We start from the raw sequence: 115,343 nt of genomic DNA, 5'->3' as shown, positions 1-115,343 counted from the left end.
TGATTAGTTTATATTTCATCTTTGTATATTTTTAGAATAAGTCTTTGTTGATTGTACTATTTAATTCTTCGCCTGAAATAGCGAGCTTTTTCTTCAATTCATTAACTAGAATTGTTGCTTGATTGTAGCTTTCCATAAAATCTGTAAATTCTAATAAGCTTACGTTTCGTTTTTGAAAATTGGTCAGCATTCCGTTGTAAACTGCTTCAAAATCGGCATTTACAGTTGGTTTAATAACCGAATAATTTTTACGAGATTCATCCCATTTATTCCAAGCCGATGTGATTTCGTTTTGTAACTGCAAATCAAAATTTTGCTTTTCAATTTTAGATTGTTCCAAAATAGTTTGAGCATATTTGATGTTCCCTTTATTTTTGTTCCAAAGTGGCAACGGAATTCCAAGCGACACATTTGCTTCCTTATTAAAAGCACCACCACGCTGATCATAATTTGCGCCTAATGTAAGATCAGGAATTGAAAGTGATTTTTGCCATTTTACGTTTAAGGCATTGGCATCAATTTCTTTTTGTTTAGCCAAGTAATCTGGTCTGTTTGCAATTGCTTGATCTTGCAATGATTTTAAGTCAAAATCGATAGTTTTCAAATATTTGCTGAATTCTTCTTTAGAAACATCTGGAATTACATTTTCAGTAGAATTAAGTAGTAATCTTAAATTGCTTTGCTCTTCGATATTGTCGTTTACGACTTCCATTCTTTCGTTCTTAAAATTGAGATACAGTGATTGCAAGCGAACAACATCTTTTAAAGGAATATTTCCTTTTTGAGCTTGAACAGAATAGGAGTTGATCAAATTCTCAATATGAGCAAGTTGCTGATCTGTTGTTTCGAGACTTTTTGTATTGTAATAAACAGTGTAGAAGCTTTTTCGAAGCTGGAGTTTTAGTGTCCTTAAAAGATCATTAAACTGTAATTCTGCCAATTGCTCATTGGTTTGAGCCAATTTGACTTCGTTGCGCTTTTTTCCGCCTAAATAAATTAATTGCTCAATACCAAATGATTTTTGGCCTTCTTTTCCAACGTCAAAATATTTGTTAGCGTCTGGATTATAAGCATTTAATTCTGCCGATATAGTCGGATTATCCCAAATTTTTGCCTGAATAGTCAATGCTTTTGATGCATCAATATTGTATTGTGATGCCAGCAGAAAAAGATTGTTTTTAAGAAATTGGCTTTCACAGTCTTGAAGGGTGACTGTTTTTTGAGCCATTACTGCCTGATTGAATAATGCAAGCAGGAATAGTGCATACAGTTTTTTCATTGTATCAATTTTAAGTTGTACAAATATGCTATCGACAGACTTTAAGAGACCTTAAATTCTACCTTAAAAATACCTTAAAAAAGAATATTAATGAAAGAAAAGTTGAAATAAATTTATGTTTTCTGCTGGTACACTGTAAGTTATGGTTGAATGATGCAGAGTTAAAATACGTTGTACGATGCGAAGTCCTAGTCCGAAACCTGAAGTTCCTTTGGCATTTTTTCCTCGCATAAAAGGTTGAAAAAGATTTTGCTGTTCTTTTTCAGTGAGTGTTTTTCCTGTGTTGGATATCGAAAGAACTAGATGATCGTTTTGAGTTCCAATTACAACTTTGGCTTGTTTATTGTCGGAGTAAACACACGCATTTTTTAAAACATTGCTCACGGCAATTTCCAAAAGATTTTTATTTCCTTTGACTTCTAATGCAAAATCTAGATTGTCGCTTTCCTCCATTTCAAAAAGAATAACGAAATCAGGAAAGCTTTTGTTCAAATTTTCAATAGCCGAAAATAAAATCTCGTCCATTCGATGAACTTCGGTATTTTCATGATTGTTAGAATCGATTTTTGAAAGAATTAATAAGGAGTTGATTAATTCGGTTAATTGATTGACATCTGATAAAATTACTTTTAAGAAAGATCTTCCTTTTTCCGATGTTGCTGGATCTGCGGCAACATTTTCAATTTGTGATGTAATTCTGGATAAAGGCGTTCTTAACTCGTGAGATGCATTTGCGGTAAATTCTTTTTGTTTTTGATAGGAAACCTCAATTCGATCCATCATGAAATTGAATTCATTTGCAATCAAATCAATTTCATTTGTATTGCTCTTAGATTCGACACGCGTATCAAGATTGTTTTCATTTATATTTTTTATTTTTTGATGAAATATATTCAAAGGATTCATTGCTTTTTTGACCATAAACGAAGTCAAAACCCAACAAATACATGTAAAAAAGATGTATGATACGATTAAAGTATAACGAAGAAAAAGAAGTTTTCGATTTCCATAATCGTCTTTTGCTGAAATTAGGGCATAAAAGTCTCGGTCTTTTGTATCGTAAAAAACGCCATATACTTCATAATTGCCTTGTTGCTTAAAGAAAGTTTTGTGTTTTTTAAGGTATTTTAAATCTTCAACAGACCAATTTATTTTTGCATCATCGATACTGCTGTAAATGAGTTTAAAATGAGAATCAAAAACTAAAGTCTTTTCGTCATATAATTTATTGATAGAATTTTGGTCGATTATTTTCAAAAGCTGTTCATCAACTTCCTTTACATTTACCAAAAGCTTGATGTTTGAAAGTGCTTTTATTTCTAAGCGATCGCGAAATTCTTCTTTCCTAAAATTAGAATACAAAACAAATATCACGGTAGAAGCCAATCCAAAAAGAATTGTAAAAAGTAAACTTACTAAAAGTGATATTCTGTTCTTTAATGTCATTCTTGGTTGCTTAAATAATATCCGTAGCCAACTTTTGTTCGAATAAGTTTTATTTCGTGATCTTTATCTATTTTCTTGCGAAGAAAGTTTATATAGACCTCAATTGTATTTTGATTGGTCTCGATATGATAATCCCATAGTTTTTCGGCAATAAATTGTTTAGACAAGACTTTTCCTTTGGCATGAGCCAAAATCATAATCAATTTAAATTCTTTTGGAGTTAGTTTGATTTCTTCGCCAGATCGAAAAACTTTCATTTCTTCTTCAAGAATTTCTAAATCTTCAATTAAAATCTTTTCTTCAGTTTGTTGCGGAATCTCTTTTCGCCTTAAAAGAGATAAAATACGCGCATATAATTCCTCAAAGTGAAAAGGCTTTACAAGGTAATCATCAGCACCATTTTCAAAAGCAGTCAATTTATCGTCAATTTCGCTAAAGGCAGTAAGCATGATAATTGGCGTTTTTTTATCGGTTTCTCGAATGGCTTTGCAAACATCAAAACCATTTTTGCCAGGAACATTAATATCAAGTATAATTAAATCATATTCGTTTGGAATATATTTTTTTAATAATAATCCTCCATCATAATAGGGAATGCACTCGAAGTTCTTCGAAGTAAAGAATGTAGATATTTCTTTAGATAAAGTAAAATCGTCTTCGAGGAGTAAAAGTTTCATATATAGTTTGTTTGTAAATTAGGCTGTTCCTTCAAACAGCCTAATTTATCAGATATATTATTTAAAATAAGAAAAAGTTTCGTTGTTTTCAATTTTCAACAATGATTCATAAATAAGCTGAATCACATTTTCAACATCTTCTCTGTGTACCATTTCAACAGTCGTATGCATATAGCGCAAAGGCAATGAAATCAATGCCGAAGCCACTCCACCGTTACTGTATGCAAAAGCATCAGTATCTGTTCCTGTCGCATTTGATGTTGCGTTTCGCTGAAAAGGAATTTTCTTTTCTTCGGCAGTATCAACAATCAAATCGCGTAATTTATTTTGAACAGCTGGTGCATAAGCAATTACAGGACCTTTTCCCATTTTTAGATCGCCTTCAACCTTTTTGTCGATCATTGGCGTATTAGTATCATGGCATACATCTGTTATAATGGCAACATTTGGCTTAATAGTTTGTGCAATCATTTCGGCACCGCGCAAACCAATTTCTTCTTGAACTGAATTTACGATGTATAATCCAAACGGAAGCTTTTTCTTGTTTTCGTGCAAAAGTCTTGCAACTTCAGCAATCATAAAACCGCCCATTCTGTTGTCAATTGCACGGCAAACAAATTTATTCTCGTTTAGAATCATGAATTCATCCGGATAAGTAATAACACAGCCAACATGAACTCCTTTTTCTTCAACTTGCTCTTTTGTTTCGCATCCCAAATCAATAAAGATATTGCTCAGTTTTGGTGCCTCTTCTTTATCACGCAAACGTGTATGTATAGCTGGCCAGCCAAAAACACCTTTTACAATTCCTTTTTTAGTATGTATATTGACTCTTTTTGAAGGAGCAATTTGGTGATCAGAGCCACCATTTCTTATTACATATATAAGTCCGTCATCTGTAATATAATTTACAAACCATGAAATTTCATCGGCGTGGCCTTCAATCACCACTTTAAAAGGCGCATCAGGATTAATAACTCCAACTGCAGTTCCATAAGTGTCGGTAATAAAGGTGTCAACATAAGGTTTTAAATATTGCATCCAAAGTTTTTGCCCTTCGCTTTCATATCCAGTAGGTGAGGCGTTATTTAGGTAGCTTTCCAAGAAAGCAATTGAAGTATCTTTTAAGATAGAATTTGAACTCATAAAAATATTTTTTTGCTAATTTATAAATTTGGTATTAGAGTTGTATATAAATATATAATTTTACATTTAAATTAAGACTCAATGAGATTTACCAGTATTCTTTTATTCTTTCTATTGTTTTCATTTTCAAGTTATGCTCAGGTTACCCCAAAAGAAAACCAGCAAATGGGTTATGTGCTGACAGAAAAAGATTCTATTTTAGGCGATACAATTGAATTGCCTGAAATCATCATTACAAAAGAAAAACTCGATCCTGAAGCTCAAAAGCAATTTTTGATTCTTCAAAACAGGGTTTATAAAGTGTATCCTTATGCAAAATTAGTCGCTGATAGATTAACGGCACTAAATAAAGGTATGGCGCGTTTGAATTCAAATCGTGAGAAAAAGAAATATTTTAAAATCGTTGAAGATTATCTAAACAATGAATTTGAAGACAGACTTAAGAAGCTTTCCCGAAAACAAGGCCAAATTCTTGTAAAGCTTGTTCATCGTCAAACGGGAATAACAACTTATGATTTAATAAAAACTTTAAAAAGCGGTTTCAAAGCATTTGTTTCTAATACCACTGCCAACTTATTTGATATTAGTTTAAAGAAAGAATACAATCCTTATGAAGTAAATGAAGACTATTTAATAGAAACCATTCTTCAAAGAGCCTTCGAGTCTGGCCGATTAGTTAATCAAAAAGCGACGAATCCAATTGATTACGATGATTTAATGAAAAAATGGGAGGAAAAAGCGAAAGCTCCAGCTAATCAATAGTAGAAAACAGTTATTTATAATATAAATTTAATTATTCAACCCGCCAGTTTTCCAAAAGGCTGTCGGGTTTGTTTTTGTATACATATTGTATACATATATAGTATAATAGAATAAGAAGCCTTTTAGGGTAGAGGCGCACAGCAGTGCGTCTTATGCACACGATGAAGACTCCTATGTAGATTTCGGATTTGTTCAGGAGCTGTTTCCCGCTATCCGCTTCAATCTTTTTGTGGCTCCCGAAGCCTCGGGACCGCCACAAAAGGATTTCCTCCCGATGCCTCGGGACTATCGGGGTTATGGCGCCGGTTTTCAGGAGAAATTCATTGAAGGAAAAGACAATCCTGTGATGAAAAACAGAATAAAAAAGTGAAAACTCTGCGTCTTTGTGGCTCTGGGGGATTAAAAAGAGGATCCAAAAGAGATCTTAAGCCTTGTTTTTTCTTCAAAAAAGAGTGTCGAAGACTGGGAATTCCATAAAACGGAGAGCAGAAAAGATCCGAAAACAATCAAAAGCATATCATAACTCAGAAAAACGCTACAATGACTCAAAAAACTTTGCTTTGTAAAGAAACGGTTATCAGCAAGTTAGGGAAAAAATAAAAAAAAGACCGAAAAAACATTGAAAAAAGCCTTGCACAACTGGAAAAAGGTGCTACTTTTGCACCCGCAACAGCGAAAACGTTCACAGAAATACTGGCAGGCAATAGGAACCAAACGGGAAGAGATTCCTGAGAAAAAAAGTTCAAAAAAAGCTTGCAGGTTTTGAAAAAGCGTTCTACATTTGCACCCCGCAAAACACGGAAAGTTCCTTGAGAGATTGAGAGAGAAATGAGAAAATGGAAGCGAAAAAAAGTTTCAAAATTTTTCAAGTTTTTCTTGCGAGAAACAAAAAGAAGTTTTAGTTTTGCACCCGCTTTGAGAGACAAGCGGAATACAAGAAATTACGTTCGTAGACATATTGAATTGACAGCCGTTCCGATGAGAATCGGAACAAACAGAATAAGAGTAACGGAATCGGAAGATCCGAATATAACCACTAGATAAGCGTCGAATATACATTATTAAAATATACGATGAAGAGTTTGATCCTGGCTCAGGATGAACGCTAGCGGCAGGCTTAACACATGCAAGTCGAGGGGTAGAAGTCTTCGGATTTTGAGACCGGCGCACGGGTGCGTAACGCGTATGCAATCTGCCTTCCACAGAGGGATAGCCCAGAGAAATTTGGATTAATACCTCATAGCATCGTTTTCCGGCATCGGGAAGCGATTAAAGTCACAACGGTGGAAGATGAGCATGCGTCCCATTAGCTAGTTGGCAAGGTAACGGCTTACCAAGGCGACGATGGGTAGGGGTCCTGAGAGGGAGATCCCCCACACTGGTACTGAGACACGGACCAGACTCCTACGGGAGGCGACAGTGAGGAATATTGGTCAATGGGCGCAAGCCTGAACCAGCCATGCCGCGTGCAGGATGACGGTCCTATGGATTGTAAACTGCTTTTGTACGGGAAGAAACACTCCTACGTGTAGGAGCTTGACGGTACCGTAAGAATAAGGATCGGCTAACTCCGTGCCAGCAGTACGCGGTAATACGGAGGATCCAAGCGTTATCCGGAATCATTGGGTTTAAAGGGTCTGTAGGCGGTCTTGTAAGTCAGTGGTGAAAGCCCATCGCTCAACGGTGGAACGGCCATTGATACTGCAGGACTTGAATTACTGGGAAGCAACTAGAATATGTAGTGTAGCGGTGAAATGCTTAGAGATTACATGGAATACCAATTGCGAAGGCAGGTTGCTACCAGTGGATTGACGCTGATGGACGAAAGCGTGGGTAGCGAACAGGATTAGATACCCTGGTAGTCCACGCCGTAAACGATGGATACTAGCTGTTGGGGGCGACCTCAGTGGCTAAGCGAAAGTGATAAGTATCCCACCTGGGGAGTACGAACGCAAGTTTGAAACTCAAAGGAATTGACGGGGGCCCGCACAAGCGGTGGAGCATGTGGTTTAATTCGATGATACGCGAGGAACCTTACCAAGGCTTAAATGCAGACTGACCGTTTTGGAAACAGAACTTTCGCAAGACAGTCTACAAGGTGCTCGCATGGTTGTCGTCAGCTCGTGCCGTGAGGTGTCAGGTTAAGTCCTATAACGAGCGCAACCCCTGTTGTTAGTTGCCAGCGAGTCATGTCGGGAACTCTAGCAAGACTGCCAGTGCAAACTGTGAGGAAGGTGGGGATGACGTCAAATCATCACGGCCCTTACGCCTTGGGCTACACACGTGCTACAATGGCCGGTACAGAGAGCGACCACCCCGCGAGGGGGAGCGAATCTACAAAGCCGGTCACAGTTCGGATCGGAGTCTGCAACTCGACTCCGTGAAGCTGGAATCGCTAGTAATCGGATATCAGCCATGATCCGGTGAATACGTTCCCGGGCCTTGTACACACCGCCCGTCAAGCCATGGAAGCTGGGGGTGCCTGAAGTCGGTGACCGCAAGGAGTCGCCTAGGGTAAAACTGGTAACTAGGGCTAAGTCGTAACAAGGTAGCCGTACCGGAAGGTGCGGCTGGAACACCTCCTTTCTAGAGCCTTAGTGTTGGTAGCAATACACGCTGAGGAAAAAAGATGCGGACCGGATGGTTTGGGATCCAAGACTGCGCTACTCTTGCTGTCGATTTAAAAAAAATGATAAAACTTAAGAAAAACAGAGTCTCGTAGCTCAGCTGGTTAGAGTACTACACTGATAATGTAGGGGTCGGCAGTTCGAGTCTGCCCGGGACTACTATTTGACTTGAGCAAAGGAAATTCTGGAAGCTGGGATTCGCCAAAAGAGATTAGAGAAGAATCAAGGGATCTAAAATCTGAATTCTAAAATCTGAGATTCAAAATGGGGGATTAGCTCAGCTGGCTAGAGCGCCTGCCTTGCACGCAGGAGGTCAACGGTTCGACTCCGTTATTCTCCACAATCCCGATGGATCGGGAAAAAGTTCATTGACATATTGAGATAAGAAAAATACAAAAAGTAGAAAGCGTTTCTGCCAGCGATGGCGGAAACAAAAAAACGGTCTCGTTTTGAAAACGAGATTGGTACAATAAGCAAAACAAGGGCGCATGGGGAATGCCTAGGCTCTCAGAGGCGAAGAAGGACGTGATAAGTCGCGAAAAGTCGCGGGGACTGGCACACACAGATCGATCCGCAGATATCCGAATGGGGCAACCCGCTATGCTGAAGGCATAGCACACCGATAGGTGGGCAAACCCGCTGAACTGAAACATCTAAGTAGGCGGAGGAGAAGAAAACAAAAGTGATTCCGTAAGTAGTGGCGAGCGAACGCGGATTAGCCCAAACCAGGCATGTTGCGGCATATCTGGGGTTGTAGGACCGCGACATTTCATGCACAAGGAACCGGAAGCTTCTGGAAAGGAGCGCCATAGAGGGTGACAGCCCCGTATGGGCAACGAGTGTAATGGATAGCGGTATCCTGAGTAGGGCGGGGCACGTGAAACCCTGTCTGAATTCGGCGGGACCATCCGCTAAGGCTAAATACTCCTGAGAGACCGATAGTGAACCAGTACCGTGAGGGAAAGGTGAAAAGAACCGTGAATAACGGAGTGAAATAGATCCTGAAACCATGCGCCTACAAGCGGTCGGAGCCCTTAAGTGGGGTGACGGCGTGCCTTTTGCATAATGAGCCTACGAGTTAACGTTGCCGGCAAGGATAAGTGGTTAAGCCATGGATCCGCGGCGAAAGCGAGTCTGAATAGGGCGCTTTAGTCGGCAGTGTTAGACGCGAAACCGTGTGATCTACCCATGGGCAGGTTGAAGCTGTGGTAACACACAGTGGAGGACCGAACCGGTTGACGTTGAAAAGTCTTCGGATGACCTGTGGGTAGGGGTGAAAGGCCAATCAAACTCGGAAATAGCTCGTACTCCCCGAAATGCATTTAGGTGCGGCGCTGATGATAGTTATATAGAGGTAGAGCTACTGATTGGATGCGGGGGCTTCACCGCCTACCAATTCCTGACAAACTCCGAATGCTATATAATGTTTCACAGCAGTGAGGGCTTGGGTGCTAAGGTCCAAGTCCGAGAGGGAAAGAACCCAGACCATCAGCTAAGGTCCCCAAATATATGCTAAGTTGAAAGAACGAGGTTTGTCTGCCCAGACAGCTAGGATGTTGGCTTGGAAGCGACCATTCATTTAAAGAGTGCGTAACAGCTCACTAGTCGAGCGGACGAGCATGGATAATAATCGGGCATAAGCATATTACCGAAGCTATGGATTTTGCGGCAATGCAAAGTGGTAGGGGAGCATTCCGACAGGGCTGAAGGTGTGTCGCAAGGCATGCTGGACCGGTCGGAAAAGAAAATGTAGGCATAAGTAACGATAATGCGGGCGAGAAACCCGCACACCGAAAAACTAAGGTTTCCACAGCTATGCTAATCAGCTGTGGGTTAGTCTGGTCCTAAGGCGAACCCGAAAGGGACAGTCGATGGCCGACGGGTTAATATTCCCGTACTACTAATTACTGTGATGGGGTGACGGAGTGATGAAAGCGCCGCGAACTGACGGAATAGTTCGTTGAAGTACCTAGCTATATTCTCTATAGGCAAATCCGTAGAGAATGGTGAAATACGATAGTACTCGGAGTCTTCGGACAAAGAGATAGTGCGCCTAAGGGCTTCCAAGAAAAACCTCTAAACTTCAGGTAATTAGTACCAGTACCGCAAACCGACACAGGTAGTTGAGGAGAGAATCCTAAGGTGCTCGAGAGATTCATGGCTAAGGAATTAGGCAAAATAGACCTGTAACTTCGGGAGAAAGGTCGCCCCGCCCACGGCGGGGCCGCAGTGAAGAGGTCCAGGCGACTGTTTATCAAAAACACAGGGCTCTGCAAAATCGCAAGATGAAGTATAGGGCCTGACACCTGCCCGGTGCTGGAAGGTTAAGAGGAGATGTTATCTTCGGAGAAGCATTGAATTGAAGCCCCAGTAAACGGCGGCCGTAACTATAACGGTCCTAAGGTAGCGAAATTCCTTGTCGGGTAAGTTCCGACCTGCACGAATGGTGTAACGATCTGGACACTGTCTCAGCCATGAGCTCGGTGAAATTGTAGTAACGGTGAAGATGCCGTTTACCCGCAGTGGGACGAAAAGACCCTGTGCACCTTTACTATAGCTTAGTATTGACCTTGGATAAATGATGTGTAGGATAGGTTGGAGACTATGGGCGGCGTCGCCAGGCGTTGTGGAGTCATTGTTGAAATACAACCCTTTGTTTATCTGAGGCCTAACCCCGCGTCGCGGGGGACATTGCTTGGTGGGTAGTTTGACTGGGGTGGTCGCCTCCAAAAGAGTAACGGAGGCTTCTAAAGGTTCCCTCAGCACGCTTGGTAACCGTGCGCAGAGTGCAATGGCATAAGGGAGCTTGACTGAGAGACATACAGGTCGATCAGGTACGAAAGTAGAGCATAGTGATCCGGTGGTTCCGCATGGAAGGGCCATCGCTCAAAGGATAAAAGGTACGCCGGGGATAACAGGCTGATCTCCCCCAAGAGCTCATATCGACGGGGGGTTTGGCACCTCGATGTCGGCTCGTCACATCCTGGGGCTGGAGAAGGTCCCAAGGGTTGGGCTGTTCGCCCATTAAAGTGGCACGCGAGCTGGGTTCAGAACGTCGTGAGACAGTTCGGTCTCTATCTACTGCGGGCGTTAGAAATTTGAGTGGATCTGATTCTAGTACGAGAGGACCGAATTGGACCAACCTCTAGTGTATCTGTTGTCCCGCCAGGGGCACCGCAGAGTAGCTACGTTGGGAAGGGATAAGCGCTGAAAGCATATAAGCGCGAAACCCACCACAAGATGAGATTTCTTTTAAGGATCGTGGAAGATGACCACGTTGATAGGCTACAGATGTAAAGGCGACAATGTCACAGTCGAGTAGTACTAATAATCCGTAAGCTTATGTACATCCCTTTTCCCTCCGAGCAATCGGAGGGAGAGAACTTTCTATAATGGATATTGTTTCTTTGTCTCAGTATGTTAAGATATTAGCTCGCGCAAGAGCAGTGATTAGTAAAAAGTAACTAGTGATTAGTCCAAAGCTAATTGCTAATCACTAAAAGCTAATCACTTAAAACCTTAAGGTGGTTATTGCGGCGGGGCTCACCTCTTCCCATCCCGAACAGAGAAGTTAAGCCCGCCTGCGCAGATGGTACTGCATCATTGTGGGAGAGTATGTCGTCGCCTTTCTTTTGAGAATCCTCATCATTCACTTGATGGGGATTTTTTTTGTTTTTTCTATCTTTAAAAACTGAGGATTAAAATATATTGAATATCAAGAAATAAAATTCCCGTTAAATTTAATATCAAAGTAAATTTTCTATTTTTGTGTCAGTACTACTTTAATTTTAAATTATGCAAAATGTCTTTCAAAAACCCCATTGTGATCTATTTATTGATAGGATTAATCAGTTAAAATCTGATTCGCAAGGGCTATGGGGAAAAATGTCTGTTGATCAAATGCTTGCGCATTGTAACGTTACTTATGAAATGGTTTATGATAATATCCATCCGAAACCAAATGCGGTTATGAAATTTATTTTAAAGTTGCTTGCAAAAAAAACAGTAGTTGGTGACAAACCTTACTCAAGAAACATCAATACGGCGCCACAATTTATTATTAAAAATGTTCGAGACTTTGAAATTGAAAAAAGCAGGTTAATTGCTTATGTTAATAAAACACGAGAATTGGGTGAAAAGGAGTTTGAAGGTAAAGAGTCTCATTCTTTTGGAGTGTTAACTGCTTCAGAGTGGAATAACATGTTTGCTAAACATTTAGATCATCATCTTGCCCAATTTGGTGTTTAATAATTTTTATTGCTATGAAATTTTATATAATTATTGTTTTTCTACTTCTTGCATTATCGGTAAATGCTCAAAAACAAGATGTTCAAAAAACTATCGAAGTCTTTTTCGAAGGTTTTCATCAGAAGGATTCTATGAAAATAAAATCAGTTTGTTCCGATAGAATTATCCTGCAATCTATTAGTGAAAGTGTTACAAAGGGAAATAAATTGTCAGATGAAAAGGCAAGTGTTTTTTACAGATCAATTGCTACAATTCCTGCTAATTTAAAATTTCAAGAAAAAATCATTAGTTATAATATCCAAATTGATGGAACGATGGCTCATGTTTGGGCGCCATATGAATTTTATCTGAATGATAAATTGAGCCATTTAGGCGTAAATACTTTTACTTTGTTTAAAGAAAAAGATTCTTGGAAAATTATTTATCTAATAGATACACGAAGAAAATAGGAACTATATTACTTCTGTAGCATAATAAAAACAAATATCTGCTAAGAGACATTCTTCGCATTTTGGTTTTGGCCTGCATGTTTCTCTTCCTAAAAAGAAATTGCCATTCCTATTTCTGACCAGATATTTTTTGGCAAAACTTGCATCAAATCTTTTTCTACTTTATTTCCGTCTTTTGCTTCTTTAATGATTCCAATTCTTGGGGCAACACGAATTACATGTAAATCGGCAATAATTCCTTCAGCGGGTTTTCCGGTTTCTCTTAAAATGACATTTGCAGATTTTCTTCCAAGACCTTTTAATGCAGTTAATCCTTGCATTGTTAACGGAATATCGTCATCATTTTGAATTGTTTTTGCGATTTCTAATATCCAATTGGCTTTTGTCCCGAAATTACGAACTTTACTTATATAAGGAATTAATGTTTCAATATCTGTTTGTGATAAACTTTTTAAAGTTGGAAATTTTTCAAATAAAACAGGTGCTATTTTATTGATATTGGCATCAGAATCTTGGGCAGATAAAATGACCATGATCAATAATTGATAAGTATTTTGGTATTCGAGAGGATGTCTTTTTCCCTTATATTTCTCTAAAATTGGCTCTAATTTTGTTTCCCAATCTGATGTTTCTCCAAATAAATTCATTTTAAATTTGTTTTTAAGTTAATCGGGGTGAAAATATAACTATCACAAAATTAGTTAGTTTTGATGAAATCTAGAGTTTTTTTGATAACATTTTGATTTCCAAGTATTTTTCGATGACCTAGTCCATCTGTCAAATATAAAGTTCCATTTTCAAGATTTTGCTGAATATGAATTCCAGCTTTAACAGGAACTTCAGGGTCGTCATTGTCGTGAATAACTAAAACAGGATTTTTTACTTTTTGCGCCGCTCGATACGCTGAAAAATCATCCATTTTTACTTGATATTTCTCCTCAAAACGATCACGAAGACGTTCGCTGATTTCTTGTTTTAAGCCTAATTTTGAAATAAACTCATCTAGAATATCTTGTACAATATCATGCTTCCAATAATAACTGCTTTGTTTACATGAAGTCCATCCTTAATTGCATTTAACACAGACATTCCGCCAAGCGAATGACCAATTGCAATTTCAAAAGGACCAAATTGTTTTTCAATTTCTAATATAGAAGCGATAAACTCAGACATTATCGTCGATTTTCCTCGAGATTTTCCATGTGCAGGAGCGTCAAAACTTATTGTTGAAAAACCATTTTTCAAAAGTTCATCTGCTATTTTAAACAGTTGTGTGCCTCTTCCAGACCATCCGTGAACTAATAAAACTTTACGATTGCTTTCTCCATACTGGTATGTTACAACGTTTTTGTTTATTGCTGGTACATGAATTATTTTGTGAACGCTTTTAGAATCCATTTCAAGTTCTCGTTTTGGAATCTTATGTTTTACAGGCGTTGTAAATAATTTTGCGGCGTATTTAGTAACCAATTTGGTAGAAATAAAAGCGCAAATTTTACAGGATACAATAATAAATTGTGGAATTTTTAATGAATTAGTAGGATTAGTTTCCTTTTTTGACATATTGATAAATTTTTTTAGAGAGCAGGATTCTCCTAATTTTTTCCTAAATTTAAAGAACATAAAAGTAGCATATTATTGATTAGCTGAAAAAAATAAATCAACAATTACTATTTAATACTGTTATAAAATTTTAGGATGGAAATATTTCATTTAAGCGCAGAATGTTACCCAATGGCAAAAGTAGGCGGATTGGCCGATGTTGTTGGAGCGTTGCCAAAATATCAGACTAATGCAGGGCACGAGGTAAGAGTCGTTGTTCCTTGCTATGATACAAAATTCAGAAAAGAAAATGATTTTGAATGTGTTCATTGGGGAAATGTAAAACTTGGGAATTTTAATTTCCCTTTTAGTGTTTTAAAAGAGACTTCTGATAAGCTCGGCTATGAATTATATCTCATAGAAATTAAGGAATTATTTGATCGACCTAATGTTTATGGCTATGAAGATGATATTGAACGATTTCTATCTTTCCAAATTGCAAGTTTAGATTGGATTGTAGCTCGCAATAAAGTTCCAGAAATAATAAATTGTCACGATCATCATACAGGAGTTGTTCCATTTTTGATAAAATATGCCTATAAATATGAAAGTTTAAGAAATGTAAAAACAGCCATAACAATCCATAATGGTTTATATCAGGGATGGTTTGGATTTGACAAACTGCATTATTTGCCAGAATTTGATTTGATTCATGTAGGATTTTTAGAGTGGAATCATTCGATTAATTCATTGGCTGTTGGGGTAAAGTGTGCACATGCAGTTACCACTGTTTCACCAAGTTATCTTAATGAAATAAATCGATATGCAAACGGATTGGAAGCGTTGTTCAATTCGGTTCGAAATAAATCGAAAGGGATTTTAAATGGAATTGATATTGAAGTTTGGGATCCGTCAAAAGATAAAATGATTGAGCATCATTATACTATTGAAAGTTTTGAAATTGGAAAACAAAAAAATAAAGAAAAGCTTTGCGAGCAATTTGAATTAGATCCTTCAAAACCTCTTTTCAGTTTTATTGGGCGTTTATTTGAAGAAAAAGGCGGTGATTTATTGCCACAAGCTTCGGCATTAGCGTTATCTGAAAATTTTGAGAACATTAATATTCTGATTTTAGGGTCAGGAAATCAAGAAATAGAAGCACAATTGACGCAATTACGCAACGATTATAAAGGCAATTACAATGTTTTTATAGGTTATAATGAAGATTTGGCGCATTTGATTTATGCTGGTTCCGATTTTATTTTAATGCCTTCAAGGGTGGAGCCTTGCGGTTTGAACCAAATGTATGCCATGCGATATGGAACTGTTCCAATTGTGAGAAGAACTGGTGGACTGCGAGATACGGTTGTTGATTTTGGTGATGATGGAAATGGAGTTTGCCACGACCAGGCTTCAATTGGCGATATTTGTTATTCTATCAATCGAGCAGTAAAGCTGTACGATGATAAAATAAATTTCAATAAAGTTTTAAAAAGAGGAATGTCTGCAGATCATTCCTGGGAAAGTGTGTGCCAAGAATACATCGAAATATACAACTTAATAATTCAGCAAAATGAAGTTTAAAAAGAAAAATGTAGTTGCCATTATTTTAGGAGGCGGACAAGGATCTCGCTTATTTCCATTGACAGAAACTAGATCAAAACCTGCAGTTCCTATTGGGGGAAAATATCGTTTGGTAGATATTCCAATTTCGAATTGCATCAATTCGGATATTTTCAAAATATTTGTTTTGACACAGTTTAATTCTGCATCTTTAAACGCCCACATTAAAAACACTTTTAATTTTAGCATTTTCAGCCAGTCTTTTGTTGATATCTTGGCGGCAGAACAAACTCCAGACAATCCAACTTGGTTTCAAGGAACTGCTGATGCTGTTAGACAATGTATGTCTCATTTTTTGAAACATGATTTTGACCATGCTTTGATTCTTTCTGGTGATCAGCTTTACCAAATGGATTTTAACGAAATGCTTGAAGCTCACATTGCGGCAGATGCTGAAATTTCTATTGCTACTTTACCTGTTAATGCTAAAGATGCTCCCGAATTTGGGATTTTAAAAACGAATCACGAAAGTGTTATTGAAGCTTTTATTGAAAAGCCAGATGCTTCATTATTACCACAATGGGAATCTGAAGTGAGCGAGCAAATGCAGGAAAAGGGGAAAAAATATTTGGCTTCAATGGGGATTTATATTTTCAATAAATCATTATTGGAAGAATTAATGTCGAATCCAGATACGAAAGATTTTGGAAAGGAAATTATTCCGCAAGCCGTTGGAAAACATAAAATATTGAGTTATCAATACGAAGGATATTGGACAGATATCGGAAATATTGAATCGTTTTTTGAAGCTAATATCGGCTTGACCGCTGATATTCCAGAGTTTAATCTGTTCGATAATGATAATAAGATTTTTACAAGACCAAGATTACTTCCGCCGTCAAAATTCAGAAATTCGATTATCAACCAATCATTGATTTCTGAAGGTTGTATCATCAATGCTAAAGAAATTAAGAGCTCAGTAATTGGAATTCGTTCCAGAATTGGTATTGGAACTGTTCTTGAAAACTGTTACGTTATGGGTAATGACTTCTATCAAGATCTGGACGAATTAAATCATGAAGCAAGCATAAGTAAAATTCATGTCGGAATTGGTGAAAATTGTTTTATTAAAAATGCTTTGGTAGATAAAAATGTCCGCATTGGAAATAATGTTCACATTAGCGGAGGAAAACATTTAGATAATTTCACAAACGAATTATATAGTATAAAAGATGGTATTGTTGTGATTAAAAAAGGAGCAATTCTATCTGATAATTTTAGAATTGAATAAAATTTAAGAACTTCCAATTCAAAAAATCCAAAACCCAAAAACTCAATTATTGCCTTAAAAACCAAATATGACAAAAGTAATTACGCATTCTCTATTTACCGATTTTGATATTGATTTATTCAAAGCAGGAAAACATTTCAAATTATATGAAAAGTTAGGAGCGCATTTAATTGAAGTAAATGGGACAAAAGGCGTTTATTTTGCCGTTTGGGCCCCGACAGCCAAATCGGTTTCTGTTGTTGGAGATTTTAATTATTGGGTTCAAGGCGAACATGAATTGCAAGTTCGTTGGGATTCTTCTGGAATTTGGGAAGGATTTATTCCTGATTTGTCCAAAGGTTCGCTTTATAAATACAAAATTCAGTCGCATATTGATGGTGTTGTAACCGAAAAAGCAGATCCGTTTGCTTTATATTGTGAAAAACCACCACATACCGCATCAGTTGTCTGGGATTTAGATTACAATTGGAAAGATGAAAATTGGATGGAATCGCGCCATGAAAATAATGCTCTTGATAAACCTTATTCAGTTTATGAAGTGCATTTAGGATCTTGGAAACGTGCAGAACATAATCGATTTTTGACTTATTTAGAATTAGCAGATGATTTGGTAAATTATGTAAAAGAAACTGGTTTTACCCATGTTGAATTCATGCCGATTATGGAATATCCTTATGATCCTTCTTGGGGATATCAACTTACAGGCTATTTTGCGCCAACTTCTCGTTTTGGAAAACCTCAGGATTTTATGGTTTTGGTTGACAAACTTCATCAGGCTGGAATTGGTGTAATTTTAGATTGGGTTCCATCGCACTTTCCCGATGATGCACACGGTTTAGGCTTTTTCGATGGTTCGCATTTATATGAGCATCCAGATAGAAGAAAAGGCTATCATCCGGATTGGAAAAGCTTGGTTTTTAATTATGGTCGAAATGAAGTTCGTGCTTTTTTAATCAGTAATGCTGTTTTTTGGCTTCAAAATTATCATGCTGACGGATTAAGAGTTGATGCAGTAGCTTCGATGTTATATCTTGATTATTCTAGAAATGACGGTGAATGGGAACCTAATATTTATGGCGGAAGAGAAAATTTAGACAGTATTAGTTTTCTTAAAGAATTCAATGAAGTTATCTATTCTAACTTTAATGGAGTTCAGACAATTGCTGAAGAAAGTACATCTTTCCCGATGGTTTCGAGGCCAACATCTTATGGAGGTTTAGGCTTTGGAATGAAGTGGATGATGGGCTGGATGCATGATACGCTGAAATATTTTCAAAAAGAAACGGTTTATCGAAAATACCATCAAAACGATTTGACTTTTTCAATGACGTATGCTTTCACAGAAAATTTTATGCTTCCGTTTTCTCATGACGAAGTGGTGTATGGCAAAAAATCGCTGATTTATAAAATGCCTGGGGATGAATGGCAACGATTTGCAAATTTGAGATTGCTTTACGGTTATATGTTTACACATCCGGGAACAAAATTATTGTTTATGGGAGCAGAATTCGGGCAAAGCGATGAATGGAATTTTGAAAAGAGCTTAGATTGGCATTTGCTTCAATATGATTATCACTCGGGAATCAAAAAAGTGATTACAGATTTGAATCAATTATACAAATCTCAGCCGGCATTGTACGAAAAGCAATTTACAGGTGAAGGTTTTGAATGGATAAACTATTCAGATCATCAAAATGCTGTTATTTCTTATATCAGAAAAGGAAATAATCCTGATGAGAATTTGGTTGTAATTTGCAATTTTACGCAAGTTGTCAGGGAAAACTATAGAATTGGTATTTCCAAAAAAGGAAAATTAAATGAGATTTTCAATAGTGATGCTGTAATTTATGGTGGAAGCGGAGTAGGGAATTCAAAATCTTTAAAAATTGATAATTCGCCTTATGACGGCAGAGATTATTCGGTCGAATTAATTTTGCCTCCGTTGAGCGTTACTGTTTATTCTTTTGAATAGAAAATTAGAGATAATTTCTGGGAATGCTTTTTTGTCATTTTAGCGTTTTTAAATTATCGAATTATTGATTTTTTGTAAAGTAATTTGTTACTCATTCAGAAAAAACGTTTTCGTGAATAAACCTTTTATTCATAGTGCTTTACCAAGTTTTTTTGTATGTTTGAAGTAGGGATTGAGTTATATAATTAAGACAATAGCGATATGATTACAAATACATCACTAGAACATAAAGGCAATTTATTTCCGTCAAAAATAGTTTCGTACGAGCATGAGGGAGATTCCATTTCTTTTTACACTGACAATAATGTAATTTTAAAAGTCACGGTTCTTAGAGACAGTTTAATTCGTTTTCGTTTTACCACAAAAGGCTATTTCAGCAACGATTTTTCGTATGCGATTGATAAAACGCAATTGCATGGCTATAATTTTTTGCAAGTCAGCGAAGACGAAAATTATTTTGAAATCAGAACCAGCAAGGTAATTTGTAAAATTAAAAAAGCAGATGTCCGTTTGTCTATTTATGACTTAGAAAATTGTTTGATTCTTCAGGATGAACTTGGATTTCACTGGGAAGAAAGCTACGAATACGGTGGAAACATTGTGAAAATGAGTAAGTCTTCAAAAGATGGAGAATGTTTTTACGGTCTTGGAGACAAAGCCACTCAAATGAACTTAAAAGGTAAAAGAGTAGAGAATTTTGCCACCGATCAATATGCTTATCACAAAGACCAAGAGCCTCTTTATAAAGTAGTTCCGTTTTATATCGGATTACACAATCAAAAATCTTACGGCGTTTTCTTTGATAACACTTTTAGAACCTTTTTTGATTTTTGTCAGGAAAGAAGAAATGTAACCAGTTTTTGGGCAGAAGGTGGAGAAATGAATTATTACTTCATTTATGGTCCGCAAATGCAGGATGTGGTTACAACTTATACTGATTTAACTGGAAAACCTGAATTACCGCCACTTTGGGTTTTAGGTTACCATCAATGTAAATGGAGTTACTATCCAGAAAGTAAAGTCAAAGAAATCACTTCAAAATTTAGAGAACTTAAAATTCCATGTGATGCCATTTATTTGGACATTGATTATATGGATGGTTTTCGATGTTTTACATGGAATAAAGAATATTTTCCTGATCCAAAAAAGATGGTTGCCGAACTAGCCGAAGACGGTTTCAAAACAATCGTAATCATCGATCCCGGAATTAAAATTGATAAAAATTATTGGGTTTATAAAGAAGCTCTAGAAAAAGATTATTTCTGCAAACGTGCCGATGGTCCTTATATGAAAGGAAAAGTTTGGCCTGGAGAATGTAATTTTCCAGATTATACAAATCCCGTAGTAAGAGAATGGTGGGCAGGATTATTTAAAGAATTAATTTCAGATATTGGTGTAAAAGGAGTCTGGAATGATATGAATGAACCAGCTGTTATGGAGGTTCCAAACAAAACTTTCCCGATGGATGTTCGACATGTTTATGACGGAAACCCTTGTAGTCATAGAAAAGCACATAATATTTACGGAACACAAATGGCTAGAGCCACTTATCACGGTGTAAAACGCTTTGCTTATCCAAAACGTCCATTCGTGATTACAAGGTCAGCTTATTCTGGCGCTCAACGTTATACATCATCATGGACGGGAGATAACGTCGCAACTTGGGAACATTTGTGGATTGCGAATATTCAGGTTCAGAGAATGTCAATTTCAGGAATGGGCTTTACTGGTTCTGATATTGGAGGTTTTGCTGAACAACCTACAGGAGAATTATATGCACGCTGGATTCAGTTAGGTGTTTTTCATCCTTTTTGCAGAACGCATTCTTCTGGTGATCACGGGAATCAGGAACCTTGGGCTTTTGATGAAGAAGTAATTAATATTACCAGAAAATTTGTGAGTCTTCGTTATCAGCTTCTTCCATACTTATATACTATGTTTTGGCAATATATTGAAGAAGGAATTCCGATGTTGAAACCTTTAGTTTATTATGATCAAGATGACACACAAACGCATTATCGAAATGACGAATTTATCTTCGGAAACCAAATTTTAGTATGTCCAATTCTTGAACCTAATGCTGTAGGTAGACGCATGTATATACCTAGAGGTGAATGGTATAATTTCTGGACAAACGAGCTTTTTGTTGGAGGGCGAGAAATTTGGATTGATACAAAATTTGACGAAATTCCGGTTTTTATAAAAGCGGGTGCTATTATTCCAAAATATCCTGTTCAGCAATATGTTGGTGAATTAGAATTTGATGAATTGACTTTGGATGTTTATTATAAACATGGAAAAGAAAAATCAGCAGTTTATGAAGATGCGCAGGATGGTTACGATTATAAAAAAGGACGTTACAGCCATTTATCATTGCGTTCTATTGGAAAAGATAAAGAATTGATTATTCAGCTTCATAAAGAAGGGAAATATGATACGCCATACAGTAAGTATAAAATCAATTTAATTGGACTTCCGTTTAAAGTTACTGAAATCGAAATCGACAATGAAAAAATCGAATTTGATAAAATTGCATTTGCGCAAAATAACTTCTTAATTGTTGATAAAGAATTCAATGAACTCCATATTGTTGGTGAATAAGTAAATTCTGGTAAATTTTTAAAAAATTCTATAATAATTTTGACTTTTATTAGTTGTATTTTTGTGTGTGTTTAAATTTTTAAGATCATGAAAAAACATCTAATTGCGGGGGTTTTTACAGCTGTTTTGGTTTACAGTTGCGCAACAAACCCAATAACAGGAAAACAAAATTTAAATTTTGTTTCCAATAGTGAATTATTTCCATCTTCATTTCAACAGTACAATCAGTTTTTGACTGAAAACAAAGTAATTACTGGAACTTCAGATGCAAAACTTGTAGAAACAGTTGGGTATAAAATTAAATTGGTCGCAGAAAAATATTTGAACTATTTAGGACAAACCCAATATTTGAAAGATTATCGTTGGGAATATAAATTAGTTGATAATAAAGAAGTTAATGCATGGTGTTTGCCTGGCGGTAAAATTGTTGTTTATTCAGGTATTTTGCCAGTTACGCAAAATGAATCTGGTTTGGCAACTGTAATGGGACATGAGGTTTCGCACGCATTAGCTAATCACGGTGCACAAAGAATGTCGGCGGCACAATTGCGAGCAAATTGGTGGAGTCGCTTTAGGAGCCGCAACAAGCGGAAAATCTGAAGCAACGCAACAAATTTTTGCACAAGCATACGGAATTGGATCTGAAGTAGGAGTAATGCTTCCTTTCAGCAGAAGCAATGAAAGCGAAGCTGATAAAATTGGTCTTACATTAATGGCGATTGCCGGCTATAATCCAGATGACGCAGTTTCATTTTGGAGCAGAATGGTCGCAAAATCGGGAGCATCAGGAACTCCAGAATTTATGAGCACACACCCTTCAGATGCGACAAGAATTGCTAATATAAAAGCATTGGTTCCTGAAGCTAAAGCAATTGCGCTTAAAGTAGGAACTATAAAATAAATTTTACATTGCAAAGACATGATATTAAAAGCTATTCGTTTTCGAGTAGCTTTTTTTGCTTTATGATTTAATAATATACGAATTGAAATATTTGTATTCGATTATCATAAAAATTAGATAAATTCGTAGCGCATTAACAAAACCATTTCTATGAAAAACCTACCAAAAGGAGATAAGAAACTATTAAATGCCTGGGCATTTTATGATTGGGCAAATTCAGTTTATACACTTACGATAGCTTCGGCAGTATTTCCTATATTTTACGAAGCATTGTTTACAAATCGCGGTCATTATATTGATGTTTTCGGGATGCATCTCAAAAATTCTGCATTAATTAGTTTTACCACTGCGGCAGTTGTTTTTAGTTGTTTCATTTATTTCGCCATTATTATCAGGAATTGCAGATTATGTGGGAAATAAAAAGGCGTTCATGAAATTCTTTTGCTATTTAGGCGCTTCGTCATGTATGGGATTGTATTGGTTTGATCTTGGGCATATTTATATCGGATTAGCATTTTATTTCTTAGGATTGATAGGATATTGGGGAAGTTTGGTTTTTTACAATTCCTATTTGCCAGATATTGCTTTTGAGGATCAACAGGATAGAATAAGTGCCAAAGGATATTCATTAGGATATATTGGTAGCGTAATTTTATTAGTGATTAATCTTGGAATGATCATGTTTCCAGATACTTTCCATATTACAGCAATGGAAGCAATGCGTTATTCTTTTATTATGGTAGGTGTTTGGTGGATTCTTTTTAGCCAATATACCTATTATTATTTGCCAAAAGGAAGCAAAGAAAATGGCCAAAAATTGACTAGAAGTGTTGTTTTCAATGGTTTTAAAGAGTTAAAAAAAGTTTGGGGTTTATTGAATGATAATATCCCTTTAAGAAGATATCTAGGCGGATTTTTTGTTTCAAGCATGGCAGTGCAAACCGTAATGCTGGTAGCAACTTATTTTGGTGCGCAAGAAATTAAGTGGTCGTCACCAGAAGAAAGTCAACAAGGATTAATTATTTGCATTTTGTTAATTCAGCTAGTAGCTGTTGTTGGGGCTGTTTTAACTTCAAGAGCTTCGGCAAAATATGGAAATGTACCAACTTTGATTTTTATCAACGCTATTTGGGCAGTATTTTGCGCTTTGGCATATTTTATAACATTGCCAATGCATTTTTATGTTATGGCAACCGTTGCGGGATTTGTAATGGGAGGAATCCAGGCATTGTCACGTTCTACGTATTCAAAATTGTTGCCTGAAACAGAAGATACAGCTTCGTTTTTTAGTTTTTATGATGTTGCCGAAAAAATAGGAATTGTAATAGGAATGTGTATTTATGGAATAATTGACCAACATTGGGGGCCACGCGCCGCCATTGTAATTTTGGCGATTTTCTTTGTTACGGCAATTTTCCTTCTAAGAAGAGTTCATAAAAAAGAGGCACTTTAAGTGCCTCTTTTTATTTAATAAAGTATGAAGAAAATAAAACTCAATAATAAAAGACGAATGATTGTTCGATTTTTGATTTGATGATTTTTAAAAATCTTTTATTATTGAGTTCTTTTTAATTTATGCTTTTGAAATACTTCCTGAACCTGAAACTTTCACATCACGTTTTTCAGGATTTCCAGTATATTTAATGTCTCCTGAGCCAGAAACTCTTGCTGTTAAGCTTTCATTGCAGTTGATTTTAACATCACCTGAACCTGAAACCATAACATTAGCATTTTTAGACTTCAAATTAGTCGCTTCGATATCACCTGAACCAGAAAGCTTGATAACTAAGTCATCTGAATTCCCTTTTAATTTAATGTCTCCTGAACCGCTCAAACTAAAATCAAAAGAGTTTGCCGCAACATCTAAATCAATATCTCCTGAACCGGATAATTTTGCTGAAAATTTATCATTTTTAATCGGCGATTTTGTAACAACATCTCCTGAGCCAGAAAGATTAAGTTCAGATATTTTTTCGAATGGAACTGTAATCTCAACTTTTTTCCTGTACTCGGACGAATATTGGTTCCCTTTTTTGTATAAATTTTTAAAGCATTATTTTCGACTTCAACAATAATTGCGGCTAGAATATTTTCTTCTCCTTTAATTGTAATTTTCCCTTCTTTTCCCGCTACTAAATCAACATCATAAAAACCTGATATTTTGATTGCATCATATTCTGAAGTTGTTCTTGTCTGAGTTACAACATTGCCGTTTCCGTTAATTTTTTCTTGTGCATTAGCTGTAAGGCCAATTAAAAGTGCACTGCAAACTACTGATTGAATAATTTTTTTCATGGTTTTTGATTATTTAAAATTATTGTTTTTTGATTAATGATACGTTTCCGTAAGTTGAATTAATTATTACTTTATTCTGACCTTTCTTTTTATGATAACCGCTTATAGTTTTTGAGTTGTTTTTAGTTTCACTCACATTAATTTCAAGATCATCTCCATTTTTAATGCTGGCATATTTGGTATTAATATCAAAATCGAAAGCGTAATTATAATTGTAGCCTAATGAAATATCAGTATATCCAGAATTGATATTGACATTATTTGCCTTTTCAGTCAGCGAGCCAATATTGACTTTGCTGTAATTTGTATTAATGCTTAAATTGCTTGATACTTCAGCAACAGATACTGTAAGGTAGTTTCCAGAACCTGAAAAAGAGTTTACTTTTTGAAATTTCAAATTTCCGTAATTACAGTCGTATTTAATGTTTTGAGCGTCAGAAACTACTAAATCTGTATAATTTGCATCAAAATTGATATTGCCTGAATCATTGATTTTCAAACCTGAATAACGAGCTTCTACAGTTCCATTTTTGATATAATCGATAGATGAATTTTGGCAATATTCGATATTTAGCCTGTTTGTTGCATTGTTCAATTTCCCAAGAGTAACTTTTCCGTATTTACAGCTAATGTCAGTTGCGCCTTCAATAGTCATTGTTGTAATATTTCCGTATTTGTTCATCAATTTTACGGTTCCGTTTTTCGGGATTTTGATTACATAATTGATCTCAAAACTATTGTCGCTTCCTCTTCCTTTGTTGGTAGAACTTCCGATTTTAGTAACCACTGTAACCATTGATTTTAAAGCTGTAATATCAACATCAATAGTGTTCAGTTTTTCGTTTACCCAATTTTCATTTCCGCCAGTCACTTTGATTGTGATGTCAAGATCTACTTTATCTTCGTCCCAAGTGGATACCGAAATGTTTCCATATTTATTGTCAATATCAATTCCTGCATTAGAATTTACTATATAGGTTTTTTTGATATTTTTTTGTTTCGAAATATTCGTGTCATCATTTGAAAACCCCAAAAAAGGCATCAAGATGAACAGAATTAGTATTTTATAATGTTTTTTCATGGCTTGTGTTTTTTAAATTTTCGTTTTCTTCAATTCTTTTCAAAACCGTCTGCAGAAATGAAATTCTTGTTTGCAGATTGCTTATCATGGCATAAATGATTTGTTTGTTTTCACCGTTTTTTTGCAATTCATTAATGATTTTTTGATAATCGGCATCAAAAACTTTCATTTGTTTTAATGCATCATTTATGATCTGCTCATTTTCGGGCGAACTTTTTTCTTTAAGTTTAACCAGCTCGTTATCAATCAGAATATTGAAAATAGAATCGGTACGCTGTGTTTCTTTAGATGCAAATTTGAATTCCTTTGGTTTCTCATTTTTATAAAAAACAGTTATTCCAAGCATTAAAACTATAGTCGCCGCAATTGCTGTGGCAAACCAATAATTTCTCTTTTTAGGTTGTTTTTGGTTTAATTTATTCAAGAAAATATCCTGATGATCTGGATTTAATTCTTGAACATCCCATTGGTCTTCAAACTTGTTGAATAATTGATCTAAATTGTCGTTGTTCTTTTCCATTTTCATATCTCCTCTAATTTTTTTCGCAAACTTTCCTTTGCTCTGCTTAATGTTGTTCGGCAGTTTTGATAACTAATATTCAAAATTTCGCTTATTTCTTCTTGATCGTAACCTTCAATGTAAAAAAGTGTCAGAACCATTCGGTAATTGTCTTTCAGACTTAAAATAGTGTCTAAAACTTGTTTTACTTTTAAAGTGTTAAAATCAATGGTTTCAGAATAAAAGTCATCCTTATCTTCAATTTTATAAAGCGTCTTGCTTAGATCGTCGATCTGAAAAGCATTATTCTTTTTATAAAAATCAATACTATAATTGATCACAATTTTCTTCAGCCACGCGCCAAAAGCAACTTCTTGTTTGTAGTCGTTTATTTTTGTAAATGCTTTCAAAAAACCTTCTTGCATGACGTCTTGTGCAAAATGTTCGTCTTTTACAATACGGTAAGCCACGTTGTACATAGCTTTGCTGTATCGGTTGTAAATTTCAAATTGGGCTTTTTGATTATTCTCTTTACAAAGCGCGATTAATTCTTCGATATTTTGGTTGGTTATACTCAAGTAATGATTGCTAGTTTTTTATAAGGACTTGACTTTTTTTAGTTTGTTACAGTTTCTATAAAATTAATTTTATTTTTTTAAAATAATTTAGAATGTGTAAGATTTTTATTTCTTTGGATAAAATCTATATTTGTACGTAAAATAAATACCACATGAAAAAAATACTTTATTTCTTTTGCTTTTCGCAATATGCACTCTTTTAGGTTCTTGTAGTCCTTTTGATGATGGATGTGATATCCAAGGTTCTGAGAATAGTGGAAACGGAAACGGAAATGGAAGCGGAACTGTTGAAGAAAAGGCTGTTTTTAAGGCTAAAATCGGAACAGAAGAATTTGTTGCAAATACTACAACCGCTGTTGTAACAGATAACTATGTATTAATAGCTGGAACTAGATCTTCAAAAGGAGATTTAATTCAAATCATTTTGCCAAGCAATAAAGTAGGAACATATACATGGGCAAACAGCAAAGAAAATGCGGATCATTTTGTTTTGGCTTACGCCGAAAAAGTTGATGTAGATGCATTTGCTAGTATTTCAAACGAAGATGCGGCATCTTTAGAAGTAAAAAATTATACCGATACAGCAATTATTAAAATTACTGCGGTGGATAAAACAAAAAAAACAATTTCAGGTACTTTTCAATTTACAGGATTTAGAGAGACTGATAATGGTTCAACTGAAACTAAAGTAATTACAAATGGTACTTTTGTTAATGTGCCTTATACAACAGATATTCCTGCAGATGATTCAGATCAAATTTTGAAAGCAAAAGTAAATGGGGTTGATTTCATTAATGATAAAGTTGATGTAACTGCTGTAAGTGCATCTGGTAGTAATCCATATTATAGTATAGTTGGAAAAAGAATGATGGGAGTGTAAGTGTTGGTTTGAGTATTAATAAATCATATGGAGCCGGAACTTATCAGGTTTCAACTAATTCATCAAATACGGGTGGCGCTCTTGAAAACGTTGTTGCAGGTACTTTCAGAATAAATGATTACATATATACATCTAAATCTGGGTCAATAACAATTGTTTCAAAAACAGCAACAAAGCTCGTGGGGACTTTTGATTTGGTCGTTCAAAATTTTAGTATAAATGATGAAAAAACAATTTCAGGATCTTTTGATATAGATATAGAAGGTTTATAATAATTTATTCTTGACTCGCTTAAAATCCGCCTTGTGCGGATTTTTTTGGTAATACAATTTGATTTTATTAGTTTGGTCGATTAAATAGATACTGTATGTTCCATTCTTGGCATAGTGATTGTCTATTTTATAGGTGTATCTTGTAAATTAAGTTTTAGCTTGTTTTTATTAGAAAATAATGAATTTCGAGCTTTATTTGCAAGTTGTATTAATCATTTAATGACAAAACGACTTATATATTATTATGTCAAATCATAAAATACTTACTATTGACAATCTGTCACTTCAGGAATTTGATTCTGAAGCAGAATTAATTCCATTGTTAACTCCCGAAGACGAAGAAGAAATGAATAATGAGGAACTTCCTGTTTCTCTGCCAATTTTGCCTTTGCGTAATACTGTTTTATTTCCAGGTGTTGTTATTCCTATTTCAGCGGGAAGAGATAAATCTATCAAATTGATTAATGATGCCAATGCAGGCGGAAAAATAATTGGTGTAGTATCTCAGATTAATGAAGAAGACGAAGATCCATCTAAAGATGATATTCATAAAATTGGAACTGTAGCCAGAATTCTTCGCGTTTTAAAAATGCCTGACGGAAATGTTACCGTTATTTTACAAGGAAAAAAACGTTTTGAAATTGACGAAGTAGTTTCAGAAGAACCTTATATGAATGCAACAATAAAAGAGGTTGCAGAAGAAAGGCCAGCAGACAATGACACTGAATTTACAGCAATTTTAGATTCAGTTAAAGAATTGGCAATTCAGATTATCAAAGAGAGCCCAAATATTCCATCAGAAGCTACATTTGCGATTAAAAACATTGAGAGTCAATCGTTCTTGATCAATTTTGTTTCTTCAAACATGAATTTATCGGTAAAAGAAAAACAAGGGCTTTTATCAATAAATGGATTAAAAGAGCGCGCTTTGGAAACTTTGCGTTATATGAATGTTGAACTTCAAAAATTAGAATTGAAGAATGACATTCAGTCAAAAGTTCGTTTTGATTTAGATCAGCAACAAAGAGAATATTTCCTTCATCAACAAATGAAAACCATTCAGGAAGAATTGGGAGGCGTTTCGCAAGAAGAGGAAATGGACGAAATGGGGCAGAAGGCGAAAACCAAAAAATGGGACGAAAAAACACAGAAACATTTCGAGAAAGAATTATCTAAAATGCGTCGTATGAATCCACAATCGCCAGATTTTGGAATTCAACGCAATTATTTAGAGTTGTTTTTAGAATTGCCTTGGGGCGAATATTCTAAAGATAAATTCGATTTAAAACATGCTCAGAGAGTATTAGATAAAGATCATTTTGGACTTGATGAAGTTAAGAAAAGAATGATTGAGCATTTGGCAGTTTTGAAATTGCGAAATGATATGAAATCGCCAATTATTTGTTTAACTGGGCCTCCGGGAGTTGGTAAAACTTCAATAGGGCGTTCGGTTGCAGAAGCTTTAGGTCGTGAATATGTACGTATTTCATTAGGTGGTCTACGTGATGAAGCAGAGATTCGCGGACACAGAAAAACATATATAGGAGCAATGCCAGGAAGAATTATTCAAAGTTTGAAAAAGGCAGGAACTTCAAATCCAGTATTTATTTTAGATGAGATTGATAAATTGTCTAACGGAAATTCTGGAGATCCATCTTCTGCATTATTAGAGGTTTTAGATCCGGAGCAAAACAATGCTTTTTATGATAATTTCCTTGAAATGGGGTATGATTTGTCTAAAGTGATGTTTATTGCAACGTCAAACAATATGGCGGCAATTCAGCCAGCATTGCGCGACAGAATGGAAGTAATCAAAATGTCTGGTTATACAATTGAAGAAAAGGTTGAAATTGCAAAAAGACACCTTTTTCCAAAACAATTAGAGGCACACGGATTAACTTCTAAAGATTTGACAATTGGAAAAAAACAATTGGAAAAAATTGTTGAAGGTTATACACGCGAATCAGGTGTTCGTAACTTAGAAACTAAGATTGCTCAGGTAATTCGTAATGCGGCAAAAGCGGTTGCAATGGAGGAGGAATACAATAAAAAAGTTACAGATGAAGATATCGTAGCTGTTTTGGGAGTTCCGAGATTAGAGCGCGACAAATACGAAAACAATGATGTTGCCGGAGTGGTTACGGGCTTGGCTTGGACAAGTGTTGGAGGAGATATTTTATTTATAGAATCATTGATTTCAGAAGGAAAAGGTGCATTGACAATTACAGGGAATCTTGGAAATGTCATGAAAGAATCGGCTACAATTGCTTTAGAATATATTAAAGCTAATGCTAAGAAATTAGGATTGAGCACGGAAATTTTCCAGAAATATAATATTCACTTGCACGTTCCAGAAGGTGCGACTCCAAAAGATGGTCCAAGTGCTGGTATTGCAATGCTGACTTCATTAGTTTCATTGCTGACTCAAAAGAAAGTAAAGAAAAGCCTTGCAATGACTGGGGAAATTACTTTGCGCGGAAAAGTTTTGCCGGTTGGAGGTATTAAAGAGAAAATCTTAGCCGCAAAAAGAGCAGGCATTAAAGAAATCATTTTGTGCCACGAAAACAAAAGTGATATCGATGAAATCAAAGCTGAATATTTAGAAGGACTTACTTTTCATTATGTAAAAGAAATGAGCGAAGTTCTTGCAATTGCACTTACAGATCAAAGTGTGAAAAATGCAAAACAACTGAAGTAAGCTTTAGTTAAAAAAAGCAATATTATAAAATCCAAATTCCAATTGTTTTAGATTGGAATTTGGATTTTTTTGTTCTTTTTTTGATGTTTTTGGAATTTAATTATGGCATAGTTGTTGATTTTAAGGTAATTATAAAAATTATTTTTTCTATTATATAATTTTATCTTTGCATTTACGTTATTCCCACATAGGAACGTTCCAAAAACATGTTAAAACAGATTGTTTTATTTTTTATGTTGCTACTTTGTTCGAGTTCCATCGGGCAAGTAGGAGGGCGCTACACCTATCAATTTCTAAACCTGACATCATCGCCCAGGCAGGCCGCGTTAGGAGGAAAAGTTATTACGATTTATGATGAAGATGTTAACCAAGTGATGTTTAATCCCGCGGTTTTAAATGAAGATATGGATAATCATTTAGCAATGAATTACGGGAGTTATTACGGCGAAGCATCTTACGGAACAGCTTCGTATGCTTATACTTACGACAGACATATTCAAACTTTTTATGCTGGAGTAAGTTATGTAAACTACGGAAGTTTTGAAGGTTATGATGAAAATGGCCAAGCCACATCAGATTTTACAGGGAGTGAAGGCGCGCTAACACTCGGATATGCTTACAATGTTCCTTATACAGACTTACATATTGGGGTAAACGGGAAGTTAATAACTTCGACTTTAGAGAGTTATAATTCGATTGGAGGAGCAATTGATGTGGGAATTATGTATCAAATTGAAAAAAATGATGTAAATTTGGCCTTAGTATTTCGTAATATAGGAACACAGTTTACAACATATTCAGGAATAAAAGAGAATTTGCCCTTTGAAATCATAGCAGGAGTTTCACAAGAATTAGAGCATGTGCCTGCTTCGTTGGCATCTTACATTAGAAAATTTGCAACAATGGAACATTTCTTTTTCGAATCCCGTTCGTGGTGAAACAAATATTGATGGGTCAACAAGTGACGAGAAAGTCTCGTTTGTAAATAATGCTTTGCGACATGTTGCTTTTGGTTTGGAACTATTCCCCGAAAGAGCATTTAATTTGCGTTTAGGATATAATTTTAGAAGAGGAGAAGAATTGCGAATTGATGAACAACGCAATTTTTCAGGGGTTTCATTAGGATTTGGTTTAAGAATGAATAAATTAAAATTCAATTATTCTTATTCAAGATATACATTGGCGACTAATACAAGTCTTTTTGGTCTAACTTTAAATTTTCAATAATTGATGAAAATATTTACTTTATTTTTGTTTATGACAGTAGGTGTTTTTTCGGGAGCAAAACACTACTTCAAGGAAGATGAATCTACGATAACCAATGTCGAGATCGAAAGAATTAACAGTAGGATAACTGATATAAGAAACATGATTAATGCTGATCGTAGATACAATTCTAAAATCGCATTTTTGATTGATATGAAAGTTCCTTCTGGAAAAAACCGTTTTTTTGTTTACGATTTAGAAAAGAATGAAGTTATAGATCAAGGTCTTGTAGCTCATGGTTCTGGTTCGGAAACTGGTATTAAAGGAATGCTAAAATTTAGCAACATGCCAAATTCTAATTGTACAGCTTTAGGTCGATATTCAATTGGAAAAACATACAAAGGTATTTTTGGCAAAGCTTATAGATTGGCAGGTTTGGATGAAACTAATAATAAGGCTTTAGAGAGAGCCATAGTTTTGCATGCTTATTCTGCAGTTCCGTTGCTAGAACAAGATTATTATATCAGCAACAGCCATGGATGTCCAATGGTAAATGAGGAATTTTTCAAAAGAATTCAAAAAATTATTGATAGTTCCAAAACGAATATTTTAATGGATATTTACTATTAAAATATATAACTGAGAGATAACTTTTTAGTTTAAATTAATATAGCTTTTTATTGTCATTAGTAATTTTGCTTTTGATAATCGAAAGCTTTTTTTGTTTAAAAGTAGTCTTTTATAACTGTTGTAAATCTTCCGAATAAAGAGAAAGATGGTTACATTTGCAACACTTTGATTAATTAGATTAATAAAAAAATAAAAAATTGAAAAAGATTACCATTGCAATCGACGGATTTTCATCAACTGGAAAAAGTACTTTAGCAAAACAACTGGCAAAAGAGCTTGAATATGTCTATGTAGATACTGGAGCAATGTATCGAGCGGTAGCCTATTTTGCGATGCGGCATAATTTTATTGGAGCTGACTTTTTTGAAAAAGAAGCTTTAATTGCATCATTGCCAAAAATTCAGCTAGAGTTCAAATTTAACTCTGATTTAGGTTTTGCAGAAATGTATTTGAATGGTGAAAATGTTGAAAAACAAATTAGGACTATTGAGGTGTCTAATTTTGTTAGTACAGTTGCGGCAGTTTCTGAAGTTCGTTCTAAATTAGTGGAACAACAGCAAGAAATGGGAAAAAACAAAGGAATTGTAATGGATGGGAGAGATATTGGTACTGTCGTTTTTCCTGACGCTGAACTTAAAATATTCATGACTGCTAGTGCCGAAACCCGTGCGCAGAGACGTTTTGATGAATTGCGAGCAAAAAGGCGACAATGTGTCGTATGAAGAAGTTTTGAAAAATGTTGTTGATCGCGATCATATGGATACTCATCGTGAAGATTCTCCATTAATAATTGCCGATGATGCGATTGAGATTGATAATTCCTACTTAAATAAAGAAGAGCAGTTTGCGGCTGTTTTAGAATTAGTAAATGATGTTGTAAAAACCGCTTAATTTTTTGCAGATATTATTTTAAAAAATTAGTTTTACCGCTTTATTTTATTCAAAAGACAATTTTATCATATGGGGATTAAAAATAGATTGATCATAATGAGCTTTCTTCAATTTTTTGTTTGGGGAGCCTGGCTTATAACAATTGGAAATTATTGGTTTGGCACAAAAAACTGGGAAGGAACTCAATTCGGACTCGTTTTTGGAACCATGGGAATTGCTTCTCTTTTTATGCCGACACTTACAGGTATTATTGCAGATAGATGGATTAATGCGGAAAAATTATACGGCGCTCTTCATATACTTTATGCTCGCAGTTTTAGTTGGAATTGCGCAAGTTACTACACCAGATACTTTTATTGTAGTAATGCTTTTAGCAATGTGTTGCTATATGCCAACAATCGCCTTAAGCAACTCGATATCATATACTTCGCTTAAATTAAACAATAAAAATATTGTAAAAGATTTTCCGCCAATTCGTGTTTGGGGAACAATTGGGTTTATTGTGGCTATGTGGATTACAAATTTGAGCGGAAGTAAAGCAACTGAATATCAGTTTTATATTGCCGGAGCTGGTGCTTTAATTTTAGGTTTATACGCTTTTACATTGCCTAAATGTGAACCACAGCGTTTAATTAAAGAAAATGCAACTTGGATTGAAACTTTTGGTTTAGAATCGTTTAAGCTTTTTGCTAATTACAAAATGGCTTTGTTTTTTGTTTTTTCTATGTTTTTAGGAGGAGCATTACAGTTAACAAATGCTTACGGAGATGTGTTTTTGGATGAATTTAAACATTTTCCAAAATATGCAGATTCTTTTGTGATTCAATATTCGACTATCATTATGTCAATTTCTCAGGTTTCTGAAACCTTATTTATTTTAGCGATTCCATTTTTCTTAAGACGTTTCGGAATCAAACAAGTTATGCTGATCAGTATGTTGGCTTGGGTTTTACGTTTCGGATTATTTGCTTTTGGAGATCCTGTTGGAGGTTTATGGATGATTATTCTGTCTTGTATTGTATACGGAATGGCGTTTGATTTCTTTAATATTTCAGGTTCATTATTCGTAGAAAGCAATACCGATTCTAAAATTCGTTCTTCAGCACAAGGATTATTTATGATGATGACCAATGGAGTAGGAGCGGTTTTAGGAAGTTTGACTTCTGGCTGGGCAATCGATCGTTTTTTTACAAAATCATTTGCTAATACAACTGAGTTAGCAGGATTTTTACAAACAGATACAACAAACTCTAAAATGTTGGAATTTGTAAAAGGTCAAGGAAATTCAATTTCTGGAGACGGAGTTTTTTCAAATCCGGTTTTAATGAAAGACTGGCATACTATATGGTTATCTTTTGCTACTTATGCTTTGGTTATTGCAATTGCATTTGCTATTTTGTTTAAACATAAACATGATCCTAAAGAGATTGAGAATTTGAGTCATTAAAAATATATAAAACCCGATAGCTTTGTATCTATCGGGTTTATTTTTGATGTTTGTTTTTAAGATGAAATAATATTATGGAAAAGTTTAAGTTTATTTTGTTTACTGTGATGTTTTTTGCTTTTGGTGCAATTTATGCTCACAAGGACAGAGTTTCATTTCCAGAAAAATTTGTCTTTGTCTTGAAAAACAAAGAAATTGTTCAGTTTAAATCTAATGATTTGAAAATTAATGAATTTTGTAAAAGCGTTGTTGATAAAAAGATTGAAATTTTAAAAGCTGAAATATATTTTAAAACAGGAGAAACTGTAACTACAGAATTTGATGGGATCAACTGGACAATTTTTAAAATAAGCTTTAAAGGTAAAAGTTTATATGTACCTCAAAATAAACTACAGAAGATTCCAGAAATTCATTTTTCAACTTTAAATTTAGTCTGGTCAGGTGAAAGTAATGCTTTCAATTCGCATTATTTATATTTAACACTTGATATAGGTACAAAATCTTCATTTAATGTTTTTCCTAGTTTGGAGCTTCATTTTGAAAATAAGAAGTTTGCCAGAGCAGAAGTTTGGGAGCAAACAAGTAAAAATTCAAGGCACGGCAAACCCTTTTAATTATAAGGGCAAACTGATTAATCAAACGTAATAGGGTTTATTAATCTTATAAAAAACAAAAACTTCTAATCTAGCCCCGATAGAAGTGGAAATCCTTTTGTACCGGGGTTCGGTACAAAAGATTGCAACGGATAGCGGGACTAAACGTCTTAAAAACCATAAATCTTCTGCTTCTTAACAAAATGACTGATAATCAATGTGGAAATATTTTGTAAGTCCAAATATTTGTAGTAATTTTGCAAACCTTTTGGCAGAGAAGAGTTTCCTTTAGGTATCAACCATTTATGTAAAACAACTTCTGTATTTTCTATCGCATGGAGAAACTCGAGAAAAACAGAATACAAATTTTTTTATCAGCATGTCTGAACAAACAAAATCACAAGAAGAGTTTTTAGCAAATTTTAACTGGCACAACTTCCAAGAAGGAATCGATGCAGTAGATGAAAAAAACTTACAAGAGTTTGAAGAACTAGTATCAAAAACTTTCATCGCTACAGATCAAGAAGAAGTAGTTGAAGGAGTTGTAGTTAGAATTACAGATAGAGACGTTATCGTTGATATCAATGCTAAATCTGAAGGTGTTATTTCTTTAAACGAATTTCGTTACAACCCAAACTTAAAAGTAGGTGACAAAGTAGAAGTATTAATCGACATCCGTGAGGATAAAACAGGTCAATTAGTATTATCTCACAGAAAAGCACGTACTATCAAATCTTGGGATAGAGTTATTGCGGCTAATGAAACTGGAGAAATCGTTAACGGTTTTGTTAAATGTAGAACTAAAGGAGGTATGATTGTTGACGTATTCGGAATCGAAGCGTTCTTACCTGGATCTCAAATTGACGTTAAGCCAATTAGAGACTACGATGTATATGTAAACAAAATGATGGAATTCAAAGTGGTAAAAATCAACCACGAATTCAAAAACGTAGTTGTATCTCATAAAGCTCTTATCGAGGCTGATATTGAAGTACAGAAAAAAGAAATCATCGGTCAATTACAAAAAGGACAAGTATTAGAAGGTGTTGTTAAAAACATTACTTCTTATGGTGTGTTCATTGACTTAGGTGGTGTTGACGGATTAATTCACATTACTGACCTTTCTTGGAGTAGAATCAACCACCCAAGTGAAGTTCTTGAATTAGACCAAAAATTAAACGTTGTAATCCTTGATTTCGATGATGAGAAAACAAGAATTCAATTAGGATTGAAACAATTAAACGCTCACCCATGGGATGCTTTAGATGCTAACTTAACTGTTGGTGATAAAGTAAAAGGTAAAGTAGTTGTAATCGCTGATTACGGTGCATTTATCGAAGTTGCTGAAGGTGTTGAAGGTTTAATCCACGTTTCTGAAATGTCATGGTCAACTCACTTACGTTCTGCTCAGGACTTCGTGAAAGTTGGAGATGTTGTTGAAGCAGTTATCTTAACTCTTGACAGAGACGATCGTAAGATGTCATTAGGTATCAAACAATTAACTCAAGATCCATGGACTGACATTACTTCTAAATACCCAGTAGGTTCTAAACATACAGGTATCGTTAGAAACTTCACAAACTTTGGTATTTTCGTAGAATTAGAAGAAGGAATTGATGGATTAATCTACATTTCTGATCTTTCTTGGACTAAGAAAATCAAACACCCATCTGAGTTTGTAAACGTTGGTGAAAAACTTGATGTTGTAGTATTAGAATTAGATGTTGAAGGACGTAAATTATCTTTAGGTCACAAACAAACTACTGCTAATCCTTGGGATCAATACGAAGATTCTTTCGCTGTAGGAACTATCCACAACGGTGAGATTTCTGAAATCGTTGACAAAGGAGCTACTGTAGAATTCGGAGATGATATCGTTGCTTTCATTCCTACTCGTCACCTTGAAAAAGAAGACGGAAAGAAATTGAAAAAAGGTGATACAGCTGATTTCAAAGTAATCGAGTTCAACAAAGAATTCAAAAGAGTAGTTGCTTCTCACACTGCTATCTTCAGAGAAGAAGAAGAGAAAAACGTGAAAGTTGCTTGCTGAAACTACTGCATCTGCATCTACTAACGCACCAGTCGCGACTTTAGGTGACAACAATGATGTATTAGTCGCTTTAAAAGCTAAAATGGAAAAAACTGAGAAAAAATAATTCTTAGCTTTTTTATAAATAGAAAGTCCCACAGTAATGTGGGACTTTTTTTTGTTTCAAGTTTCGGGTTTCAAGTTTCAAGTTCTTGTTAACCTCTTTTAGAAATATAGCTCGCGGTTTTAACCGCGGGAAACGTGTTGTGATATGCGTGATGTTCCCATGGTTAAAACCACGGGCTATATTTGTTTGTCTTGTGTTGTCTTTGAGATACACAGAAGTGTGTCTGTCTAAAATGAAATTTTGAATTTTTAGGAGCTATTCCTGCTCTCCGCTATATCTTTTCCTGGCTAAAGGAGCCAGAAAAAGGATGTCGCTTCGATCAGGGCTAGGGCAGTCGTTTTCAAAAGAAATTTTATTTTGAGGCTAATAATTTTGTCTCTTCTGGAGTAAGTTAATCAAAATTTAATTCAGAAAATCAATCAAGGTTTAAATAAAAGATGTTTTTTAAACTCATTTTATTGGTAAGAAATAATCACAGATTGTGCATTGGATTCTAATTTTACCTTTTTTCCAAAAGTCATTGCGTGATTATTTCTGATATGTCCTGCCGGAAAATCAAAAATCACAGGATAATCATACTCCTTTACTACATTTAAAATGATTTCACGTTGTGTGTCTCCAAATTCAGCATTTTCTTCTGTTTTATAATCAAAATCGCCAACAATAATTCCTTTTAAATCTTTCAAAAAACCATTTCTTTTGAGCGTGTACATCATTCTGTCCACTCGGTATAAATCTTCGCCAACATCTTCGATAAATAAAATTTTTCCTTTTGGGTCAATATCAGAATTACTGCCAAGCATCGACATAACAATTGATAAATTTCCTCCTATAAGAACTCCTTTGCTTGTGCCTAATTTATTTAACGGATTAGTAGGTATTTCATAACTTAAATCCTGGCCAAACAAAGATTTATAAAGAGTTTCTTTTGCTTGTGGCGTTGCTCTCTTCATTCCTCCAGGCATTGTAGCGTGAATTGAGGCAAATCCTAATCGATGAACTTGTTCGTGAAGAGTCGTAATATCGGAATAACCAATAATCCATTTTGGATTTTTCTTAAAAGCTGAAAAATTTAATTGATCAATGATTCTGACAGTTCCGTATCCTCCTCTGGAACACCAGATTGCTTTAATGTTTTTATCATCTAAAGCTTCCTGCATATCATTTTGTCTTTCAAGATCAGTTCCTGCAAAATGATTGTGTCTTTTGAAAAGATTCTTGCCCAATTTGATATTAAGCCCCCAACTTTTTGCGAGTTCAACTCCTGCATCGATTTCCGTTGAATCTCTAAGATAACCTGCTGGAGCAACAATCATTATTGTATCGCCTTGTTTGAGGTAGGGCGGAATTGTATATTGTTTAATTGCTTTATCTGCTTCTGAAAGATAATTTTCTTGATAATTCATTTTATAAGCTGGGGATTTACATTGAATAAAAGTTAGTACGATTAAAATAGAAAGAATCGTTTTTGTATGGTTATTAATTGTCATTTTGAGGTTAAATTATTGAGTGTCTTTAGCTTTTTGGTTCTTGTTTTTTAAGTAGATTTTGTGTTATAAATATGTTTTGAATTTAGTAATTAAAAAGATTTAAAATCTTCTATGAGCATAAAAATAATCAAAAATATTTTTATAATTAATGAGCTGTTTTGCAATGTGTTTTGAGGATATTTCAAGATTTTTTTAAATTATTTTTATTTTTTGTAAAACCAAAACAAATATTACGTCGTAAATGAGCTTATAACTTAAAATATTAATTATGAAAACTAGACAATTTTTAGCTACAGCAATTTTAGCTTTGACATTCGGATTTACATCTTTTGCTCAAAAATCAGTTATGGTTGGGGGAGCCGCAATGTATCCAAACAAAAATATTATTGAAAATGCAGTAAATTCAAAAGATCACACAACATTAGTCGCGGCAGTAAAAGCGGCAGATTTGGTGGAGACTTTACAAGGAAAAGGACCGTTTACTGTTTTTGCTCCAACAAACGCGACTTTTGATAAACTGCCAAAAGGAACGGTTGAAACTTTATTGAAACCAGAAAATAAAAAGAAGTTGCAAACAATTTTGACTTATCATGTAGCGGCAGGAAAATGGAGTGCGGCTGATATTGCAAAAGCAATTAAAGATGGAAAAGGAAAAGCTTCTATTAAAACGGTAAGTGGAGGTACTCTTACTGCTTGGATGAAAGGCAAAGATTTATATATTAGTGACGAAAATGGTGGAAAAGCAAAAGTTACAATCGCAGATGTTAATCAGTCAAATGGTGTGATTCATGTAGTAGATGCTGTTTTGCTTCCAAAAAATTAATACTTAATAAAGTAAATATTTAAAATTCCAAATTCCAAGTTTATGGAATTTGGAATTTTAATTTTGAAGTTTTCAAATTATTTTTTTGCTGTCAAAGTACTTCCTGCAGAAGCAATTATGACACAAACCACAGCTAAAATCTCATAAAAACTTAAATTTTCATTCAGGAAAATAAAAGCACAAATTGAAGTCGTCGCTGGTTCTAAACTCATTAAAATACTAAAAGTACGAGGAGGCAGTTTTCCTAAAGCTTTCATTTCTAAAGTAAACGGAATCGCACTTGATAATAATGCAAGAGCAACGCCCATTCCGAAAAGCCTTGGAGTGAGATTGGCTAGTCCGTTTTCGAAAATTCCAAATGGCAAAACTAGAATTGCCGCCAGCAACATTCCTGTTGAAACTGCTGTACCTTCATTCATTATTTTTGAAATTTTTCCTCCAAAAACAATGTAACATGCCCATAATGCTCCAGCAAGCAAAGCAAAAATAACACCTAAACTATCTAAACGGTCATTTGTCCATGGCGCAATCAATAAAATTCCGATTGCGCCTAATAGAACCCATAAATAATCAATAAGACGTTTTGATCCGATAATAGCAAGCAATAACGGACCAATAAATTCTAATGTTACCGCAAGTCCAATTGGAATTCTTTCAATTGCAAAGTAAAAAATTAAATTCATGGCGCCCAAAGACAATCCATACGGAATGACGACTTTCCATTGCGTTTTTGTAATTTCTTTTAAGTTTGGCCTATAAGCTAGAAGCAAAATTATTGCCGAAACGCCAATTCTGATAGATGCAGTACCTGCGGCTCCAAGTGCAGGAAATAATGTTTTAGCGATTGCGGCACCACATTGTACACTAATAATTGCAAGCAAAACTGCCTGAACAGGAGGAAGGTTGATTTTTTTAGTTTTCATAGTTGAATTGCAGAAAAATGAAAATATATTTCTGCGGAATAAATTCGGATTTTAATTCCCTAATGCGCGTTTTGTGACATAAGCGCGATAGCCAATAATTGCCATTTGCCATTTTTTGGCTTTTGAAATGTCCAAACCTTGTTTGGTAAAACTTGGCAATAATACTTTATTTAATTTAGCTAAGATTTTGTACATGGCAGATTTGTTTTTTCAAAGATATAAAAAAAGACCTTGCATTTTTTGCAAAGTCTTTTGGACTATAAAACTTGAAAGATTAAATTTTTAGAATGAGATTTTGGTCTCCTTCAGTTTCTTTATTTATGGCATTTTTTGGAGCTTCCATCCAGCCACTTTTGTTGATTACAAATTTGAACATATGCGTTTTGTTTTTCTCGAACTGAGATATCGGAACAACTAATTCAAATGTGTTTTTATTTTTTCGAATCATTTGAAAGGTTTGATCATTTGGATTCCAGTTGTCAAATGAACCTGCAATTGACACGCTTTTTACTAAATCGGCATTTAAAGCTTTGTCGTGTACGTAGTTAAAAACTACATTATCATTGATTATTTTATATCCGTAAATTCCAGACTGTTTTTTGTATTCGCTTAACAAATCATTTGAAAGGCTCACAATGGCTTCACCTAAAGCATTTGCTGTATTTTCATCGCTTATATTTACAATGATGGAAAGTCCCAATTGTCTTTCGGGATAAACAACAAGCATATTTTGTGTTCCGAAAGCACCGCCATGTTTCCAGCAGTTTTTTCCGTTATCGTCAACTTCGATATGGTCCCAAAAATATCCATTCCAGATTGTCGGACTATTTAAAAGATTTCGTTGCGATTCCTGTACAATTTTATCTTTTGTATTTAATTCATAAACAATGAATTTGATTAAGTCGCCTAAAGTAGATTTTAGGCGTCCGGCGACTCCCCAAAGATTATCTGAAATTGTCGGCATCAAAACGCCTTTTAGATTGTAGCCATTTGCAATGACAATATTTGAACTTAAATTTATTCCAGTTGAAGTCATTTTAAGTCTTGAAAGAATATGTTCCTTTAAAAGTGTTTCATAACTTTTATGATATACATTTTCTAAAATATGAGCTGTAAGGTTTAAGCTTCCATTGCTGTATTTGAATTTAGTTCCAGGCAAAGTATCTAATTGAATTGTTTTCAAATCTTCAAAAAATTTCTCTCGATTGTATGATTCATCCATTTTTTTGAAGGCTAAATAACTGCTGTCATTCCGGTTTTTTCGCAATTCAGAATTGTCTGGAAGATCTTTGTTGAAACCGGTTTTAAAAGAAACTAAATCTTTAATGGTAATTGGAGTTCCATGATATTCCAAATTAGGATAAGATCCAATAATGTATCTTCGGATATCATCGTCAGGATTAAGTTTTCCTTCTAAAACTGCTTGAGCAGTAAGCAATCCCGTAAAAAGTTTTGTTATTGATGCAACTTCAAAAACAGTATTGTTATTAGCAATATTCTCTTTTCCTTTGTCAATTTCTCCATAATGACGTGTATATGATACACCATTTTTAACAACTCCAATAGAAATAGAATTTGCCTTTGATTTTTGCATTAAAACCGAAGTCGCTTTGTCCATCGCTATGAAAATGTTTTTTTCAGCTGTTTTCTGTTGAGCCCAACTTGAAAAAACAAAACAAAGAAATAATAGAATTAATATTTTTTTCATTTTTTAGCTTAATGGTTTTGTTAGTTAAATAGTTAGCTATGATTTTTTATCCAATAAAGAATCGATTTTTTGCGAGCATTTGTTTTGCATTTGTATTATCAGGCGACAATTCTAAGGATTTGATGTAATATTTTTTAGAAATTTCAAATTCCTTACTATAAAAATAACCTTCGGCCAAACTATCAAAACTATTTCCTGATTTTGGATTTTCTTGCGTATTTAATTCAAAAACTTTGATGGCATCTTTAGTCTTTTTAGAACTAAGTAGTGTATAACCAATAGCATTTAATCTTTCTTCAAAATTCCAGTCTGGATGTTTCTTTTTGATGGTTCTATAATTGTTCAGCGCTTTATTAATATCCAATTTTAAAAAATCAAAAGTTAATTTTTCATCAGTAATCGCATATTCGTCAAATAAGCTTTTATCTACAATTCCGGCTACATGATTTATAACTTGATCTTGTACACCAGAATATTTATGCCCATTTGACAAAAAGATAACGGTTAGATTGTTTTTAGGAAATTTTCTAAATGCAGTTTCATTTCCACCACTAAATCCGTAACTGTGAATATTGTTTATGGAATATATTCCCCATCCATAACCAAAATCATATTTGTTTTTAAACTGAAACGGTTCCCACATCTTAATTTTCGTTTCGTTTTTTAAATAAAGATTATTATCGAGGTTTTGGTTCCATTGAATAAATTCATCCAGTGTGATATTCATTCCGTTTGCAGAATGAGAATCTATACCGTTGTCTAAAACACTTTTTTGATACGAATCTGTTTCTCTGTTAAAGTTATATCTTTCAGCGGCATTAGAATGGGGTTCTCCAAAGTTAGAAGAAAGGTAAACTCCCCATTTTACGTCTGAAAATTGACTTTGTATTAGATATTCATCAAATGTAAAACCTGATATTTTTTCTATAATTTTTGCCAAAAACAAATAGTTTGTCTGATTATAGCGGTATTCATTTCCGGTAGCAAAATCCATAGGTTTTTTAGCTAATATTGCTATTCTCTCTTTATAAGGTGCCTGAATTGGTATATCGCTAAACATTACAATATTCGGCAAACCAGAGGAATGAGTTAGTAGATTTTTGACTTTTATTTCTTGCCATTCTATTGGCAAGTTGTCTAAATATTTAGAAATAGGATCTTCTAAAGATAATTTCCCTCTTTCGATAAGCTGAAAAACACCAACAGTTGTCATTAGTTTTGACGTTGAGAAAATTTTAAAGATGGTGTTTTTATCTACTTTTTTATTTTCTTCCAACGAAGCTTTTCCGTAATATTTTTCATAAATAACTTTACCATCTTTAATAACGGCTAAAGCCGCACCAGGTATTTCATTTATTGCTATTACGTTTTGAATATAAATATCAATTTTTTGTTCTATTTCCTTGCTTTCTTTTGTTTGACTGAAGCCTATATTAATAACCAGAAACAAGAATGCGATAATAAATTTTTCTCTCATTTTTAAAGTTTTTAAATGATTAAATCAATTATAAGAACTAAAAAACCAGTGTTTTTGGGCACTGGTTTTTAAATTATAAACTGAAAAAATTAAGCTTTCTTATCTGCTTTTTCTTTTATTTTCATGTCTTTTTCATGTTGTTTCATATCTTTTGCATGCTGTTTCATTTGTTTAGCATGCTCTTTCATGTCTTTTTCATGTTGCTTCATGTCAAGCTCATATTCTTTCATGTCTTGCTCGTATTGTTTCATATGATTTTCATATTCTTGAGAATCACTGCCAAATTTCATTTTCATGTCAATATTGAATTTGTCCATATTCATATTGAATTTTTGCATGGCAATCTCATATTTTTCCATTTGTTTTTCAAAAATGGCTTCACGTTTAGACATGATTTCTTCAACTGCATTTCCGTATGCTTCCATAGCATCGATGTTAGGCTGAAATTTTTCCATTTTTTTCTCAAATTCCTCCATATCTTTTTCAAACTGAGCCATTGCCACTTTGTCTTTTGGATCTTTTGGTGCTCTAGGAGGCTTTGGCATTTTAGACATATCAATTGCTGGAGCAGGAGGTAGTGGTCCGCTTGGAAATACCGGTGCTACAGGAGCAACAGGAGCAACCATGCCAGGTGCGCTTGGTGGAGTTGGAGCATCTGGTGCATCATCTGAATTTTTGAAATCGGTGATTACTACATTTTGAGTTTTAACCATTTTTGATGTTTCAGGTTTTTCGTCAGTTGTCAAAGCAATGTTTTTGGAACCATTATCATTAGTAGTTAATACAATACAACAATCTTTTATTGCTTCTGTACTGTTTACTTGCATGATTTGCTTTTTGCCGTTTTCTTTAACAATTTGAACTTTGATGCTAGTAATTTCGTTCTTGCTGTTTCTTTTTAAATCTGAAATTTCAACATCAACATTATGTTCTGATTTAAGTTTTGTCGCTAAGTCTTTTAATTCTTGGTCTGTAGTCGATTTAGTGATTTTAAAAATTAGAGTATCATCGCTTTTTGTTACCGCAGTTTTTTCTGCTAAAGCTTTTTTCTCTTGAGCAATCGTTTTAATTTGGAATAAAAATACAAAAGCTGTAAGCGCCGGAATTACAGCATAATATTTCCAGTAATTCCATTTTTTTGATTGATTTTTGTTTAACATGACAATTCGTTTTTTGATTAATGATTGATAAAAATGATTGGTGATTGCAACACAAGTTTCATGTGTTGTTATTTTTAAAAGCGTGTATTGATACGCTTTTTTGTCTGATAATTTTTTTGAAGCTTCATTGTCGGCGATAAATTCTAAATTCTGCAGAATCGCTTTTTTGTAAAGCCAGATTATTGGATTGAACCAAAATAAAATGCAGAAAATCCTAGAAATTATTACATCGACTGTATGATATTGATCGCTGTGTACTTTCTCGTGTTCGAGAATGCTTTGCAGTTCTGCTTCGCTGTACAGTGATGAGTTGTACACGATATAATCGAAATAAGAAAAAGGAGCAATGTTTTCTGTAACATCAACAAATTTGAAATCTTCTTGTTGCTTGATTTTTTTCCTTTTAAAACCGAATTTAGGCTGTAAAAATCAATAGCAAATTTTAGCATAAAGGCAGTAAATCCAATGGCATAAATAGCTAGCGAAACCAAATTCCAGTTTATTTCAAAAGACTCTTCTTCAACAGCTGGCAACTGATTGTACGATGAAAAATAATGATGACCAACAGAAGTAGTTGCAGTTTGGGCAACTGGTGAATATAGTATCGGAGCTGGATCTACCCAAACTACTTTTGTGTAAATCACAAAAGGTAATACCACTGACGTAATTAATCCTGCCAATAAAAAATACCTGTTGCTGGTAAAAAAGTTTCTTTTCGCAGTAAAAAATAATAAGCAAAATAGAACAAAGCGATTAAAGCGCCCGATTTGATGATAAAAGTGAAAAGTGCTTCCATAACTATTATTTTTCTTCTTTTGGATTTTCTATCATTGCTAAGATTTCTCGTAATTCGTTTGCCGAAATTTTTTCTTCTTTGGCAAAAAACGAAACCATACTTTTATATGAACTATTGAAATAATTATCAATTGCAGTGCTCATAAAGCCTTTTCGGTATTCTTCAATACTCACGATTGGATAATATTGATGCGTATTTCCAAAAGCATTATGATTGACATATCCTTTCTCTTCGAGATTGCGAACAATAGTCGAAAGCGTGTTGTAATGCGGTTGTTCTTCAGTGATTTCTGCCTGAATTTCTTTTACAAAAGCTTTTTTAAGCTTCCATAAAATGTGCATTATTTCTTCTTCTTTGTTGGTTAGTTTTTGCATTATTTTGGTTTTGGCTGTTAAATAATGGGTTAGATGTATTTATTTTTTTGTTTCTATAATAACAACACCGTCTTTTGCTTCTTCTCCGTATTTTTTTATAGCATCTTTTCCAGTAAATACTGTTACAGTTTCCATTTTTAATTTATTCATATCATCAATAGTAACTATATTTTTTGTTTTAACTCCATCAACAATTACTAATGGCGGTAAATTATTAGAAACATTTGTGCCATTTGTAAAAAGCATAATAGTTTTATTTGACTTACCGTCACTATTTGTGCTTACGCTGACAGATGTATTAGCGTTAACATTTACATTTACATTATCGCTAGAATTTGAGCTACTACTTGTAGTAACGCTTGTATGAGTATTATCAGTAGTTTTAACATCACATTTTACTTTAGAATTTTGAACATTTTTTACTTCAACCTTTCTTTCTTTATTGACAACTTTTATCTGATTTTCTAGATTCTCAGAAACAAAATCAATTTTTATAGATCCGTCATCTTCTGTTGTAACAACAATTTGGCAATCTTTAATGGCTTTGTCTCCATTCACCATAAAAGTTTGATTTTGTTCAGAGCCTTTTTTTGTTTCAACTGTAATAGCTGTAATTTCGTTGTTTGAATTTCTTTCAACATCAGAAATAGAAGCTTTAACATCATGTTTTTTCTTTAAATTATCAGCAATCTCCTTTAATTCTGAATCTGTTGTGGTCTTTGTGATTTTATAAGTATCAACAGATTTGCTTGCTTTCAGAATTTCTCTTTTATTTTCTTGTTGCTTTTCTTTTGCAATTACTTCAATTTGAAATAACAAAACAAAAGCGACAAGTGCAGGAATTACCACATAGTATTTCCAAGAATTCCTTTTTCGTGATTGATTTTTGTTTAACATAACGATTCGTTTTTTGATTAATGATTGATAAAAATGATTGGTGATTGCAATACAGCTTTCATGAGTTGTGATTTTTAAAAGCGTGTATTGGTAAGCTCTTTTATCTGATAATTTTTTTGCGGCTTCTTTGTCGGCAATAAATTCCAGATTTTGAGCGATTGCTTTTTTGTAAAGCCAAATAATTGGATTAAACCAAAAAGCAGACAAAAAATGCGGGCCATCAAAATATCTGCAGTATGATTTTGATCGCTGTGCACTTTTTCGTGCTCGATGATATTCTCTAATTCTGAAGGAGTGTACATTGATGAGTTGTAAACTATATATTCAAAATAGGAGAAAGGAGCAATATTTTCGTTGGTGTCGATGAACTTGAAATCAGCTTGCTGGTGAACTTTTTTCCTTTCAAAACAGATTGCAAGCTGTAAAAGTCTAACGCAAATTTTATTAGCAAGATTAAAAAACCGAGCCCGTAAACTGCTAAGAGAACATAATTCCAGTTGATTACAAAAACTTCCTTCGGAGTAGTTTGTGAAAGAGGCACTTGTGATAAAACAAAATTTGAAACAGGAGTAGGGTTGACTAAGATAGTTTTGGTATAAACCAAAAAAGGCAATAAAACGGAGGTTCCTAAACCTGCTAATAAAAACCATCTATTGGTATTAAAGAATGTTTCTTTGCGAAGCAAAAAATGATAAACACAAAAGAACATTACAACCAAACCTGCTGATTTTGCTATATATATGAAAAGTGCTTCCATAATCGACTATTTTTCTTCTTTTGGATTTTCAATCATATCCAAGATTTCACGTAATTCAGCGGCTGAGATTTTTTCTTCTTTCGCAAAAAACGAAACCATATTTTTATATGAACTATTGAAATAATTGTCAATAGCAGTTTTCATATACTTTTTACTGTACGCTTCTAAAGTAATTATTGGAAAATATTGATGCGTATTTCCAAAAGCATTGTGCGCTACAAAACCTTTTTCCTCAAGGTTACGAACAATAGTCGAAAGTGTATTGTAGTGCGGTTGATCTTCAGTAATTTCTGCCTGAATTTCTTTTACAAAAGCTTTTCTAAGCTTCCATAAAATATGCATGATTTCTTCTTCTTTGTTGGTTAACTTTTGCATGTTTCCTAATTTTAATTCAAACCTACAACTATTTTTCTAGTTACACAACTATAAAACTAGTTATTTAACTATTTTTTAAGTTTGAATTGCCGTTTAGGCGCACGAAATTATTTCAATTTAAAATTAATAAATTGAATTTAAAGGAGTTAAGTAAAAGTGGATTTTATGATTTTTTTGGGTACTTACCAATTCATTAAGCCAAAAACAGCAAAGTAATGCTAGTAAACCCAGTGTTCCCATAATCAACCAATTGATTTGGTAGTCATAATGCGCAATAATTTCCAGTCCCGTTTTAGAACTGACAATATGAGCCAGACTGAAACTCATGGTGTAAAAACCCATATATTGGCCTTCCTGACCTTTTGGTGCGCGACTTAACGCTACTGCATTCACAAACGGGAAAGAGAAAATCTCTCCAAATGTGAGTAATACAATACTGATTACAAGAATTCCAACCCATGAGTCAAACAATAGAATAAAGTAGCCAGTGGCAATAAAAAAGCAACCGTAAGCAATATTTTTAATTTTATTTACTCCTTTTCGTTCCAGAGTACTTACAATGGGCATTTCTAATAGAAATACTAATAAACCATTTATAGATAAAAGCATACCAGTTTGAAATTCGCTAAGTCCAAACTTCTCATTATGATATAAAGGTAAAGTTGAAAATATTTGCAGAAAAACCATAAATGTAACAAAACTGATAAAAAGCAGTAACCAAAAAGGTTTGTCTTTATAGATAGATTTTGGCAAATCTGACAAAACGATATTTTCTTTATCTATTGGTGTTTTCTTTTTTCCTTAATATAAAATGCGAAAATAGAAATCGCAATCATACAAGTAATACCGTCAACCCAAAATAGACCTTGATATCCCATTCCTATAATTATTAATCCGCCTAATGCCGGACCAGCAGTGAAACCAAGATTTACTGCTAAGCGTACTAAAGACAATGCACGAACTCTGTTTTCTGGTTTGGCATATACACTTAGCGACACAAACATGGCAGGACGAAACATATCTGAAATTGCCATTATTATAAACATGGCAAAACATAAGCCCCAAAATGTTGTGACAAATTGCAATAAGATAAATAGAATTCCACTAGTAAAAAGACTGAAAATCATGATTTTGTAAAACCCAATTTTATCACTCAATTTTCCGCCCAACCAGGAACCTAACATAGAACCTAATCCAAAGGAAACCATAATCCAGCCCACTTCGCCATAAGTAAATTGTAAGTCTTCTTTTAAGTATTTGGATAAAAAGGGCAAGACCATTGTTCCTGCTCTATTGATAAAAGTAATTAATGCAAGAATCCAAACTTCATGAGTGAAACCCTTAAAATTATTAATGTAGCGACCTAAGGCAGTTTTAAGCATTGTAAAATTATTCTTATTTGCAACAAAGTTAGGAAACTTTGTCACGTTTTGCCGTTGTTGCTTTGTTACTTTTGAACTATTTTTGCATAAAATTTCTAAGATGAAAAAAGCAATTGTACTTGTTGTATTGATGATTTTGAATTTTGGTTATAGCCAAAAAAAGTTTAGTTACGCAAATGTTGCAAATTTTCAGACTACAATCAATTCTGAGTATGCTGACGCTAAAACGAGTCCGTTGATGGAAGAAGATTTGAAGACTTTTAAATCGTTAGATTTTTATCCGATTAATGGGAAATATTTTGTGGTTGCAAAATTTGAAAAAGCAAAAAACGAGAAAGTTTTTGAAATGAAAACGACAGGAACGAGAACTCCAAAATATATAAAATACGGCACATTGTCTTTTACTTTAGAAGGAAAAGCACTGAAGCTGAATGTTTACAGAAGTATTGATCTTTCAAAACAAGAACAATATAAAGATCATTTATTTTTGCCTTTTTCAGATTTAACTTGCGGAAAAGAAAGCTATATCGGCGGAAGATATATTGATTTAAAAATTCCGAAAGGCAATACAATAGCGATCGATTTTAATCAAGCTTATAATCCGTATTGTGCTTATAATCATAAGTATTCTTGTCCATTGGTTCCTTTAGAAAATGATTTGAATATTGAAATCAAAGCGGGAGTTAAAACGTTTCATTAATGGAATATTTTAATTTTCATACGCATCAGTTTACAAATCAATCCAATGTATTGGAATTGGTAAATCAATATCCACATGAATTTGATGCATCAATTCCATTTTATTCTATCGGAATTCATCCGTGGTATATTTCGGAAGAAAGACTGGAAGCAGATTTGAAAATTATAGAAGAAAAACTGCAGGCCAAAAATTGTTTAGCAATTGGCGAATGCGGATTGGATAAACGAATAGAACAGCCTTTTGAAATTCAGATTTCAGTATTTGAAAAACAATTGGCTTTGGCTGAAAAATATAGAAAACCAGTTGTCATTCATTGTGTAGTCGCTTTTCAGGAAGTGATTGAAATCAAAAAGAAATTGAAAATTTCAGTTCCGATGATTATCCACGGATTTTCTAAAAATAGCCAATTGGCAAACCAATTAATTGTCGCAGGATTTTATATTTCATTCGGAAAATATTTGCTTCGAAACCCAGAATTAAAATCGGTTTTTCAGAATGTTCCAAATGATAAATTTTTGCTAGAAACAGATACAATTGAAGAGGGTATTCAGCAGGTTTATGATTTAGCGACTGAATATAAAGTTTTAGATTTAAAAGAATTACAGGAGATTATTTCAAGTAATTATAAACGAGTTTTTGAGAATTAAGGTTGTCACCCTGAGCGAAGTCGAAGGGCGCTCCAATAGGACGTGGGCTTCGACTTCGCTCAGCCTGACAAGTGCTAAACTTGAGACGTGAAACTTGAAACCTGAAACAAAAGAAAACAAAAACAAACAAAAACAAACAAAAAATATAATATGGCAGAGTGGACAGAAAGAGCCGAGCTTTTATTTACAAAAGAAGGATTAGAGAATTTAAAAAATGCAAATGTACTGGTAGTAGGATTAGGCGGTGTTGGATCATTTGCGACTGAATTTTTAGCGAGAGCCGGTGTAGGGAATATGACAATTGTTGATGGTGACGTAGTTGATATTACAAACATCAACAGACAATTGCCAGCTTTGCATTCAACTGTTGGCGAACCAAAAATCACAATTGTTGGTGATCGTTTGATGGATATTAATCCGGAATTGAAATTGACACGCGTAAAAGAATTTTTGTCACCAGAACGTGCTTTTGAAATCGTTTCGCCAGAGTTTGATTATGTTTTGGATTGTATTGACAGTATTACTCCAAAATTAAATTTGATTATTGCGACAGAAACGCAAAAGAGTCAAAATTATAAGCGACATGGGAGCAGGAGGAAAAATGCTTGCATCTAAAGTAAAAGTTGCAGATATTTCGAAAACAATCAATTGTTATTTTTCAAAAACAATCCGTAAAAGATTGAAGGCGACAAAAATCAATAAATTGAAAGTGGTTTTCTCTTCTGAAATCCAAAATGAAAAAAGCTTGAAATTAACTGATGGAAAAAACTTCAAAAAATCTTTCTACGGAACAAACAGCTACATGCCTGGTTTATTCGGACTCCATGCGGCTGAAACCGTTATTAGATATTTAATTTCGAAAGAAAAAGAATAAATAGTCACAGTTATCAGTTTCAGTTTTCAGAAAGAAAAACTTTGAACCTTTGCCCCTTAGAACCTTAGCACCTTTAAAAAATGATTAAAACAGTAATTTTTGATATGGACGGCGTAATTGTTGATACAGAACCCGTTCATCGTTATGCCTATTACAAACAATTTTCAGAATTAAATATTGAAGTTCCAGAGGAAACCTATACTTCGTTTACAGGATTTTCAACTCGAAATACATTTCAGACTTTAAAAAACTTATTTCCAACTATTGAGCATGAAGTAGAAGATTTGATTCAGAGAAAAAGAAATATTTTTAATGACGCTTTTGACACAAAAGAAGATTTGTTCTTGTTAGAAGGTGTTGAAGATTTGATTAAAGATTTATATGCAAATAAAATTCAGTTGATTTTAGCTTCATCAGTCGCGAAAGTTACTATTGAAAGAGTTTTTACAAGATTCAATCTGCATCAGTATTTTTCGCACATTGTGAGCGGAGAAGATTTTCCGCAATCAAAACCTAATCCAGCAATTTTCAATCATGCGACTTCATTGTCAATTGCGCCAAAAGAGGAATGCATTATCATTGAAGATAGTACAAATGGTGTCAAAGCGACAAAAGCGGCTGGAATTTATTGTGTAGGCTACAGAAGTGAGAATTCAAACTTGCAAGATCTTTCGAGTGCTGATATGGTCATAAATCATTTCAGTGAATTAAACGCTCAAAAAATATCACAGATCACAGTCTGAATTAAGTTAAATTTAACATTTGTTACCTAATTGAATTTGTAAATTTGAACAGAATCAAATAAAACTCTAAAATGAAAAAAATACTTATTGCATTCGCTATATTATTAGCACCTTTTGCTTCTCAAGCACAGATAAAAACACCACAGGCGAGTCCAAAAGCTTATATTAAGCAAACTGTTGGTTTAACTGATGTTGAAGTGACGTATTCAAGACCTGGTGCAAGAGGAAGAGCTGTTTTTGGTAATTTAGTTCCGTTTGGAAAATTATGGAGAACAGGAGCTAACGAAAATACGATTATTAATTTTAGTGATGATGTTGTAATTGATGGAAAGACTTTGAAAAAAGGAAAATACTCAATTTATACAATTCCTAAAATTGAAAGCTGGGAAATTATATTTTACTTATCTACAGATAATTGGGGATTGCCAGAAAACTGGAGCGATGCTTATGTAGCATTGAGAACTACGGTTAAAGAAGAAGCATTGCCAACTCCAGTAGAAACTTTTACTATAGGAATTAATGGTTTAGATCAAAATTTTGCTTATTTGGAAATGGCTTGGGAAAACTCTCATGTTGCACTTAAATTTGAGGTTCCAACTGCCAAAACTGCAACTGCAAGTATCGAAAAAACCTTGGCTGGACCAACATCAAACGATTATTATGCGGCGGCTCAATATTTATTTTCATCTAACGGAAATATTGATACTGCAAGAACTTATGTTGACAAATCTTTAGACATGATTACTGATAAACCATATTACATCTTAAGATTAAAATCAATTATTCAAGCTAAACAAGGTGATAAAAAAGGTGCAATTGAAACTGCAAAAGCATCATTAGCGGTAACTGAAACAGCAAATAATCAAGATTACGTAAAAATGAATAAAGACAGTATCGCTGAGTGGAGCAGATAAGTCTTTAAAATTCTAAATATTAAAAAATCCAAAACTTAAATAGTTTTGGATTTTTTTTAGTTTTATTTGACTTAAAACTTGAAATAAAAGAATCAATTCATACTAGGCGGTTCTGGGATTTTGATATTTCTTTTGGTTTTCTTTACTATTAACAAGTAGAAAGTGATTCCGCCTAAAATGATCAGCAATGCAATTTCAAGCTGTCCAAGACTATTGTTGTCATTATACATTGCATTTGCGTACCGCCAGTTTTGCTTTTCCTTCTTTGATTTGAATTTCAGACAAAGATTCTAATGTTTTCAAAGCTTGTTCGCACGCATAGGCAATTTTGCTCCAATTTTTATTTTCTACCTGAGTATTTATTTCTTTACACGAGGCAAGAAAAATATCAAAATGCTCTTTTTCCTTATTTGTCAAAACTGTTTTGGCATACAAATCATCGATATTGTGAATGATGTCAAGAGTGTGATTGATTTCGTTTTTTTTGATGTTGTCGCTCAAATCTAGTTTTTCTGCTTCGGCTTTTATAAAATGCAGTTCTTTAGAATATTGAAAAATATAATGTGCTACAACTAATCTGTCATTATATATTGCATTTATGTTTTCGTTTACTTTTTTAGAATTTTCAAGCGTATTGAAGTTGCTCAAAATAATAATCAACATTACAATCAGCAAAATAAATGCGGCTTTGGTTTTATTGCTATATTTTTTCAAATCTCTCATAATGATGTATTATAAAGAAACAATCCTTTGCTAACCATTTTATTATCGATAAGTTCAATGTTTTTAACAGCTCCCAAAGGCGTTATTTTTATGGTTTTGCTTCCTTTTGCAGTATAAAAATAATAAAGGCTGTTGGTGTTGATTAAAAATATTTCTTCAGATTCGCCACTATTATAATTGATTTTATAAATGTGCTTTTCTTTATGGTTTCTAATTTTTTCTGCAGTTCCATAGCCGCCAGCAATTCCATAACCAAGAAAAAATGAACAAAGTATTGCCGCCAGTGTTTTTATTGAAAGACTATTGAAATAACTTTTGGTTTCTGCCGGAGAAAGACCTTCAATCTTTTTTAGTTCAAATGTTTTTATGATGAATTTCTTGTGGCTATATTTCGTAAGCAACGATGGCAAATTATAGTGAAATATAAATAATAAAAGTATAAAAATTAAAACTATCGGATTTGAGGTAAAAGTAGCAATCGGACTAATTAATATGTCCATTATTGTTGAATATTTCAAAATATTGATTCCGAGTTGATAATAGAAGAAACTCTCTTTTAATATTCCCATTATGACAAGGAAAAGATAACCAAAGGGAAGCAATTTTTGAATATCGTCTGAAATTTTCATTTTGCAGATTTATTAGTTGTTTTGGTAATATTTAGCTTAATAAATTACTAAAATAACGATTTTTATATTTCCGCGACCTATTTTGTTTTCTGAAAAAATAAAGATTCTTAAAAAAAAAATCCTTAATCTATAGCTAACTCTTCCTGTAAAAAGAAATCGTCTTTATCGAGATTGATCTTACTTTTATAAACTTCAAATTTTTCATTTGGATATTTTGTTGCCGCAATCCACAAGTATTTGCTTAAAGTTTTTCTTCTAAACTTATTATGAGCAACAATAGTTTTGTCGAATAGTTTTAAAGTTTCCTCCTGATTAGGATACTGTGCCAGTGCTTGATACAACACTCGCCATTTTGGGTAAGAATAATAACGGTCACTCCATTCTTTTTTAAAAACTTTTACCAAAAAAGGATAAAAACGAATATATCAGGAAATTGTTTAACGGCATAAATTGCATGAGTTTCAGTTTCGTCATTTCCAAAATAACTAATGATGATGTCGATATCTTCAGGATTTTTATATTTTGCCAAAGAAATTATGGCTTCTGGATATTTTTTTGCAAAGCAAGTTTTTTAATCAATTCACGATTTTCAGCATTGATTTGCAAATTGCGTATTAAAATTGATTTATAATGTAGGTTAGAATTTTGATCTTCAAGAATTTGTTTGTCAAGATTCATTATGAAAATACTATCCTTTTTTGTTAAATGATACCTGATCGTATAAAGAAACTCATCAGCAACCACTGAAGTATAACCAATACATCCAGACTGTAGTTTTATTTCTTGGTAGTCGTTAAGATGATCAAGAATAATTTTTTTGAATATTCTATATCGAGCTTGCATAAAGGGGCAAAAGCGAGCACATTTTACTGCGGCAGAATTATGATTGACCAATTCTATTAATTCGTCTCTTGTGGCAAGCGAATCTAATAACTGACAGAGTTCAAATTGTTCTGATTTTTGACCTTCATAGTTTATGAATTCAGATGTTAATCGATTTCCCTTTTGAATCTCATCAACCAACTTTTGAATATTTGGTCTTATTGTTTGAGAAAATATAATCTGAAAAAATAGTAATGTAGTGACGATGATTAACTTCTTACCCATTTTCAAAAATTATTAAAAGTTTATATATCTAAATTTACATTCTATTGAATGATTTTATTGTCTAAAAAATCATTCAATAGAAGTTACAGAATCCGGTTTTTCTCTAAAAAACAAATACTGCAATACCAATGATAATGCAACCGTAAGATTTGCTCCAATGAAGTTCAGCCATAAATATCCTAATTTTTCTTGACCACTTGGATAAATATAAATCATGAAATAATAAATCACAAAAATCGTCAATTGACTGATGATAGCACTAATAAACATTGGCTTTGCTTGAACGCGTTTCAAATAAAATCCAACAAGGAATATTCCTAAAACGGTTCCGTAAAAAATAGAACCAATGATGTTTACAAGCTGAATCAAATTCTCGAATAAAGTTCCGACGCAAGCAAAAAGAATCGCTACAACTCCCCAGAAAAGCGTAAAGAATTTAGTTGCCATCAAATAATGTTTATCTGATTTTTCGGTTTTTACATTTCGTTTGTAAATATCAATTGCTGTTGTCGAAGCTAAAGCATTTAATCCTGAAGCAGTCGAAGACATTGCGGCTGAAAGAATTACGGCAAGCAATAAACCAATAAGCCCTTTTGGTAAATAATGCAGAATGAAATGGAAAAAAACATAATCCTTGTCATTGGTTTCGCTGTTGTTGTCGGCTTTTGAAATGATTTCTTTTGCTTTGTCGCGCAAATCTTTTTCTTTGTTTGAAAGGGCAACCAATTCTTTTCTCAAAATTGGATTGTCGTAATCTTGATTCAACTGATCGATATACAATAAGTTGATTACTTTTTTGTCCTCAGAAAGTTTATCAAGTCTTTTTTCCAAAGCATGATATTCTTCTTTGTATGCTGATTTCTCAATTACAGTTTTATTATTCGGATTAAAGTTTAATGGCACTGGATTGAATTGGAAGAAAACAAAAACCATTACTCCAGTCAGTAATATAAAAAACTGCATCGGAACTTTTAAAAGTCCATTCATGATCAGTCCCATTTGACTTTCTTTTACAGATTTCCCAGATAAATAACGTCCAACTTGTGATTGATCCGTACCAAAATAGGAGAGAGCCAAGAAAAAACCGCCAGTAATACCACTCCAAAAAGTATATTTTTCTTCCGGATCAAAAGAGAAATCTACAATATTCATTTTGTCATTTGCACCCGCGATATGCATCGCACTCGTAAAAGTCATATCGTTTGGCAAATAGTGCAAAATCAAGAAAAAAGTAATAAACATCCCTGAAATAATGACAAACATTTGTTGTTTCTGCGTTACGTTTACTGCTTTTGTTCCCCCAGAAAACGTGTAAATAATTACTAAAACTCCAATTATAATATTCATTACAGTCAAGTTCCAGCCCAATAATGCCGATAAAATAATGGCTGGAGCGTAAATAGTAAGTCCAGTTCCTAAACCTCTTTGCACTAAAAACAAGATCGCGACAAGAGATCGGGTTTTTACATCGAATCGTTTTTCAAGAAATTCGTAAGCCGTATAAACTTTATTTTTATGATATAACGGAATAAAAGTGGCGCAAATCACAATCATGGCGATTGGCAATCCAAAATAAAATTGCACAAATCCCATTCCGTCATGATAAGCCTGCCCAGGAGTTGACAAAAATGTAATAGCACTCGCTTGTGTTGCCATTACCGAAAGTCCAACAGTGTACCAAGGCGTTTCGTTGTTTCCTAAAATAAAATCTTCAACATTTTTACTCCCTTTGGTTTTCCAAGAACCATATCCAACAATGAATAAAAGTGTAACAATAAGTACGATCCAATCAAATAGTTGCATAGGTTAAGAGTATAATTGCATGATTAAGAAGAAAATAAGGATGTAAATAGCATTTGCCACCAAAACATAGGTGTAGCTTTTTTCCATTTTTTTGTTTTTTTAGCTTCCATTATACAAATGTTTTATTGCTTAAATTCTTGTTTAGGAGCTTCTACTGGCTGTTTCAACGAAATGATATTCGATAATAATCGGTACGCGCCGGCAACACCTTCTGGCAATTCTCTAAAAAAGCTTAAACCAGTGTAAATATAATATCCTTTTCCATATGGCGCTACTAACAAAGCACCATCTTTTGGAGATTCGCCTTTGTCGTGAGATGAAATAATAGGAGTGAAGGTCGCATCATATTGATCAGGATAATACAAACCTTGCTCTTGAGTCCAACCTTGAAAATCTTTTTCACTGATTTTATTTGGCGTATTTAAAACTGGATGATTTGGTGCTAAAAAAGTGATTTTAGCGTTTTCTTCAGTTACACGATCATTTGAAACTTTTAGCGGATATGGAGCAATTTGATCTGTAACCATTTTGCCATATGTATTGTATTGTACGATCATATTCTTACCGCTTTTCACAAAATCAAATAGTATTTTTTGTTTGTTGGCTAAAGCATTTACAGTATTGTAAGCGCGTATTCCTGTAATAACCGTAGCAAAAGAATCCAAACGTTCTGGTGTGATTTCTTCTGGTTTTAGAATCGTCACTTTATATCCCATTTGCGCTAAGCTTTCTGGAACTTCATCACCTGCGCCCATAATGTATGCAATGGCATCACCCGAAGTTTTTAAATCAATTCTGATACATTTTGATTCGGCTGGTTTTAAAACCATTTGTTTTGTAATGTGGCTATATTCTATAATCGTTTCGTCTTTGTCAAAACGTTTGTTGTCAGTAATTGCAACAGCTTTGGCAACTGCTTCTTCTGGATTTACAGGAGGTGTAACTTCAAAATAAAAGATTTGTTCGTTTCCTTTTTTATCCAAAGAAAATGGAATCTGTTTTGGCGAAACTACCCAGCTTTTTGGCAATTCTAATTGCAAATTTCCTTTAATTCCATCTTTTCCAGCACGAACTTTTACCGGAATCATTTTCGTCTTTGTATCCTTAAAAATCAGGACTTTTTCTGGTATAGAAGTAGTCACTTCAGGGACAATATCTAAGAAATTGTACATTTCGCCCTTTACGCCGTCATTGTATTTGTAGACAACAGTACGCTCAAACGGAATTTCAGCTCCATTAATTTTTACGTTGAAAACAACTTTAACTTCTCTAATGATATCTGGAATTCCAATGATTTCCTGATTTGAAACCGTGTACATTCCAACCGTTGCTTTTTCTTTCAACCAATAAGGTTGTGTATATTCAATTGTTTCAGGAAGCTGTAATTGCAGATTTATTTTTTGATCGTTATTGTTTTTTAAAATACGGTTTTGAGCAGTTGTTTTATTATCTGGCAAAGTCGTAACACTGGTCAATTCCATTTCAACCGCACATCTATTGATGGCTTCAAGATTTAGTTTAATTGTACTTCCAGGAGTTGCTTCTTGTTCGCTCGCAACTGCTTCAAGATATAAACCTGAACATGACGCAATAATGTTTTTTATTGCGTTTGCTTTTAAAGGTTTCCAATGATCATCATCTAAAGCTTCAATCATTGTATATGCTTTTATCAAATCTGGAATGCTTGCTGATGGATTGCTGAAATCATATTTTGAGATGATTTTAGAAATTAGTTCTCCAATTGGTTTTCCATTTTTAACACGATTCCAAGAAGTGTCAATTCCGTCAAACAAATTATCTCTTTCTTTTGGAGTTTCTCCGTTTATAAGTTCTAAATATTCTGTTTCTTCACCGCGTGCGCCGGTACTTCCAAAGCCTTGTGATTGGTGTCGGCTTCGGCTTAGAGCCGCAATTTCTTGATTTGATTTTCCAATTCCGGTGTAATAAACTCCGGTTTCTAGCTTGGTGAATTTGGATTTATTGGCTACATCAAACTTTTCTTGGCTTCCATAAAACCACCAAGACGGATTGAAGAATTGACGTTTTACTTGCCAAGGCGCAACATATTTTAATTGTTCTGGATATATTTTTGGATCATTTGTGAGTTTATAACTTTCGACACTCAACATTGCCGATGAAGTGTGATGCCCGTGCGTTGTACCTGGCGAACGGTGATCAAAACGATTTATGATCACATCTGGTTGAAATTTTCTGATGGTCCAAACTACGTCGGCAAGAACTTTGTCTTTATCCCAAATTTCTAATGTTTCACTTGGATTTTTTGAAAAACCAAAATCATTTGCACGAGAGAAAAATTGTTCTCCACCATCAATTTTTCGAGCTTCAATTAATTCTTGAGTTCGTATAACACCTAATAATTCACGTAATTGCGGGCCAATTAAATTTTGTCCTCCGTCACCTCGCGTCAATGACAAATATCCAGTTCTTGCATTCATTTCGTTTGCCATATACGAAATAAGGCGCGTATTTTCGTCATCAGGATGTGCGACAACATACAATACAGAACCTAAAAAGTTCAATTTCTTGATTTGGTTGTAAATTTCGACAGAACTAGGTTTTTGTGGCTGTTGCGCAAAAGAATTTGTGATTCCTGTTAAAAAAAATGAAAGAATTAGTAACTGAATTTTTCGCATAAAATGGTGAGGTGTTTTTGAAAGTGCTTCAAAAATAGTAATTATATCTTTGAAGAGTATTTAAATGAATTGTTAATGTTTGGTTATTGATTTCTATTTTTAAGAAAATCTGTGCACAAAAAAAATGCCAGAATAGTTCTGACATCTTCATTAATAAGCGAATTAATCCTCATATTCCTTAGGCACTACTTGGTTTTAATCTAATTTGCCTTCTGTATCTGTATATTTACCAGTAATGCTTACATCACTTGCTTTGGTCACTTTTCCATAAATAGTTATTACTGAATTATTTCCGACAAAATGCATTTTAGCTCCACTATTCAATCGCAAATCTCCCCAGATTACAACAGTGCCTTCAACTTGTAGTAGACCATTGCTGTTTATAATAATTTCTGTTGGATTTGTCTGTTGATATATTCCTTGTGCTAAAGTTCCACTCATATTAAAAGTCCCGCCACTATTAAGCGTAATGTTGTGTTGAACCGTTATAGAACCACAATGTGTTAATACACCTCCAGAATTAACAATTATACTGTTTAAAGCTGTTGATCCTGAATATGATTTTATTTCATTTGAGTTTAAAATTAAATCTGGCCCTCCAGTGTAGGGACCAAGTCCAGTGCAACTAGGAAGCGAAGAACTTGTGTTTTCCATTTTAATGATTTTCAAACCGCCTTTTCCGCTGGCAACATAAATGTAGTCACCACTGGATTTAACATAGTTTGAAGAACCCAATATTCCGATAGTTCCAACTAAATTTAGTTGTGATTCCAGTTTGTATGCGTTTAAGCCTGTTGCGCCATTTGCTACAAAGGCGTATCCGTCATTTGTTGAAACTGCATTGGTTACGTTGTCTCCACCAGCATTTTCAAGTCCGATAGTTTGCAGTTTTGTGCCGCTGTTTATATCATAAGCGCCAAGCCCATTATAACCTTCAGCAACTAACAATTTATTTCCGTCAAAATCTATTGTTCTTTTTGCACCCTTTACGTCTATAGAAGTAGGGAAGCTTTTTTGCAAAACAAGATCCGATTCATTAAAAATATTGATGCCTTTTGTGCCAGCTCAATGTAACAACCTTGCTTCCGTCTATGGCTACGGTACGCAAATCTTCTAAAGGAACTTTCCCGTTAAGTGACTGTGATCCTTCGTTTATTTTGAATAAACTTCCGGCATCACCAGTTACCCCAAAATAATGTACTGAATTCGAAGCCACATCTGTTGTGACTTGACCTTCAAGTTTATTTACGGTATAATTTTCTGTAAGCATGCCAGCATTTAATTGCATATTTAAAATAATAGCCGGACTTGTCAAAGAAGGATCTTTATCAATATCTCTGGCGGCGGCAATAATTAAATGTCCATTAGAATAGTTAAGTGAAGTAATATCTGTATCAGCAATCAATGCCGAGCTGAGTACTTTAGGTTTATAAGGATCTGTAATATCAATAAGGTCAATGGCTCCTGAATAAATGTTGCCGCTCATTGTGTAGGCGACATAAATATAACTTCCGTGAACAGCAACATGATTCGCTTGCAATGTTCTTCCAGACTGATCAATAGGAGCATTTACTTCGGCAATTTGAACTAATGGAAGATCGGTTACGGACTGACTGCTTAGCGATTTTGTCTTAGAAGAATTATCTACAGAAATTACACCCGAATTAGTATAATCTAGTCTCTTATTTAAAGTAGCGCTATCGTTGTTAATTTCAATGTCTATACTACTAGTCGGAGTATTGTCATCATCGTCATTTTCATTGCAAAAGGTAAAAAATAACAGTATTAGTAACGAAAATAAGTAAAGTTTCATTTTCATAATTAAGGTCATTTAATATTATAAATATACCTTAAATAATGCGTAGCGTAAAAGTTGTTCGTTTTAATGCAAAAAAAACCGTCAAAAGTTAATTTGACGGTTTTTTTAAGAATTGATTTAAATAAATTAAATCAGGTGGTATTTCTTAGGATTACAGAAAAATTATTTCAATTTGTTCTCTGTGTCGTTGTACGTTCCAGTAATGGTAACGCCACTATTTTTAGTCACTTTACCGTAAATGGTAATTGACGAATTGTTTCCAATAAAATTAATTTTCGCACCGCTGTTTAATCTTAAGTCACCCCAGATTACTACAGAACCTTCGATTTGCAATAATGCATTACTGTTGATGATAAGTTCTGTTGGGTTTGATTGTTGGTATTTACCTTGAGCTAAACTTCCTGTCATGTTAAAAGTTCCGCCACTGTTTAAAATCAAAGTATTTTGAACAGATATTGAACCACAGTGTGTTAAAACACCTCCAGAATTTACAATTATAGAGTTGATTGCCGTTGAGCCATTATATGATTTTACTTCGTTTGAGTTCAAAATCAAATCTTTTCCTTGGTTGTAAACACCATATGAAGAACAATTTGCGAAAGTAGTGTTAGGTTTTTCCATCTTGATGATTTTTAAACCGCCTTTTCCGCTCGCAACATAAATATAGTTTCCACTAGATTTAACATAATTAGATGAACCTGTGATTCCAACAGTTCCAACTAAACTATATGGAGTTCCTGATTTATAAACGTTTAATCCTGCTTGCGCCGTTTGCTACAAAAGCATACCCTTCATTTACAGAAACAGCATTGGTTACATTATCGCCACCAGCAGAAGCCAAACCAATTGCTTGTAATTTTGATCCGCTGTTGATGTCGTAAATTCCTAAACCATTATATCCCTCAGAAACTAATAGTTTTGTTCCGTCGAAATCAATTGTTCTTTTTGCGGCGCTTACATCAGTACTTGTTGCAAAAGATTTTTGAAGTGCAAGAGTTGATTCATTATAAATATTCACACCTTTTGTACCGCTTAAAGTAACAATTTTGTCACCAGTTAAGGCAACTGTACGTAAATCTTCTACGGCAACTTTTGAAGTTACTGCTTTACTAGAATTGTTAATTTTAAACAAACTTCCTGTATCGCCAGTTACAGCAAAATAAGAAGATGAGTTTGCCGCAACATCAGTTGTTGCATGGCTTTCTAGTTTAGTAACAGTGTATTTATCTGTCAACATTCCAGAGCTTAATTGCATATTGATTACAATTGCAGGATTTGTCAAAGTTGCATCTTTGTCAATATCTTTTGCTCCAGCAATAATTAAATTTCCGTTAGAATAAGTAAGAGACGTAATATCTGTATTTGCAATTAAAGCAGATGTAAGCAATTTAGGTTTGTAAGGATCTGTAACATCGATAACATCGATTGCTCCAGAATAGGCTTCTCCCATCATTGTATAAGCTACATAAGCATAGTTTCCGTTTACAGCAACATGATTTGCTTGCAAAGTTCTTCCATTACTGTCTGTTGGCGGATTTATTTCGGCAATTTGAACCAAAGGCAAATCTGTTGTTGCCTGTGTTGCTAAACCTTTTGCTGATGAAGTGTTGGTAATCGAAATAACTCCTGAGTTTGTGTAATCAAGTCTTTTGTTTAAAGAAGTTGCATCACTATTAATTGTAATGCCATTTTCTGTTGCTTGATTTCCTGAATTGTCATCATTGTTGTCACAAGAGATTAAAAGTGATGTAGTTAATAAGGCGAATAGATAAAATTTATTTTTCATAAACAACTGAAATTTAAAACAGTGTGCAAATATAAGTCACAAAAGCAATAGAATAGGACAATTATTATAAATATAATTGATTTCTGCATCATTTTTAAATATTAAATAACAAATTAACATTTGGAAAATATATTATGCATGCATAAAAAAAGAGTATCAATATTTTTGATACTCTTTTTTATTGAATTCTAGATATTTAGCAATTATCTTCTTCCATGCCCATGGTGATCATCGTGATCATGGTCGTCGCGATCGTGTTTGTCATGGTGTTTGTCGTAATGTTTGTCATAATGTTTATAATCTCTGCGGTCATGACGATCACTATATCCATAAACCGGTCTCGGACTGTATGGTCTTTGAGGAGCTCCGTGATAACCTTTGTAGTATTTCACTCTATGACGATCAAAGTATACATAAGGTGTTCTTCCGTGGTAATCAGTTAAAACTACTTTATAACCTCCGTATAAATCATAGTTTCTATATTGTCTTGGCAAATAAGTGGTTCTGATCCATCTTCCGCCTCCAAAATAAATAAACTGCGAAGCTCTTACATCGTAGTACGCTTCAATGTCTGGCAAATAATAATATTCCATTTCAGCATATCCTGCAGGTCCCCAAGCTGGTGGTGTACCTATGTTTACATTGATTGATACTTGGGCTTGCGTGGCATTTGCAACCAAAAGAAATAATCCGGCGATTGCTATCTTTATTGTTTTCATTTTTTCTAAAGTTTTAATGTTACTCTTGTCTAGTAGTATTCATATACTGTGCCAAAAATAAAAACCGAATGCATTTCGTCGGATAAAATTAACACTTTAACGAGTGTTAAGGTGCTAGAATATTGTTAATTCGCTGATTTTTAATATGTTTTGAAATAATAAAAAAATAAAAAAAATGCTCTTACTTGTAATCGACAATTCTTGGTTTTGACAGCTCGAAATTCATCAAACCAAAGTCTGTTGTTTCAAAAGTATTGGTTTTGAAAACATTATCTCCTTCAAATGGAATAGTAGGGTAATATGACAGCGACAACTGAAAGGAACTGAATACCAAATAGTCATTGCTGACAATTACGCCAAGTGTAAATTTTGAATACGCCTTGTTTCTTCCCATAGCATTATTCGGACTTCCTAAAACGGCTACTGAATAATTGAAAAATGGATTCAGACGAAAACCTAAAAGTGCATTTGGAGAATAGGTCTGCGTTTGAAGCGATAAAACCATCTTGTTAGTTCCATAAATAGCACTGTTAAAACCTGCTAGTCCGTTTTGTTCATTTATATTTAATTGATCGCCAATAATATCTTCGCGATTGACACCAATTACTACTTTTGGATTCACGAATTGTCTTAATTTCCAAGTGCCAATGCTGTAAAGTTTTGTAAAATAATTGGTTTCTATAGAAAATGCCGTCTCATAGGTTTTGGAATCATGAAAAAAAGTTCCGCCTTCAAAATTGGCACTTAAAAACCCAAGTCGGTAATAATTTCCAAAAGAAAACTGACCGCCAATATAAGGCCTCCACATTTGATTTTTGTACTGATAACCAAATGTAGCGCCATAGATCCGGCCAATTGGCACGTCTTCGGTCTGGCCGTTTCTAAATATATAATTGTCTTTGATAAATTTGCGAGTGTTGATTCCGACACCCGATAAAATCAATTTTTGATCAGAATAAAAATTGGTCGGATCATATAATTCGGTCGGACTTTCACTATAATTCACATTAAGGAATCGGCCTGAAACGATTAAATTAGTGATTCCTTTGTCTTCGTCTTCAAAAACTTTAAATGCTTTTCCTGCCCAAAAATCTTGAAAATTATATTTGAAAGGCTGATACGCATACGTCATATCAGGTGCTTGCAAAGTATCTTTTCTGAAATTCTGCCCTACATAAATTCCACCTGCCCATTTGGTTAGTGGAGAATAAAATAATCGTTCGATATTAATGCTTTTCGTATAATTATTATCAAGATCCATTTTATAGTTCAACGTGGTTCCTATATAAGTATTCTTGATATTTGGAATCGTGTAAGTAACGTCATTTCCGTTTGCGCCATCATGAAAACGATTTGTAAAACGATATTCCAATTGCTGACCTGATCCAAAAAATCTTTTTCTTTGAAACCGACTGAAACTTGATTACTCGATATTGAGAATCTCGGAATTGTGCTCCAGGAATCCAATACTCGAATCGTAACATCGACAGAATCTGATGCTACGCCAGCCAATTTATGCGTGATTCTTACTGCTGTCACATATTTTTGAGATCGTATCAAACGCTCGGTTTCTTGAACTTTATAACTGTCGTAAACGCTGTTTCGCTTAAATAAAAGCAAGTTGTAAATGGCAATTTTTTTGGTCTTTAAATGAAGTCGGTTTCCAGTTCGTTCACCCCAATTTTTGGGCATTTGAGTAGTATCTGTGATCGAATGGCCAAAAGGATCGAGTGTCACGATATTTATTTTTCGGATGATTTTGCCATCGTAATTTGAAGTATCACTTGGTATGAGCAGTTCTTCTTTCTTTTTAGGTTTATTGGTTCTGAAAAAAGCTTGTGAAGGGTTTTAGTAAAAGTATTTTTTTAGAATAATTTCGGATTCTATCGTAAACTCCAGTTGTATCTTTTTTTACAGAGGGATTTTTTTTATGCTATCCGATTGTCCATGAATGCTTTGTAAACAAAAGCATAACAAAAAGAAAACGATTATTTTTTTGCTTAGAAACATTCAGATAGGATTTCACTTATTTTAACAAAGTTTGTAATATGAATTTAGGATAAAAATTGTTGTTATTTTTAAAATTAACGGCTTTTTAACTGACAACTTTTGGTTTTCTAACGCGCCAAGTGAATTTTCTGGGCACATGATTGCCCATCAAATACCCCCAGGCTTCCATTGATTCAATTCGGTCAAAAATAATTTTCAATATTGCCAAAAGAGGAATCGCTAAAAACATTCCTGAAATTCCAGCACCTGCACCACCAACAATAATTCCGATAATAGAAACAAATGCATTGATTTCAACTTTTGAATTGATAATCAACGGAACTAATAAATTATTATCGATCAACTGGACGATTATGTTTACAATCAAAATCCCTAAAATAATTGAAGTCTCACCAGTTCCTGTCAACGAAGCTAGAACCGTAATTATTCCAGCAATAAATATTCCGATGTACGGAATTAAATTTAAAATCCCGGTTATCAATCCCAGTAATATAAAATATTTCACGCCAATAATCCAAAGTCCTAAGCTGGTTAAAACGGCAACGGTCGTCATTTCTAACAAAAGCCCAACAATATAATTATTGATCGATACTCTAATTTGAGACAAAATATCCCTCAACGCTAAATGGTTGTCTTTGTTAATTAATTTGGCTAAAAAAAGAATAAAATGATCTTTATAAATCAGAAATAAAAAGGTGTAAATTGGAATGATGGTGCAATCCAAAAGCAAATCCGTAATTGAAATTAATGCGGAACTGATCGTCGCATTCCCATTTTTAACAGAATCTTTGGTTACATTATCAATATATTTCTTTTGTTCACCGATGCTGACATTAAAACTGTCTTTAATAAAACGATGAAGATCAGCGATAAAAGCGTTTGCATTTTTTTTGATGGTTTCAAAATCGTTGGCCATATCTCGGACTTCAAACGAAATGAAAACCAAAATCCCAATAATAAAAGCGACAAATGCCAAAACACAGAGTATTGTCGCCAAATGTCTCGGAAGTCTTAATTTTTTATTTAAAAAGGTAAATATTGGTAGTAATAAAACCGCAAACAAAAAAGCCATTAGCACTGGCGTGATGACATCTTTGGCAATGCAGAAAATATAAGCAAACGAAATTAAAGTTATTAATACGCAAGCAAGCCTTGCATAAAAAGGCAATTTTATAGGTTGAGTCATTTTTGTGAAATTTTGAATAAACGTAAATTGGCTTAAACAAATATTACACTTAAAATCAGGAATTCTGTTTTATGTTTTTTGTTTTGGATTATAAAATTTCCATTCACAAATTAGTCAAAAAACTCTTTGTCTTCGTAATGTGCAGGCATTATCGAAATTCCTTTTTGCAGTAAAAGGTTGTTCGGGAAAATAATTCGTTCGCCTTCTTTGGTTTTCAAATTGACATGAAAGGCGCTGATGTCTTCAATTTCGGCTTCAATTGGAAAATCCTTGTCGTGGATCTTTATGGTATCTCCAATTCTGAAAGGGAAGGAAAAAAACAAGATTATCCCGGAAGTGATATTACTCAAAATTGACCACTGTGCAAACATAGCAACACCAATTACAGTTGCGATTGAAGAAACGTAGAAAAAAATATCTTTAGTGTCAACTCCCCAGATTATAATCAGGCAAATTGCGACCAATATATTCATCAAAATATGAACATACTTAATTACTAGATTTGTTCTATGTTCTAGTAATTGGTCACGCTGGCATAACGTCTAATTAATTTAGCAACAATAATTCTTAAAGCTACTAAAACCAAAAGCAGTATAACGGTGGCAAGTATTTCCTGGCTATATTCTTTAAAAGAAAACATATAATGATTTTTATACTAAAGTACTCAAATATTCGTAAACTTTAGCCGTTGGAAGTCCCATGACATTAGTATAAGAACCTTCGACTTTTGCAACGGCCATAAAACCAAACCATTCCTGAATGCCATAAGCTCCAGCTTTATCGTAAGGTTTGTAATTTTCGATGTAATACAAAATGGCTTCGTCTGATAATTCGTTGAAAGTAACTTTTGTTACGTCGTTTATAACAGTAGAAGTATTTTGCGTTCTAAAACAAACGGATGTAAAAACCTCATGCGTTGCATTAGACATTGACTTGATCATTTCAAAAGCTTCTTCTGCATTTTTTGGTTTTCCCAAAGCTTTATCCTGATGCCATACAATTGTATCGCTAGTGACCAATATTTCATTTTCTTTTAATTCACCGTCAAATGCACTGGCTTTCAATGTCGCCAGATAATCAGTGATTTCAACCGCTTTTAATTCTGGAGGATAAATTTCTTCAACATCTTTTAAACGAATTTCGAAATCTAAGTCCAAATCCTTGAAAAACTGTTGTCTTCTTGGTGATCCTGATGCCAGAATCAAAGTGTATTTTTTTAATTTTTCCTTAAGCATTATAGTAGATGTTTAGCGTAATTACCAAAATTGACAAAATCCCGAAAAATAAAATCAGTTTTAAAACGGTACTTAAATGATGAAATTCTTTTTGTGTTTTTGCCGAAAAGATTTTCACAATAAAATATAACAACGGTGCAAGAACAGTAGCAAAACCATATAAAGTAGCAATGTAAAGCTTATTATGCATGAAGTATTCATTAATATAAAGCAACGATAATATAAACGGAATTATAGCAAATCCTAAAGCAATTTTAGTAGCTCTACTATTGCCAATTGCAATTGGTAAAGTATTCATTCCTTGGTTGTAATCGCCATTTACATCTTCAATATCTTTAACTATTTCTCTAACAAAATTTATCATAAAAGCAAAAAGCGCATAATCGATCAAAATCGAGAATAAACTTGCCATTTGTGCTTGGTTTTCAGCATTTGTTGCGGGAAACAAATCAAAAACTCCAATAATAATAACGCTTAATGCTAATAAAAGTGCAACAATAAAATTGCCAAGAATCATTATTTGTTTTAAACTAGTAGAGTAAAAGTAAAGCAAAGAAGCAATCAGAATAAAAATCGTAGCAAAACTCGGTCTCAAAATAACATTTGACAAATAAAAACCAATAGCAACTCCAGTAATATTCAATCCAATGTAAATATTATAAGCTCTAGTTTCAGAAATTTCTTTGCCAATAATAACTTTATTTGGCTTGTTGATTGAATCTGTTGCTACATCAAAAATATCGTTGATGACATAACCAGCGACGACTAATAAAACAGTGCTTAAAACCAATAATCCATACTGCCAGTCGGCCAATGCAAGCGGAATATTTTGCTGTTTTAAAAAGGCATAACGAAACAAGACTTGCATAAAAGCAAGCATCAACAAATTTTGATAACGAACTAGTTTTAAGTATTTCATTTTTTAAGGTTCTAAGTAGGTAAGGGGCTAAGTTGCTAAGTTTTTTTAATTCATTATTTAAGCACAATTTTAAATCTAAAATCTGCAATCTAAAATCTAAAATTTTTTAATCATGTTTCCCGTTAAAGTATTCCATCCATTTTCCTTGCACTTTCATCACTTGTTCGATTACATCACGTGCGGCGCCACGTCCGCCTTTTACGTGCGAAATATAACGGCAAATATGTTTGATTTCAGGGCTCGCGTCTTGTGGACAAGTCGGTAATCCTACCAATTTCATTACATGAAAATCAGGAATGTCATCACCCATGTACAAAACTTGTTCAGGTTTTATATTGTTTGTATTAGTATAATCGTTAAAAGTCTGAACCTTATCAGGAGTTCCTAAATGAACATCTTTAATTCCTAGATTATTTAAACGAATACGAACGCCTTCATTGCTTCCACCAGAAATAATGCAGACATGGTAACCGCTTTCAATAGCGGCTTTCATTGCATAACCATCACGAATGTTCATTGTACGAAGCATTTCGCCTTCATTGGTTACAAAAACCGAACTGTCTGTAAGTACGCCATCAACATCAAAAACAAATGTTGTGATGTCATTCATTATTTCTTTATAACTTTTTGCCATTATTTTGTATAGATTGTGTGAGTATTTTATAAATGTTTTTTTGATTTTCGTTGTTTAAAAACGCTAAATGCGCTTCTATAGTATTGGTGTCGTTTCGTTTTGCTGGACCTGTTTGTGCGTCAATCGGATTTAAAATATTGATTTTTTCCGCAGTTTCTTGAATCAAAGGTTTCAAAACTTCAAACGGAACTCCATTTTCATCGCAAATTTCTTGACCAATTTGATATAAATGATTCGTGAAATTATTGACAAAAACGGCCGCCACATGCAACGCTTTTCTTTGCTCCGAATTTATTGCAAAAACGGCATTTGAAATAGTTTTCGCTGTTTTTTCCAAAAGTTCAAAATCAGAAGTGTTTTCAGCTTCCAAACACATCGGAATGACCGAAAAATCTAAATTTTTATTTTTAGAAAAAGTTTGAAGCGGATAAAAAACGCCTCGTCTGTTTTTTGAATCTAAGGCATTTAGAGGCGCAGCGCCAGAAGTATGGACTACAAGTTTGTTTTGAAAAGGCAATTGTTGTGAAACTTCGAAAATTGCATTGTCAGAAACAGCAATAATATATAAATCAGCCGATTTTAAATTGTTTAAATCAGTTACGATTTTATCTTCATTAATTAGAGAAAGCAACGCTTCTTTTTTCTAGAAAATATTTGCACAATGTCGACAGCTTCACTTTTGGCGAAAGCTTTAATTAAATGCTGTGCAACATTTCCGGAACCAATTATCGAGAGTCGAATCATAGGACAAAATTAACATTTATTTTTTTAAATGAGGCTGGCTTTATTTTGGTTTAATTTTAAAAATAAAATCCGCTTTTTGGAATAACAAAAAGCGGATTTAGTTTATTGGTTTTAATGATTTTAAAATTTCACGGCGCCTTTAGGAACCGTTTCACCGATAGTGATATTCTTAGATAAATCAGAATTTGGATTTTTTGCAAACTCGATATTTTGGCTTACTTCTCCATTAATCGAAATCGCTTTTTCTGATTTTGAATTGAATTCAATATTTTTAAAAGACATATTTCTTCCGTTGTAAATTTCAAAAATAGTAGGTTTTTGAATGTCTAATTTTGCATTGCTGATTTTGATTCCGTTTGCATCAATAATTGAAAAACCATTTTCAGCTTTTGCCGTCAAATTTGAAATTTCAATATTTTCAAGATTCATTTCCGGCAAACCTTGAAGAAAAACGGCTTGATAAGCTCCAGCAATCGTGATGTTTTTGATCGAAATATTTTTGAACTGAGGTGTCTCTTCATTTACAGGCATCATTTTGTTTTTCACTTGAGTGCCGCCTTCGGCTAATGTTTCAGCGATTGATTTTCCTCCATAATACAAATCAAAAGAAATAGCTTGAGAAGGAATGTCGGTCATATAAATATCCGAAATAAAGATATTTTCTACAATTCCGCCACGTCCACGGGTACTTTTGAATCGTAACCCAACATCAGTTCCCATAAAAGTACAATTTGAAACATGCAGATTTTTAACACCTCCAGACATTTCACTTCCAACAGTTACGCCACCGTGACCATGATAAACGATATTGTTTTTTACGATTATATTTTCGCAAGGAATGCCACGATCGCGTCCGTCTTTGTCTTTTCCTGATTTAATACAGATTGCATCGTCACCAACATCAAAACTTGAATTTTCAACCAAAACATTTTTGCATGATTCAACATCTAGTCCGTCGCCGTTTTGAGAATACCAAGGATTTCTAACGGTAACATTCCTAATAATCAAATCTTCAATCATTAAAGGATGAATGTTCCAAGCTGGAGAATTTTGAAAAACCGGACCATCAAATAAGACTCTTTTGCTGTTTTGAATGCTTACCATTACTGGACGAAGAAAATCATGAATTTCTTCGAATTGTTCTTTCGTTTTTAAATCAAGTCGTACATTTTGATCAGCTCCAACAGATGCTTTCATGAAAGTTTCAGACGGATACCAACTGTCTTTTTTCTCATTTAAAACACCACCCGAAGCCACAAAATTTTTCCATTGACTATCTGTTAATTTGCTCTTTTTTACTTGTCTCCAAACTTCACCAGATCCGTCCCAAACGCCATTTCCTGTAAAAGCAATATTCTCCAAATTTTTGCCATAAATAGGAGAGATGCAACGCCAAGTGTTTAAGCCTTCAAAACTCGTTTCAATAATTGGGTAAAGTTTTTTATCAGTCGAAAATTTTATTAATGCGCCAGTTTCGGCATATAATTCGATATTGCTTTTTAAAATGATCGGACCTGTAAGCCAAATTCCTGGCGGAATGATCAATTTTCCGCCACCTTTTTTGAAAGCGCGTCAATCGCATCTGCGAAAGCCTTTGTATTTAAAGCATAACCACCGCTTACCGCGCCAAAATCTTTTAAGTTCACTGTGTTTTTTGGAATTATTGGTTCTTGAACTTTAGCCATTTTAAACTCAATATCTTTATAAAAAGAAGCAGATTTTGAATTTTGGGCAAGAGTTGTGTTTGTCACGGCTAATGCAAAAAGCGTAAGCGAGAGAACAAGATTAATGGTTTTGGTTTTCATTTTAATAATTTTAAAAAGAGATAGTTAATAAACGATTTTTTATTTGATGCTTTCTTTTTGAGAAAAATATAAATTTCTTGGTTTGAAAAGCGCAAATTCAAAATGTAATCGATTACACAAATCTATGAAAAAAACTTAATATTCAAAGAACTTATTGAATAGTTTGATTTTGTAGTAATTAACTTAGTTAAAAACTCATTTTCGCTCCAAAAGGATATTACTTTTAGTTTTTATTAACAAAACTCAAATATTGGAACTCAACATTTTTAAGTACTTTTGTGCCACTTTTATACAATGTAATTCCTCAAAAATGGATAAAAAAATATTCTCTTTTTTGTTTTCTACACGCTTAATGGCCGTTCTTTTTTTAACATTTGCAATTGCAATGGGTGTTGGAACTTTTATCGAAAGTAAATACAACACAGACACAGCTAGAATTTTAATTTACAACACTTGGTGGTTTGAGGCTATAATGGTTGTTTTCATGCTAAATTTCCTAGGAAATATCAAACGTTATCAATTGCTGAAAAAAGAAAAATGGGCGACTTTATTGCTTCACATTGCTTTTATTTTTATCCTTCTCGGAGCTTTTATAACACGTTATATCAGTTATGAAGGAATGATGCCAATTCGTGAAGGCGCAAGCAGAAAATCAAATTTATTCGGACAAAACATTTATTACCGTTTTTGCTGATGGAGAATACAAAGGCGAACCGAGAAGAAGAGTTTTCGACAAAAACCTTTTATTGTCGCCAGTAACTAATAATGATTTTACGCTTTCAGGTCAATTTGACGAAACTCCGTTTGAGGTTTCTTACGTGAACTATATCATGGGCGCAAAAGAAACTATAAAACCGGATCCAAAAGGAACACTTTACCTAAAATTAGTTGAAGCCGGTGCTGGCGGACGTGAAGAGCATTTCTTGAAAGAAGGCGAAGTTCAAAATATTCATAATGTGTTGTTTGCATTGAATAAACAAACTGATGGCGCAATCAACATTAATACAACTGGAGAAAAATATACCATTCAAACGCCATTTGAAGGAAAATTTATGCGAATGGCTGATAAATTGCAAGGTGATGTAACTAAAGATAATGTGCGACCTTTAATGATGCGTTCTCTTTACAGTATTGGCGATATCCGAATTGTTTTTCCAGATCCAGCGATCAAAGGAGTTGTTGATTATGAATCAAGCAACGACTTTAAAGCAAAATCACATACAGATGCTTTATTTGTGAAAATTAAAGCTGACGGTCAAGAAAAAGAAGTACGTCTTTTAGGTTCTAAAGGAAGCGTAGGAGAGGCTCAAACGGTAAAAATTGGGAAAATTGAATATAGTTTATTCTTTGGAAGCAAGGCTTATGTTTTGCCTTTCAAAGTGAGATTAAATGATTTTATTGCCGATAAATATCCTGGAACAGAGAAAAGTTATTCTGCTTTTAAAAGTAAAGTAACGGTTCAGGATTCTACTGAAACTTTTGATGCTGATATTTTTATGAATCACGTTTTAGATTATAAAGGCTATCGTTTCTTCCAATCTTCGTTTGATCCAGATGAAAAAGGAACTGTTTTATCTGTAAACCATGATTTCTGGGGAACTAACATTACCTATTTTGGATATTTTTTACTTTACATTGGTTTAATGGCAATTATGTTTACAAAGCATTCTCGTTTTGGAGATTTGAAGCGTAAATTAGAAACGGTTAAAAAGAAAAAAGAAAAACTGATTACGATTTTGGTTTTAATGATTGGTTTGAGTGGTTTTGCACAACAAAATCCGCATGTACATTCACATGAACACGATCACAACCATTCTGCAGATCCAAACGATCACTCGAATCACGTTGTGGCGCCGCCAAGTCAAAAACAGTTGGATTCATTATTGACAATCTACAAAGCTCCGGAAGCTCATGCGGCAAAATTTGGACGTTTGATTATTCAGGATGCTGGAGGAAGAATGAAACCTATCAATACGTTTTCATCTGAATTGTTGCGTAAAGTAAGTCAGAAAGACACTTATAACGGAATGAATTCTGATCAGGTATTTTTGTCTATGACACAATATGCTCAAGTTTGGATTCAAATTCCGCTTATTTACATCAAATCTGGAAATGATAGTATTCGTAAAATCATCGGTATTGAAAAAGAAGCTAAATATGCTCCATTTGTAAAATTCTTTGATGAAAACGGAAATTATAAATTATCGCCATATTTGGATGATGCCTATAAAGCAGGAAACCCAAATCAGTTTGAGAAAGATTTTATCGAAACAGATAAAAAAGTAAACTTGATGGAATCTGCTTTGAGCGGAAGCATTTTGAAAATTTTCCCAATTCCAAATGATCCAAATAATAAATGGGTCTCTTTCTTAGAACGTGAAAACAGCGGTTTTAAAGGAATGGATTCTACTTATGTGAAGCAAATACTTCCTTTATATTTCAGCGCATTGAACAATGGTTCAATTTCTAAAAATTGGGATACAGCTGATCAACTGGTAGAAAGCATTAATGGTTTTCAAAAGAAATTTGGCGCAAAAGTTCGTCCAAGCGAGCAAAAAATTGATGCTGAGATTGCTTATAATAAATATGATGTACTTCAAAAATTACCGTATTGGTATTTGACAGCGACGATATTGATGTTCACATTTACAATTTTAAATATCTTTTTTGAAAAAAATGGATTCGTATTACTGTAAATGCTTTCCATGTTATTGTGGGACTGTTATTTGCGATCCACACATTAGGATTAATAGCACGCTGGTATATTTCTGGTCATGCTCCGTGGAGTAATGCGTACGAAGCTATTGTATATGTGGCTTGGTCGACAATGTTCTTCGGATTGGCTTTTGACCGCAAATCAAAACTAACGGTGGCCTCATCTGCTTTCGTTACCGCTATGATTTTAATGGCGAGCATACATGAACTGGATTGATCCAGAAATCGCAAACTTACAGCCCGTTCTTAACTCATATTGGTTAATGATTCACGTGGCGGTTATTGTAGGTAGTTATGGTCCGACCGCATTAGGAATGATTTTAGGTTTTGTATCCTTATTATTGATTTTCTTTACTACGGAGAAAAACAAGGCTAAAATGGAATTGAATATTAAAGAAATCACTTATATCAACGAAATGTCATTGACTATAGGTTTGATTATGTTAACGATAGGAAACTTCCTTGGAGGACAGTGGGCAAATGAAAGCTGGGGACGCTACTGGGGATGGGATCCAAAAGAAACTTGGGCTTTAATCTCGATTATGATTTATGCCTTTGTTATTCACGCTCGTTTTGTACCGGCTTTGCGCGGAAAATGGTTCTTCAATTTAATGAGTATGTATGCTTTTATTTCGATTTTATTTACTTATTACGGAGTAAACTTCCATTTGGTTGGTTTACACTCATATGCAAGCGGAGAAGCACATTCTTTAAGCTGGGTTTATTATTGTTTTGCAACAATTTCTGTAATTGGAGCGTTAACATATCCAAAATACCGTAAATATTACAAAAGCAAAAAAGTAAAAAAGAAATAATTTATCTCGATAGTTATTAATTCATTATAGAAAAGGTTCTGCAAAATATGCAGAACCTTTTTTCTATTAAAATAGTACTGAATAATTTAATCTGGAACTTTTCCTGAAATTATTAATATTATACAGGCAATGACGAAAAAGCAAACTAAAAAAATAAGATGACTTAGAATGCTCAAATAGAAAGCTTTCCACTTCGGCATTTTATTAAAGAATTGAATATTGGTCCAGAATATAAGTACAAGGCCAATAAAATAAGTTACAGATGAAAATTTTCGAATTTCAGGCGTTCCATTTAAATAAAGCAATATTGGGAATGTCAAAATTTGTACAAAAAGTCTTTGTGAAGCTTTAAAAGTATTTAAGACAAAAAATTCAACGAAATTATATCCTTGTTTTTTAAAAACCGTATAAGTTCCGATTGTGTAAATGGGAATTGTAGCAATAGTTACCCATGAAAAATGCATCGCCATCCATTCATTAAACTCACTATAGTCCATTGTAGTATCGTTTGCATCGGGAAATGTATTAATGTGAAAATAATGATATAACACGCCGTAAAGTGTTGCTAAAACAACAACTAACGAAAGCGGTTTAAAATGCCTCACTCGTTTTCCTTCAATAAATTCTCGTACCGAATGCCCAGGCCTTGTAAACAATTGTTTTAAAGAATAGGTAATGCCTTTATCAAAATGAAGTAATCCATGCTGAATATCGTGCCACAAAAAATGCGCATTTATTTTGTGAGTTGCAAGCAGGTTGCCCACAATTGCCGCAGTAATGTCCTTTATAAACGTGATGACAGTTTTTACAGATTATTTCCATTAATTGCGTGGTATTTTTTTAGTGTTAATTTCAATAGTATTGTTTTTAAAACCATTCGGAAACATGATTGCCAGTAAAACAATAATTAGCAAAAAGTTGTATTCAACGCCATTTCTTCCTCCACCAACAACAAACCAGCCTTCTTGAAAATGAACCAGAATAATGCCCATTATTAAAACAAAAATGGTCACAAATCCTGCAAGCTTAATATATTTATTCAAAAGTAAAAGTATTGCGGCAATCACATGCGAGAGTTTAATGCTCCAAGCTAGGAAAACGCCAAAAGGAGCAAAGCCAATTTGATTCAAATACAAATTCCCAAAATCGTTAATTCCGTTGTTGAACATGCCAAAAACAGAATGTGTCAAGAGAATAATAGCAACTGCAATTCGTAGAAGTAAATTTCCGTTCATTAATTGTGGTATTTGATTAATAATGAATTAAATATAATAAAAAAACGCATATTTGAGATAAATATGCGTTTTCCATTTTAAGTATGAATGTCAATTTTAAACTTTTCCTAAAGTATATAATTGTGTCATTGTTGGTGTCAAGCTTCCGCCAACAGGCTCAAGTGTGATACCAAAAGCTTCTGCTTCGTTTGTACGATCAACAGCGAAAATTTTATTAGAATTTCCTTCAAAATCACTCAGTAAACCAATGCTTGTTGGTGTTAACACTGGACTAAGCTTTAAAGCCCAAACTTGGTAAACCATTCCTTTTGGAGGTTTTGGCAAACCAGCCGCATCAATATAAGTCGTTTTGGTTTCTTTATTCCAATATACTTTTGCGAAAGATGTTGGAGAAACCGCTTGACCGCCAAGCGTTACACCAGTATTTTTGATATCTCTAACGATAGCTAAATTTTTCTCGGTTTCTTTGTTTTGCTGATCTAAAAAAGCGTAATCTCTTTCAATTTTGCTTTTTTCAGTTCCAACTGTACTGATAGCTTCTTTTGTTTTGGTCAATTCTAAAGTCTGATAACCCAAACCAAGCAATAAAAGAATTGCGTGCAGCCCAACCAACATATTGCGACCAGTTTGATGCTGGCTTCATGTCGACTACTTTGCCGTGTTTAAGCTCTAATCTGGCTTTGATTTTTTCAAAATTCGCTACCGAATGGAAAGGCGAGAAGCTTGATGATAAAGCAACAATGGCTTTTTCAATCGAAATAATTTCCTGTAAAACCTCTGGGTTCTTTTTTGCCAATTCGGCAATTTCTAAATTTTCAGCTTCGGTCAATAAACCGTAAACATATAGCTCTAGAGTTCCTGATTCAATATATTCTTGTGCTTCCATTATATTTTTAGATAATTTCTTAAATCGTTAATACAGTTTCTGTTTTGTGTCTTGATAGTTCCCAGTGGCATTGCCAATTCTTCTGAAGCTTCTTGCTGGGTATATCCTTTAAAGAATAATAAATTAATAATTTCAATACATTTTGGTTTCAGCTTCTTTACGAACTCTTGAATTCCAATTGCATCTAGTTTATTGCTTAATTTATTGCTCTCATCTAACAGATTTACGAAATTATCTGATGAAAGGTTTTTTTGACTGTTATTAAAATTTTTGGATCTCAAAGTATCAATTGAAGTATTCCTAGCAATATTAAGGATCCAGGTATAAAATCGGCCTTTACTTTCATTGTACGAATCGATGTTTTTCCAAATTTTCACAAAGACTTCTTGTAAAACATCTTCGGCCTCTTCTCGATTTTTGATCAATACATTAATGACCGAAAATAAACTTTTTGAGTACATATCGTACAAATGTGTGAAAGCTCGTTCGTCTTTCTCGTAAATTAAAACTAATAATTCTTCTTGACTCATAGATTTGGATTTAAGCTTAAACAAAAAATAATTTGACAGTATTTTATTACCTGACATAAAGATAAATTATTTTTTTATGAAAAATGTTTTTTTTTAGCAACGAAAATACCAGCCAATACAAGGGTTTTTTAAAAAGTTTAAAAAAAATCTACTTTTTTAAAACCAAAAACAATCCAATTACGTAAATGAATTTAGAAGCGAAATAAGTAGGAAATAGTTTAAATGAAATGAAGCTGGATTTTAATTGTTTAAGATTTTTTATACACCTGATAAACAAAACAGTATGTTTTTAAAAATCAAAAAAATAGTGTGAACCAAATATAAAAGCATCATGAATAAGACAAACATTGTAAAGATTTTGATTATAGCGCTTACAAACGTATTGGCAGTGACACATTTTGGCAAAAGTGATAATAAAGATGTAAAAAATCTGAATTTTTCAATTTCTAAGATTCAGATTTAAGACAATTTAATAGTTGGTGTCCTCGGACTTCCAAATTGAAAATTTATTTAGGCCGTATTTTCATTTATTAAGAATTAGAAATCCATACACGCCATTAAAAACTGAGGAAAATACGAATTAGGGGTTAAAATTAATTTTCGTTACAACCGAGAGGCATCAACTATAATTTAAAATACAAAACAGAGTCCGTAAACAAAGAAAAACTCTTTTGCAAGGTCTCACTTTAATTTATGAAAACGCGATAAGGCATAATAATTAATTCATGGTTTGATTTGTTTGTATGGGGGAAGCCTAACGTCTGATTAACGTTAGGCTTCATTTTTTTAACGAATCTTTAATAGAAAATAAAATTGCCAAAGCCATTTTGTAAATCAGATTTTAACTAATTTTATAAAAAATTAAACAATGAAAAAAATAGCATTTTTAATGTGCGGCGCGCTCTTTATGGTTTTTGCACAAACTCAAGCTCAATCGAGTAATAAAAAATCTAAAACAGAAAAAAACATGGCAGAAGGAACAATTTACCAGTTCAAAGTTGAAGATTTATCAGGAAAAACTTTTGATTTTGCTTCCTTAAAAGGAAAAAAAGTTATGATTGTCAATACAGCTTCAAAATGTGGACTTACTCCACAATACAAAGATCTTGAGGCAGTTTATAAAGAATACAAAGACAAAAACTTTGTAATTGTAGGTTTTCCGGCAAATAATTTTGCAGGGCAGGAGCCAGGAACAAATGAAGAAATTGCTACATTTTGTCAATTGAATTACGGTGTGACTTTCCCAATGATGGACAAAGTTTCTGTAAAAGGTGATGATATGTGCGAGGTTTACAAATTCTTGACTCAAAAATCTAAAAATGGATTACAAGATTCAGAAGTGGAATGGAATTTTCAAAAATATTTAATTAATGAAAAAGGGCAATTGGTTAAAGTAATCAAACCTAAAACATTAGTTACAGATGCAGAAGTAATAAATTGGATTAAAAGCTAATTAGTTATTTTAGTATAAAAAAATCTCCAAATTTGATTTCATTTCAAAATTTGGAGATTTTTTTTTCGAGGGACAAAGTAACAGAGCAACAAAGGTTCAAAGGTCTTCGTCAAGTCTGTCATTTATCTCATACTTTCGAAATCAAATAAAAAACCGTGCTAATTCGTGTCTTTGCGATTGCTAATCAGTTAAATCTGTGTGCCAGCTACACCAATATCAACTGCATAAATACCAAATCCAGCCAGTGATCAAATTTATATCCAACTTCTCGGATTGTTCCTGTGGCTACAAACCCAAAACGTTCATGAAAAGCAATACTTCCAGCGTTATCTGCATCAATAGCGCCAATCATAACGTGGTAACCTTGTTCTTTTGCCAAACGAATTAATTCTGTCAATAATTTAGATCCAATTCCTTTTCCAATAACATTATCAACCACATAAACAGAATGTTCGAGGGTGTATTGATAACCAATTTTTTCACGAAATTGGCCATAACTTCCAAAGCCAACAACTTCACCATCTAAATCGGCAACTACAATTGGCAAGTTTTTAGCTTTTTTATCTTCAAACCATTTTGTCTGCACTTCAAGTGTTTGAATATCATAACTGTAATTTGCGGTTGTGTGCAAAATAGAATGATTTACAATTTCAAGAATTTTTTGCAAGTCATTTTCAGTTGCGGGTCTTAATGTAACTTCCATGGTAATTTTTGGTATTTTTTATTTTGTGTTTAGTTCAGCTAATAAAGTGTCAACTTCTTTGGGATTCCAAGTCATTTCGGTACAAATAACCTTGGCATCTTTGGCATATTGCAAAGCCATTTTTTTGTCTTTGATTTTGTTGTAAAGCCGAGCGATTAATAAATTTCCGTCGTATGAATCATTTATTTCCAAAGAATGTTTTACCCAGAAAATTGATTTTTTCAAACTTTCAGCGTCATTAATATGTTTTAAATAAGTCTGGCCAATATCTTTTAAAGAACTAGCATCATTCCAAACTAATTTTTGAGTATTTTCAAGTGTCACTTTTTTATAAAACTGCCATTTTTCTGTTCGTTCTGCCAAGGTTAAATCAAATTTGAAAACCAACGAATCCGTTTTTTGCAAACGAATAGATTTTGCAACTTCTCTTTGTTTGTAATAATTTACAGTATCTAAATTATCAACATAAGGACGAAGCAATTCGGTTACAATACTTTCAATTTTGCGGTCAACACGACTTTGAGAAGCGACAGCGACAAATTCTTTTTGATGATTTAAAACGTATTGAAATTCTCGTGAATTAATATCAGTCACACCATTAGCGATAATTCTCCAATTGGTTTCGCTAACCAATTGTGCATCAGATTGTGTTTGTAAATAAATATGAGTTGCTGGCGATAATTCCGTTCTATCTTTTCCTTTTTTTAGTGTATTTAAATAAGCAAAAAACTTATCAGAATTACTTGGATCCGACATGAATTCTTTTTCTAAATAAGGCAATTGCATTCTGGAATTCAGTGCATATTTTACCTCGGTCATAAATTCTGGCGTTTTCATTTCGCCTTTCAAAGCATATAAAAGCGTTTCATTCGAATCTAAAAACAAAAATGTAGGCGACGATTTTGTTTTGTACTTATCTTTCAAAACTATTCCTTCGTCTTTTTCAATGTTTTTCCAAATGCAAACATAATTTTCATTTAAAAAAGCCATTACGTCAGGATTGCTAAAAACCTCTTTTTTCATTTGATTGCAATGCGGACACCAATCGGCATAAAGCATTATAAAAAGCGGTTTGCCTTCAGTTTTTGCCTTTTCCAATGCGGTTTTATATGGTGTATCATTGGGAACAAACTGATTTTGAGAATTTACGGTTTGCAACGAAAGAAAAAGGATAATAATATAAAGTAAACGCATAAGGTCTATATTTTTAGTACAAATTCGCTTTTACAAATATATTCCCTTTTTCTAGAATGTTTCTTAATATCTTGCCATTTATAAGTTAAATCAATTGCGAAGTTTGTAACTTTGTAATTGTAAAAGAAAATTTTAGTTTGATGGATTTTCTTTAAAAAAATAATACGCCACAGGAATGATTTACCCCAAAATACCGCTTGCACAAAGCATTATCGAAATTTGTTCAGCAAAAGGAATAACAAACATTATAATTTCTCCAGGTTCACGAAACGCGCCTTTAACGATTGGATTTGCGCAAAACCCAAATTTTAAATGTTATAGTATTGCCGATGAACGTTGTGCGACATTTTTTGCATTAGGAATAGCACAGCAGACCAAACAACCAACAGCGATTGTTTGTACTTCAGGTTCAGCGTTGTTGAATTATTATCCAGCCATAGCCGAAGCTTTTTATAGCCAAATTCCATTAATAGTAATTTCTGCAGATCGTCCGCAAAGCAAGATTGATATTGGCGATGGACAAACAATTCGTCAAGAAAATGTTTTTTTAAATCATTCGGTTTTCAATGCAAATTTAACAGAAGATGCTTCTCTTGAAAACGATTTGAAAATTAACAAAGCGATCGAAACTTCAATTCTTCAAAAAGGTCCGGTTCATATCAATGCGCCTTTTGAAGAACCTTTATATGAAACTGTAGAAACGCTTTCTGTTGAGCCAAAAATTACAACTTTGGAAGAAGAAATTCCAACCAAAATTATTGATAATAGCGAAGAAACTGTTTCCATTTGGAATTCGGCTAAAAGAAAACTAGTTCTTATTGGAGGAATAAATGAAGTAAACTCTATAGAACAGGAAATTTTGGAAAATTTTGCCAACGATCCATCAATAGTTGTACTTACAGAAACTACTTCGAACTTGCATCATCCGAGTTTTATTAATAGTATAGATACTTTAATTACACCATTTGATGATTCTGATTTTAAAGAGTTGGAAGCAGAAGTTTTAATCACTTTTGGAGGAATGATTGTATCAAAACGTATTAAAGCTTTTTTACGCAAGTATAAACCTGCACATCACTGGCATATAGATACTTTACGTGCATATGATACATTTAATGCTTTAAGTAAACATTTTGTAATGGAACCAAATGATTTTTTTAAAGATCTACTTCCAAAAACAGAATTTGTAGCTAGTAATTACTTTAAGAAAATCGATAAAATTTATAGCCTAAGAAATAAAAGAAAAGAAGAATATTTAAAAAAATTCCATTTTCAGATTTTAAAGTTTTTGAAAAAATAATTGAATCGCTTCCTAAGAACATCCAATTACAAATTAGTAATAGTTCGGCAATTCGTTATGCACAATTAATTGAGATTGATCCATCAATTGAAGTTTTTTGTAATCGCGGTACTAGCGGAATTGACGGAAGCACATCAACGGCAATTGGTGCGGCTGTGGCAAATGCAAAACAGAACGTTTTTATTACAGGTGATATCAGTTTTTTATATGACAGCAATGCATTGTGGAATTCCTATATTCCGAAAAACTTTAAAATCATTTTGATTAATAATGGAGGAGGAGGAATCTTCAGAATTTTGCCCGGACACGAAGAAAAACCTGTTTTTAATACATATTTTGAAACTTCGCACCATTTGACAGCGGAACATTTGGCTAAAATGTATCAATTTAAATATTTGCAGGCTTCAGATAACGAATCGCTAGAAAAAGGTATTTCTGATTTATATGCTGATAATGATTCACCGGTTATCTTAGAAATTTTCACACCAACAGCTCAAAATGATATTGTTTTAAAACAATATTTTAAAGAATTGAATTAATTATTTTGTAAGTTAAATTTTGTTAAAATTTACAAAATAAACATTTTTAATTTTAAATTTGGTGGCATTAATTGTAACCAATATTTAAAATTATGAGCGCAAGAGAAGAATTAATTAAAAAGTATGCCGCAGATTTAAAAGAGAAATGTGGTGTAACACCAAACATGGATTTGCTGACAAAAGTTACGATAGGTTGTGGACCATCTATTTACAATGGAGACGCCTCTACAGTTGCGGCGTCGCAACCTTCTGAATTGGAAACTGTCAAAAAGAATTTCTTGATTAAAAAGTTAGGATTGGCAAACACTCCAGCTTTAGATGAAGGACTTCATGCTGTATTAGAAAAATATGGACATGCAAATAAACACAAATACAGAGCAGTTGTCTATTATTTATTGACGCTACACTTTAAAAAAGAAAGTGTTTATAACAAATAGTAAAAAATAAAAGCGCCAATTAGGCGCTTTTTATTTTTCGAAAAATCCCTATTTAATCGGAATAGGGAAAATTGGCAAACTTGCATGTCCTAAAGCATCTACCGTTTGTACAGCAAAAAAGTAATTGTCTTTAGAATATGGAATTTCTGCTTGTGTATCTTTTACAAAAATTCTTTTTCCCAATGCGAAGATGAAGTTTCACGCATTAAAATTTGATAACCATATTGCGGTTTTCCTTCTGGAGCTGACCAAATTAAAGTAGATGAATTAGAAAGTTTTTTAACTTCAATTCCAACATTTTCAGGAGCTTTTGGAGACGAAGCAAGATTTGCTAATGTTGCTAAGTTTGAACAAGTGTTTTTTCTCAAATAGTCAAAATCCATAAATTCAGGCAAATCGCCATATTTTATATTGTTTTCAGTTCTCAAATCTTGATGTTGATGATCGAAATTTTCATTCATTTCGCAAAAACGAACTGCTGTAAAACCATTTTGGCTAAATGGCGTGTGATCTCCACCACGCAAAAAGCGATCATTTCTATAAACTAATTTTACTTTTAATTGATCAACATATTGTTCAGTAACAGTTTTGATATATCGAGCCAAAAGTCTCGACGGACTGTCATTATCACGGCTTATTGCTTTACGCATTTTAGCTTCTTCCTCAGTTTCTAGATATGGAATAGTTTCACTGAAAACACGAATTTGTGTATTGTCCCTCAAATTAGTTCCACTTGACAAACTGTTTCCAATCATGTCATTGTTGAGCATTGCAATTATATTCCAGTTTTCTGCTTTTGCTTTTTCAGCAAGATGGCGTGCGCCAATTAATCCTTGTTCTTCACCAGTCACTGCCACAAAAATAATGGTTGCAGGAAAAGATCTTTTGCTCATTACTTTTGCTAGTTCAATCACAGCGACAACACCTGAACCATCATCATTTGCTCCAGGAGCATTTGATTTAATATTCATGACATCTGTAACTCGCGAATCAAGATGTCCGCTAATAATAATGACACGATTATCATTTGGGTCGGTTCCTTTTAATGTCGCCATCACATTTCCGATTTGGCTGTCAACATTAATTCTTTTTCCATCTGCTTTAACGGTAAAATAATCAATTTCAGAAGTTAATCTTCCGTTTGATTCGAGAGCGAATTTGTCAAACTCAGATTTTACCCATTGTTGCGCCGCACCAATTCCTTTCGTTTTGTTTTTTGCATCGCTTAAAGTATGTCGGGTTCCAAAAGAGACTAATTTATTGATGGTGGCTTCTAGATTTTCAGCTTTGATTTCGCTGATCATTTTCTTTATTTCTGGGTCTTCAGAAACTTGGGATACAGAAGCTTGAGTGAAAATTAAAAATGCGAAAGCGGCATAGATAAGGGTCTTTTTCATTTATTTGGTGTTAATTAATAGGTCTTCAAATGTAATTAAAAGGAATAAACTATGACAAAATGCGGCGTTCTTTAACATTTTTCGGTTTACCATCTCCAAACTTCGTACATTTGCACCCTAGAACTTAAAGAATATGCTTAAAATAGGAAAATACAATGCACTAAAAATATTGCGTGATACTAAAGTTGGCTTGTTTTTAGGAAATCCTGAAAATGATCCTGACGGAATTCACGATGTTTTGCTTCCAAATAAATATGTTCCAAATGAATTTGAAATAGGCGAAGAGCTTGTTGTTTTTGTTTATTTGGATCACGAACAACGACCAGTAGCGACTACTCTTGAACCTTATATAATGTTGAATGAATTTGCGCTTTTGAGAGTAAATTATATCAATCAGGTTGGCGCTTTTATGGATTGGGGAATGGAAAAAGATATTCTGGTTCCGTTCAAAGAACAAGCCCGCCCAATGGAAAAAGGAAAACGTTACTTGGTTTATTTGTACATGGATGATCAAACTAATCGTTTGGTGGCGTCGAGCAAAACAAATCAGTTTTTGAGCAACGACCAATTGACGGTTGAAAAAGGTGAAGAAGTAGATTTGATCGTTTCGCACATAACAGATATGGGAATTAACGTCATCATCAACGAGCAACATAAAGGCCTTTTATACAAAGATGAAGTATATGACGATTCGATACGAACAGGAGACAGAATGCGAGGTTACATCAAAAACATTCGTCCTGACAATAAAATAGATGTTGCTTTGCAAGTTCAAGGCTATGAAAGCATTGAGCCAAATGCTGAGAAAATTTTAGGAGAATTAAGAGCAAATAGAGGCTTCTTGAGACTAAATGACAACTCGCATCCAGAAGACATCAAAACCGTGTTGAAAATGAGCAAAAAAACTTTTAAAAAAGCAATTGGTGCTTTGTATAAAGAGAAACTTATTGAAATCAAAGATGATGGGATTTATTTAGTAAAAGAATCTTAATTCCAAAATTCAAATATTTAAATATTTAAAATCCAAATTCCAATTAGTATTAAATGCTCATTGGAATTTGGATTTTTTTGTTGAAATTTAATCTATTATAACAAGAAAGGCCACTCATTACAAGCGACCTCTCTCTTTTTATTCTAGTTTTAAAAAAAATTGTAATTAAAAAAAAACAGAAATAAAATAATTCGAATCCATTTAAAAAATAATAGCTTTATTGCTTTTAGAAATTACTTTTCATCATGGGTATGTCTTTTAAACAATCAATACATTCATTTTTATTTGCAAAAGCTCGATTTCACGGCTAATCCATTTGGTTTGATAAAATAACTTTTAGAAAGTTTCAGTTAGTATTTTTTCCTCTTTTCGTAATCAATTCTGTATACTAATTACATTGAACAATTCTATTGTTTAACCGTAGGTGTTACTATCTCCTTTTTGAAGTTTTAACAAACGCATAAATCATTTGCTCACTGTTTTTGGTCTTATTACTTATTAGAACCTCAAAAAAATGAGCGACAAATTTTTTAAATTTTCTCAAAAAAATCATTTTTTAGGTTAATAAATCAGTGAAAGAAAATCAATCTTATATCAACAAAATAAATTGTATCTCGTTGATTTCTAGGGTGTAAAATTAATTATTATTTTTTAAAACTAATGTTAAAAAGTGTTATTTTTTGTAAGTAAATACTAATTGTTAACATTCGGAGTCGTTTTGGTGCAAGACTTAAATTAAATTGAGTAGGTAAAAATGTAAAAATGCTTTATTTTTACACTATAATTATAAAACAAACAAATAAAAATGGATTGGATTACTGCCAGAGAATTTGAAGATATAACCTATAAAAAATGTAATGGAGTTGCCAGAATTGCTTTCAATAGACCAAATGTTAGAAATGCTTTTCGTCCGAAGACAACTTCAGAATTATATCAAGCTTTTTACGATGCACAAGAAGATACCTCAATTGGTGTAGTTTTGCTTTCTGCAGAAGGCCCATCAACTAAAGATGGCGTGTATTCTTTTTGCGGCGGAGGAGATCAAAATGCTCGCGGACATCAAGGTTATGTGGGTGATGATGGACAACATCGTTTAAATATTCTTGAAGTGCGGCGATTAATTCGTTTTATGCCAAAAGTAGTTATTGCCGTGGTTCCAGGTTGGGCTGTTGGTGGTGGACACAGTTTGCATGTAGTTTGCGATATGACTTTAGCCAGTAAAGAACACGCTATTTTTAAACAAACAGATGCTGACGTTACAAGTTTTGACGGAGGTTACGGATCTGCTTATTTAGCTAAAATGGTGGGACAGAAAAAAGCGCGTGAAATTTTCTTTTTAGGAAGAAATTATTCTGCACAAGAAGCTTTTGAAATGGGAATGGTAAATGCTGTAATTCCACATGATGAGCTTGAAGCAACAGCTTATGAATGGGCACAAGAAATTCTTCAAAAATCTCCAACTTCAATCAAAATGTTGAAATTCGCTATGAACTTGACAGATGACGGAATGGTCGGACAGCAAGTTTTTGCCGGAGAAGCAACGCGTTTAGCTTATATGACAGAAGAAGCAAAAGAAGGAAGAAATGCCTTTTTAGAAAAAAGAAAACCAAACTTTGGCGAAAATAAATGGTTGCCATAAATGATTTTAGATTTCTGATTTTAGATTTTAGATTTTTCAATCTTTAATTTTTGATCAGAATCCAATAATCTAAAATCTAAACTCTAAAATCTAAAATTTAAATAATGAAACATTGGATTGAAGCCGCACGACTGCGCACATTGCCTTTATCAGTTTCTGGAATTATCGTTGGAAGTATTTACGCTTTATCAAACCCAACAGAAACAATTAATACGCCAACAGAAGTATTTAGCTGGAAAATTTTTGGTTTTGCACTTTTAACAACATTAGGTTTGCAGGTTTTGTCCAATTTTGCCAATGACTACGGCGACGGCGTAAAAGGTACTGATAATGCTGATAGAGTAGGACCACAACGTGCTATTCAGAGCGGAAAAATCACGCCTCAGGCTATGAAAAAAGCAATAATAATCACTTCATTATTAACGCTTTTGTCAGCAATAATTTTGATTTATTTTGCTTTTGGCAAAGACAATTTCGGATATTCAATTTTCTTTTTATTGTTAGGAATCGTCGCAATTATTTCAGCAATTCGTTATACAGTAGGAAATTCGGCATATGGCTATAAAGGCTTTGGAGATGTTTTCGTTTTCATATTCTTCGGATTGGTAAGTACGCTAGGGGTCAATTTTTTATATTCGAAAGAAGTTGAACCACTTTTAATGCCGCCAGCAATTGCAATTGGTTTATTGAGCGTTGCAGTATTGAATTTGAATAATATGCGTGATGAGGAATCAGACAGGAAATCAGGAAAAAATACAATTGTAGTTCAAATTGGTGGTGCAAAAGCAAAAGTTTATCACTTCACTTTGATAATTACAGCAATGATTTTGGTAGTTGTTTTTGCAATTTTAAGCGATTACAACTTTGATCAGTATTTGTTTTTGCTGGCTTACATCCCTTTAACCAAACATTTAATTACTGTTTCTAAAAATCAAGATCCTAAGCTTTTAGATCCAGAATTGAAAAAGGTAGCTTTAAGTACTTTTTTGCTCTCGCTGTTATTAGTGATCTGTATGATTTCACTAATTTCAGATATTATCGTTAATCTTTTTCTTGGAGGAAGATAATCAAGTTCAACTTAAAAAAATAAGATCATGAAAATAACATTTTACGGACACGCTTCTTTAGGAATCGAAGTTGGAGGAAAACATATTATTGTTGATCCGTTTATTACGGCAAATCCTGTCGCTTCGTCAATCGATTTGAGAGATCTAAAAGCAGATTATATTTTGCTGACGCACGCACACAGTGATCACGTTTTAGATGTCCAAGCTCTTGCTAAACTTACAAATGCAGTCATTGTTTCAAATGCAGAAATTGCTAGTTATTATGCAAAATTGGGATTTAATTCGCATCCGATGAATCATGGTGGAAGCTGGAAATTTGATTTTGGAAAAGTAAAATATGTAACTGCTATTCACTCAAGCACTTTTCCTGACGGCGCTAGCGGAGGAAATCCCGGCGGATTTGTAATCGAAAGCGAGCATAAAAATATCTACATTGCTGGAGATACTGCACTTACAATGGATATGAAATTGATTCCGTTACGAACAGAATTGGATTTAGCAATACTTCCGATTGGAAATAATTTCACAATGGATGTTGAAGATGCTATTATTGCTTCAGATTTCTTAGAATGTGATAAAGTTCTAGGATATCATTTTGATACTTTTGGATACATCGAAATCAATCACGAAGAAGCAATCAAAAAGTTCTTCGACAAAGGAAAAGATTTGATGCTTTTGGCAATTGGTGAATCAATCGAGTTATAAAAACATAATGATTTTGAATGTAGTCGAAAGTAGGATCTAATCCCGCTTTCGGCTATATCTTTTTTAGGCAAAGAAAAATTGCCTAAAAAAGGATACCGCCTCTATCGGGGCTAGGGCACTCGATTTCAAGACAAATAATTTGGCATAATTTTTACTAAGTTTATTTCAAATCATAAAATTGGCAACAATAAGAAATAGTGAAAATTATGAAATTCGTGACCAAAAAACGACCATTTAATATGACTTTAAAAAAAACAATTCTATTTCTTTTACTCGCTTTTTCTCTTAACTCTTTTGCGCAAAAAGATGGCTATTGGGATAAAGAGCGTGCAACAACAAAAGAAATCATCGTTTCTGCGCGAGACCGAATAGTTCTAAAAACAGAAGATTTGCCAGTTGGAACAACAGAAATAGTTTACCGAATAACACTTTTGGATGAAAATCAGCAAATGGCAAACAGTTTGGTTTCTGTTTTAAAATCAATTCCAGATCCAACAGGAATTAGTCAAGGCTCTGCAGGCGCTGTTTTTTTGATGTCTAAAATTTCAGGAGACGATACTTGTACGTATTCGTTATTCACTTCAAGCGAAACGGCAAAAAAATACATAGAAGACGGAAAAATAGACAAAGCATGTTATTCTCAAGAAGAACCTTTAAGCAAAGATGCTAAACGTTTGTCATTGGATAAATCTTCTTGCTTAGGACAGAATATTAGCAATATTTGGTTTGGGTTTCACAGCAAAAACTGGCTTTTAAAACAAAAAATAGTTTTGGAGGTCGTACCTTGGGTCGATGTAAAACTAAACCGCGGTTGGAATCAAGACAATAAAAACGAAATTATAAGTCTTTGCAAAACATCAACAATGGCGCAAAAAATGGCGAATTCTGATGATTTTTGTGTTTGTATTTTAGATAAAATCATCAAACAATACCGCTATACTGAATTTCAAAAACTGCTTCAAATAGAGAAAAATAAAGTTTATAAAGACTTTGGAAATACTTGTTACAAAGATGCCGATATTTCGAAAAACGTTTTCAATGATCTTAGAAAAGAAGCTTCTACATTAATCAAACAGCAAAAATATAACGAAGCAATTCCGAAGTTAAATACAATTATCAACGAAGGAAAAGCAACAGCACTAGATTATAGCTCAATTGGGTATTGTTACATTTTGACCAAACAGTACGAAAAAGCGTTGAAATTTTTGCAAGAAGGAGAAAAACTTGATAATACAGAATTACTAGTAAAATTGAACCTTGCGCATTTATATTTGGTCAGCAACAATTACAGCGATGCAAAGACCATTTATAAAAAATACCAAGATCAAAATGTTACCGACAGCATAAGCTGGAAAGATAAAACAAAATCTGATTTTGCAATTTTCCAGAAAGCTGGTCTGCCATCAAAAGATTTTGAAAAAATCCTGAAACTTTATAATTAAAGATTCTAAGGTTCTAAGTTGCTAAGATGCTAAGTTTTTTTAGCATTATTGTATCTTAGACCCTTAGCACCTTAGCACCTCAAAAAAAATGAAAGCCACTTACCATAAATACATGCTTGAGTTCAAAGTGCCGTCTGGTACTTCACGCGGCATCATGACGGAAAAAGAAACTTGGTTTATCATACTTGAAGAAGATGATAAGAAAGGAATAGGAGAGTGTGGTATTTTAAGAGGTTTGAGCGCTGATGATCGTGATGATTATGAAGAAAAACTTAAGTGGGCTTGCGAGCATATTCATTTAGGAGAAAAAGCATTATGGGAAGCTATGCTCGAATTCCCTTCAATTCAATTCGGAATAGAGATGGCTTTTTTATCACTAAAAAGCGAAAATCCCTATTTGTTGTTTCCGTCTGATTTTACTTCAAATTCAAAATCAATTGTAATAAATGGATTAGTTTGGATGGGCGATGAATCGTTTATGAAACAACAAATCGAAACAAAATTAGCAGAAGGTTTCACCTGTATAAAGCTGAAAATTGGAGCAATTGATTTTCAAAAAGAATTAGATCTATTACAATTTATCAGAAAACATTTTTCGCCAGAGCAAATTGAAATTAGGGTAGATGCGAATGGTGCTTTTTCTTTAAATGAAGCTTTAGATAAATTACAACAACTCAATAAATTTCAACTTCATAGCATTGAACAACCAATTAAAAAAGGAAACGGAAAAACTATGGCTGAGTTATGTAAAAAAACTCCTTTCCAATCGCATTAGACGAGGAATTGATAGGAGTATTTTCGTTAGAAGATAAAGAAAAACTGCTACAAGAAATAAAGCCACAATACATTATTTTGAAGCCAAGTTTTGTCGGTGGTTTCAGAGGAACAAAAGAGTGGATTGATTTGGCAAATAAATATAAAATTGGTTGGTGGATTACATCAGCATTAGAAAGTAATATTGGCTTAAATGCAATTGCACAATGGACTTTTTTACAAAATGCCAATATGCCGCAAGGTTTAGGAACTGGCGCACTTTACACTAATAATTTCGATTGCCCACTTGAAGTTTCAAAAGGACAATTATGGTATAACACCTCAAAAGAATGGGATTCTTTTGAAGGCACAAAGTAGCAAAGTTACAAAGGTACAAAGTCCCTAATTTTAAAACTTTGTACCTTTGTAACTCTGTATCTTTGAACCTTTTTTCACTCTTTCCCTCCTAATAAACTAGCTTGCCAGTCTTTAAGTTCTTGCCATTTCCCTTGATAAGCCATTAATGCCTGTTTTGCCCAAGTACTAGGATTATGTATGCTGTAATTTTCGCCACCAGCATCCAAAATTGATTGCAGTTTTTCTGTAGAAGTTATAGATAATTCTTGCCAGCTTGTGATTCCTGCTTCATTAAACAGAGACTCGATTTTAACACCTATTCCTTCGACAATTTTCAAGTCATTATCTTTAACTTTTTTGCCTAAAATAGTTAAAGCTATCTCCTTGTCAAATACAAATTGTGGTTGTATTTGCGAGTTATAGTTTTTCGTTTTTGTATCTAATTCGTTATTAAGACTATTAATTTTTTGGTTTAAATTCTTGACAGTAGCTTTGCATACATCCAGATCTTCCTGTAAAGATATAGCAAGCAAAACATCTTTTTTCGAACTTATTCTTCCTAGTAGATAACCTAAAATCCCAAAGATCAAACCTACTAGTGCCGGTATTAAAAATGACATTATATTCATGATCAGACATTTTAAATTTTGATAAATATGGACTGCTGAAATATATATTTCTTACAATATAGAAGCAACAGCATTTAGGGTTAATCAAATTTACTCAAAAAACAAATCTTAATATATTAACAATCAGTTAATTTGATTTAATGTTTTACTATTTAAAATTAAAACAGCCTAGAGTCTCAACGGGATAGTTTACATACCTGAATTAAATTGAGTAACTTGCAGTAAAATTAATTGGAACATCAAAATGGTTGAAATTGAAAGAAAGTTTCTTGTAAAATCAGAAGATTTTAAAGAACAGGCTTTTACTCAAAACAAAATTGCTCAGGGTTATTTAAGCTCAATTCCTGAAAGAACTGTTCGCGTCAGAATTAAAGGAGAAAGAGGTTTTTTAACAATAAAAGGAATCGGGCACCAGGGGGAATGACGCGTTTTGAGTGGGAAAATGAAATTCCACTGGAAGAAGCAGTTGAATTGCTGAAATTATGTGAAAAGGGAAAAATTGAAAAGACGCGTTTTGAAATCAAATCAGGAAATCACATTTTTGAAGTTGATGAGTTTTATGGTGAAAATGAAGGTTTGATTATTGCAGAAATAGAGCTGAAGTCTGAGACAGAAACATTTGAAAAACCAGATTGGCTTGGAGAAGAAGTGACAAATGATGAACGATATTATAATGCTTATTTGAGCAAAAAACCTTTTAAAGACTGGGAAAAATAACTGATTTATGACAGATTATGATTTGATTATTGTTGGAGGTGGCCCAATTGGTCTTGCCTGTGCAATAGAAGCTCAAAAGAAAAACTTGCGTTATTTGATTATTGAAAAAGGTGCTATTGTAAATAGTATTTTCAATTATCCTTTGTATATGACTTTTTTTCGACAGCAGAAAGGTTAGAAATTGGTGATATTCCTTTTAATTGTTTGGCGCCAAAGCCTGGCCGTCAGGAAGCTTTGGAGTACTATCGAAATATTCATCGCTATTTCAATTTTGCTATTAATTTGTTTGAAAAGGTTACCGGAATTCAGAAAAATGAAAATTCGATTTTTGAAATTACTACAGACAAGAATTTCTATAAATCAAAAAATGTAATTATTGCGACTGGATTTTATGATATTCCGATTACGATGAATGTAAAAGGAGAAGAATTACCAAAGGTTCGCCATTATTATAAAGAAGCGCACGAATATGCTTTCCGAAATGTTTTGGTTGTTGGAGCAAATAATTCTTCTGTAGATGCTCGCTTTGGAATGCTGGCGAAAAGGAGCAAACGTAACTATGGTTATTCGTAAAAATGAAATCAACAGCAGAGTAAAATATTGGGTTAAACCCGATATAGAAAACCGAATTGCCGAAGGAAGCATCAAAGCTTATTTTGAGTCGAATATTACAGAAATAAAAGAAAATGAAGTTGAAATCGAAACTCCTGATGGAAAAGTAACCATCGAAAATGATTTTGTTCTAGCGTTAACAGGATATAAACCAGATTTGAATTTTCTTGAAAATATAGGTATTCAGCTTTCAAAAGATGAATTGAAAATTCCAGTTTATAATGCCGAAACGATGGAAACTAATGTTGAAGGACTTTTTCTCGCAGGAGTCGTGTGTGGTGGCATGCAGACACACAAATGGTTTATTGAAAACTCGAGAATTCATGCTAAAATGATTGTGGATTATATTACTTCAAAATAGATCTTAGCCACGAATTCACGAATTATTTTTCATACATACTCCGTAGATTTAGGTAGATATACACAAATTTAATTAGTGTAATCTGTAGTAATCTTTATAAATATTTTAAATCTGTATAAAAATAATTCGTGAATTCGTGGCAAAAAAACTTTATGAACTACAAGAAAGCATTGAGCATCCTACTTTAGATCGAGCCCAATCTGGTCGTTTTGCAAACCATTTTTCATATTCTGGTTGTTCATCGTATGGCTTTTGCAAAAGAGTGTAAAGCTCATCAATTAGAGAATAATCTTCTTTCTCAGCGAGCATCAATTGCCAATTGCGCCATATAATTTCGAAGCACATATTTAGGATTGATCAAGTTCATTTTTTGAGAACGTTCTTCATCTGATAAATTTTCTACTTTCAATCTTTCCAAATAAGAAGCGAACCATTTTGTCCAGTTTTCCAGAATTTCTCCTGAAACTTCGTCAATATTATAAAATGAATATTTGATTTTTTCGATTGCTTCTTGAGCAAAATCTGTTTTTTCCACCAAACTTAAATTTCTGAAAAAGATTGTCATGTCGGTTTCAGTCAATTGCAAAATGTTTTCTAAATCCGAAATTAATTGATCATCAGTTTCAGTTGAAGTAAACAATCCTAGTTTATTCAAAAACATTGTTTTGTAATCAGAATCAAAATCATTGATAAACGATTCAAGAATTTTTTCTAACGGTGCGGCTTCATTAATTAACGGATAAAGTGCGTTGGCTAATTGGAACAAATTCCATTGTGCAACACCAGGCTGATTCCCAAAACGATATCTTCTATTTTGGCTGTCGGTTGTGTTTGGTGTCCAATTCGGATCATAATTTTCCAGCCAACCATACGGACCATAATCAATTGTAATTCCGTGAATAGACATGTTGTCAGTGTTCATTACGCCATGCACAAATCCAACACAGCCGCCAGTGCAGAATCATTTCTCGGGTTGTATCGGCGATTTTTTTAAAGAATTGCAAATATTGGTCTTTTGGTTCACCAGTAATTTCTGGAAAAAAATGTTTTATAGTAAACTCAACAAACTGTTTTAAATTTTTAAGCTCATTTCGCGCTGTAAGCATTTCAAAGCTTCCGAATCTAATAAATGACAGCCGCAACTCGGCATACTACTGCACCTTGTTCATAAGCAGGATTTCCGTTATATAAAATATCACGCAAAACCTGATCTCCAGAAAGCATCAGAGAAAGGGATCGAGTAGTGGGAACGCCAAGATTGTACATTGCTTCGGCACATAAATATTCTCTAATGGAAGAACGCAAAACAGCCAGACCATCGGCGGTTCTTGAATAAGGAGTTTTTCCAGCACCTTTTAATTGAAGCGTATAGAATTGATTGTTGTTTTCAACTTCTGTCAAATTTATTGCACGGCCGTCTCCTAATTGTCCGGCCCAATTTCCAAATTGATGCCCAGCATAACACATGGCATACGGCTGTGTTTCAGGAAGAATTTCTTTTCCTGAAAATACATTTAAGAAATCTTCTGACTGAATTTCATCCTTTGAAATCCCAACTAATGAAGCAGTTTCTTCTGAAGCATGAATCAGCTTGGGGTTTGAAGGTTTTGTTGGATTTACAAACGAAAACAACGTGTTTTTTACCTGACGAACTTCGTTAGACAATTCGGGATCAGCAGGTAATTCAGCGGTAAATCGATTATTTATTTTTAGATTTTTCATTTGTGGTATTTTTTTGCCACAGATTGAACAGATTTAAATGATTTCTTCAAAATTTAAAAGAACCAAATAAAAATCCGTTTAATCTGTGCAATCTGTGGCTAAACTTTTTATAATCAATTTAATCTGTCGGCGTACATTTTTTTTAATTTCTGCACTTTTGGATCAATTACGATTTGGCAATAACGAGCATCTTGATTGTTATTGTAATAATTTTGATGATCTTCTTCCGCTTCATAAAATACTTCAAAAGGAGTCAGCTCTGTCACAATTCGATCTTCGTAAAAAGGTTGTACTTCTTTGAAAACCTGCTCGGCGATTTCTTTTTGCTCTAAATCATGATATAAAACTATAGAGCGGTATTGCGTACCAACATCTGCACCTTGACGGTTTAAAGTTGTAGGATCATGACTTGTCATAAATATGAAAATCAAATCATGATATGAAATTATGTCAGGATCAAAAGTGACTTGTATGACTTCGGCATGTCCGGTTCTGCCAGTACAAACTTCTCGATAAGGAGGATTCTTTATAAAACCTCCAGAATAACCTGATTTTAAAGATTTTACTCCGTTTAAACGCTGAATTACAGCTTCAATACACCAGAAACATCCGCCACCAAAAGTAGCTGTTGCTAAATTTCCCATAATATATAGTAGTGTTTGTTGTTTTAATGCCTATTAATCCGATAGAATATTATGATAATTTATTAAAAAAAGAACCGAAATGTTAAATATACTGATTGGTTCTTTAAAATTTGAAGTTTAGTATTGATAAATTCGCAATTGTATAAAAAAGCAATATATTTGCAATCAAACTCAGGCACACATAATGAATAGCAAAAATAATACCATCAGTTTAGAAACTTATTTTCAGGATTTTCGTCAAAATATTGTAGGGATTAATCAAGAATTTACCTCTCCATTTGGCAGAAAAAAATAATTTATACTGATTGGACTGCCAGCGGAAGACTATATCGCCCTATTGAAGAGAAGCTTCTTAACCAATTTGGGCCATTCGTAGCTAATACACATACAGAAACGACTGTGTCAGGCACTGCCATGACAAAAGCATATCATCATGCCCGACATATCATTAAGCGTCATGCGAATGCTAATCACGACGATGTTTTGATTACTGATGGAACTGGAATGACGGGCGTTGTCAATAAATTTCAGCGTATTCTTGGATTAAAAATCCCTGAAAACCTTAAAAGCTGTACAACTGTTCCTGCCGAGAAAAAACCAATTGTTTTTATTTCGCATATGGAACACCATTCTAATCAAACATCTTGGTTAGAAACTATTGCTGATGTTGAAATTATTCCGTCTTGCGAAAAAGGACTTTTTAGTCTTGAGCATTTGGAAACACTTCTAGAAAAATACAAAGACAGAACAATAAAAATTGCTTCAATTACTTCATGCTCTAATGTTACGGGTTTAAAAACACCTTTTCACGAAGCGACAAAATTAATGCACCAATATCATGGGGTTTGTTTTGTTGATTTCGCTTGTTCTGGGCCTTATGTAGAAATCAATATGCATCCTGCTGATCCTGAGGCATATTTAGATGCTGTTTTCTTTTCGCCTCATAAATTTTTGGGAGGACCTGGAACTTCTGGAGTTTTGATTTTCAACAAAAAATTATATAACAATATGATTCCAGATTGTCCTGGAGGAGGAACAGTAAGTTGGACGAATCCTTGGGGCGAACATAAATATATTGACAATATTGAAGATCGTGAAGATGGTGGAACCCCAGGATTTTTACAGGTTATAAAAACTGCGCTTGCTATTGAGTTGAAAGAAGAAATGGGAATTGAAAACATCTTGCGGCGCGAGCACGAAATTGTTGAGTATGTTTTTGATCAATTGGAACCTGTTGAGAATATTAAAATTTTAGCTGGACAGCATAAAGAAAGATTGGGCGTTGTTTCGTTCTTTATTGAAAATCTTCATTTTAATTTAGGTGTAAAATTATTGAATGACCGCTTCGGAATCCAAACTCGTGGCGGATGTAGCTGTGCCGGAACTTACGGTCACTTTTTGCTTCATGTTGATCAGGAAACTTCAAATAAATTGGTTAACGAAATTACGATTGGTGATTTGATCAAAAAACCAGGCTGGATCAGAATGTCGATTCACCCAACTACGACTGATGAAGAAATTGCTTATGTATGTGAAAGCATTAAAGAATTAGCTAAAAATCACGAAACTTGGGCTTTGGATTATTCTTATAATAAAAACACAAACGAATTTATTCATAAAGATGCTACTTCGTTTGAGGATGAATTAGTGGAAAGCTGGTTTAAATCTTAAAGAAAATAATTTTTTATTAGTATAGTAAACCCGACAGTTTTTATCCCGAGGCTTCGGGACTGTCGGGTTTGTCTTTTATGTTTGTTTTGAAAATGATATTTCTCGTTTAGCCCCGATAGAAGTGGAAATCCTTTTGTACTGGTGTTCAGTACAAAAGATTGTAACGGATAGCGGGACTTTGCGTCTTGAAAAAACGGATAATTTCTGCTCCTAAAAAATTAGAATTACATTATCAATCGCACTCCGCCCAGATCTGAAACGCGGTAAGAAAACTTATCACCAGGAGAGGCGATGAACATGAAATTTTTTGGGATATTCCATTTTTTCGAAAGTTCATCTATCATTTCTGGACCAAATTCTCCTTGTATTTCAAGGTATTGAATGTCAATATCGTCGTAAGCACGATCTAAAACTTCAAGATCCTTTTTTAAAGCTGTGTTAGTTGCTTCGTGTTTTTTGATGTGAACAATTTTGAGTTTTTTTGTAGTTTCATTATTTTCAACATATTGCAACACTTTATTTAAAATTGCAATGTCGTCTCCTTTGGTGAAAAATACAAATTCCTGCGAATTTATTTTAATGCTTAAATTTTGCAGATATCGATTGCTTACAATCACCATTCGGCGCAAGGGTTGATAAAAATATTCAAGCGCTTCGATTAATAATTTAATGAGTATGACACGATTAAGCATAATTCCGATAAAAATCAAAGAGGGAATCATGTATTTCAAAAAGGTATAAAAAGCGTGAATGTTAAGTTCCATATTTCCTATGAAAGCGACGACAACAAAAAATACCGCTGTTACAACTGCAATGCCACGAGCGCGTTCTGGTCTTGGAAGTTTTTTACGTTTAAATTTCAGCAATAAATTTCCGATTCCGAAGAGCGCCATTACGGCTAAAAATGAAAATGTGTAAACTCCTGCCAATGATTCTAAATGTCCTTGAGTGGCAAAAAGTACTGATAAGCAAAGAACTAAGAAGCTGATTACGATTCGGTAATGAGAACCTCTTTTGTTTTGTTTCAGAAAATAATTTGGCAAAATTCGATCTAAAGTCATTCGGTTTAATAATCCGGAAACACCTACAAATGAAGTTAATACGGCTCCACATAAAACTAAAACAGCATCGATAGAAATTAGCCAAGCCAGCCAAGAACCGCCAGTTGTATCGCCTAAATGTGCCAAAAGTGATTCTTTGTTTTCGCCAACTTCAGTAAGCGGAATTACGCTTATCAATAAAATTGCTATTACCGGATTGAAGAAACTGACGATTCCCCACATATTACGGAGTGTTTTTGGAAAAACGCCTTTTTCTTGCTCTTCGACAAAGTTTGCAGAACTTTCAAAACCAGAAATTCCCAGCATTGCGGCTGAAAACCCTAAAAAGAGAGCTGTTTCAATACTTCCTGTTGCTAAAGGAGTTTGCCAATTTATGTGGAAAGTCTCTAGTCCGTTAAAAAACAGAAAGCAAACTGATGTCAAGACCAGCAAAGTCAAAGTAGTAATGTGTATGATGAAAATGATTACGGCCACAAATGCAGATTCGCCAATTCCTAAAATAGCTAGAAACGTAAATAAAATTAAAATAACGACGGTTGCGACAGTAACGTTTAATCCATCAAAAATTCCGTGTAGGTAATGCATTCCTTCAGATGCTGAAATTACAGCCGTTGCCATGTAAGACAGAACAGTTAGTGTTGCGGCAAGCGAGGCTAGCTTTTTTGTAGAAGTATTTAATAAAACGTTGTAAGCTCCTCCATTTAAAGGAATTGCGCCAACAACTTCTCCATAAATTTTTCGGAATAAAAATAAAACAATTGCGACAATTAGTAACGAAATCCATGCATACTGCCCAGCATATAAAATAGTCAACGCCGAAACATATAAACAAGAAGAACTAATGTCGTTGCCACAAATGGCTGTTGCCTGTAATTGATTTAGTTTTTTGTGGACGATTTCTTTCATGATTATTCAAGATTACAAAATGATTAACTTTATAAAAATGGCAACAAAACAATTAAAATCTGTATTTGCGAACAGTTTCTTGATGGTAAAACTGAAATTATCTAGTTAATCTTGAATTTTGAATATTCAAGTTAAGAATATTATTTGGATTGCTGAAACTTTTTAAGCGACAGCAGTGCTTGTTTCTGAATTTTATCATGAAAAAATCCAGTCCAGCCCAATAAATATCCGGTAATGCCAAAAGCTTGTTTCGACCATTTCCAAACATCAAAACTGTCTGTGTGTTTGATGATTAGTCCGTCTTGAAATACAAATTCTGCATAAATGCTGTTCACAACTTTTCGGTTGGTTTTGCTGAAATTATAAGTAGCAATCCATCTTGCAGAACCTGAAGAATCATCGGCTTTTACATTTGAAAATTCAATTTTAATATTTCCTTTGCTCTTCAAAAGCGACATTTCCCACATTTTAGATACTTGATCTTCTTTTAGCAATCCAAAAGCTGGGTCAATAAAGTGCACTTTTGGATGATAGCACTCGCTCATAGTTTTGGCATCAGCATTGGCAAAAGCGGTGTAGAATTTTGTAATTAAACTTTCGTTGGCGTTCATCTAGATTTTAATTTGAGTATAAATATAAAGATTTATTATTTAAGTCTTTTCTTTATAAAATACTAATTTCTTTTGCTGTATCAAAAGTCTTTTTTGATTTGTCGTAGGCCGTTGAAAAATAAGAGTTTTTGTTCACTGCAGTAAAATGACCAGTTTCATTGCTAAAAGCATTTGAATTGCCAACAATAATAAATCGAATTCCTTGAATATCTGTTTTTTTAAGTTTCAGCATTTCAGCAGGAGTAAAGTAGTAATATGCCGTAGTTTTGCCATCAGCAGTTTCTTTTACGTTTTTATCCACGCATGCAATTACATCACCATTTGCCAGATCGACATAAACACCACCAAAAATTTTGGATTGATCATTGGCAATCGCGACGCTTAATTTTAAAATGCCGCCTTTTTCTGTTTTTGCAACCTGAACATCAAGTTCGCCTGAAAAAGCATATTTTTCACAAATGAAAACATATTTTTGAGTTGCCGGATAAGGTTTTGATCCTTTTACACTCAGACTTTCTTGGGCATTAGCAATGTTTGCAATAAGCGACAATAAAAACAACGGTAATTTTAAACGCATATATTTACTTTATTTTTCGGTTATTTTAGCATCAAATTTTTCATCCCAATCCATTGATTTTATGGCAGAAATCAAATTATTTTCATCAACAAAAACTCTAAGTTCTTTGTTGGCTACTTTTTGGAATACAAAGCATGATAACGATATATGACTTCGTTTTTGGTTTTGTAAACGCCGTCTAATTTCAAATCAATAAAACTGCCGTAATACTGTCTAAATCTGGTGCAGGTTTTTGTCAGTCGTTCTTCGGTTGTGTTTTCCATTACTGATTTGGTCACTTCCGTTTCATTAAATGGCTTAAATTTAGAAGTATTGCAGGTTTCCAAAACACGTTTGCCTAACTCGTACGCTTTTTTTGCTGGTTCGAATTAACTTCAGAAACTGCTACTTTCTTAATTTTCAAATCGTCAGTATCTCTGCTGACCGTTTTTGATTTGCATCCAATAAGCAATAACAAACATATAATCAATCCTGCTTTCTTCATAACTATTTATGTTATTTTTAATAATAAGTTAGGGTCGGGGCAATTTTCGATATAAAAATTAAGGTCACTTGAATTGCAGACTCCAGGATAATCGCCCCAATAGTCTTCAATATTTTGTATAATTTGAAAGTGGACATGAGGAGCATAATCGCCATTGACAGCCGCATTTCCAAGAGTCGCAATTTGATCACCTTTTTTGAAAGATTTCCCAACCGTTAAGTCGTCTAAACTTTCTAACGATAAATGTCCATATAAAGTATAAAATTTCACATTTTGAATTTCATGTTCCAAAATAATCGTTGGTCCATAATCGCCTAAACCAATATTATTTTTAAAACTATGCACTTTTCCATCAAGAGCTACCAAAACAGTTGTACCTACCTTTGTCCATAAATCTAGCCCAATATGAATATTGCGTTCTGGAATCGAATCATTTCTAAAAATGGTACTCCTTTTATATAAGGTACGTCCTTCAATATAACCGCCAAAAGCAACTTCGGCATTGTTTCTTGACAAATAATCTGAAATGAAAACTTCGAATTCAACAGCATTTTCTGGTCGGCTGTCCATTAATTCTTCATTATTTGCAGATAAATCTAACGGAATGTACTTTGATAAATCAATACTAGAATCAATAATTTTAGTAGGTGGTAAGGCGTTTAAAATGGCGGAAAGGGGTTTCATAAAAATAAAATTTAGGCTACTTTTTCGATTATAATTAACTCATTGTGAACCTCAATGCGAGGCGACATTTTTGAGGAAAACAATTTAGGATTTATTTCTGAAATGTACTTCTTATTTCTCACATTATGTGCTTCATCCAAAATCATGGTATTAAAAAGCACAAAACCTTGATCATTCAATAGCGAACAAACACGATTGCTGAAAAAACTTTCAAACAAAAAATTCGGCATTTTGATATCTTCAAAAATGTCAATTATGATTAAATCATATTTGTCTTTCGTTTTTAAAACAAATTCAAACGCATCATCTATAATCAGTTCTAATTGTTGAATTTTATTTAAATTAAAATATTGATTGGCAATCTGAATCATATCTGGATCAATTTCAACACCCGTGATTCTGCCTTTATATTGTATTTCATCTACCAAAGTTTTGATGACGCTTCCGCCAGCTACTCCTAACACCAAAATATGATTCATTTCTAAAACCTTATTGTAGCCAATATTTCGCAATCCGTATCTTAAAATGCGCCGCAAACTTCCATATGAATAATTCGTGTTTTCAGAATCCATAACCAGTTCGCCATTTGCCCATGTAACCTCGATTGTTTTGCTTCGTGCTGATTTTTTTTGTATACTTTAATTGGAATAAGATAACTAAACAGTTTTTGAATCATTTTATAAGGCTTTTACTCAAAAATACATTTTAAATCTTTTATTTTGCAGAAATAATAAAACTTTAATGAAAAAACAGTTATACAAATTCATTTTTTATAAGCTAATGGGATGGCAAATTAAGGGAATCGAAAATGCAGATGTAAAAAAATGCATTCTGATGGTTATGCCTCATACTAGCAATCACGATTTTTATATTGGGCTTTTTACTCGTGGAATTTCTGGACTGCAAATGAATTGGGTTGGAAAGAAGGAATTATTTAAATTTCCTTTTGGTTATTATTTTAGAAATGTTGGAGGCGAGCCTCTTGATAGAAGCGGAGGATTAAATAAAGTTGATTCTATTGCCTCAATTTTTGATCGTAAAGAAACATTTCGTCTCGCTGTTGCTCCTGAAGGAACTCGAAAAGGAGTAACCGAAATCAGAACTGGTTTTTATTATATCGCACTCAAAGCAAATGTTCCAATTGTTCCTGTTGCTTTTGACTGGGGAAAAAAGGAAGTTAATTTGGGAGAACCTTTTTATCCAACAGGAGATTATGAAGCTGATTGGGAAATTTTAAAGAAACATTATGTAGGAGTAGTTGGCAAAATTCCAGAAAACGGAATTCAAGTATAAATTTCCGGTATTTTTTCAATTGCGTGAGAATCGCTTAAATGAAAAATAATTTTAAAAATTTTCAAATACGCGAAATTTCCGAATTACGGGATATATATCTTAAATGTTCCGTTTTTATGAAAAAAGATAATTTTTTCTATTTCGTCTTCTTCTGAAGCAAAAATTTGATTTTTTGTGGAAGAAGGATTTTTAGTTGTCGCTTTTTCTTTCTCATAATTGATTTGAGAAAATAAATCAATTGCATCAAAATTATCATTTGAAGAAATAGGAGCTACCGTTTTTTCAATTTCTGAAATCACTGTCGATTTTGGAATTGGAGTTTCTTCATTGCTTTTTGGAAAAACTCCTTTGCCATTTAATAGCCAATACAAATCGACATCGGGAAAAACTTCAAGAATTTTCATGACAAAATCAAGACTTGGTTTGTTTCTTCCAGATAGGAGATGGGACATACTGGAACGCCGCACGCCAATTTTATCGGCAAACGAAGAAGCGTTTAAAGTATAGTAATCGAGTATAATTTCAAGCCGTTTTACAAAATCATCGATGTTTACCATTGTAAATTATTTTAAAAGATTTACATGTTTACAAATGTAACAAAAAGAAATTGGAAAAGCAATTTTACAGTTGTGAAATATGAAATCGGCATGTAATACATGAAATTAAAGCTTTATATAAAGATATTTAATAGATTGAAAAACAATGATTTATTTGTTTTGTATTTAAATTATAACATTTGTTAATTCAGCAATTTCAATTCCTTTAGATAAGACAATGAAAACTGTTTACAAATCTGAATTATCTTTAAATTTACGAGTTTACAATTGTAAAAATAAAGATGTTTACTTTTGTAAACTAATCAAAAGACAATGAATTTAGAAGAATTATTTAACCAAAACAAAGAAGAATCAATCTCAGGACGTTACTTGACTTTAGATCATATCGAGCCTTTATTGAATAAATTAAATACGAATAATCAAGTTTCGGTAATTGGAAAATCAGTTTTAGGAGCACCTATATATAAGTACCAAATTGGAACCGGAAAAACTCGTGTTTACCTTTGGTCACAAATGCACGGAAACGAAAGTACAACAACAAAAGCACTGTTTGACTTTATTAATGTATTGAATAGCGGATCAGAGTTTGCGCAAAAAATGTTAAATACTTTTACATTTTTAAGTATCCCTATACTAAATCCTGATGGAGCGAAGTTATATACCCGTGAAAATGCTAATAAAATTGACCTGAATCGAGATTCGCAGAATTTAACACAACCTGAAAGTAATGTTTTAAGAGATGTTTTTGAGACTTTCAAGCCTCAATTCTGTTTTAATCTGCATGACCAAAGAACAATATTTGGCGCTGGAGATACCGGAAAACCTGCAACAGTATCATTCTTGGCTCCATCATACAACGAAGAGAGAGAAGTTAATGCAAACCGTTTAACCGCAATCAATCTAATTGCAGGAATTAATGATGAGCTTCAAAAATATATTCCAGGGCAAATTGGACGCTTTGATGATTCTTTTAATATTAATTGTATTGGAGATACTTTTCAATTTTTAGGTGTTCCAACCATTTTATTTGAAGCAGGGCATTATGAAGGCGATTACGACAGAGAAATAACGCGAAAGTTCATATTTTTCTCACTAATTACGGCGTTCAAACTGATTTCCGAAAACGATTTAGTTCATAATAGAATTGGTGATTATTTGAATATTTCACAAAATAAAGTGGTTTTTTATGATTTTATGTATAAAAATATCAAAATAAATTATGATGGTATCGAAATTATTACGAATTTTGTCGCTCAATACAAAGAGGAATTGATTGAAAATAAGATTCATTTCAATGCATACATCGTTGAAGCAGGAGAATTAGAAAATTATTTTGGACATTATGAATATGACGCAAAAGGTGCAGTTTATTCAGACGACCATGGTAATTTTCCGAAATCAAACCAAAAAGCAGACTTTTATTTAAATAAAAATATTAAATTTGTTAACGGGTTGATAAAAAGTTAATTTTTATGTGAATTTGTTGTTTTTTATATATATTTTTATACTTTGTAAGAGCAATTAGTAATATTAATTAAAGAATTATGAGTAAATTTCGTTTAGATGAAGTAGATCACCAGATTTTAGATATGTTAATAGACAATACGAGAGTTCCGTTTACTGACATTGCAAAAAAACTTTTGATATCTGCTGGAACAGTACATGTTAGAGTAAAAAAGATGGAGGATGCCGGCATAATAATGGGATCTTCATTAGCCTTAGATTACGATAAATTAGGGTATTCATTTATTGCTTATGTAGGTGTATTCCTTAATAATACGTCTCAAACTAAATTTGTATTAGAGAGAATCAATCAAATTCCATTCGTAACAGTGGCTTCTGTTACAACAGGTAAATTCAACATTTTTTGCAAAATTAGAGCAAAAGATACTAAACACGCAAAAGAGGTTATCTTCATGATCGACGATATCGAAGGTGTTTACAGAACAGAAACTATGATTTCATTAGAAGAAAGTATTAACGATAAGAAGCGTTTGATGCATACTATTTTTAAAAATATGTAATATTTTCTTGAATGCTATATAAAAATATACCTCAAGTTTACTCTTGGGGTTTTTTTATGACTAATTAACCAACCAACTACAACACAATTATGTACACGTTACCAAAAATTGAGCGTTTTAATCAAGACGTTCTCTCTAAATACTACATTTATAATAGTGTTTTTATAACCTTGCCGTTTGATTCTATTGACAATACAGGTGTTTTATTGCCTTTGTTTACAGAAACTTGCGAGACAGGATTCAAAAAACAAGAAACACCAAAAGAGATTTTTGATTTTTTCTCAAATAAGTTCCTGAATAACGCTTCTGAGACTGAAAAAATCGACTTAATGTTCCGATTTATTCAATATATAGAACGTCAAATCGTGTTATTTGATGCTATCGAAGATGCCGCTTTTCCAGAAGTAAACAATATGGAAGGGCGCGGATCTCTTCGTGATATTAAAGAAAAAACGGATGCAAAAGAAAAAGATGAAGAATTGATAGAGTTTTTAGAAAACTTTAATGTTCGTACCGTTCTAACAGCGCACCCAACTCAGTTTTATCCTGGACCAGTTTTAGGAATCATTAATGATTTGACTGAAGCAATTCGTCAGAATGATTTGTCGCAGATCAAACAATTATTGGCTCAATTAGGGAAAACACCTTTTATCCAAAATGTAAAACCAAATCCGTATGATGAAGCCGTGAGTTTGATCTGGTATTTGGAGAATGTATTTTATGCAACTTCTGGAGAAATTGTTCATTATTTGCAGAAAAATATTTTAAACGGAAGTGCGATTCAGAATCAATTAATCAAACTTGGTTTCTGGCCTGGAGGTGACCGTGACGGAAATCCTTTTGTCACAACAGAAATTACTTTGAAAGTTGCCGATCGTTTGCGTACTTCAATTTTAAAGTGCTATTATGTTGAAATGAGAAACTTAAAGCGTAAGCTAACTTTCTCAGGGGTAGATACTTTGGTTGCTGAACTTGAACATAAACTTTATCGTTCAGTGTTTTATTCAAAAGGAGAAATCTTCATTACTTTAGAAGAATTATTAGCGCAATTGAATAAAATTAGAACTATTATAATTGAAAAACACCAATCTTTATATTTAGATGAATTAGAAGCGTTATTAGTAAAAATCAATCTTTTTGGATTCCATTTTGCTACTTTAGATATTCGTCAGAATAGTAAAATTCACAACGCTGTATTTAAAGATGTAGTTAATTACTATTTGAATTCTGCTTCAGATATTTTTCCTAAGAACTATTATGAATTGACCGAAGATCAAAAAATTGATGTTCTGTCAAAAGTAAAAGGAAATTTGAATCCTGCGGATTTTGAAAACGAAATCACTAGATCGACGCTGGAATCTGTTCAAGCGATTAAAACAATCCAGCAAAATAATGGTGAAGAAGGAGCTAACCGTTACATCATTAGCAACAATGAAAGTGCTCTGAATGTAATGGAAACTTTTGCAATGATTCGTTTGAATAATTGGGAGAATCCAACAGTTGACATTATTCCGCTTTTCGAATCGGTTGATGATTTGCAAAATGCACACTCTATTATGGAGCGACTTTATACAAATCCAGAATACTCTAAACATCTGCAAGCGAGAGGAAACAAACAAACCATTATGCTTGGTTTCTCTGACGGAACAAAAGACGGTGGTTATTTAATGGCCAACTGGAGTATTTATCAAGCTAAAATTTCATTAACTGAAATTTCAAGAAAATACGGAATTAAAGCTATTTTCTTTGACGGACGTGGCGGGCCTCCTGCACGTGGTGGCGGAAAAACACATAAATTTTACGCTTCTCTAGGGCCGAAAATTGAAAACAACGAAATCCAGATTACTGTTCAAGGCCAGACGATTAGCTCTAACTTTGGAACTTTAGATTCTTGCCGTTATAATATTGAGAATTTATTGACTGCCGGAGTTACGAATCAGGTATTTAAAAAAGAAGAAAACGAGCTAAGTGCTGAAGAAACACAAATCTTGACACAATTAGCAACTTTAGGTTATGACAAATATTTGAGTTTTAAAAATCATCCGAAATTTATTCCATATTTGGAAAAAATGAGTACGCTGAAATATTACTCAAAAACAAATATTGGAAGCCGTCCATCAAAAAGAAGCAAATCAGAATCATTAGATTTTGCCGACTTAAGAGCGATTCCGTTTGTTGGATCTTGGAGCCAATTAAAACAAAATGTACCAGGATTTTTTGGTGTAGGTTCTGCTTTGAAATATTTTGAAGAATCTGGACAATGGGAAAAAGTAAGTGATCTTTACCACAATTCATTATTCTTTAAAACGTTGCTAGAAAACAGTATGATGTCATTGGCAAAATCATTCTTGCCATTAACAGCTTACATGCGAAAAGACCCTGAGTTTGGCGAATTCTGGCAAATTATCTATGATGAATTTTCAGAAACAAAACGTCTTTTGCTTAAAATTGCAGGTCATAAAACGTTGATGGAAAATTATCCTGACGGTATAGCTTCAATTCAAATTAGAGAGCGCATTGTGTTGCCATTGCTGACAATTCAACAATATGCTTTGTTGAGAATCAATGAATTGAACAAAGAAAAAGAAGCAAATGAAGATTTGATCAAAGTGTATGAGAAAATCGTGACTAGATCGCTTTTCGGAAATACAAATGCAAGTAGAAATTCAGCTTAAAAATAAGAATCATGAACGCAGACCAATTATTAGAAAATGAATATTCTGGCGGATTTGCAACTTATATCCGTGAAGCAGGAAATGTCAATTTGATTGAAGAGTTGGAAATTTCGCTTCATAGTTTTATCCGATTTGTTCAAGATATTCCTATGGACAAATTTGATTATCGTTATGCGGAAGGGAAGTGGACAATCAAAGAAATCATTCAGCATATTTTAGATTGTGAACGTATTTTTGCTTATCGTGCTTTGCGTTTTTCGAGAAATGACAAAACGCCTTTGCCAAGTTTTGAAGAAAATGATTATGCTGTGAATACGAATGCAAACAGTCGAAGCATCCAAGATTTGTTGACTGAATTGTCAGCCTTAAGGCATTCAAATTTATTATTTTACAAAAGCTTGTCTGAGGAACAACTTAAGAGAATAGGAACTGCTTCGAATATTCAAATTTCAGTCCGTGCTTTAGGTTTTGCTATTATTGGGCATCAAAAACACCATCAAAAAGTTTTTGAAGAAAGATATTTGTAAAGCTTTGAATTTTAAAGATAAAGCAAACCCGACAGGTTTTAAAAACCTGTCGGGTTTCTCTTTTAATAACAATTTTGGCAGAATAAAAAACAGCTAGAAATTATTTCAATTCTAGTTTTTTCAATCGTGAAGTAATTGCACCATTATTTCTTCCAAGCAAATTTGCTATTTCTTCAATCTTTTTGCCTTCATTAAAAAGATTTGTAAGTTTTACGTCTTCTGTGGAATCCCATTTTTTATATGCTTCAGTATGAGTTTGGCGAATTTCTTCAACAGAGTACGATTTTTGATTTGCTTGATTATTTAAGTTTCTTTCTATAAAAGCTAAACCAAATCGGATTTTATCGTACGATATTTTTTCTTCAAAATAATCAAAATAGGGCTTTAGAGCATTTGGGTTTTCTAATTCTATTTGAGCTTTTTTGATTTTTTCAATTTCTTCCTCAGAAACGAATTGGCTTAAATCCAAATTATATCCATCAACATATAATTTTGCTAAATGTGAAATTACTGTCGTCTGACTGATATTTCTTCTTTCTGCAATTTCTTCAACAGAAATACCGTTTTCAAATAATTCCAATGTTTTTTTATAAGTACTGTCTTTTTTCTCTTTCTTGACAACCGACTTATTTCTTTGAAATTCAATAATTGCATTTATAAATTCAGATCCATATTTTTCTAGTTTTACTTTTCCAACTCCTTCAACAGCAAGAAATTCATCTTCATTCATAGGTCGCATAATCTCCATTTGTCTTAATGCGAGCATCACTGAAAATAACGTATGCTGGAACTTCTTCTTCCTTTGCAATTTCATAACGTAATTTTCGCAATGTTTCAAAAAGAGAATTTTTAGCCACTTTAGCTTTTTCTTGTCTGATTTCATTTTTGTCAATTACTTTCTTGACAACAGTTGTAAGCTTTACTTTTTCACCTTCAAATAAAACTTTTTTAGCAAAAGAAGTAAGTAGGATTTTGTTGTGCTGATGAAAAGCAATTTCACAATACCCTAAATTGATAAGCTGAATCAAATATTGATTCCAGTCGTACCAGGAAATGTCAGCGCCAATTCCGTACGTTTTTAGCGTTTGATAATTTTTTTCGTAGATATATGCGTTTTTCGAGCCTCTTAAAAAATCTACAATTACAGCCAAAGGTTCAGATTCTTGTAAACGTGTAATTGCTGACAATGCTTTTTGCGCGAGAATCGTGCCATCAAAAAAGTTGGTGGATTTTTACAAATATCGCAGTTTCCGCAATTCTCAGTTACAAGCTCGCCAAAATAAGAAAGCAAAATTTTTCTACGGCAACTTACAGCATCTGCGTACTGCTTCATTCGATCTAATTTTGCAAGCCGCACATCCGAGTTCAATCCTTCAGAAGCAAATTTCTGAAGCTGAATTACATCGGCATAACTTTCGAACATTACAGTTTCGGCTGGTAAACCATCACGCCCGGCACGCCCGATTTCTTGATAATAGCCTTCAATATTTTTTGGAAGATTATAATGAATGACCCAGCGAACATTCGATTTGTCAATTCCCATTCCAAAAGCAATTGTCGCACAAACTACTTGGCAATCATCATTTATAAATTGATCTTGAGTTTTTGCTCTAGTCTCATTATCCAAACCTGCATGATAAGCTTTTGCTTGAATTCCGTTTTTAGATAATTTTTCGGCAAGTTCTTCTGTAGTTTTTCGACTCAAACAATAAATTATTCCAGATTCATTTGGCTTATTTTCGATAAAATCAATAATTTGTTTTACACGATCTAAAGCTGGACGAACTTCCAGACTTAAATTTTTTCTGTCGAAAGAAGCTACAAACGTTTTTGGATTCTTTAGATTTAGTCGCTTTGTAATATCAGTACGAGTTGCTTTGTCTGCAGTAGCCGTCAAAGCAAGGATTGGAGTAGAAGGAAAACGGTTTTTTAAATATCCCAAATTAGTATAAGCCGGCCTGAAATCATGTCCCCATGAAGAAATGCAATGGGCTTCATCAATAGCAATCAAACTGATTGTCAATTCATTAAAAACAATATCTAGATATGATAAACTTTCTGGCGCAATATAAACCAGCTTGAAAGAATTCGTTTTTAAATTGTCTATATAAAATTGCTGTTCTTGAGCAGATTGACTGCTATTGATATAACATGCATTAATTCCATTTGTTTTTAAACTGTCCACTTGATCTTTCATTAATGCGATCAATGGCGAAATAACAATTGTTATTCCAGGCAGTACTAAAGCGGGTAATTGAAAACATATCGATTTTCCGCCTCCGGTCGGCATGATGGCTAATGTGTCCTGACCAGATAAAACAGTACTAATGATAGTTTCCTGATTGGGTCTGAATTTTTCAAATCCAAAATTTTCTTTTAGTTTGGCATGCGACAGTTCTGAATTCATATATGGCAAATATTTACATTTTAAATAGAAAAATATAAATATAGTATTTTTCTTATAATTATATAATTTTGATTGTTAATCAAATTTCATAAAAAAAGGAACTCATTTGGAGTTCCTTAATTTTATTATTTAAACAAATAATTAATCTTCATCGTCTTCATCGTCATCGTCGGCGATATCATCACTATCTCTATCTTCATCATCATCGTCATCATCGCCACCATCAGAATCTGGCTTATCAATATTGTCATCCTCGTCATCGTCGTCAGCGGCGTCATCATCAAGATCAAGGCCTTTTACTGGTTCGATTGTGTCAACATCAAGATCCATATCGTCATCTTCATCATAATTTTCGATTCTGTCAGCAAGTTTAGTACTGATTTTTACTAAATAAATAGTGTCTTCGGTGCGAACTTCAACAGCTTCTACTAATTCGTTTTTAGCGTTTCTGAAACGGATTACATCCGAATCGTCATAACCGTCAGGGAATTTTTCAACCAAAAGGTTTAAAATTTCATTGGTCAATTTGGCGTAGTCTACTATAATTCTTTTCATAAAAATATCCTATAAATCTAATAAATATGCAAAAATAAGTGGAGCAACAATTGTAGCATCCGATTCAATAATAAATTTCGGAGTTTTGATATCTAATTTACCCCAAGTGATTTTCTCATTTGGCACTGCTCCAGAGTATGATCCATAACTAGTTGTTGAATCAGAAATTTGGCAGAAATAGCTCCAGAAAGGAACATCATGCATTTCCATATCTTGGTACAACATTGGCACAACGCAGATTGGGAAATCTCCCGCAATACCACCACCAATTTGGAAAAATCCGATTCCGTTATCGCTATTTTTTGAATACCAATCAGCAAGAAAAGTCATGTATTCGATGCCTGATTTCATTGTTGATGCTTTTAAATCACCTTTGATTACATAAGAAGCAAAAATATTTCCCATTGTACTGTCTTCCCATCCTGGAACGATTATAGGAAGATTTTTTTCGGCGTACCGCATACATCCAGCTGTCTTTTAAGTCGATTTCATAATATTCTTCAAGAACTCCAGACAACAACATTTTGTACATGAATTCATGCGGGAAATAACGCTCTCCCTTGTCATCTGCATCTTTCCAAATTTTATAAATATGCTTTTGCAAACGTCTGAAAGCTTCATGCTCAGGGATACATGTATCAGTAACACGATTTAATCCTCTTTCAAGCAATGCCCATTCGTCTTCTGGTGTCAAATCACGATAGTTAGGAACTCTTTCATAATGAGAGTGAGCTACTAAATTCATGATGTCTTCTTCTAGATTGGCTCCAGTACATGAAATAATTTGTACTTTATCTTGTCTAATTATTTCAGCGAAAATTTTACCAATTTCTGCTGTACTCATAGCTCCAGCCATACTTACAAGCATTTTAGCACCATTTGCTAATTGTTGCTCGTATTCTTTAGCCGCATCTACAAGAGAAGC

General features: G+C 33.6%; 92 protein-coding genes, 2 tRNA genes, 3 rRNA genes and 22 pseudogenes (2 of these 119 only partly in view). 48 read left to right on the top strand and 71 right to left on the bottom strand.

The window, feature by feature from the left end; all coding sequences use genetic code 11:
• From ACQ9BO_RS17055 to ACQ9BO_RS17035, 5 genes are all read right to left on the bottom strand, one after another.
• Positions 1 to 19: the 5' end (the start) of an efflux RND transporter periplasmic adaptor subunit gene (locus tag ACQ9BO_RS17055; RefSeq protein ID WP_431241689.1), read on the bottom strand. 1,067 nt of this gene lie to the left of the window's left edge; only the first 19 of its 1,086 coding nucleotides appear in the window; the start codon lies at positions 17 to 19; the stop codon falls past the left edge of the window.
• Between the two features lie 12 nt (positions 20 to 31).
• The gene (locus ACQ9BO_RS17050) at positions 32 to 1,279 is read right to left on the bottom strand and encodes a TolC family protein (RefSeq protein ID WP_431241688.1); all 1,248 of its coding nucleotides are present in this window, start codon (positions 1,277 to 1,279) and stop codon (positions 32 to 34) included.
• A gap of 87 nt (positions 1,280 to 1,366) precedes the next feature.
• Positions 1,367 to 2,725 (bottom strand): HAMP domain-containing sensor histidine kinase, encoded by a 1,359-nt coding sequence (locus ACQ9BO_RS17045; RefSeq protein WP_431241687.1) that lies wholly within the window; start codon positions 2,723 to 2,725, stop codon positions 1,367 to 1,369.
• On the bottom strand, positions 2,722 to 3,402 hold the full coding sequence (locus tag ACQ9BO_RS17040) for a response regulator transcription factor (protein WP_431241686.1): 681 nt from the start codon (positions 3,400 to 3,402) through the stop codon (positions 2,722 to 2,724). The genes ACQ9BO_RS17045 and ACQ9BO_RS17040 overlap by 4 nt, the downstream gene beginning before the upstream one ends.
• A 57-nt stretch (positions 3,403 to 3,459) precedes the next feature.
• Positions 3,460 to 4,548 carry a M42 family metallopeptidase gene (locus ACQ9BO_RS17035; RefSeq protein ID WP_431241685.1) on the bottom strand — a complete coding sequence of 363 codons (1,089 nt, stop codon included), beginning with the start codon at positions 4,546 to 4,548 and terminating at the stop codon, positions 3,460 to 3,462.
• Positions 4,549 to 4,629: 81 nt separating this feature from the next.
• Here ACQ9BO_RS17035 and ACQ9BO_RS17030 point away from each other — a divergent pair, with 81 nt between their 5' ends.
• Positions 4,630 to 5,310, top strand: a complete 681-nt coding sequence (locus ACQ9BO_RS17030; RefSeq protein WP_431241684.1) for a DUF4294 domain-containing protein — start codon at positions 4,630 to 4,632, stop codon at positions 5,308 to 5,310.
• Positions 5,311 to 5,855: 545 nt separating this feature from the next.
• Here the strand turns inward: ACQ9BO_RS17030 and ACQ9BO_RS17025 are convergent.
• A complete protein-coding gene (locus ACQ9BO_RS17025) occupies positions 5,856 to 6,236 on the bottom strand; it encodes a hypothetical protein (protein WP_431241683.1) in 381 nt (126 codons plus the stop codon).
• A gap of 144 nt (positions 6,237 to 6,380) precedes the next feature.
• Here ACQ9BO_RS17025 and ACQ9BO_RS17020 point away from each other — a divergent pair.
• The 7 genes from ACQ9BO_RS17020 to ACQ9BO_RS16990 all read left to right on the top strand — a co-directional run bounded on the left by ACQ9BO_RS17020 (position 6,381) and on the right by ACQ9BO_RS16990 (position 12,634).
• Positions 6,381 to 7,896: ribosomal RNA gene (locus ACQ9BO_RS17020) — 16S ribosomal RNA — on the top strand.
• A gap of 126 nt (positions 7,897 to 8,022) precedes the next feature.
• A tRNA-Ile gene (locus tag ACQ9BO_RS17015) sits at positions 8,023 to 8,096 on the top strand.
• Positions 8,097 to 8,203: 107 nt separating this feature from the next.
• Positions 8,204 to 8,277 (top strand) — tRNA-Ala (locus ACQ9BO_RS17010).
• 127 nt (positions 8,278 to 8,404) lie between these two features.
• A 23S ribosomal RNA gene (locus ACQ9BO_RS17005) occupies positions 8,405 to 11,285 on the top strand.
• 172 nt (positions 11,286 to 11,457) lie between these two features.
• A 5S ribosomal RNA gene (gene rrf, locus ACQ9BO_RS17000) occupies positions 11,458 to 11,567 on the top strand.
• Together the 16S, 23S and 5S rRNA genes with 2 tRNA genes alongside form the textbook arrangement of a ribosomal RNA operon.
• Before the next feature lie 165 nt (positions 11,568 to 11,732).
• Positions 11,733 to 12,185, top strand: a complete 453-nt coding sequence (locus ACQ9BO_RS16995) for a DUF1569 domain-containing protein (protein ID WP_431241682.1) — start codon at positions 11,733 to 11,735, stop codon at positions 12,183 to 12,185.
• 14 nt (positions 12,186 to 12,199) lie between these two features.
• Positions 12,200 to 12,634, top strand: a complete 435-nt coding sequence (locus ACQ9BO_RS16990; protein ID WP_431241681.1) for a nuclear transport factor 2 family protein — start codon at positions 12,200 to 12,202, stop codon at positions 12,632 to 12,634.
• A gap of 3 nt (positions 12,635 to 12,637) precedes the next feature.
• Here the strand turns inward: ACQ9BO_RS16990 and ACQ9BO_RS16985 are convergent, their stop codons facing one another.
• From ACQ9BO_RS16985 to ACQ9BO_RS16975, 3 genes and pseudogenes are all read right to left on the bottom strand, one after another.
• Entirely contained in the window at positions 12,638 to 12,757 is a 120-nt protein-coding gene (locus tag ACQ9BO_RS16985) for a hypothetical protein (protein WP_431245139.1), read from the bottom strand.
• A complete protein-coding gene (locus ACQ9BO_RS16980; RefSeq protein ID WP_431241680.1) occupies positions 12,724 to 13,281 on the bottom strand; it encodes an endonuclease III domain-containing protein in 558 nt (185 codons plus the stop codon). The genes ACQ9BO_RS16985 and ACQ9BO_RS16980 overlap by 34 nt, the downstream gene beginning before the upstream one ends.
• 50 nt (positions 13,282 to 13,331) lie before the next feature.
• Positions 13,332 to 14,197 (bottom strand): annotated as a pseudogene (locus ACQ9BO_RS16975) (alpha/beta fold hydrolase).
• Between the two features lie 135 nt (positions 14,198 to 14,332).
• Here ACQ9BO_RS16975 and ACQ9BO_RS16970 point away from each other — a divergent pair.
• From ACQ9BO_RS16970 to ACQ9BO_RS16945, 6 genes and pseudogenes are all read left to right on the top strand, one after another.
• Positions 14,333 to 15,760 (top strand): glycogen synthase, encoded by a 1,428-nt coding sequence (locus ACQ9BO_RS16970; protein ID WP_431241679.1) that lies wholly within the window; start codon positions 14,333 to 14,335, stop codon positions 15,758 to 15,760.
• The gene (locus ACQ9BO_RS16965; RefSeq protein ID WP_431241678.1) at positions 15,750 to 17,030 is read left to right on the top strand and encodes a glucose-1-phosphate adenylyltransferase; all 1,281 of its coding nucleotides are present in this window, start codon (positions 15,750 to 15,752) and stop codon (positions 17,028 to 17,030) included. Before ACQ9BO_RS16970 ends, ACQ9BO_RS16965 begins: the two co-directional genes overlap by 11 nt.
• A 67-nt stretch (positions 17,031 to 17,097) precedes the next feature.
• Positions 17,098 to 19,002: a 1,4-alpha-glucan branching protein GlgB gene (gene glgB / locus ACQ9BO_RS16960; RefSeq protein WP_431241677.1), complete on the top strand. Its 1,905-nt coding sequence runs from the start codon at positions 17,098 to 17,100 to the stop codon at positions 19,000 to 19,002.
• 201 nt (positions 19,003 to 19,203) lie between these two features.
• A complete protein-coding gene (locus ACQ9BO_RS16955) occupies positions 19,204 to 21,603 on the top strand; it encodes a glycoside hydrolase family 31 protein (RefSeq protein WP_431241676.1) in 2,400 nt (799 codons plus the stop codon).
• A gap of 87 nt (positions 21,604 to 21,690) precedes the next feature.
• Positions 21,691 to 22,504, top strand: a pseudogene (locus ACQ9BO_RS16950) (M48 family metallopeptidase).
• A gap of 150 nt (positions 22,505 to 22,654) precedes the next feature.
• Positions 22,655 to 23,957: pseudogene (locus ACQ9BO_RS16945) on the top strand (MFS transporter).
• A gap of 120 nt (positions 23,958 to 24,077) precedes the next feature.
• Here the strand turns inward: ACQ9BO_RS16945 and ACQ9BO_RS16940 are convergent.
• From ACQ9BO_RS16940 to ACQ9BO_RS16920, 5 genes are read right to left on the bottom strand one after another with little or no spacing between them, the layout of a single operon-like run.
• Positions 24,078 to 24,473, bottom strand: coding sequence for a head GIN domain-containing protein (locus ACQ9BO_RS16940; RefSeq protein WP_431245138.1), 396 nt, complete (start codon positions 24,471 to 24,473; stop codon positions 24,078 to 24,080).
• Positions 24,368 to 24,799 carry a GIN domain-containing protein gene (locus ACQ9BO_RS16935; RefSeq protein ID WP_431241675.1) on the bottom strand — a complete coding sequence of 144 codons (432 nt, stop codon included), beginning with the start codon at positions 24,797 to 24,799 and terminating at the stop codon, positions 24,368 to 24,370. The genes ACQ9BO_RS16940 and ACQ9BO_RS16935 overlap by 106 nt, the downstream gene beginning before the upstream one ends.
• A gap of 19 nt (positions 24,800 to 24,818) precedes the next feature.
• Entirely contained in the window at positions 24,819 to 25,880 is a 1,062-nt protein-coding gene (locus ACQ9BO_RS16930; protein WP_431241674.1) for a hypothetical protein, read from the bottom strand.
• On the bottom strand, positions 25,864 to 26,400 hold the full coding sequence (locus ACQ9BO_RS16925) for an anti-sigma factor (protein WP_132991435.1): 537 nt from the start codon (positions 26,398 to 26,400) through the stop codon (positions 25,864 to 25,866). Before ACQ9BO_RS16925 ends, ACQ9BO_RS16930 begins: the two co-directional genes overlap by 17 nt.
• Positions 26,401 to 26,402: 2 nt before the next feature.
• On the bottom strand, positions 26,403 to 26,957 hold the full coding sequence (locus tag ACQ9BO_RS16920; RefSeq protein ID WP_431241673.1) for an RNA polymerase sigma factor: 555 nt from the start codon (positions 26,955 to 26,957) through the stop codon (positions 26,403 to 26,405).
• Between the two features lie 175 nt (positions 26,958 to 27,132).
• Here ACQ9BO_RS16920 and ACQ9BO_RS16915 point away from each other — a divergent pair, with 175 nt between their 5' ends.
• The 9 genes and pseudogenes from ACQ9BO_RS16915 (at position 27,133) to rpsA (ending at position 37,730) form a co-directional block, all read left to right on the top strand.
• Complete coding sequence (locus ACQ9BO_RS16915) at positions 27,133 to 27,837, top strand: DUF6252 family protein (RefSeq protein ID WP_431241672.1); 705 nt, start codon at positions 27,133 to 27,135, stop codon at positions 27,835 to 27,837.
• Between the two features lie 8 nt (positions 27,838 to 27,845).
• Positions 27,846 to 28,109: a hypothetical protein gene (locus ACQ9BO_RS16910; protein WP_431241671.1), complete on the top strand. Its 264-nt coding sequence runs from the start codon at positions 27,846 to 27,848 to the stop codon at positions 28,107 to 28,109.
• Positions 28,110 to 28,353: 244 nt separating this feature from the next.
• Positions 28,354 to 30,807, top strand: coding sequence for an endopeptidase La (lon, locus tag ACQ9BO_RS16905; protein ID WP_431241670.1), 2,454 nt, complete (start codon positions 28,354 to 28,356; stop codon positions 30,805 to 30,807).
• Positions 30,808 to 31,013: 206 nt separating this feature from the next.
• Positions 31,014 to 32,034 (top strand): annotated as a pseudogene (porQ, locus tag ACQ9BO_RS16900) (type IX secretion system protein PorQ).
• A gap of 3 nt (positions 32,035 to 32,037) precedes the next feature.
• Positions 32,038 to 32,643 (top strand): murein L,D-transpeptidase catalytic domain-containing protein, encoded by a 606-nt coding sequence (locus ACQ9BO_RS16895; RefSeq protein WP_132990892.1) that lies wholly within the window; start codon positions 32,038 to 32,040, stop codon positions 32,641 to 32,643.
• A gap of 197 nt (positions 32,644 to 32,840) precedes the next feature.
• A pseudogene (gene cmk / locus ACQ9BO_RS16890) lies at positions 32,841 to 33,534 on the top strand ((d)CMP kinase).
• Between the two features lie 69 nt (positions 33,535 to 33,603).
• A pseudogene (locus ACQ9BO_RS16885) lies at positions 33,604 to 34,981 on the top strand (nucleoside permease).
• Positions 34,982 to 35,160: 179 nt separating this feature from the next.
• Positions 35,161 to 35,595: a hypothetical protein gene (locus ACQ9BO_RS16880; protein WP_431241669.1), complete on the top strand. Its 435-nt coding sequence runs from the start codon at positions 35,161 to 35,163 to the stop codon at positions 35,593 to 35,595.
• Between the two features lie 358 nt (positions 35,596 to 35,953).
• Positions 35,954 to 37,730: pseudogene (rpsA, locus tag ACQ9BO_RS16875) on the top strand (30S ribosomal protein S1).
• A gap of 455 nt (positions 37,731 to 38,185) precedes the next feature.
• On the opposite strand, the gene ACQ9BO_RS16870 reads toward rpsA, so the two are convergent.
• Positions 38,186 to 39,136 carry a S66 peptidase family protein gene (locus ACQ9BO_RS16870; protein WP_431241668.1) on the bottom strand — a complete coding sequence of 317 codons (951 nt, stop codon included), beginning with the start codon at positions 39,134 to 39,136 and terminating at the stop codon, positions 38,186 to 38,188.
• 352 nt (positions 39,137 to 39,488) lie between these two features.
• On the opposite strand from ACQ9BO_RS16870, the gene ACQ9BO_RS16865 reads away from it, so the two are divergent.
• The gene (locus tag ACQ9BO_RS16865) at positions 39,489 to 40,043 is read left to right on the top strand and encodes a fasciclin domain-containing protein (RefSeq protein WP_431241667.1); all 555 of its coding nucleotides are present in this window, start codon (positions 39,489 to 39,491) and stop codon (positions 40,041 to 40,043) included.
• 77 nt (positions 40,044 to 40,120) lie between these two features.
• Here ACQ9BO_RS16865 and ACQ9BO_RS16860 read toward each other — a convergent pair whose 3' ends face one another.
• The 13 genes from ACQ9BO_RS16860 to ACQ9BO_RS16800 form a co-directional block, all read right to left on the bottom strand.
• Positions 40,121 to 40,966 carry an EamA family transporter gene (locus ACQ9BO_RS16860; protein ID WP_431241666.1) on the bottom strand — a complete coding sequence of 282 codons (846 nt, stop codon included), beginning with the start codon at positions 40,964 to 40,966 and terminating at the stop codon, positions 40,121 to 40,123.
• 51 nt (positions 40,967 to 41,017) lie between these two features.
• Positions 41,018 to 41,161, bottom strand: coding sequence for an SsrA-binding protein (locus ACQ9BO_RS16855; protein WP_320567548.1), 144 nt, complete (start codon positions 41,159 to 41,161; stop codon positions 41,018 to 41,020).
• 79 nt (positions 41,162 to 41,240) lie between these two features.
• Positions 41,241 to 42,674 carry a serine hydrolase gene (locus tag ACQ9BO_RS16850; protein WP_431241665.1) on the bottom strand — a complete coding sequence of 478 codons (1,434 nt, stop codon included), beginning with the start codon at positions 42,672 to 42,674 and terminating at the stop codon, positions 41,241 to 41,243.
• A 46-nt stretch (positions 42,675 to 42,720) separates the two neighbouring features.
• Positions 42,721 to 44,151 carry a serine hydrolase gene (locus ACQ9BO_RS16845; protein ID WP_431241664.1) on the bottom strand — a complete coding sequence of 477 codons (1,431 nt, stop codon included), beginning with the start codon at positions 44,149 to 44,151 and terminating at the stop codon, positions 42,721 to 42,723.
• Between the two features lie 89 nt (positions 44,152 to 44,240).
• Positions 44,241 to 45,629 carry a M56 family metallopeptidase gene (locus ACQ9BO_RS16840; protein WP_431241663.1) on the bottom strand — a complete coding sequence of 463 codons (1,389 nt, stop codon included), beginning with the start codon at positions 45,627 to 45,629 and terminating at the stop codon, positions 44,241 to 44,243.
• Positions 45,536 to 45,991 carry a hypothetical protein gene (locus ACQ9BO_RS16835; protein WP_431241662.1) on the bottom strand — a complete coding sequence of 152 codons (456 nt, stop codon included), beginning with the start codon at positions 45,989 to 45,991 and terminating at the stop codon, positions 45,536 to 45,538. Before ACQ9BO_RS16835 ends, ACQ9BO_RS16840 begins: the two co-directional genes overlap by 94 nt.
• Positions 45,979 to 46,107, bottom strand: a complete 129-nt coding sequence (locus ACQ9BO_RS16830) for a hypothetical protein (RefSeq protein ID WP_431241661.1) — start codon at positions 46,105 to 46,107, stop codon at positions 45,979 to 45,981. Before ACQ9BO_RS16830 ends, ACQ9BO_RS16835 begins: the two co-directional genes overlap by 13 nt.
• Positions 46,108 to 46,112: 5 nt before the next feature.
• Positions 46,113 to 46,481, bottom strand: a complete 369-nt coding sequence (locus ACQ9BO_RS16825) for a BlaI/MecI/CopY family transcriptional regulator (protein ID WP_320567545.1) — start codon at positions 46,479 to 46,481, stop codon at positions 46,113 to 46,115.
• A gap of 39 nt (positions 46,482 to 46,520) precedes the next feature.
• Positions 46,521 to 47,585, bottom strand: a complete 1,065-nt coding sequence (locus tag ACQ9BO_RS16820) for a hypothetical protein (protein ID WP_431241660.1) — start codon at positions 47,583 to 47,585, stop codon at positions 46,521 to 46,523.
• A gap of 109 nt (positions 47,586 to 47,694) precedes the next feature.
• A complete protein-coding gene (locus tag ACQ9BO_RS16815; RefSeq protein ID WP_431241659.1) occupies positions 47,695 to 48,135 on the bottom strand; it encodes a hypothetical protein in 441 nt (146 codons plus the stop codon).
• Positions 48,136 to 48,141: 6 nt separating this feature from the next.
• Positions 48,142 to 48,510 (bottom strand): BlaI/MecI/CopY family transcriptional regulator, encoded by a 369-nt coding sequence (locus ACQ9BO_RS16810; RefSeq protein ID WP_431241658.1) that lies wholly within the window; start codon positions 48,508 to 48,510, stop codon positions 48,142 to 48,144.
• Positions 48,511 to 48,633: 123 nt separating this feature from the next.
• Positions 48,634 to 49,263 carry an MFS transporter gene (locus ACQ9BO_RS16805; RefSeq protein ID WP_431241657.1) on the bottom strand — a complete coding sequence of 210 codons (630 nt, stop codon included), beginning with the start codon at positions 49,261 to 49,263 and terminating at the stop codon, positions 48,634 to 48,636.
• A 26-nt stretch (positions 49,264 to 49,289) separates the two neighbouring features.
• On the bottom strand, positions 49,290 to 49,892 hold the full coding sequence (locus ACQ9BO_RS16800; protein WP_431241656.1) for an MFS transporter: 603 nt from the start codon (positions 49,890 to 49,892) through the stop codon (positions 49,290 to 49,292).
• 100 nt (positions 49,893 to 49,992) lie between these two features.
• Between ACQ9BO_RS16800 and ACQ9BO_RS16795 the strand changes: the two genes are divergently transcribed.
• The 5 genes and pseudogenes from ACQ9BO_RS16795 (at position 49,993) to ACQ9BO_RS16775 (ending at position 53,770) form a co-directional block, all read left to right on the top strand.
• A complete protein-coding gene (locus ACQ9BO_RS16795; RefSeq protein ID WP_431241655.1) occupies positions 49,993 to 50,592 on the top strand; it encodes a DUF1684 domain-containing protein in 600 nt (199 codons plus the stop codon).
• Entirely contained in the window at positions 50,592 to 51,239 is a 648-nt protein-coding gene (locus ACQ9BO_RS16790) for a TatD family hydrolase (protein WP_431241654.1), read from the top strand. The genes ACQ9BO_RS16795 and ACQ9BO_RS16790 overlap by 1 nt, the downstream gene beginning before the upstream one ends.
• Positions 51,240 to 51,389: 150 nt before the next feature.
• Positions 51,390 to 52,113 (top strand): annotated as a pseudogene (locus tag ACQ9BO_RS16785) (tRNA threonylcarbamoyladenosine dehydratase).
• Positions 52,114 to 52,193: 80 nt separating this feature from the next.
• On the top strand, positions 52,194 to 52,856 hold the full coding sequence (locus tag ACQ9BO_RS16780; protein ID WP_431241653.1) for an HAD family hydrolase: 663 nt from the start codon (positions 52,194 to 52,196) through the stop codon (positions 52,854 to 52,856).
• Between the two features lie 71 nt (positions 52,857 to 52,927).
• Complete coding sequence (locus tag ACQ9BO_RS16775) at positions 52,928 to 53,770, top strand: DUF2911 domain-containing protein (protein ID WP_431241652.1); 843 nt, start codon at positions 52,928 to 52,930, stop codon at positions 53,768 to 53,770.
• Positions 53,771 to 53,992: 222 nt separating this feature from the next.
• On the opposite strand, the gene ACQ9BO_RS16770 is transcribed toward ACQ9BO_RS16775, so the two are convergent.
• The 22 genes and pseudogenes from ACQ9BO_RS16770 to ACQ9BO_RS16665 form a co-directional block, all read right to left on the bottom strand.
• Positions 53,993 to 54,493, bottom strand: coding sequence for an MCP four helix bundle domain-containing protein (locus tag ACQ9BO_RS16770; protein ID WP_431241651.1), 501 nt, complete (start codon positions 54,491 to 54,493; stop codon positions 53,993 to 53,995).
• Positions 54,490 to 55,122, bottom strand: coding sequence for a hypothetical protein (locus ACQ9BO_RS16765; protein WP_431241650.1), 633 nt, complete (start codon positions 55,120 to 55,122; stop codon positions 54,490 to 54,492). Before ACQ9BO_RS16765 ends, ACQ9BO_RS16770 begins: the two co-directional genes overlap by 4 nt.
• Before the next feature lie 122 nt (positions 55,123 to 55,244).
• Positions 55,245 to 55,526, bottom strand: a complete 282-nt coding sequence (locus ACQ9BO_RS16760; protein ID WP_431241649.1) for a hypothetical protein — start codon at positions 55,524 to 55,526, stop codon at positions 55,245 to 55,247.
• Positions 55,520 to 55,651 carry a hypothetical protein gene (locus ACQ9BO_RS16755; protein WP_431241648.1) on the bottom strand — a complete coding sequence of 44 codons (132 nt, stop codon included), beginning with the start codon at positions 55,649 to 55,651 and terminating at the stop codon, positions 55,520 to 55,522. The genes ACQ9BO_RS16760 and ACQ9BO_RS16755 overlap by 7 nt, the downstream gene beginning before the upstream one ends.
• Positions 55,652 to 55,656: 5 nt before the next feature.
• The gene (locus ACQ9BO_RS16750; RefSeq protein ID WP_431241647.1) at positions 55,657 to 56,229 is read right to left on the bottom strand and encodes a hypothetical protein; all 573 of its coding nucleotides are present in this window, start codon (positions 56,227 to 56,229) and stop codon (positions 55,657 to 55,659) included.
• A gap of 69 nt (positions 56,230 to 56,298) precedes the next feature.
• Positions 56,299 to 58,032 carry a sodium:solute symporter family transporter gene (locus ACQ9BO_RS16745; protein ID WP_431241646.1) on the bottom strand — a complete coding sequence of 578 codons (1,734 nt, stop codon included), beginning with the start codon at positions 58,030 to 58,032 and terminating at the stop codon, positions 56,299 to 56,301.
• Between the two features lie 122 nt (positions 58,033 to 58,154).
• Positions 58,155 to 60,686, bottom strand: a complete 2,532-nt coding sequence (locus tag ACQ9BO_RS16740) for a PIG-L family deacetylase (protein WP_431241645.1) — start codon at positions 60,684 to 60,686, stop codon at positions 58,155 to 58,157.
• A gap of 195 nt (positions 60,687 to 60,881) precedes the next feature.
• A complete protein-coding gene (locus ACQ9BO_RS16735; protein WP_431241644.1) occupies positions 60,882 to 61,706 on the bottom strand; it encodes a hypothetical protein in 825 nt (274 codons plus the stop codon).
• 16 nt (positions 61,707 to 61,722) lie between these two features.
• A complete protein-coding gene (locus ACQ9BO_RS16730; RefSeq protein ID WP_431241643.1) occupies positions 61,723 to 62,505 on the bottom strand; it encodes a hypothetical protein in 783 nt (260 codons plus the stop codon).
• A gap of 162 nt (positions 62,506 to 62,667) precedes the next feature.
• Positions 62,668 to 63,126 carry a hypothetical protein gene (locus tag ACQ9BO_RS16725; RefSeq protein ID WP_431241642.1) on the bottom strand — a complete coding sequence of 153 codons (459 nt, stop codon included), beginning with the start codon at positions 63,124 to 63,126 and terminating at the stop codon, positions 62,668 to 62,670.
• A gap of 121 nt (positions 63,127 to 63,247) precedes the next feature.
• Complete coding sequence (locus ACQ9BO_RS16720; protein ID WP_431241641.1) at positions 63,248 to 64,291, bottom strand: hypothetical protein; 1,044 nt, start codon at positions 64,289 to 64,291, stop codon at positions 63,248 to 63,250.
• 203 nt (positions 64,292 to 64,494) lie between these two features.
• Complete coding sequence (locus ACQ9BO_RS16715) at positions 64,495 to 65,010, bottom strand: hypothetical protein (RefSeq protein WP_431241640.1); 516 nt, start codon at positions 65,008 to 65,010, stop codon at positions 64,495 to 64,497.
• A gap of 181 nt (positions 65,011 to 65,191) precedes the next feature.
• On the bottom strand, positions 65,192 to 66,382 hold the full coding sequence (locus ACQ9BO_RS16710; protein ID WP_431241639.1) for a hypothetical protein: 1,191 nt from the start codon (positions 66,380 to 66,382) through the stop codon (positions 65,192 to 65,194).
• Positions 66,292 to 66,747: a hypothetical protein gene (locus ACQ9BO_RS16705; protein ID WP_431241638.1), complete on the bottom strand. Its 456-nt coding sequence runs from the start codon at positions 66,745 to 66,747 to the stop codon at positions 66,292 to 66,294. Before ACQ9BO_RS16705 ends, ACQ9BO_RS16710 begins: the two co-directional genes overlap by 91 nt.
• 358 nt (positions 66,748 to 67,105) lie before the next feature.
• Positions 67,106 to 68,206, bottom strand: a complete 1,101-nt coding sequence (locus ACQ9BO_RS16700) for an AI-2E family transporter (RefSeq protein ID WP_431241637.1) — start codon at positions 68,204 to 68,206, stop codon at positions 67,106 to 67,108.
• Positions 68,207 to 68,316: 110 nt separating this feature from the next.
• A pseudogene (locus ACQ9BO_RS16695) lies at positions 68,317 to 68,846 on the bottom strand (mechanosensitive ion channel domain-containing protein).
• 10 nt (positions 68,847 to 68,856) lie between these two features.
• Positions 68,857 to 69,441, bottom strand: coding sequence for a Maf-like protein (locus tag ACQ9BO_RS16690; RefSeq protein ID WP_431241636.1), 585 nt, complete (start codon positions 69,439 to 69,441; stop codon positions 68,857 to 68,859).
• Positions 69,434 to 70,360, bottom strand: a complete 927-nt coding sequence (locus ACQ9BO_RS16685; RefSeq protein ID WP_431241635.1) for a geranylgeranylglycerol-phosphate geranylgeranyltransferase — start codon at positions 70,358 to 70,360, stop codon at positions 69,434 to 69,436. The genes ACQ9BO_RS16690 and ACQ9BO_RS16685 overlap by 8 nt, the downstream gene beginning before the upstream one ends.
• Before the next feature lie 106 nt (positions 70,361 to 70,466).
• Positions 70,467 to 70,994 carry a KdsC family phosphatase gene (locus ACQ9BO_RS16680; RefSeq protein ID WP_431241634.1) on the bottom strand — a complete coding sequence of 176 codons (528 nt, stop codon included), beginning with the start codon at positions 70,992 to 70,994 and terminating at the stop codon, positions 70,467 to 70,469.
• A pseudogene (locus tag ACQ9BO_RS16675) lies at positions 70,978 to 71,738 on the bottom strand (Rossmann-like and DUF2520 domain-containing protein). The gene ACQ9BO_RS16680 and the pseudogene ACQ9BO_RS16675 overlap by 17 nt, the downstream one beginning before the upstream one ends.
• Positions 71,739 to 71,858: 120 nt before the next feature.
• Complete coding sequence (locus ACQ9BO_RS16670; protein ID WP_431241633.1) at positions 71,859 to 73,283, bottom strand: glycoside hydrolase family 28 protein; 1,425 nt, start codon at positions 73,281 to 73,283, stop codon at positions 71,859 to 71,861.
• Positions 73,280 to 73,543: a hypothetical protein gene (locus ACQ9BO_RS16665; RefSeq protein WP_431241632.1), complete on the bottom strand. Its 264-nt coding sequence runs from the start codon at positions 73,541 to 73,543 to the stop codon at positions 73,280 to 73,282. The genes ACQ9BO_RS16670 and ACQ9BO_RS16665 overlap by 4 nt, the downstream gene beginning before the upstream one ends.
• A gap of 310 nt (positions 73,544 to 73,853) precedes the next feature.
• Here ACQ9BO_RS16665 and ccsA point away from each other — a divergent pair.
• A pseudogene (gene ccsA / locus ACQ9BO_RS16660) lies at positions 73,854 to 77,073 on the top strand (cytochrome c biogenesis protein CcsA).
• Between the two features lie 86 nt (positions 77,074 to 77,159).
• Here the strand turns inward: ccsA and ACQ9BO_RS16655 are convergent.
• The 4 genes and pseudogenes from ACQ9BO_RS16655 to ACQ9BO_RS16640 all read right to left on the bottom strand — a co-directional run bounded on the left by ACQ9BO_RS16655 (position 77,160) and on the right by ACQ9BO_RS16640 (position 79,724).
• Positions 77,160 to 77,795 carry a DUF3667 domain-containing protein gene (locus ACQ9BO_RS16655; RefSeq protein WP_431241631.1) on the bottom strand — a complete coding sequence of 212 codons (636 nt, stop codon included), beginning with the start codon at positions 77,793 to 77,795 and terminating at the stop codon, positions 77,160 to 77,162.
• Between the two features lie 99 nt (positions 77,796 to 77,894).
• A complete protein-coding gene (locus ACQ9BO_RS16650) occupies positions 77,895 to 78,308 on the bottom strand; it encodes a DoxX family protein (protein ID WP_431241630.1) in 414 nt (137 codons plus the stop codon).
• A 96-nt stretch (positions 78,309 to 78,404) separates the two neighbouring features.
• Positions 78,405 to 79,194, bottom strand: a pseudogene (locus tag ACQ9BO_RS16645) (anti-sigma factor).
• Complete coding sequence (locus ACQ9BO_RS16640; RefSeq protein WP_431241629.1) at positions 79,194 to 79,724, bottom strand: RNA polymerase sigma factor; 531 nt, start codon at positions 79,722 to 79,724, stop codon at positions 79,194 to 79,196. Before ACQ9BO_RS16640 ends, ACQ9BO_RS16645 begins: the two are co-directional and overlap by 1 nt.
• Positions 79,725 to 80,055: 331 nt before the next feature.
• Between ACQ9BO_RS16640 and ACQ9BO_RS16635 the strand changes: the two genes are divergently transcribed.
• On the top strand, positions 80,056 to 80,187 hold the full coding sequence (locus ACQ9BO_RS16635; protein ID WP_431241628.1) for a hypothetical protein: 132 nt from the start codon (positions 80,056 to 80,058) through the stop codon (positions 80,185 to 80,187).
• Positions 80,188 to 80,592: 405 nt separating this feature from the next.
• Positions 80,593 to 81,177, top strand: coding sequence for a glutathione peroxidase (locus ACQ9BO_RS16630; RefSeq protein WP_431241627.1), 585 nt, complete (start codon positions 80,593 to 80,595; stop codon positions 81,175 to 81,177).
• A 205-nt stretch (positions 81,178 to 81,382) separates the two neighbouring features.
• Here ACQ9BO_RS16630 and ACQ9BO_RS16625 read toward each other — a convergent pair whose 3' ends face one another.
• Both ACQ9BO_RS16625 and ACQ9BO_RS16620 read right to left on the bottom strand, forming a co-directional pair.
• A complete protein-coding gene (locus ACQ9BO_RS16625) occupies positions 81,383 to 81,880 on the bottom strand; it encodes a GNAT family N-acetyltransferase (RefSeq protein ID WP_431241626.1) in 498 nt (165 codons plus the stop codon).
• Between the two features lie 18 nt (positions 81,881 to 81,898).
• On the bottom strand, positions 81,899 to 83,074 hold the full coding sequence (locus ACQ9BO_RS16620) for a thioredoxin family protein (RefSeq protein WP_431241625.1): 1,176 nt from the start codon (positions 83,072 to 83,074) through the stop codon (positions 81,899 to 81,901).
• 175 nt (positions 83,075 to 83,249) lie between these two features.
• On the opposite strand from ACQ9BO_RS16620, the pseudogene menD reads away from it, so the two are divergent.
• Both menD and ACQ9BO_RS16610 read left to right on the top strand, forming a co-directional pair.
• Positions 83,250 to 84,913: pseudogene (menD, locus tag ACQ9BO_RS16615) on the top strand (2-succinyl-5-enolpyruvyl-6-hydroxy-3-cyclohexene-1-carboxylic-acid synthase).
• Between the two features lie 92 nt (positions 84,914 to 85,005).
• The gene (locus ACQ9BO_RS16610) at positions 85,006 to 85,350 is read left to right on the top strand and encodes a DUF2853 family protein (protein WP_431241624.1); all 345 of its coding nucleotides are present in this window, start codon (positions 85,006 to 85,008) and stop codon (positions 85,348 to 85,350) included.
• Between the two features lie 48 nt (positions 85,351 to 85,398).
• Here ACQ9BO_RS16610 and ACQ9BO_RS16605 read toward each other — a convergent pair.
• Positions 85,399 to 86,747: pseudogene (locus ACQ9BO_RS16605) on the bottom strand (M28 family metallopeptidase).
• A 133-nt stretch (positions 86,748 to 86,880) separates the two neighbouring features.
• Between ACQ9BO_RS16605 and ACQ9BO_RS16600 the strand changes: the two are divergent.
• From ACQ9BO_RS16600 to ACQ9BO_RS16575, 6 genes and pseudogenes are all read left to right on the top strand, one after another.
• On the top strand, positions 86,881 to 87,738 hold the full coding sequence (locus tag ACQ9BO_RS16600; protein WP_431241623.1) for a CvfB family protein: 858 nt from the start codon (positions 86,881 to 86,883) through the stop codon (positions 87,736 to 87,738).
• 805 nt (positions 87,739 to 88,543) lie between these two features.
• Positions 88,544 to 89,377, top strand: coding sequence for a 1,4-dihydroxy-2-naphthoyl-CoA synthase (locus ACQ9BO_RS16595; RefSeq protein ID WP_431241622.1), 834 nt, complete (start codon positions 88,544 to 88,546; stop codon positions 89,375 to 89,377).
• 104 nt (positions 89,378 to 89,481) lie between these two features.
• The gene (gene menA / locus ACQ9BO_RS16590) at positions 89,482 to 90,444 is read left to right on the top strand and encodes a 1,4-dihydroxy-2-naphthoate octaprenyltransferase (RefSeq protein WP_431241621.1); all 963 of its coding nucleotides are present in this window, start codon (positions 89,482 to 89,484) and stop codon (positions 90,442 to 90,444) included.
• A gap of 27 nt (positions 90,445 to 90,471) precedes the next feature.
• Positions 90,472 to 91,149, top strand: coding sequence for a metal-dependent hydrolase (locus ACQ9BO_RS16585; RefSeq protein ID WP_431241620.1), 678 nt, complete (start codon positions 90,472 to 90,474; stop codon positions 91,147 to 91,149).
• Positions 91,150 to 91,388: 239 nt separating this feature from the next.
• Positions 91,389 to 92,591: a tetratricopeptide repeat protein gene (locus tag ACQ9BO_RS16580; protein ID WP_431241619.1), complete on the top strand. Its 1,203-nt coding sequence runs from the start codon at positions 91,389 to 91,391 to the stop codon at positions 92,589 to 92,591.
• A gap of 88 nt (positions 92,592 to 92,679) precedes the next feature.
• Positions 92,680 to 93,722 (top strand): annotated as a pseudogene (locus ACQ9BO_RS16575) (o-succinylbenzoate synthase).
• Positions 93,723 to 93,796: 74 nt separating this feature from the next.
• Here the strand turns inward: ACQ9BO_RS16575 and ACQ9BO_RS16570 are convergent.
• Positions 93,797 to 94,330, bottom strand: a complete 534-nt coding sequence (locus ACQ9BO_RS16570; protein ID WP_431241618.1) for a hypothetical protein — start codon at positions 94,328 to 94,330, stop codon at positions 93,797 to 93,799.
• Between the two features lie 244 nt (positions 94,331 to 94,574).
• Between ACQ9BO_RS16570 and ACQ9BO_RS16565 the strand changes: the two are divergent.
• Together ACQ9BO_RS16565 and ACQ9BO_RS16560 are read left to right on the top strand one after the other, a co-directional pair.
• A pseudogene (locus ACQ9BO_RS16565) lies at positions 94,575 to 95,047 on the top strand (CYTH domain-containing protein).
• Positions 95,048 to 95,054: 7 nt separating this feature from the next.
• Positions 95,055 to 96,020 (top strand): annotated as a pseudogene (locus ACQ9BO_RS16560) (YpdA family putative bacillithiol disulfide reductase).
• Positions 96,021 to 96,170: 150 nt separating this feature from the next.
• On the opposite strand, the pseudogene ACQ9BO_RS16555 reads toward ACQ9BO_RS16560, so the two are convergent.
• Both ACQ9BO_RS16555 and msrA read right to left on the bottom strand, forming a co-directional pair.
• Positions 96,171 to 97,742: pseudogene (locus tag ACQ9BO_RS16555) on the bottom strand (protein adenylyltransferase SelO).
• Between the two features lie 113 nt (positions 97,743 to 97,855).
• Complete coding sequence (gene msrA / locus ACQ9BO_RS16550; RefSeq protein WP_431241617.1) at positions 97,856 to 98,386, bottom strand: peptide-methionine (S)-S-oxide reductase MsrA; 531 nt, start codon at positions 98,384 to 98,386, stop codon at positions 97,856 to 97,858.
• A 184-nt stretch (positions 98,387 to 98,570) separates the two neighbouring features.
• On the opposite strand from msrA, the pseudogene ACQ9BO_RS16545 reads away from it, so the two are divergent.
• A pseudogene (locus tag ACQ9BO_RS16545) lies at positions 98,571 to 100,057 on the top strand (aminotransferase class V-fold PLP-dependent enzyme).
• 224 nt (positions 100,058 to 100,281) lie between these two features.
• Here the strand turns inward: ACQ9BO_RS16545 and ACQ9BO_RS16540 are convergent.
• The 7 genes and pseudogenes from ACQ9BO_RS16540 to ACQ9BO_RS16510 form a co-directional block, all read right to left on the bottom strand.
• A complete protein-coding gene (locus tag ACQ9BO_RS16540) occupies positions 100,282 to 102,024 on the bottom strand; it encodes an APC family permease (RefSeq protein WP_431241616.1) in 1,743 nt (580 codons plus the stop codon).
• A 140-nt stretch (positions 102,025 to 102,164) separates the two neighbouring features.
• The gene (locus ACQ9BO_RS16535; protein ID WP_431241615.1) at positions 102,165 to 102,635 is read right to left on the bottom strand and encodes a nuclear transport factor 2 family protein; all 471 of its coding nucleotides are present in this window, start codon (positions 102,633 to 102,635) and stop codon (positions 102,165 to 102,167) included.
• A 52-nt stretch (positions 102,636 to 102,687) separates the two neighbouring features.
• Positions 102,688 to 103,212 (bottom strand): hypothetical protein, encoded by a 525-nt coding sequence (locus tag ACQ9BO_RS16530; RefSeq protein WP_431241614.1) that lies wholly within the window; start codon positions 103,210 to 103,212, stop codon positions 102,688 to 102,690.
• Between the two features lie 113 nt (positions 103,213 to 103,325).
• On the bottom strand, positions 103,326 to 103,538 hold the full coding sequence (locus ACQ9BO_RS16525; protein ID WP_431241613.1) for a hypothetical protein: 213 nt from the start codon (positions 103,536 to 103,538) through the stop codon (positions 103,326 to 103,328).
• 11 nt (positions 103,539 to 103,549) lie between these two features.
• Complete coding sequence (locus ACQ9BO_RS16520; RefSeq protein WP_431241612.1) at positions 103,550 to 103,696, bottom strand: hypothetical protein; 147 nt, start codon at positions 103,694 to 103,696, stop codon at positions 103,550 to 103,552.
• Between the two features lie 6 nt (positions 103,697 to 103,702).
• Positions 103,703 to 104,380 (bottom strand): peptidoglycan DD-metalloendopeptidase family protein, encoded by a 678-nt coding sequence (locus tag ACQ9BO_RS16515; protein WP_431241611.1) that lies wholly within the window; start codon positions 104,378 to 104,380, stop codon positions 103,703 to 103,705.
• 11 nt (positions 104,381 to 104,391) lie between these two features.
• Positions 104,392 to 105,056 (bottom strand): annotated as a pseudogene (locus tag ACQ9BO_RS16510) (spermidine synthase).
• Between the two features lie 65 nt (positions 105,057 to 105,121).
• On the opposite strand from ACQ9BO_RS16510, the gene ACQ9BO_RS16505 reads away from it, so the two are divergent.
• Positions 105,122 to 105,673 carry a 1-acyl-sn-glycerol-3-phosphate acyltransferase gene (locus ACQ9BO_RS16505; protein ID WP_431241610.1) on the top strand — a complete coding sequence of 184 codons (552 nt, stop codon included), beginning with the start codon at positions 105,122 to 105,124 and terminating at the stop codon, positions 105,671 to 105,673.
• Between the two features lie 83 nt (positions 105,674 to 105,756).
• Here the strand turns inward: ACQ9BO_RS16505 and ACQ9BO_RS16500 are convergent, their stop codons facing one another.
• Positions 105,757 to 106,230, bottom strand: coding sequence for a helix-turn-helix domain-containing protein (locus ACQ9BO_RS16500; protein WP_431241609.1), 474 nt, complete (start codon positions 106,228 to 106,230; stop codon positions 105,757 to 105,759).
• A gap of 312 nt (positions 106,231 to 106,542) precedes the next feature.
• On the opposite strand from ACQ9BO_RS16500, the gene ACQ9BO_RS16495 reads away from it, so the two are divergent.
• The 4 genes from ACQ9BO_RS16495 (at position 106,543) to ACQ9BO_RS16480 (ending at position 111,456) form a co-directional block, all read left to right on the top strand.
• Positions 106,543 to 107,697, top strand: a complete 1,155-nt coding sequence (locus ACQ9BO_RS16495) for a M14 family metallopeptidase (RefSeq protein WP_431241608.1) — start codon at positions 106,543 to 106,545, stop codon at positions 107,695 to 107,697.
• 77 nt (positions 107,698 to 107,774) lie between these two features.
• Positions 107,775 to 108,254, top strand: a complete 480-nt coding sequence (locus tag ACQ9BO_RS16490; protein WP_007805990.1) for an Lrp/AsnC family transcriptional regulator — start codon at positions 107,775 to 107,777, stop codon at positions 108,252 to 108,254.
• An 89-nt stretch (positions 108,255 to 108,343) separates the two neighbouring features.
• On the top strand, positions 108,344 to 110,929 hold the full coding sequence (locus tag ACQ9BO_RS16485; protein WP_431241607.1) for a phosphoenolpyruvate carboxylase: 2,586 nt from the start codon (positions 108,344 to 108,346) through the stop codon (positions 110,927 to 110,929).
• Between the two features lie 11 nt (positions 110,930 to 110,940).
• A complete protein-coding gene (locus ACQ9BO_RS16480) occupies positions 110,941 to 111,456 on the top strand; it encodes a DinB family protein (protein WP_431241606.1) in 516 nt (171 codons plus the stop codon).
• A 100-nt stretch (positions 111,457 to 111,556) separates the two neighbouring features.
• Here ACQ9BO_RS16480 and recQ read toward each other — a convergent pair.
• From recQ to ACQ9BO_RS16465, 3 genes and pseudogenes are all read right to left on the bottom strand, one after another.
• Positions 111,557 to 113,863, bottom strand: a pseudogene (gene recQ / locus ACQ9BO_RS16475) (DNA helicase RecQ).
• A gap of 141 nt (positions 113,864 to 114,004) precedes the next feature.
• Positions 114,005 to 114,418 (bottom strand): DNA primase, encoded by a 414-nt coding sequence (locus ACQ9BO_RS16470; RefSeq protein ID WP_431241605.1) that lies wholly within the window; start codon positions 114,416 to 114,418, stop codon positions 114,005 to 114,007.
• Between the two features lie 9 nt (positions 114,419 to 114,427).
• Positions 114,428 to 115,343 (bottom strand): annotated as a pseudogene (locus tag ACQ9BO_RS16465) (deoxyhypusine synthase family protein); it runs 54 nt beyond the window's last position.

Origin of the sequence: Flavobacterium sp. P21 (assembly GCF_050632225.1) — a bacterium.
Lineage (GTDB): Bacteria > Bacteroidota > Bacteroidia > Flavobacteriales > Flavobacteriaceae > Flavobacterium.
Note: the sequence above shows the minus strand (reverse complement) of the source record. Positions and strands in the feature narration are given on the sequence as shown.

What these genes read in the sequence shown, in the direction of transcription:
- ACQ9BO_RS16650 (WP_431241630.1), bottom strand. Translation starts at nt 78,308, where the DNA reads ATGAACGGAAATTTACTTCTACGAATTGCAGTTGCTATTATTCTCTTG.
- ACQ9BO_RS16970 (WP_431241679.1), top strand. Translation starts at nt 14,333, where the DNA reads ATGGAAATATTTCATTTAAGCGCAGAATGTTACCCAATGGCAAAAGTA.
- ACQ9BO_RS16690 (WP_431241636.1), bottom strand. Translation starts at nt 69,441, where the DNA reads ATGCTTAAGGAAAAATTAAAAAAATACACTTTGATTCTGGCATCAGGA.
- ACQ9BO_RS16795 (WP_431241655.1), top strand. Translation starts at nt 49,993, where the DNA reads ATGAAAAAAGCAATTGTACTTGTTGTATTGATGATTTTGAATTTTGGT.
- ACQ9BO_RS16990 (WP_431241681.1), top strand. Translation starts at nt 12,200, where the DNA reads ATGAAATTTTATATAATTATTGTTTTTCTACTTCTTGCATTATCGGTA.
- ACQ9BO_RS16935 (WP_431241675.1), bottom strand. Translation starts at nt 24,799, where the DNA reads ATGAAAAAAATTATTCAATCAGTAGTTTGCAGTGCACTTTTAATTGGC.
- ACQ9BO_RS16495 (WP_431241608.1), top strand. Translation starts at nt 106,543, where the DNA reads ATGAATTTAGAAGAATTATTTAACCAAAACAAAGAAGAATCAATCTCA.
- ACQ9BO_RS16665 (WP_431241632.1), bottom strand. Translation starts at nt 73,543, where the DNA reads ATGAAAACCAAAACCATTAATCTTGTTCTCTCGCTTACGCTTTTTGCA.
- menA (WP_431241621.1), top strand. Translation starts at nt 89,482, where the DNA reads ATGAAACATTGGATTGAAGCCGCACGACTGCGCACATTGCCTTTATCA.
- ACQ9BO_RS16500 (WP_431241609.1), bottom strand. Translation starts at nt 106,230, where the DNA reads ATGGTAAACATCGATGATTTTGTAAAACGGCTTGAAATTATACTCGAT.
- ACQ9BO_RS16895 (WP_132990892.1), top strand. Translation starts at nt 32,038, where the DNA reads ATGAAAATATTTACTTTATTTTTGTTTATGACAGTAGGTGTTTTTTCG.
- ACQ9BO_RS16790 (WP_431241654.1), top strand. Translation starts at nt 50,592, where the DNA reads ATGGAATATTTTAATTTTCATACGCATCAGTTTACAAATCAATCCAAT.
- ACQ9BO_RS16585 (WP_431241620.1), top strand. Translation starts at nt 90,472, where the DNA reads ATGAAAATAACATTTTACGGACACGCTTCTTTAGGAATCGAAGTTGGA.
- ACQ9BO_RS16490 (WP_007805990.1), top strand. Translation starts at nt 107,775, where the DNA reads ATGAGTAAATTTCGTTTAGATGAAGTAGATCACCAGATTTTAGATATG.
- ACQ9BO_RS17040 (WP_431241686.1), bottom strand. Translation starts at nt 3,402, where the DNA reads ATGAAACTTTTACTCCTCGAAGACGATTTTACTTTATCTAAAGAAATA.
- ACQ9BO_RS16955 (WP_431241676.1), top strand. Translation starts at nt 19,204, where the DNA reads ATGATTACAAATACATCACTAGAACATAAAGGCAATTTATTTCCGTCA.
- ACQ9BO_RS16720 (WP_431241641.1), bottom strand. Translation starts at nt 64,291, where the DNA reads ATGAAAAATAAATTTTATCTATTCGCCTTATTAACTACATCACTTTTA.
- ACQ9BO_RS16620 (WP_431241625.1), bottom strand. Translation starts at nt 83,074, where the DNA reads ATGCGTTTACTTTATATTATTATCCTTTTTCTTTCGTTGCAAACCGTA.
- ACQ9BO_RS16800 (WP_431241656.1), bottom strand. Translation starts at nt 49,892, where the DNA reads ATGCTTAAAACTGCCTTAGGTCGCTACATTAATAATTTTAAGGGTTTC.
- ACQ9BO_RS16640 (WP_431241629.1), bottom strand. Translation starts at nt 79,724, where the DNA reads ATGAGTCAAGAAGAATTATTAGTTTTAATTTACGAGAAAGACGAACGA.
- ACQ9BO_RS16925 (WP_132991435.1), bottom strand. Translation starts at nt 26,400, where the DNA reads ATGGAAAAGAACAACGACAATTTAGATCAATTATTCAACAAGTTTGAA.
- ACQ9BO_RS16850 (WP_431241665.1), bottom strand. Translation starts at nt 42,674, where the DNA reads ATGAAAAAAATATTAATTCTATTATTTCTTTGTTTTGTTTTTTCAAGT.
- ACQ9BO_RS16865 (WP_431241667.1), top strand. Translation starts at nt 39,489, where the DNA reads ATGAAAACTAGACAATTTTTAGCTACAGCAATTTTAGCTTTGACATTC.
- ACQ9BO_RS16770 (WP_431241651.1), bottom strand. Translation starts at nt 54,493, where the DNA reads ATGAGAGATTTGAAAAAATATAGCAATAAAACCAAAGCCGCATTTATT.
- glgB (WP_431241677.1), top strand. Translation starts at nt 17,098, where the DNA reads ATGACAAAAGTAATTACGCATTCTCTATTTACCGATTTTGATATTGAT.
- ACQ9BO_RS16580 (WP_431241619.1), top strand. Translation starts at nt 91,389, where the DNA reads ATGACTTTAAAAAAAACAATTCTATTTCTTTTACTCGCTTTTTCTCTT.
- ACQ9BO_RS16830 (WP_431241661.1), bottom strand. Translation starts at nt 46,107, where the DNA reads ATGGAAGCACTTTTCACTTTTATCATCAAATCGGGCGCTTTAATCGCT.
- ACQ9BO_RS17035 (WP_431241685.1), bottom strand. Translation starts at nt 4,548, where the DNA reads ATGAGTTCAAATTCTATCTTAAAAGATACTTCAATTGCTTTCTTGGAA.
- ACQ9BO_RS16930 (WP_431241674.1), bottom strand. Translation starts at nt 25,880, where the DNA reads ATGAAAAAACATTATAAAATACTAATTCTGTTCATCTTGATGCCTTTT.
- ACQ9BO_RS16630 (WP_431241627.1), top strand. Translation starts at nt 80,593, where the DNA reads ATGAAAAAAATAGCATTTTTAATGTGCGGCGCGCTCTTTATGGTTTTT.
- ACQ9BO_RS16825 (WP_320567545.1), bottom strand. Translation starts at nt 46,481, where the DNA reads ATGCAAAAACTAACCAACAAAGAAGAAGAAATAATGCACATTTTATGG.
- msrA (WP_431241617.1), bottom strand. Translation starts at nt 98,386, where the DNA reads ATGGGAAATTTAGCAACAGCTACTTTTGGTGGCGGATGTTTCTGGTGT.
- ACQ9BO_RS16570 (WP_431241618.1), bottom strand. Translation starts at nt 94,330, where the DNA reads ATGAATATAATGTCATTTTTAATACCGGCACTAGTAGGTTTGATCTTT.
- ACQ9BO_RS17045 (WP_431241687.1), bottom strand. Translation starts at nt 2,725, where the DNA reads ATGACATTAAAGAACAGAATATCACTTTTAGTAAGTTTACTTTTTACA.
- ACQ9BO_RS16995 (WP_431241682.1), top strand. Translation starts at nt 11,733, where the DNA reads ATGCAAAATGTCTTTCAAAAACCCCATTGTGATCTATTTATTGATAGG.
- ACQ9BO_RS16600 (WP_431241623.1), top strand. Translation starts at nt 86,881, where the DNA reads ATGCTTAAAATAGGAAAATACAATGCACTAAAAATATTGCGTGATACT.
- ACQ9BO_RS16485 (WP_431241607.1), top strand. Translation starts at nt 108,344, where the DNA reads ATGTACACGTTACCAAAAATTGAGCGTTTTAATCAAGACGTTCTCTCT.
- ACQ9BO_RS16715 (WP_431241640.1), bottom strand. Translation starts at nt 65,010, where the DNA reads ATGAAAACAATAAAGATAGCAATCGCCGGATTATTTCTTTTGGTTGCA.
- ACQ9BO_RS16870 (WP_431241668.1), bottom strand. Translation starts at nt 39,136, where the DNA reads ATGAATTATCAAGAAAATTATCTTTCAGAAGCAGATAAAGCAATTAAA.
- ACQ9BO_RS16680 (WP_431241634.1), bottom strand. Translation starts at nt 70,994, where the DNA reads ATGGCAAAAAGTTATAAAGAAATAATGAATGACATCACAACATTTGTT.
- ACQ9BO_RS16700 (WP_431241637.1), bottom strand. Translation starts at nt 68,206, where the DNA reads ATGACTCAACCTATAAAATTGCCTTTTTATGCAAGGCTTGCTTGCGTA.
- ACQ9BO_RS16810 (WP_431241658.1), bottom strand. Translation starts at nt 48,510, where the DNA reads ATGCAAAAGTTAACCAACAAAGAAGAAGAAATCATGCATATTTTATGG.
- ACQ9BO_RS16515 (WP_431241611.1), bottom strand. Translation starts at nt 104,380, where the DNA reads ATGAAACCCCTTTCCGCCATTTTAAACGCCTTACCACCTACTAAAATT.
- ACQ9BO_RS16740 (WP_431241645.1), bottom strand. Translation starts at nt 60,686, where the DNA reads ATGCGAAAAATTCAGTTACTAATTCTTTCATTTTTTTTAACAGGAATC.
- ACQ9BO_RS17030 (WP_431241684.1), top strand. Translation starts at nt 4,630, where the DNA reads ATGAGATTTACCAGTATTCTTTTATTCTTTCTATTGTTTTCATTTTCA.
- ACQ9BO_RS16685 (WP_431241635.1), bottom strand. Translation starts at nt 70,360, where the DNA reads ATGAAATACTTAAAACTAGTTCGTTATCAAAATTTGTTGATGCTTGCT.
- ACQ9BO_RS16815 (WP_431241659.1), bottom strand. Translation starts at nt 48,135, where the DNA reads ATGGAAGCACTTTTCATATATATAGCAAAATCAGCAGGTTTGGTTGTA.
- ACQ9BO_RS17050 (WP_431241688.1), bottom strand. Translation starts at nt 1,279, where the DNA reads ATGAAAAAACTGTATGCACTATTCCTGCTTGCATTATTCAATCAGGCA.
- ACQ9BO_RS16535 (WP_431241615.1), bottom strand. Translation starts at nt 102,635, where the DNA reads ATGAACGCCAACGAAAGTTTAATTACAAAATTCTACACCGCTTTTGCC.
- ACQ9BO_RS16520 (WP_431241612.1), bottom strand. Translation starts at nt 103,696, where the DNA reads ATGAAGAAAGCAGGATTGATTATATGTTTGTTATTGCTTATTGGATGC.
- ACQ9BO_RS16625 (WP_431241626.1), bottom strand. Translation starts at nt 81,880, where the DNA reads ATGGAAGTTACATTAAGACCCGCAACTGAAAATGACTTGCAAAAAATT.
- ACQ9BO_RS16845 (WP_431241664.1), bottom strand. Translation starts at nt 44,151, where the DNA reads ATGAGAGAAAAATTTATTATCGCATTCTTGTTTCTGGTTATTAATATA.
- ACQ9BO_RS16965 (WP_431241678.1), top strand. Translation starts at nt 15,750, where the DNA reads ATGAAGTTTAAAAAGAAAAATGTAGTTGCCATTATTTTAGGAGGCGGA.
- ACQ9BO_RS16775 (WP_431241652.1), top strand. Translation starts at nt 52,928, where the DNA reads ATGAAAAAAATACTTATTGCATTCGCTATATTATTAGCACCTTTTGCT.
- ACQ9BO_RS16855 (WP_320567548.1), bottom strand. Translation starts at nt 41,161, where the DNA reads ATGTACAAAATCTTAGCTAAATTAAATAAAGTATTATTGCCAAGTTTT.
- ACQ9BO_RS16745 (WP_431241646.1), bottom strand. Translation starts at nt 58,032, where the DNA reads ATGCAACTATTTGATTGGATCGTACTTATTGTTACACTTTTATTCATT.
- ACQ9BO_RS16980 (WP_431241680.1), bottom strand. Translation starts at nt 13,281, where the DNA reads ATGAATTTATTTGGAGAAACATCAGATTGGGAAACAAAATTAGAGCCA.
- ACQ9BO_RS16750 (WP_431241647.1), bottom strand. Translation starts at nt 56,229, where the DNA reads ATGGGTAAGAAGTTAATCATCGTCACTACATTACTATTTTTTCAGATT.
- ACQ9BO_RS16780 (WP_431241653.1), top strand. Translation starts at nt 52,194, where the DNA reads ATGATTAAAACAGTAATTTTTGATATGGACGGCGTAATTGTTGATACA.
- ACQ9BO_RS16480 (WP_431241606.1), top strand. Translation starts at nt 110,941, where the DNA reads ATGAACGCAGACCAATTATTAGAAAATGAATATTCTGGCGGATTTGCA.
- ACQ9BO_RS16530 (WP_431241614.1), bottom strand. Translation starts at nt 103,212, where the DNA reads ATGCGTTTAAAATTACCGTTGTTTTTATTGTCGCTTATTGCAAACATT.
- ACQ9BO_RS16610 (WP_431241624.1), top strand. Translation starts at nt 85,006, where the DNA reads ATGAGCGCAAGAGAAGAATTAATTAAAAAGTATGCCGCAGATTTAAAA.
- ACQ9BO_RS16470 (WP_431241605.1), bottom strand. Translation starts at nt 114,418, where the DNA reads ATGAAAAGAATTATAGTAGACTACGCCAAATTGACCAATGAAATTTTA.
- ACQ9BO_RS16540 (WP_431241616.1), bottom strand. Translation starts at nt 102,024, where the DNA reads ATGAAAGAAATCGTCCACAAAAAACTAAATCAATTACAGGCAACAGCC.
- lon (WP_431241670.1), top strand. Translation starts at nt 28,354, where the DNA reads ATGTCAAATCATAAAATACTTACTATTGACAATCTGTCACTTCAGGAA.
- ACQ9BO_RS16595 (WP_431241622.1), top strand. Translation starts at nt 88,544, where the DNA reads ATGGATTGGATTACTGCCAGAGAATTTGAAGATATAACCTATAAAAAA.
- ACQ9BO_RS16725 (WP_431241642.1), bottom strand. Translation starts at nt 63,126, where the DNA reads ATGGAAAAACCTAACACTACTTTCGCAAATTGTTCTTCATATGGTGTT.
- ACQ9BO_RS16635 (WP_431241628.1), top strand. Translation starts at nt 80,056, where the DNA reads ATGAATAAGACAAACATTGTAAAGATTTTGATTATAGCGCTTACAAAC.
- ACQ9BO_RS16730 (WP_431241643.1), bottom strand. Translation starts at nt 62,505, where the DNA reads ATGAAAATGAAACTTTACTTATTTTCGTTACTAATACTGTTATTTTTT.
- ACQ9BO_RS16860 (WP_431241666.1), bottom strand. Translation starts at nt 40,966, where the DNA reads ATGAAAACTAAAAAAATCAACCTTCCTCCTGTTCAGGCAGTTTTGCTT.
- ACQ9BO_RS16505 (WP_431241610.1), top strand. Translation starts at nt 105,122, where the DNA reads ATGAAAAAACAGTTATACAAATTCATTTTTTATAAGCTAATGGGATGG.
- ACQ9BO_RS16765 (WP_431241650.1), bottom strand. Translation starts at nt 55,122, where the DNA reads ATGAAAATTTCAGACGATATTCAAAAATTGCTTCCCTTTGGTTATCTT.